115 protein-coding genes (2 of these 115 running past the window's edge) are annotated in these 115,343 nt (G+C 48.4%); 39 read left to right on the top strand and 76 right to left on the bottom strand.

Annotated features, from left to right (window positions below; genetic code table 11):
* The 45 genes from CHI14_RS13600 to CHI14_RS13390 form a co-directional block, all read right to left on the bottom strand.
* Nucleotides 1–141: the beginning of an ABC transporter substrate-binding protein gene (locus CHI14_RS13600; protein ID WP_095289126.1), read on the bottom strand. The gene continues 1,506 nt to the left of window position 1, outside the view; the window shows 141 of its 1,647 coding nt (coding positions 1–141); the start codon lies at nt 139–141; its stop codon lies off the left edge, out of view.
* 842 nt (nt 142–983) lie between these two features.
* Complete coding sequence (locus CHI14_RS13595; RefSeq protein WP_095288967.1) at nt 984–1,913, bottom strand: glycoside hydrolase family 25 protein; 930 nt, start codon at nt 1,911–1,913, stop codon at nt 984–986.
* 489 nt (nt 1,914–2,402) lie between these two features.
* Entirely contained in the window at nt 2,403–2,900 is a 498-nt protein-coding gene (locus CHI14_RS13590; protein ID WP_095288966.1) for a phage holin family protein, read from the bottom strand.
* A gap of 73 nt (nt 2,901–2,973) precedes the next feature.
* On the bottom strand, nt 2,974–3,099 hold the full coding sequence (locus tag CHI14_RS30650) for a CD1375 family protein (protein ID WP_283163822.1): 126 nt from the start codon (nt 3,097–3,099) through the stop codon (nt 2,974–2,976).
* Between the two features lie 137 nt (nt 3,100–3,236).
* Entirely contained in the window at nt 3,237–3,689 is a 453-nt protein-coding gene (locus CHI14_RS13585) for a hypothetical protein (protein ID WP_095288965.1), read from the bottom strand.
* 33 nt (nt 3,690–3,722) lie between these two features.
* The gene (locus CHI14_RS13580; RefSeq protein WP_095288964.1) at nt 3,723–4,145 is read right to left on the bottom strand and encodes a hypothetical protein; all 423 of its coding nucleotides are present in this window, start codon (nt 4,143–4,145) and stop codon (nt 3,723–3,725) included.
* Entirely contained in the window at nt 4,146–4,754 is a 609-nt protein-coding gene (locus tag CHI14_RS13575; RefSeq protein ID WP_095288963.1) for a hypothetical protein, read from the bottom strand.
* Complete coding sequence (locus CHI14_RS13570; RefSeq protein ID WP_095288962.1) at nt 4,754–7,114, bottom strand: hypothetical protein; 2,361 nt, start codon at nt 7,112–7,114, stop codon at nt 4,754–4,756. Before CHI14_RS13570 ends, CHI14_RS13575 begins: the two co-directional genes overlap by 1 nt.
* Nucleotides 7,115–7,660 (bottom strand): putative phage tail protein, encoded by a 546-nt coding sequence (locus tag CHI14_RS13565; RefSeq protein ID WP_095288961.1) that lies wholly within the window; start codon nt 7,658–7,660, stop codon nt 7,115–7,117.
* Nucleotides 7,657–8,715 carry a baseplate J/gp47 family protein gene (locus CHI14_RS13560; protein WP_095288960.1) on the bottom strand — a complete coding sequence of 353 codons (1,059 nt, stop codon included), beginning with the start codon at nt 8,713–8,715 and terminating at the stop codon, nt 7,657–7,659. The genes CHI14_RS13565 and CHI14_RS13560 overlap by 4 nt, the downstream gene beginning before the upstream one ends.
* Nucleotides 8,708–9,121: a DUF2634 domain-containing protein gene (locus CHI14_RS13555; protein ID WP_095288959.1), complete on the bottom strand. Its 414-nt coding sequence runs from the start codon at nt 9,119–9,121 to the stop codon at nt 8,708–8,710. The genes CHI14_RS13560 and CHI14_RS13555 overlap by 8 nt, the downstream gene beginning before the upstream one ends.
* A complete protein-coding gene (locus CHI14_RS13550; RefSeq protein ID WP_249281099.1) occupies nt 9,118–9,375 on the bottom strand; it encodes a DUF2577 family protein in 258 nt (85 codons plus the stop codon). Before CHI14_RS13550 ends, CHI14_RS13555 begins: the two co-directional genes overlap by 4 nt.
* Before the next feature lie 6 nt (nt 9,376–9,381).
* Complete coding sequence (locus CHI14_RS13545; protein ID WP_095288958.1) at nt 9,382–10,392, bottom strand: XkdQ/YqbQ family protein; 1,011 nt, start codon at nt 10,390–10,392, stop codon at nt 9,382–9,384.
* Between the two features lie 13 nt (nt 10,393–10,405).
* On the bottom strand, nt 10,406–11,101 hold the full coding sequence (locus tag CHI14_RS13540; RefSeq protein WP_095288957.1) for a LysM peptidoglycan-binding domain-containing protein: 696 nt from the start codon (nt 11,099–11,101) through the stop codon (nt 10,406–10,408).
* The gene (locus CHI14_RS13535) at nt 11,101–13,194 is read right to left on the bottom strand and encodes a phage tail tape measure protein (RefSeq protein WP_095288956.1); all 2,094 of its coding nucleotides are present in this window, start codon (nt 13,192–13,194) and stop codon (nt 11,101–11,103) included. The genes CHI14_RS13540 and CHI14_RS13535 overlap by 1 nt, the downstream gene beginning before the upstream one ends.
* A 201-nt stretch (nt 13,195–13,395) precedes the next feature.
* Nucleotides 13,396–13,818, bottom strand: a complete 423-nt coding sequence (locus CHI14_RS13530; RefSeq protein ID WP_095288955.1) for a phage tail assembly chaperone — start codon at nt 13,816–13,818, stop codon at nt 13,396–13,398.
* Between the two features lie 224 nt (nt 13,819–14,042).
* A complete protein-coding gene (locus tag CHI14_RS13525; protein ID WP_095288954.1) occupies nt 14,043–14,501 on the bottom strand; it encodes a phage tail tube protein in 459 nt (152 codons plus the stop codon).
* A 1-nt stretch (nt 14,502) separates the two neighbouring features.
* The gene (locus tag CHI14_RS13520; protein WP_095288953.1) at nt 14,503–15,819 is read right to left on the bottom strand and encodes a phage tail sheath family protein; all 1,317 of its coding nucleotides are present in this window, start codon (nt 15,817–15,819) and stop codon (nt 14,503–14,505) included.
* A complete protein-coding gene (locus tag CHI14_RS13515) occupies nt 15,819–16,067 on the bottom strand; it encodes a YqzN/YkzM domain-containing protein (protein ID WP_095288952.1) in 249 nt (82 codons plus the stop codon). Before CHI14_RS13515 ends, CHI14_RS13520 begins: the two co-directional genes overlap by 1 nt.
* A gap of 251 nt (nt 16,068–16,318) precedes the next feature.
* Nucleotides 16,319–16,750 carry a phage tail terminator family protein gene (locus tag CHI14_RS13510; protein ID WP_095288951.1) on the bottom strand — a complete coding sequence of 144 codons (432 nt, stop codon included), beginning with the start codon at nt 16,748–16,750 and terminating at the stop codon, nt 16,319–16,321.
* 416 nt (nt 16,751–17,166) lie between these two features.
* Nucleotides 17,167–17,295, bottom strand: a complete 129-nt coding sequence (locus CHI14_RS30645; RefSeq protein WP_258377736.1) for a hypothetical protein — start codon at nt 17,293–17,295, stop codon at nt 17,167–17,169.
* An 87-nt stretch (nt 17,296–17,382) separates the two neighbouring features.
* Nucleotides 17,383–17,616, bottom strand: a complete 234-nt coding sequence (locus tag CHI14_RS13500; RefSeq protein ID WP_095288949.1) for a hypothetical protein — start codon at nt 17,614–17,616, stop codon at nt 17,383–17,385.
* Nucleotides 17,617–17,628: 12 nt separating this feature from the next.
* Nucleotides 17,629–18,672 (bottom strand): tail fiber protein, encoded by a 1,044-nt coding sequence (locus CHI14_RS13495; protein WP_095288948.1) that lies wholly within the window; start codon nt 18,670–18,672, stop codon nt 17,629–17,631.
* Nucleotides 18,672–19,265, bottom strand: coding sequence for a YmfQ family protein (locus tag CHI14_RS13490; RefSeq protein ID WP_170948124.1), 594 nt, complete (start codon nt 19,263–19,265; stop codon nt 18,672–18,674). Before CHI14_RS13490 ends, CHI14_RS13495 begins: the two co-directional genes overlap by 1 nt.
* The gene (locus tag CHI14_RS13485) at nt 19,258–20,397 is read right to left on the bottom strand and encodes a baseplate J/gp47 family protein (protein WP_095288946.1); all 1,140 of its coding nucleotides are present in this window, start codon (nt 20,395–20,397) and stop codon (nt 19,258–19,260) included. The genes CHI14_RS13490 and CHI14_RS13485 overlap by 8 nt, the downstream gene beginning before the upstream one ends.
* Nucleotides 20,398–20,401: 4 nt before the next feature.
* On the bottom strand, nt 20,402–20,857 hold the full coding sequence (locus tag CHI14_RS13480; RefSeq protein WP_095288945.1) for a DUF2634 domain-containing protein: 456 nt from the start codon (nt 20,855–20,857) through the stop codon (nt 20,402–20,404).
* On the bottom strand, nt 20,850–21,260 hold the full coding sequence (locus tag CHI14_RS13475) for a hypothetical protein (RefSeq protein ID WP_095288944.1): 411 nt from the start codon (nt 21,258–21,260) through the stop codon (nt 20,850–20,852). Before CHI14_RS13475 ends, CHI14_RS13480 begins: the two co-directional genes overlap by 8 nt.
* Entirely contained in the window at nt 21,253–22,239 is a 987-nt protein-coding gene (locus CHI14_RS13470) for an XkdQ/YqbQ family protein (RefSeq protein ID WP_095288943.1), read from the bottom strand. The genes CHI14_RS13475 and CHI14_RS13470 overlap by 8 nt, the downstream gene beginning before the upstream one ends.
* Nucleotides 22,236–22,865, bottom strand: coding sequence for a LysM peptidoglycan-binding domain-containing protein (locus CHI14_RS13465; protein WP_095289123.1), 630 nt, complete (start codon nt 22,863–22,865; stop codon nt 22,236–22,238). The genes CHI14_RS13470 and CHI14_RS13465 overlap by 4 nt, the downstream gene beginning before the upstream one ends.
* Nucleotides 22,866–22,919: 54 nt before the next feature.
* The gene (locus tag CHI14_RS13460) at nt 22,920–24,704 is read right to left on the bottom strand and encodes a hypothetical protein (protein ID WP_095288942.1); all 1,785 of its coding nucleotides are present in this window, start codon (nt 24,702–24,704) and stop codon (nt 22,920–22,922) included.
* Between the two features lie 26 nt (nt 24,705–24,730).
* Nucleotides 24,731–24,874: a hypothetical protein gene (locus CHI14_RS30020; RefSeq protein WP_170948123.1), complete on the bottom strand. Its 144-nt coding sequence runs from the start codon at nt 24,872–24,874 to the stop codon at nt 24,731–24,733.
* A gap of 14 nt (nt 24,875–24,888) precedes the next feature.
* Nucleotides 24,889–25,323 (bottom strand): phage tail assembly chaperone, encoded by a 435-nt coding sequence (locus tag CHI14_RS13455; protein WP_095288941.1) that lies wholly within the window; start codon nt 25,321–25,323, stop codon nt 24,889–24,891.
* 163 nt (nt 25,324–25,486) lie between these two features.
* Entirely contained in the window at nt 25,487–25,894 is a 408-nt protein-coding gene (locus CHI14_RS13450; protein WP_095288940.1) for a phage tail tube protein, read from the bottom strand.
* 95 nt (nt 25,895–25,989) lie between these two features.
* The gene (locus tag CHI14_RS13445; RefSeq protein ID WP_095288939.1) at nt 25,990–27,453 is read right to left on the bottom strand and encodes a phage tail sheath family protein; all 1,464 of its coding nucleotides are present in this window, start codon (nt 27,451–27,453) and stop codon (nt 25,990–25,992) included.
* The gene (locus CHI14_RS13440) at nt 27,453–27,641 is read right to left on the bottom strand and encodes a YqzN/YkzM domain-containing protein (protein ID WP_249281098.1); all 189 of its coding nucleotides are present in this window, start codon (nt 27,639–27,641) and stop codon (nt 27,453–27,455) included. The genes CHI14_RS13445 and CHI14_RS13440 overlap by 1 nt, the downstream gene beginning before the upstream one ends.
* A gap of 81 nt (nt 27,642–27,722) precedes the next feature.
* The gene (locus tag CHI14_RS13435; protein WP_212676993.1) at nt 27,723–28,754 is read right to left on the bottom strand and encodes a hypothetical protein; all 1,032 of its coding nucleotides are present in this window, start codon (nt 28,752–28,754) and stop codon (nt 27,723–27,725) included.
* On the bottom strand, nt 28,751–28,957 hold the full coding sequence (locus CHI14_RS29710) for a hypothetical protein (protein ID WP_141236675.1): 207 nt from the start codon (nt 28,955–28,957) through the stop codon (nt 28,751–28,753). The genes CHI14_RS13435 and CHI14_RS29710 overlap by 4 nt, the downstream gene beginning before the upstream one ends.
* 16 nt (nt 28,958–28,973) lie before the next feature.
* Nucleotides 28,974–30,767, bottom strand: a complete 1,794-nt coding sequence (locus CHI14_RS13430) for a DUF4127 family protein (protein ID WP_095288936.1) — start codon at nt 30,765–30,767, stop codon at nt 28,974–28,976.
* A gap of 417 nt (nt 30,768–31,184) precedes the next feature.
* Entirely contained in the window at nt 31,185–32,135 is a 951-nt protein-coding gene (locus CHI14_RS13420; protein ID WP_095288934.1) for a hypothetical protein, read from the bottom strand.
* Between the two features lie 118 nt (nt 32,136–32,253).
* Nucleotides 32,254–32,889, bottom strand: coding sequence for a VOC family protein (locus tag CHI14_RS13415; RefSeq protein WP_095288933.1), 636 nt, complete (start codon nt 32,887–32,889; stop codon nt 32,254–32,256).
* 18 nt (nt 32,890–32,907) lie between these two features.
* The gene (locus CHI14_RS13410) at nt 32,908–33,363 is read right to left on the bottom strand and encodes a VOC family protein (protein ID WP_095288932.1); all 456 of its coding nucleotides are present in this window, start codon (nt 33,361–33,363) and stop codon (nt 32,908–32,910) included.
* Nucleotides 33,364–33,379: 16 nt separating this feature from the next.
* The gene (locus tag CHI14_RS13405) at nt 33,380–33,955 is read right to left on the bottom strand and encodes an NADPH-dependent FMN reductase (RefSeq protein ID WP_095288931.1); all 576 of its coding nucleotides are present in this window, start codon (nt 33,953–33,955) and stop codon (nt 33,380–33,382) included.
* 182 nt (nt 33,956–34,137) lie between these two features.
* Nucleotides 34,138–34,869 (bottom strand): response regulator, encoded by a 732-nt coding sequence (locus CHI14_RS13400; RefSeq protein WP_095288930.1) that lies wholly within the window; start codon nt 34,867–34,869, stop codon nt 34,138–34,140.
* A gap of 17 nt (nt 34,870–34,886) precedes the next feature.
* Entirely contained in the window at nt 34,887–36,581 is a 1,695-nt protein-coding gene (locus CHI14_RS13395; protein ID WP_249281097.1) for a GAF domain-containing sensor histidine kinase, read from the bottom strand.
* A 69-nt stretch (nt 36,582–36,650) separates the two neighbouring features.
* Nucleotides 36,651–37,133: an ArpU family phage packaging/lysis transcriptional regulator gene (locus CHI14_RS13390; protein WP_095288928.1), complete on the bottom strand. Its 483-nt coding sequence runs from the start codon at nt 37,131–37,133 to the stop codon at nt 36,651–36,653.
* Nucleotides 37,134–37,771: 638 nt separating this feature from the next.
* On the opposite strand from CHI14_RS13390, the gene CHI14_RS13385 reads away from it, so the two are divergent.
* The 3 genes from CHI14_RS13385 to CHI14_RS13375 all read left to right on the top strand — a co-directional run bounded on the left by CHI14_RS13385 (nt 37,772) and on the right by CHI14_RS13375 (nt 40,672).
* Nucleotides 37,772–38,218 (top strand): helix-turn-helix domain-containing protein, encoded by a 447-nt coding sequence (locus CHI14_RS13385; protein WP_095288927.1) that lies wholly within the window; start codon nt 37,772–37,774, stop codon nt 38,216–38,218.
* A 42-nt stretch (nt 38,219–38,260) separates the two neighbouring features.
* The gene (locus CHI14_RS13380) at nt 38,261–38,677 is read left to right on the top strand and encodes an ImmA/IrrE family metallo-endopeptidase (protein WP_095288926.1); all 417 of its coding nucleotides are present in this window, start codon (nt 38,261–38,263) and stop codon (nt 38,675–38,677) included.
* A gap of 180 nt (nt 38,678–38,857) precedes the next feature.
* Nucleotides 38,858–40,672: a 5'-nucleotidase C-terminal domain-containing protein gene (locus tag CHI14_RS13375; RefSeq protein ID WP_095288925.1), complete on the top strand. Its 1,815-nt coding sequence runs from the start codon at nt 38,858–38,860 to the stop codon at nt 40,670–40,672.
* A 616-nt stretch (nt 40,673–41,288) separates the two neighbouring features.
* Here CHI14_RS13375 and CHI14_RS13370 read toward each other — a convergent pair.
* Complete coding sequence (locus CHI14_RS13370; protein WP_095288924.1) at nt 41,289–43,022, bottom strand: proline--tRNA ligase; 1,734 nt, start codon at nt 43,020–43,022, stop codon at nt 41,289–41,291.
* Between the two features lie 533 nt (nt 43,023–43,555).
* Between CHI14_RS13370 and CHI14_RS13365 the strand changes: the two genes are divergently transcribed.
* Entirely contained in the window at nt 43,556–44,227 is a 672-nt protein-coding gene (locus tag CHI14_RS13365) for a 3'-5' exonuclease (RefSeq protein WP_095288923.1), read from the top strand.
* A 53-nt stretch (nt 44,228–44,280) separates the two neighbouring features.
* Here the strand turns inward: CHI14_RS13365 and CHI14_RS13360 are convergent, their stop codons facing one another.
* The 3 genes from CHI14_RS13360 to CHI14_RS30015 form a co-directional block, all read right to left on the bottom strand.
* Nucleotides 44,281–45,243 (bottom strand): helix-turn-helix transcriptional regulator, encoded by a 963-nt coding sequence (locus CHI14_RS13360; protein ID WP_095288922.1) that lies wholly within the window; start codon nt 45,241–45,243, stop codon nt 44,281–44,283.
* 156 nt (nt 45,244–45,399) lie between these two features.
* On the bottom strand, nt 45,400–46,104 hold the full coding sequence (locus CHI14_RS13355; RefSeq protein WP_141236674.1) for a hypothetical protein: 705 nt from the start codon (nt 46,102–46,104) through the stop codon (nt 45,400–45,402).
* Nucleotides 46,105–46,311: 207 nt separating this feature from the next.
* Nucleotides 46,312–46,479, bottom strand: a complete 168-nt coding sequence (locus tag CHI14_RS30015; protein WP_170948122.1) for a hypothetical protein — start codon at nt 46,477–46,479, stop codon at nt 46,312–46,314.
* 306 nt (nt 46,480–46,785) lie between these two features.
* Here CHI14_RS30015 and CHI14_RS13350 point away from each other — a divergent pair, with 306 nt between their 5' ends.
* From CHI14_RS13350 to CHI14_RS13320, 7 genes are all read left to right on the top strand, one after another.
* Complete coding sequence (locus CHI14_RS13350; RefSeq protein WP_095288920.1) at nt 46,786–47,241, top strand: hypothetical protein; 456 nt, start codon at nt 46,786–46,788, stop codon at nt 47,239–47,241.
* A gap of 18 nt (nt 47,242–47,259) precedes the next feature.
* Nucleotides 47,260–47,964 (top strand): AIM24 family protein, encoded by a 705-nt coding sequence (locus tag CHI14_RS13345; protein WP_095288919.1) that lies wholly within the window; start codon nt 47,260–47,262, stop codon nt 47,962–47,964.
* 345 nt (nt 47,965–48,309) lie between these two features.
* A complete protein-coding gene (gene queC, locus CHI14_RS13340; RefSeq protein WP_095289121.1) occupies nt 48,310–48,990 on the top strand; it encodes a 7-cyano-7-deazaguanine synthase QueC in 681 nt (226 codons plus the stop codon).
* Nucleotides 48,987–49,478, top strand: a complete 492-nt coding sequence (gene queD / locus CHI14_RS13335) for a 6-carboxytetrahydropterin synthase QueD (protein WP_095288918.1) — start codon at nt 48,987–48,989, stop codon at nt 49,476–49,478. The genes queC and queD overlap by 4 nt, the downstream gene beginning before the upstream one ends.
* Nucleotides 49,471–50,250: a 7-carboxy-7-deazaguanine synthase QueE gene (queE, locus tag CHI14_RS13330; RefSeq protein WP_095288917.1), complete on the top strand. Its 780-nt coding sequence runs from the start codon at nt 49,471–49,473 to the stop codon at nt 50,248–50,250. Before queD ends, queE begins: the two co-directional genes overlap by 8 nt.
* A gap of 164 nt (nt 50,251–50,414) precedes the next feature.
* Complete coding sequence (gene queF, locus CHI14_RS13325; RefSeq protein WP_095289120.1) at nt 50,415–50,888, top strand: preQ(1) synthase; 474 nt, start codon at nt 50,415–50,417, stop codon at nt 50,886–50,888.
* A gap of 287 nt (nt 50,889–51,175) precedes the next feature.
* Entirely contained in the window at nt 51,176–52,450 is a 1,275-nt protein-coding gene (locus tag CHI14_RS13320; protein WP_095288916.1) for an MFS transporter, read from the top strand.
* A gap of 115 nt (nt 52,451–52,565) precedes the next feature.
* Here CHI14_RS13320 and CHI14_RS13315 read toward each other — a convergent pair whose 3' ends face one another.
* Both CHI14_RS13315 and CHI14_RS13310 read right to left on the bottom strand, forming a co-directional pair.
* Complete coding sequence (locus CHI14_RS13315) at nt 52,566–53,411, bottom strand: EcsC family protein (RefSeq protein WP_095288915.1); 846 nt, start codon at nt 53,409–53,411, stop codon at nt 52,566–52,568.
* Between the two features lie 72 nt (nt 53,412–53,483).
* A complete protein-coding gene (locus CHI14_RS13310; protein WP_095288914.1) occupies nt 53,484–54,353 on the bottom strand; it encodes a helix-turn-helix domain-containing protein in 870 nt (289 codons plus the stop codon).
* 247 nt (nt 54,354–54,600) lie between these two features.
* Here CHI14_RS13310 and CHI14_RS13305 point away from each other — a divergent pair, with 247 nt between their 5' ends.
* Both CHI14_RS13305 and CHI14_RS13300 read left to right on the top strand, forming a co-directional pair.
* Complete coding sequence (locus CHI14_RS13305; protein WP_095288913.1) at nt 54,601–56,283, top strand: ABC transporter substrate-binding protein; 1,683 nt, start codon at nt 54,601–54,603, stop codon at nt 56,281–56,283.
* A 12-nt stretch (nt 56,284–56,295) separates the two neighbouring features.
* Nucleotides 56,296–57,819 carry a glycoside hydrolase family 43 protein gene (locus tag CHI14_RS13300; protein ID WP_095288912.1) on the top strand — a complete coding sequence of 508 codons (1,524 nt, stop codon included), beginning with the start codon at nt 56,296–56,298 and terminating at the stop codon, nt 57,817–57,819.
* Between the two features lie 144 nt (nt 57,820–57,963).
* Here CHI14_RS13300 and CHI14_RS13295 read toward each other — a convergent pair whose 3' ends face one another.
* A complete protein-coding gene (locus CHI14_RS13295) occupies nt 57,964–58,887 on the bottom strand; it encodes an S-layer homology domain-containing protein (RefSeq protein ID WP_095288911.1) in 924 nt (307 codons plus the stop codon).
* Nucleotides 58,888–59,243: 356 nt separating this feature from the next.
* Here CHI14_RS13295 and CHI14_RS13290 point away from each other — a divergent pair, with 356 nt between their 5' ends.
* The 4 genes from CHI14_RS13290 to CHI14_RS13275 all read left to right on the top strand — a co-directional run bounded on the left by CHI14_RS13290 (nt 59,244) and on the right by CHI14_RS13275 (nt 64,306).
* Complete coding sequence (locus tag CHI14_RS13290) at nt 59,244–60,992, top strand: ABC transporter ATP-binding protein (RefSeq protein WP_095288910.1); 1,749 nt, start codon at nt 59,244–59,246, stop codon at nt 60,990–60,992.
* A 106-nt stretch (nt 60,993–61,098) separates the two neighbouring features.
* Nucleotides 61,099–62,844, top strand: a complete 1,746-nt coding sequence (locus CHI14_RS13285) for an ABC transporter ATP-binding protein (protein WP_095289118.1) — start codon at nt 61,099–61,101, stop codon at nt 62,842–62,844.
* Between the two features lie 74 nt (nt 62,845–62,918).
* Complete coding sequence (locus CHI14_RS13280; RefSeq protein ID WP_095288909.1) at nt 62,919–63,425, top strand: hypothetical protein; 507 nt, start codon at nt 62,919–62,921, stop codon at nt 63,423–63,425.
* A 107-nt stretch (nt 63,426–63,532) separates the two neighbouring features.
* Entirely contained in the window at nt 63,533–64,306 is a 774-nt protein-coding gene (locus CHI14_RS13275; protein WP_095288908.1) for an MBL fold metallo-hydrolase, read from the top strand.
* Between the two features lie 76 nt (nt 64,307–64,382).
* Here the strand turns inward: CHI14_RS13275 and arfA are convergent, their stop codons facing one another.
* Nucleotides 64,383–65,888 (bottom strand): arabinosylfuranosidase ArfA, encoded by a 1,506-nt coding sequence (gene arfA / locus CHI14_RS13270; RefSeq protein ID WP_095288907.1) that lies wholly within the window; start codon nt 65,886–65,888, stop codon nt 64,383–64,385.
* Nucleotides 65,889–66,065: 177 nt separating this feature from the next.
* Here arfA and CHI14_RS13265 point away from each other — a divergent pair, with 177 nt between their 5' ends.
* The gene (locus tag CHI14_RS13265; RefSeq protein WP_095288906.1) at nt 66,066–66,974 is read left to right on the top strand and encodes an ArsR/SmtB family transcription factor; all 909 of its coding nucleotides are present in this window, start codon (nt 66,066–66,068) and stop codon (nt 66,972–66,974) included.
* 138 nt (nt 66,975–67,112) lie between these two features.
* Here CHI14_RS13265 and CHI14_RS13260 read toward each other — a convergent pair whose 3' ends face one another.
* From CHI14_RS13260 to CHI14_RS13250, 3 genes are all read right to left on the bottom strand, one after another.
* Nucleotides 67,113–67,904 carry a C40 family peptidase gene (locus CHI14_RS13260; protein WP_095288905.1) on the bottom strand — a complete coding sequence of 264 codons (792 nt, stop codon included), beginning with the start codon at nt 67,902–67,904 and terminating at the stop codon, nt 67,113–67,115.
* A 500-nt stretch (nt 67,905–68,404) separates the two neighbouring features.
* Nucleotides 68,405–70,141, bottom strand: coding sequence for a methyl-accepting chemotaxis protein (locus CHI14_RS13255; protein WP_481856407.1), 1,737 nt, complete (start codon nt 70,139–70,141; stop codon nt 68,405–68,407).
* A gap of 210 nt (nt 70,142–70,351) precedes the next feature.
* The gene (locus tag CHI14_RS13250; protein ID WP_170948121.1) at nt 70,352–70,903 is read right to left on the bottom strand and encodes an undecaprenyl-diphosphatase; all 552 of its coding nucleotides are present in this window, start codon (nt 70,901–70,903) and stop codon (nt 70,352–70,354) included.
* A 181-nt stretch (nt 70,904–71,084) separates the two neighbouring features.
* Between CHI14_RS13250 and CHI14_RS13245 the strand changes: the two genes are divergently transcribed.
* A complete protein-coding gene (locus tag CHI14_RS13245; RefSeq protein ID WP_095288903.1) occupies nt 71,085–72,056 on the top strand; it encodes an LCP family protein in 972 nt (323 codons plus the stop codon).
* A 121-nt stretch (nt 72,057–72,177) separates the two neighbouring features.
* Nucleotides 72,178–73,428, top strand: coding sequence for an acyltransferase (locus CHI14_RS13240; protein WP_095288902.1), 1,251 nt, complete (start codon nt 72,178–72,180; stop codon nt 73,426–73,428).
* A gap of 121 nt (nt 73,429–73,549) precedes the next feature.
* Here the strand turns inward: CHI14_RS13240 and CHI14_RS13235 are convergent, their stop codons facing one another.
* On the bottom strand, nt 73,550–74,281 hold the full coding sequence (locus CHI14_RS13235; protein ID WP_095288901.1) for a hypothetical protein: 732 nt from the start codon (nt 74,279–74,281) through the stop codon (nt 73,550–73,552).
* A gap of 222 nt (nt 74,282–74,503) precedes the next feature.
* Between CHI14_RS13235 and CHI14_RS13230 the strand changes: the two genes are divergently transcribed.
* Both CHI14_RS13230 and CHI14_RS13225 read left to right on the top strand, forming a co-directional pair.
* A complete protein-coding gene (locus CHI14_RS13230; RefSeq protein ID WP_095288900.1) occupies nt 74,504–75,463 on the top strand; it encodes a hypothetical protein in 960 nt (319 codons plus the stop codon).
* Nucleotides 75,464–75,529: 66 nt separating this feature from the next.
* Complete coding sequence (locus CHI14_RS13225; protein WP_249281096.1) at nt 75,530–75,751, top strand: NHLP leader peptide family RiPP precursor; 222 nt, start codon at nt 75,530–75,532, stop codon at nt 75,749–75,751.
* 81 nt (nt 75,752–75,832) lie between these two features.
* On the opposite strand, the gene CHI14_RS13220 is transcribed toward CHI14_RS13225, so the two are convergent.
* On the bottom strand, nt 75,833–77,734 hold the full coding sequence (locus CHI14_RS13220) for a sensor histidine kinase (RefSeq protein WP_095288898.1): 1,902 nt from the start codon (nt 77,732–77,734) through the stop codon (nt 75,833–75,835).
* 202 nt (nt 77,735–77,936) lie between these two features.
* Nucleotides 77,937–78,218, bottom strand: a complete 282-nt coding sequence (locus tag CHI14_RS13215; RefSeq protein ID WP_095288897.1) for a hypothetical protein — start codon at nt 78,216–78,218, stop codon at nt 77,937–77,939.
* A gap of 144 nt (nt 78,219–78,362) precedes the next feature.
* On the opposite strand from CHI14_RS13215, the gene CHI14_RS30010 reads away from it, so the two are divergent.
* The 3 genes from CHI14_RS30010 (at nt 78,363) to CHI14_RS13205 (ending at nt 79,272) form a co-directional block, all read left to right on the top strand.
* Nucleotides 78,363–78,524 carry a hypothetical protein gene (locus tag CHI14_RS30010; RefSeq protein ID WP_164764231.1) on the top strand — a complete coding sequence of 54 codons (162 nt, stop codon included), beginning with the start codon at nt 78,363–78,365 and terminating at the stop codon, nt 78,522–78,524.
* Nucleotides 78,525–78,676: 152 nt separating this feature from the next.
* On the top strand, nt 78,677–79,048 hold the full coding sequence (locus tag CHI14_RS13210) for a hypothetical protein (protein ID WP_095288896.1): 372 nt from the start codon (nt 78,677–78,679) through the stop codon (nt 79,046–79,048).
* A 44-nt stretch (nt 79,049–79,092) separates the two neighbouring features.
* The gene (locus tag CHI14_RS13205; protein ID WP_095288895.1) at nt 79,093–79,272 is read left to right on the top strand and encodes a hypothetical protein; all 180 of its coding nucleotides are present in this window, start codon (nt 79,093–79,095) and stop codon (nt 79,270–79,272) included.
* 158 nt (nt 79,273–79,430) lie between these two features.
* Here the strand turns inward: CHI14_RS13205 and CHI14_RS13200 are convergent, their stop codons facing one another.
* Nucleotides 79,431–80,663 carry an MFS transporter gene (locus tag CHI14_RS13200; RefSeq protein ID WP_095288894.1) on the bottom strand — a complete coding sequence of 411 codons (1,233 nt, stop codon included), beginning with the start codon at nt 80,661–80,663 and terminating at the stop codon, nt 79,431–79,433.
* 255 nt (nt 80,664–80,918) lie between these two features.
* Between CHI14_RS13200 and CHI14_RS13195 the strand changes: the two genes are divergently transcribed.
* Complete coding sequence (locus CHI14_RS13195; RefSeq protein ID WP_095288893.1) at nt 80,919–81,569, top strand: peptidylprolyl isomerase; 651 nt, start codon at nt 80,919–80,921, stop codon at nt 81,567–81,569.
* Nucleotides 81,570–81,717: 148 nt separating this feature from the next.
* Here CHI14_RS13195 and CHI14_RS30005 read toward each other — a convergent pair whose 3' ends face one another.
* Nucleotides 81,718–81,900, bottom strand: a complete 183-nt coding sequence (locus tag CHI14_RS30005) for a hypothetical protein (RefSeq protein ID WP_170948099.1) — start codon at nt 81,898–81,900, stop codon at nt 81,718–81,720.
* A gap of 127 nt (nt 81,901–82,027) precedes the next feature.
* On the opposite strand from CHI14_RS30005, the gene CHI14_RS13190 reads away from it, so the two are divergent.
* Nucleotides 82,028–82,285 (top strand): YqkE family protein, encoded by a 258-nt coding sequence (locus CHI14_RS13190; RefSeq protein ID WP_095288892.1) that lies wholly within the window; start codon nt 82,028–82,030, stop codon nt 82,283–82,285.
* A 173-nt stretch (nt 82,286–82,458) separates the two neighbouring features.
* On the top strand, nt 82,459–83,253 hold the full coding sequence (locus tag CHI14_RS13185; RefSeq protein WP_095288891.1) for an SDR family oxidoreductase: 795 nt from the start codon (nt 82,459–82,461) through the stop codon (nt 83,251–83,253).
* A 99-nt stretch (nt 83,254–83,352) separates the two neighbouring features.
* Here CHI14_RS13185 and CHI14_RS13180 read toward each other — a convergent pair whose 3' ends face one another.
* Nucleotides 83,353–84,168: a YwaF family protein gene (locus CHI14_RS13180; RefSeq protein WP_249281095.1), complete on the bottom strand. Its 816-nt coding sequence runs from the start codon at nt 84,166–84,168 to the stop codon at nt 83,353–83,355.
* 186 nt (nt 84,169–84,354) lie between these two features.
* Between CHI14_RS13180 and CHI14_RS13175 the strand changes: the two genes are divergently transcribed.
* Complete coding sequence (locus tag CHI14_RS13175) at nt 84,355–85,329, top strand: ring-cleaving dioxygenase (RefSeq protein WP_095288889.1); 975 nt, start codon at nt 84,355–84,357, stop codon at nt 85,327–85,329.
* 349 nt (nt 85,330–85,678) lie between these two features.
* Here CHI14_RS13175 and CHI14_RS13170 read toward each other — a convergent pair whose 3' ends face one another.
* Nucleotides 85,679–86,518 (bottom strand): hypothetical protein, encoded by an 840-nt coding sequence (locus CHI14_RS13170; RefSeq protein ID WP_095288888.1) that lies wholly within the window; start codon nt 86,516–86,518, stop codon nt 85,679–85,681.
* Between the two features lie 172 nt (nt 86,519–86,690).
* Nucleotides 86,691–87,968 carry a methyl-accepting chemotaxis protein gene (locus CHI14_RS13165; protein WP_095288887.1) on the bottom strand — a complete coding sequence of 426 codons (1,278 nt, stop codon included), beginning with the start codon at nt 87,966–87,968 and terminating at the stop codon, nt 86,691–86,693.
* A 326-nt stretch (nt 87,969–88,294) separates the two neighbouring features.
* Here CHI14_RS13165 and CHI14_RS13160 point away from each other — a divergent pair, with 326 nt between their 5' ends.
* A complete protein-coding gene (locus CHI14_RS13160; protein WP_095288886.1) occupies nt 88,295–89,719 on the top strand; it encodes an aspartate ammonia-lyase in 1,425 nt (474 codons plus the stop codon).
* Nucleotides 89,720–89,863: 144 nt separating this feature from the next.
* Here CHI14_RS13160 and rpoN read toward each other — a convergent pair whose 3' ends face one another.
* Both rpoN and pruA read right to left on the bottom strand, forming a co-directional pair.
* Nucleotides 89,864–91,168 carry an RNA polymerase factor sigma-54 gene (rpoN, locus tag CHI14_RS13155; protein ID WP_095288885.1) on the bottom strand — a complete coding sequence of 435 codons (1,305 nt, stop codon included), beginning with the start codon at nt 91,166–91,168 and terminating at the stop codon, nt 89,864–89,866.
* Between the two features lie 100 nt (nt 91,169–91,268).
* Complete coding sequence (gene pruA, locus CHI14_RS13150; RefSeq protein WP_095288884.1) at nt 91,269–92,816, bottom strand: L-glutamate gamma-semialdehyde dehydrogenase; 1,548 nt, start codon at nt 92,814–92,816, stop codon at nt 91,269–91,271.
* Between the two features lie 200 nt (nt 92,817–93,016).
* Here pruA and CHI14_RS13145 point away from each other — a divergent pair, with 200 nt between their 5' ends.
* Together CHI14_RS13145 and CHI14_RS13140 are read left to right on the top strand one after the other, a co-directional pair.
* Complete coding sequence (locus tag CHI14_RS13145; RefSeq protein ID WP_249281094.1) at nt 93,017–93,940, top strand: proline dehydrogenase family protein; 924 nt, start codon at nt 93,017–93,019, stop codon at nt 93,938–93,940.
* Between the two features lie 522 nt (nt 93,941–94,462).
* On the top strand, nt 94,463–96,145 hold the full coding sequence (locus tag CHI14_RS13140; RefSeq protein ID WP_095288882.1) for a sigma-54 interaction domain-containing protein: 1,683 nt from the start codon (nt 94,463–94,465) through the stop codon (nt 96,143–96,145).
* Nucleotides 96,146–96,179: 34 nt separating this feature from the next.
* On the opposite strand, the gene CHI14_RS13135 is transcribed toward CHI14_RS13140, so the two are convergent.
* Nucleotides 96,180–98,255 (bottom strand): nSTAND1 domain-containing NTPase, encoded by a 2,076-nt coding sequence (locus CHI14_RS13135; protein WP_095288881.1) that lies wholly within the window; start codon nt 98,253–98,255, stop codon nt 96,180–96,182.
* 355 nt (nt 98,256–98,610) lie between these two features.
* On the opposite strand from CHI14_RS13135, the gene CHI14_RS29705 reads away from it, so the two are divergent.
* Nucleotides 98,611–98,892 (top strand): hypothetical protein, encoded by a 282-nt coding sequence (locus tag CHI14_RS29705; protein WP_141236673.1) that lies wholly within the window; start codon nt 98,611–98,613, stop codon nt 98,890–98,892.
* A gap of 24 nt (nt 98,893–98,916) precedes the next feature.
* On the opposite strand, the gene CHI14_RS13125 is transcribed toward CHI14_RS29705, so the two are convergent.
* Nucleotides 98,917–100,587 (bottom strand): PucR family transcriptional regulator, encoded by a 1,671-nt coding sequence (locus CHI14_RS13125; protein ID WP_095288879.1) that lies wholly within the window; start codon nt 100,585–100,587, stop codon nt 98,917–98,919.
* A gap of 189 nt (nt 100,588–100,776) precedes the next feature.
* Between CHI14_RS13125 and ald the strand changes: the two genes are divergently transcribed.
* Complete coding sequence (gene ald, locus CHI14_RS13120) at nt 100,777–101,910, top strand: alanine dehydrogenase (RefSeq protein ID WP_095288878.1); 1,134 nt, start codon at nt 100,777–100,779, stop codon at nt 101,908–101,910.
* A gap of 166 nt (nt 101,911–102,076) precedes the next feature.
* On the opposite strand, the gene CHI14_RS13115 is transcribed toward ald, so the two are convergent.
* Complete coding sequence (locus CHI14_RS13115) at nt 102,077–102,994, bottom strand: PD-(D/E)XK nuclease family protein (protein WP_095289115.1); 918 nt, start codon at nt 102,992–102,994, stop codon at nt 102,077–102,079.
* A 489-nt stretch (nt 102,995–103,483) separates the two neighbouring features.
* Between CHI14_RS13115 and CHI14_RS13105 the strand changes: the two genes are divergently transcribed.
* The gene (locus CHI14_RS13105; RefSeq protein WP_095288876.1) at nt 103,484–104,167 is read left to right on the top strand and encodes a serine/threonine-protein kinase; all 684 of its coding nucleotides are present in this window, start codon (nt 103,484–103,486) and stop codon (nt 104,165–104,167) included.
* Between the two features lie 131 nt (nt 104,168–104,298).
* Here the strand turns inward: CHI14_RS13105 and CHI14_RS13100 are convergent, their stop codons facing one another.
* The 3 genes from CHI14_RS13100 to CHI14_RS13090 all read right to left on the bottom strand — a co-directional run bounded on the left by CHI14_RS13100 (nt 104,299) and on the right by CHI14_RS13090 (nt 107,489).
* Nucleotides 104,299–105,210 carry an RNA polymerase sigma-70 factor gene (locus tag CHI14_RS13100; protein ID WP_095288875.1) on the bottom strand — a complete coding sequence of 304 codons (912 nt, stop codon included), beginning with the start codon at nt 105,208–105,210 and terminating at the stop codon, nt 104,299–104,301.
* A gap of 16 nt (nt 105,211–105,226) precedes the next feature.
* The gene (locus CHI14_RS13095) at nt 105,227–106,519 is read right to left on the bottom strand and encodes a phytoene desaturase family protein (RefSeq protein ID WP_095288874.1); all 1,293 of its coding nucleotides are present in this window, start codon (nt 106,517–106,519) and stop codon (nt 105,227–105,229) included.
* Between the two features lie 73 nt (nt 106,520–106,592).
* Nucleotides 106,593–107,489 (bottom strand): AraC family transcriptional regulator, encoded by an 897-nt coding sequence (locus CHI14_RS13090; RefSeq protein WP_095288873.1) that lies wholly within the window; start codon nt 107,487–107,489, stop codon nt 106,593–106,595.
* A gap of 129 nt (nt 107,490–107,618) precedes the next feature.
* Between CHI14_RS13090 and CHI14_RS13085 the strand changes: the two genes are divergently transcribed.
* Complete coding sequence (locus CHI14_RS13085; protein ID WP_095288872.1) at nt 107,619–108,506, top strand: sugar phosphate isomerase/epimerase family protein; 888 nt, start codon at nt 107,619–107,621, stop codon at nt 108,504–108,506.
* A gap of 12 nt (nt 108,507–108,518) precedes the next feature.
* Complete coding sequence (locus tag CHI14_RS13080) at nt 108,519–109,574, top strand: Gfo/Idh/MocA family protein (protein ID WP_095288871.1); 1,056 nt, start codon at nt 108,519–108,521, stop codon at nt 109,572–109,574.
* Between the two features lie 128 nt (nt 109,575–109,702).
* Here the strand turns inward: CHI14_RS13080 and CHI14_RS13075 are convergent, their stop codons facing one another.
* Complete coding sequence (locus CHI14_RS13075) at nt 109,703–111,022, bottom strand: glycoside hydrolase family 125 protein (RefSeq protein ID WP_095288870.1); 1,320 nt, start codon at nt 111,020–111,022, stop codon at nt 109,703–109,705.
* Nucleotides 111,023–111,268: 246 nt separating this feature from the next.
* Between CHI14_RS13075 and CHI14_RS13070 the strand changes: the two genes are divergently transcribed.
* Entirely contained in the window at nt 111,269–112,321 is a 1,053-nt protein-coding gene (locus CHI14_RS13070; protein ID WP_170948120.1) for a LacI family DNA-binding transcriptional regulator, read from the top strand.
* A gap of 105 nt (nt 112,322–112,426) precedes the next feature.
* Here CHI14_RS13070 and CHI14_RS13065 read toward each other — a convergent pair whose 3' ends face one another.
* The 3 genes from CHI14_RS13065 to CHI14_RS13055 form a co-directional block, all read right to left on the bottom strand.
* Nucleotides 112,427–114,037, bottom strand: coding sequence for a DUF4179 domain-containing protein (locus CHI14_RS13065; protein ID WP_095288868.1), 1,611 nt, complete (start codon nt 114,035–114,037; stop codon nt 112,427–112,429).
* Entirely contained in the window at nt 114,018–114,590 is a 573-nt protein-coding gene (locus tag CHI14_RS13060) for an RNA polymerase sigma factor (RefSeq protein ID WP_095288867.1), read from the bottom strand. Before CHI14_RS13060 ends, CHI14_RS13065 begins: the two co-directional genes overlap by 20 nt.
* A gap of 144 nt (nt 114,591–114,734) precedes the next feature.
* Nucleotides 114,735–115,241 carry a mismatch-specific DNA-glycosylase gene (locus CHI14_RS13055; RefSeq protein WP_095288866.1) on the bottom strand — a complete coding sequence of 169 codons (507 nt, stop codon included), beginning with the start codon at nt 115,239–115,241 and terminating at the stop codon, nt 114,735–114,737.
* 93 nt (nt 115,242–115,334) lie between these two features.
* Here CHI14_RS13055 and CHI14_RS13050 point away from each other — a divergent pair, with 93 nt between their 5' ends.
* Nucleotides 115,335–115,343: the start of an AEC family transporter gene (locus CHI14_RS13050; RefSeq protein WP_095288865.1), read on the top strand. 912 nt of this gene lie beyond the right edge of the window; 9 of the gene's 921 nt are visible here — the first part of the coding sequence; it begins with the start codon at nt 115,335–115,337; its stop codon lies off the right edge, out of view.

Genomic DNA, 115,343 nt, shown 5'->3' with positions numbered 1-115,343 from the left:
AGCTGCCGTTTCTGTTGGGGGATCGGTACCTTCTGCCGGAGCAGGTGAATTGCCTGTTTCTTCATTGCTGGAGCAGCCGGACAACACCAAGACGGTGCTCAAAGCCAGAGTCACAAAACCGGACATCCATTTCTTTCTCATTCGCATACGTACAACACCCTTCCCTGTCTCATAATGTGTGTGATACTGGCGTGAAAAAACTTCAATGATAGCCATTGGTTCGGTGCTTGCTTGTATCAATGAAAGGCTTTAGGTGCCTGTGATACCTGTATTTGTGATCGTATTACGATAAGGTGGAGTACTATTGGTTTTTTTAAGATTTTGCGGACCGGGCACAGATTATAAGATTATGTGGATTCAATAGGTTACCTTTTAGAAAAAAGGTTAGTACGGCTCAGTTGCGCAATAATTAAACTTAGGTCAATTAGCACCATTATTCTACTATTTGGATGGAAGTTAAACTGAGTTAGAAAGAAGACAAAATGACAAAAGAGTTGTATAAAAACATGGTATAAAGCATCGTTCGTTCTAGATACATTTGTTTGTTCATGAAGTTTGGCATTGGCCATTGAGAGGGTTGGGCAGCATTTAAACAATCTGTTATTTTGATATGGATGGAGCATGTCAGTGGTTTCACATGAAGGTAGTTGTTTTGAGTTTCATGAATGATGTGTGTGTTCGAAGATGCAGGGATTAGACAACAGGGAGACATTACGATAACTTGTCATGTTAAGGCTCTGTCATGGTGAGGAGTTTTATGTAAATAAACAGTGGTTAAAAACAATTTCGTGTAACTTACTTTACATCACATTCATCAATTAGACAAGAGTTTTGCGGACATAAGTCTTCAACTTTATTCACGCGTTAATTTTAATTACATAAAACACAAAAAAGGAACACCATTCGACAGGAAAATGCCGATGTGTCCCCTCTCAATCCCGCTCTGGTAACGCCCATCATAGCTTTATTAGATCTGTGTTAACTCACTTCTTGAATAAACCTCTCCGATACATGACCGTAATAAAACGGTAAAAATCATAACTCGCCCCATTGTCGATGCTGAACAGCGGATTTTTGGGGTCATACGCCAGAGCCGCATCCACGGCTGCTTTGGCCCACACCGGAACTTCCATCTGCTGACGCGCCTGCAGTTTGTCTACCTGCGCCTTCAGCGCATCAAACGCTGCTTTCTCTTCGGCTGTCATCGGTTCGCCCCCTTTCGGTGGTTCGGTCGGTTTCACAGGCTCGGATGGTTCAGGCGGCTTCGGTGTGGCTGCTGCATATCTGACCCGCAGCTCCGCTGCCGACCCTTCGAACTCATTCATGTCCACGTTGCCGCTAATTCCATTCACTTTGCCCGAATCCGTAAACTGCCAGAACGTCCAACGTTTCCAGGCAGGCTGATCATCCGGTACACGTGTGCTGCTGTAACGCGCAATCCACAGATCGTACGTACCAAGCGAAGTCTCAAAATTGCTGGCAAATGAATTGCCCGTATATATGATTGGTTTTACACCCGTAAGTCGCTGCAGTTCAGTTAAAAAGGCTTTGGCTACCGTGTTGATCTGGGCTTTGCTCAGATTACCCGGGTTGTTCTCATAGTCCATGACCGGTGGCAGCTGCAGCGCCTTCGCGCCTCCGACCTTATTTAGCGTATTCGCATAATGCGCCGCTTCGGCTTTGGCCCCGTCCGTGGAGGTAGCGCGGAAGAAGTGATACGTTCCGACCAGCATGCCTGCCGCCAGTGCGCCGCTTACATTTTTCTGAAAGTTCGGATCGGTATACGTCTGGCCCTCGGTCGCCTTGATGAACACAAACGTCATGCCGCTTGCCTTCACTTTGGCCCAGTCAATATTGCCCTGGTAGCGGGAGACGTCAATGCCCTGCGTGTTGCCTGAGGTTCTGGTTTGCATGTTTCTCACACCCTTTATGCGGCAATTGCCGTTTGTATATAGTTAATGCCAAGGATCCTGGGATTGCTTGTGTGCGTGTCCCTTGTTGATGGTAAAAGCGAATTTTTCGGATTGCTCGAGGTTATGTCGTTGTCGCTATTGAAATAAAGTTAGTTAGTGCTTAAGTCAGCCTACATCGTATTCTATATTGGAGCTATATAAACTTCTATTAATGTCACTTCGGTATCTATTACACACTAAGGAAACCATACTGGCTCGGTACGTGACCGTTCCAGATCCGGATCGTTCTTCCGATCGCTGTTGTCTCCAAATTTTCTTGATTTATTTTCTTAAAGGTTTGAAATTCGGAGACAAAGGCGACCTCTATCGCTTCTTCAGAATCGATTCCGTCTCTTTCACTACTTGTAGCTAATGGCACATACCAAATACTTTTGACTCAGTAGCGCTCTGTCTGTTATCACAGGGCACAATGGAATAATTGCTGAATCCTTACTTCGTGTCATCCCTAATCTGTTGATCCACGTCCTTATGATCTGACGGTGCAATAGATTCTCTGGAATGGGGAGTATAGTTACCGGGAATCCCCCCGTCCCCTCCCTTGCCCTTGAGCACTTCAATAGCCTGCCTAATCGCAGGCGGAATAGGTGCTCCCAGTTTGCCCCCATTTTCAATAATGGATAACAGCTCATTCGCGATATAAAAAAAGGCGACCGCATCCCTGAACAAATGTCCGTCTCCCAGAACACCGTCCACCAGATGAGCCACCGATACCATTGCAAATATAAATACCTTTCGCGCGATGCCGAACATCCCGACATTGCTTTCGAGCTTGCCACTCGCCCCCGCCGCTGCGATACCGGTTAGGTAATCAAGGATGACGAATACGAGCAGTACCCCAAGCACGCCTGACCAGCCGCCGAAGAAGTAGGTTGCTGAGCTGCTTAGCAGAGCGATAAAAGACTTCCATATGGTGTCCCATTTTTCCATGGTTTCACCTCCTTTGATTTTGTAAACATTCGTCAGAAGGCATAAAAATAGCGCTCCTTATTTGGAACACTAGTTAAACGATATTCTCACTTTGTTTTACTTTTTCAAGAGCTTCGGCTACCTTCGTCTGACTCGACGCAGGAACAGCATCTATAGTAATAACGCCTTTTTGGATCAATGCAACGTATACTGCCACCATAGTCTCACCCCCCTCTCATGAGTGCAATTCCCATCTGATTAGTAGCCTGCCAAGCTTATTCTTCATTTGCCGTTTCTTCTGGTGCTTGTTCCACTGGGACATCTTCGGCAGGAGCTTCTTCCGTAGGTGCCGCTTCTTCAGGTGGCATCAAACTGCATCATAGCATGTAGCTCCATGAGCGCGATTTGATTGAGTGTACTTTCTTCAGCCAGTTGTTCATTCCGTTCATTCGCTTCAATGAGCTTTTGCGTCAAGTCGGAAATTTGATCACTTAAGGAAATGCCCGGCACTTGTGGTTCTTGTGTAATTGGATCGGAATAAGAGAACAAAGGCTTCAAAGTTTCAAGATCAACTCTTTCAATCACTCCGCCTTCGGCACGATCCAAGGAGTACTCCCCGTGCTCAAGTTGAATCATCCCGACGCTTGCGGGTACCTTGTCATCCAATGCCTTATACAATTTGAAGTCTTGTTCTCTTGTCGTTTCAACAACAATCCCGGCGCTCTCTGGTGTAATAACGATTACGTTACCGGACTGCGAGTCGTAATAAACCTTCATACCGATTTTATTTTTCGGCTCTTGTTCGTTCATTCTTCCACTACCTTTCGGGTGATTAGATTTTTGTCACAGTATCCATGTAGTAACAGGCTCTATCGTAGAATATAAATTCGCATTACCTTGAGTTGAAATTGTATACGCGGTTGAATCTGAAATACCCCACAATTCAATCGTGTCTCCTGCTTCTACTGTAACTGTCTGGGAGAACACTTGCCCATTTACGGTTAATTGTACAATGCTTCCCCGAGCTACTCCGTTCACATACAATCGAGCTTTTCCGGGAGCTGCTAATCCAAAAGCTTGTTCGAATCTATAAACCCCAGGATAATTAACTCGTACTGATTTCATTTTAGCGTAGGCACTTGAACTCGCCGTTCTAACGGTAGCATTTGATCCGACTGAATATTCGCCGCTTGGCCCGGATACCATTCCTTTACTCGGCCCATCAATCGCGTAATTGTTCAACAAATAATTATCAATTAACGGCATTTAATCACCCACCTTTTCGAGGACGAACGTCATCATTCCACCAGTACTTGATTGTCGATGAACAATGTTTTCATTTTTCGAAATGAAGTACTGAAAATTCAAAAGCAGCAACGAGTCATTAGGCTTAATATCTTTATTTACCAACGTCGAAGGTGCATCCAAGAAAATTGAAGTTGTCGTTGTCCCGCTTGTGTTGCAAATTATTACTGAACGAATAATCATGTCAGAATCTTTTGTAATTGACGCGGCTACAGTAACTGGGATAGCATTCACCTTTAAGTACGGATACTCGGATGATACATAATCATCTTCAAACCCAGACACTTTAAAGAAGCATGATGCGGATGATGCCATAATTATTATCGTTTCTCCTGGCAATAAAGGAATGTCCAAGTCATTGATCGCTAACGTATCTTTCCCTTTTAACGTGTGATCGTAAGCGACATAAGCCCCTCCTATGATCAAGCGAAACTTTAAGTCCGTTGTGCTGGAATTACTTATTGTTACTGACTTAGCGACCGCATACTTTCCGCTTGGTACCGTATACGCGGTCCTTGATACGTTTGCGGAAGGATTAGCAAGAACCAACGATTTAATTTGTTTACCCATTATTCAATTGGCCCCCAAACGTTTCGTTTATTTTGCATATTACGAACAGCTTCTTTAACAGCCGTTTCAATAACGGATACAGCCGCCGTGTTCTGACGTATGATATCGTTCATATCCGTAAGTAACGCCTTTTCATTCTCTGCTACCGATCCGACGAATGGAGCAACCGGAGACGTGTCCAGCATAAAGTACGTTACCGTATACGTGGCTGACGGATCGAACGCATCTTTCACCAGATTCGCTCTTGCTGTTCCATGAGAATCGACCACGTTTCTACCAATAGCCCATCGATCATCTTGAGCTCCATTTTTATAAATCGCGAGAATATCCCTTGCTTTAGTTTTAAGCAAGGAAGAAGAAACTTGAGTAAAGTTAATCTCCCGGCGACCATTTAGATTAGGATTCGTATTCTCAGGAGTTGAATTATACTCACGCAACATGATACCCGTTCCGACTTCAATTTGGTTATTGCCTTCGATTAACGTCAATTGTCCTTCTGACGTGATAGGCTCGACAGTTGGCGTTGCAAGTTGATATATGAGTTGGTACGGCGTCCAAGGAGAATACCTTGTATAAGTTAACGTAGTTATTGGACTGGTAGGAACTGTTAGTACGTAAGTCGTAGCAGCTGTTCCTGCCGCATAAATTGAATCTAAAGGACACCATGCCTTGCCAGCAGACTCGCCGTTATACGGCTTGCTTACGTCTCCTTGATTTCCTAAAAACATCTTCCATCCCATGAAATACGCCTTAATCTCGTCGGGTGTCGGTGTATATAAGTCTCCCCACCCGCTGTCTGCTGCTGAGATTGTGATATATAAAGTACCAGTAACAGTATTAATCCCGAACAAGTTTGGCCCCGTTTTACTGGCTTCTAATCGTGTGAGCAATCCTCCTTCGTACTTACTCATGATAGCTTCTGGTACGGGAATGTTTGCTCCTGTTAATCCCGCTACATAAACTTCTTTTATTCCTGTGAGAGACGCCAACAATTGATAAGACAATGAACCGTCAATCAATCTTTTTTTCCACTTCGCCAGTTTGAAATATTGACCGTCCTTCTCGAATACTTCGTCAGCATTTGCCCCGGTTAATGGATCAGCATATAGATCCGTTTGCAATGCGAGCATTGCGTCTACACTCAATTGGAACGGCCTTGATTCACTTCCGATAGTCAAAGTTGGGTTCCTAACTTCCAATACTCCAGCGTCAATTCGATATATCGAAACTCTAACGCTGCTTGCATTTGCTTCAGTAAGGAATGGTCCGTCCATGAAGTACTTGGTTGAGATAAGATTTTCAGATCCGTCGAGAGTTTCAACAGCAATTACTACCGGTGGACCTGTAATAACGTCTGCTTTTACTCTATACGTAGTGTTTGGCAAGCAAGGAACCTTGACGATAGTATAACTTCCTCCTGCGTTTGCAGTATTCACGCTCAAATGATAAGGAGATACAATTTTAGCGTCAGTACCGATTTGATTCCACTCATAAAACGGCGGTAACAAGTTTTCTCCATAACGAATTGCATACGGATTTCGTACGGGTTGGAGACTGTTGACATAAGGATACTTTAAAGCCATTTGACCAGATGTCAGGGACTTATCCTCATCAGAAACTTTGTAGATAGCTGCATTAGAGAACTGCACTTGTGATTCGTTCGAAGCTTCGTAAGTAGCATATTCCGCAGTTAATTTAAATCCAAATGTCGTGTCCCAACCATCCACAATAGCCTGAGTAACAGTAATGACTCCATACATATCATAGGTTGTTCCATTAACAGGGTTATCAATGTTCATAGCTGTAAATCTATTGAGGGTATTTGAATACAGGTAGAGCTGTAATTGTTTAGCTGTCCCAACGATGTGAGTAGCCCGAACACGCAAAAATAATTTGTCCCCTACTTTAGGATTTAGGGCTGAAATATGATTATAATTTGTGATTTGAGGATTTAAGCCCGTTCCGTTACCCGTAACGGTTATGACATTATTCGCGGCAGTTCTTGTACCCAATCCAACGTTCCATCTCGTAGCATCCTCGAACCCCCCATCACGCCCCAACAAGTTCACCAGCGTACGGCCTTTAATTCCCTCTAGCTTAAACGCCGAGGCACGTTCCGCATTAACAATCTGCAATCCTGGCTCCAACGTCACGGATCTGCGCTTTTCCGTATCCAGCCGCTCTTGGATACCATTAACCTGTGCAGCCGTCTCTTCGAACTTTTCCTCTACCTGCTCCGCAAAACTATCAACCTTCTCCCAGTTCTGGTCCAGATACTTATCCAGATCAAAGTAGGTTGTCGATGGCGAGCTGCGGTCAATCTTATTTAGCCCGAGATTCGGTGTTTTCGGCTCACTCATTTATGCTCCACCTCCTAAAAATTTATCCTGCCAGGTCGCTTCGATCTCGGCCAGTGTCATGCTCTCTACTTCTGCGATCGTCAAATACCGCAAACGGTACTCTACAGTCATATGCGCAGGCTTGATATCTTCAACCGCAGCCTTGAGATCGTCCAAATTTGGCGGCAGACCCAATGTATCTATGAAGCGGATTATGATGTGGTATTCGCCAGAATCAACCGATACATCAATCCCTCCACTTTCATACGCCTGTGCCACATTTTTAAGCATCGAACCTGAGACTTTGCCGCTTCCTCGCATTTTGGAGATGATAACGGATCTCCGCTGCTCTTCCGGCTTGGCTGGATTCGTTGGAATTTGCAAATCCTGCTCATATCGCTCCAATGCCCAGGTTGCAGACTCCGGATAGAATTGGTCCAATACACCTTCCAACCCCGACGCAAGCTTTTCCAGTTCTTCACCTTCGGTCTCCGTTAGCAACTGCATCTCCAACACATTTTCATACAACGGGGGTAAAAGGGACATCAACACCTCAGCTTTACTCATGTCACCTTCACCGTCCCGAGAACGGCTACTGCACCGGGTGCAATCTCCAGATTGGACATGCCGCCATTCACCAACAGATCGCTATAATCGATCACAGGCGGGATATCCAGAATGACATTGGCAATTCGTGTCCAACGGACTAGCGGATCGGCAAATGCCAACTCTTTCAGATAGGCAGTAACACCCTCTTCAATCAGCGTTTTTACGCCCTCATACGTTGAGCCTGAAGCAAGTGTGACCTGCACCTCCACATCAATCGGTACTTCTTCTGCCCCCACCACCGTGACCACGGGGCCGATTGGAGCCGCGCCTTCCCCCATCCCATCCCGGGTTGGATCGATATAATCCTGTACCGCGTGAATCACCGCCTCGGCGGGTGCATGCATCTCATTGTTTAACAGTGCCACTTTTACCGTGCCCGGACCATCCCACAGCGGAAAAGCTTTCGCTTTACCAACCCCCGAGTTCTCCCGTGCCCACAGTTCATATTGATATTTATTGGCACTCGTTACCGGACGAGAGACTTTGTCCTGATATCGGTCATACAGAGCTTGATCTGTTTCCTCATCTTCACCTGGAACAAGCAGCTGGGTCAGTTCCGCTGTTGTCAGTCCGGCAATATATTCGATGGGCAGCAGCGCCCCTGTATATTCATTGCCTTCCGCTCCGGCAACCTCACATTCCAGCACATATTGCCCTGCTGCCATTCGTTCGACAGCCAGGTACACCCGATCCCCTGTAGAAAAACGACTCCCCAATGGAACTTCAACCGGTTTACCCCCGGTGTCCTTGAAGCTGCCGATCCAGCGTGCCTGGGTTGCCGCTTTCCGGGTAATGCCAGACCAAGCCACCGCTCGGTCCAAATACTCTCCCGAAGCTGTGTCCGCAAATTTCAGATTGACGTTAATATCCAGCTCAATGTACATCTGAGCCATTTCCACAGCGGCTGGTGCAAGCGCATCATAGATAATGCTGCCTTCACGTTTATCCACTCCATCCGGTACTTTGTCCAGCATTCGGTCTAAAATGACCTCAAACGTCTGCTCTTCATACATTCATGTTCACCTCCGTTTCTCCCCTGAACGAGCCGAAATTGGTTTCCACGGTAAAAGACACCCGTACCCCATTCGCCTCGTGAACAAAATCAAACTCCGTTACATTCGAAATGCGATCATCCGGTAGCAATGCCTCCACAATCCAGCGCTCTAATTCGGATTCCACCATAGATCGTCCGGCCATTCCCTCCCAAGACCATTCCATGCCGTAATCTGATGAGTAGATCAGATGCTCATAACGATGAATGGACAATGCCTTGTACACGGCTTGTTTCACCGCCTCTTTTCCATCCAGCTGCAGCCTTCCGATTCGCTGCCCAGAAGGCTGCAGCAGATACGTCAGGCTTGGAACAACAGCCAGTTCTTCCTGTTCTTCTGCACTCATTTGTGCTCCTTGTGGAATCATGTCTTCACCAGCCGATCCAGCACAACAAAACTGTCCCCACCTTGCACCCGGAGCAGCAGAACGTGGTCACCCACAGTCCAATTCTTCCTCGCTGCGGATTCCGGCATCATGAGAAAAGGTTCCGCCAATGTCAGCCGTTGTTCAACGGTAATCTCCAAGGGCTCTGTCCTCGTCACTGTTCCGTACATGACCTGAACAGGGGCTTTGGCATCTACGGCGGCTACTGCCGCCTTTTTAATTACATCCAGCATCATGAATTGTTACACCACCTTCAAATCCAGCGACATCGTGTGCACGCCCCCCTGTACCTTGTGTGTGCATTCGTCTACCAGAAAATATTGATTGATCTTCAGTTCTTCAATCTGAATATTGACATAACTGCCTGCCCTGACCTTGAAATCGCCCAGCGCATCCACTTTCAATGACTGAGTCTCTCGGTTACGCAGTGTCATCAGGGTTTTCAGCATGGCATCGATCTGGCCTTCATTCAGGCCATCGTCCGCTTTTTGGTACAAAAAAAGCAGCCCCCATTGACGGATGCTGCCTGAGTCCTGATGGACGAAGGTTTCTCTTTTTCCCGTATCCTTGTTGTCCCGATACAGCTTGATCTTGTTATACGTCTGATCGTCAATCGACCGGGTATAGCTGTAATCCGTCAGCAGACTGTTATCCCCAATAACAAAGCCGTAAGGCATCTCTTCCACATCCCGAAGCACAAGCTTGCCGAAGTCGTCGTAAAAGATATAGTTTTTGCCGCCATAAATCAGCGTCCTGTCCAGTGCCTCACAGATCATGTCGATCAGCTTCTTGTTATCAAATAACATACGCGGAATGACATATTTCGGCTGAATCAGATCACCCATCTTCAACTGAAAGTCTGTTGCAATTCGTCTGATCACATCCGCAGCAGTTGCGTTAACGAACTGGTACGTCTGGTTCGCGGTCAGATAGCGAGTCTGGTCGTAGGCTTTGATTTTGACACTTTCGTCCTTGCCGCTGTCCACCGAGAAGATATATCCATAAAATATCCCCACTTCGTTACTGACATACTTTACGACGTATCCATTCTCATATGTGAACTTCGAATTCTGGAATAAGCTCCCCTTGATCAAGGTGAATTCCAGAGAGGACGGCTTGCCAATGCGGGAGGTTTTGTAGGTAATTTCGCCGGCAATCTCACTAATATCCCAGATGTTACCCAGCTTATCATCCAGCCATAATTGCTCCTTCAACTTTCCCTGTTTGTTATCCAAACTGATCTGCTGCTGCATGTTCCCTCTCCTTTCACGGAAGCTTGATCACCAGTCCAATGGGGAGCTTCTTCAGTTGTGCATCCTTGATGCCGTTCAGTTTCTGCAGTTCTTTCCAGCGCGAGCCATCTCCCAAATGGGCTTTGGCAACAGACCACAAGGAATCTCCGGCTTTGAGTGTGACGGTCTTGGCCTGGATTTTTTCATTGGGCCGGGAGGCTTTGGTTTTTGTTTTCGAAGCATCAGTATCCTTATTGTCCTTGAGTGGCACTACTTTTTTGGCGGCATAGAAAATGAACTGCTTCAGCTTGATATCATACTGGATATCGCCTACCGTACCCGCTGACTCCTTCCAGTCGAAGCTCTCAATGGAAACCGCCATGTTAATCGTGTACCTCGCACTGGAAAAGAATAGCCTGACGGGTCTGCCTGTCTGCATCCAGCGTATTATCTTTTTCACATATTCATACGGATCACGGTAATATTCCTTCTGTACTGCTGGATGACTTGCATCGTAATTCAGATGATACGGGCTGTAGTCTGCCGGAAAAATGCCGCTAAAACTGACCTCCCGCAGTTTGGGTGACTTGATCACGTTAATTTCTCCGAGCGCGCTGACGTTAAACGTACTGCCATCCCCCGCATCCGAAAACTCAATGCTCTCTGGTGTCACCGGGAAATACATGTATTCGGAACGATTGTTGAAGCTGAGCTGGATATAGTATTCCATTAACCGTACACCCCCTGAGCACTGGAGACGATCTGACTGTTCAGTCCATCGGTGATTTTGCTAATGATACTGTCCACGTCATGTCCGCTGTTAATATCCCCTGTGGTGACCTGAACGGTTGGTGTTAGACTGACGAATCGCTGAATAGCCTGCATCTCTGCAAGCTCACGCATCAGTTTCAGATCTTCACTGGTCACATCCACCGTGCCATCCACATCTCCGATTTTGTCCACCTGTCCGATATTGTTGATTTTGTTAATGCTGCTCATGTTGTTATTGGGGACCATAGCGGGAGCAGGTGCAGTTGGAATGGTTGGCATGGAAGGTGTTTTGGGAGTAAAGCCGCCAAAATTCCCAGGTAAATCTTCTGAACTACTGGAGAATTTATTTGTTGTTTTATCTACCAAGTCATGTCCTTTACCATAACCCTTATCAAATGCATCTTTATAATCCGCTGAGGCATCCGCCCTCCACAAATCTAAGACATCTTTTTGACTTTCAGGTGCACTTGCTTCCAAATCATTCATCAAGCCTTGTAATTTATTACTAACGGAATGAACATTAGAGTTTGTGACTAGCTCAATGCCTCCCCAATCTGTACCAAAGATCTTATTCAGGTAAGGTATCAGTTTGTTTATCCCCTCAATCACCCAGTTGATCTGATCTTTGAATCCGGCTGCAAAGTCTTCGATTCCCTTTGTGATATTCAGTAGAATCTGTAATGCAATTAACCCCATGTCGACAAATAATTTCTTAAATGCATAGACAGGATCTCTGACTAAATTAACGAAAAATTCAGCCCACGACATAACAACGTTGAGAATAGATGCAAAAATCGATTTCACGTGTTCATACACCATATAGAAATAACCGACAATTACCCCAACTATATCTCCAGCTGTAACTCCGCATAATTGCAAAATATAAATGAGCACTGCAATTGCAGCAATCACAAGCAAAATAGGCCAATTAGCTACCAGCCAAGCTGCTGCGAGCGAATATACCTCCGCGATCACGATGCCAAGCGAAACAATCATGTTATAAAGCAGCACCATTGCTATAGCAGTCAGAATAGGTGCAATGATATCCCAGTTTTCTTGCACAACTGTAGCGAAATTGACAAACCCATCCACAATAAACGCCATCACCTGAGCGATGATTGCAAATGCCCCACTAACCCATTCAATAAAACCACTAAACTGGCCTGAGCTTATCGCTTCATTTAACCGATCAAGTACCGGAGATAGTGCTTCCAACGCTTTCGTGCCGATTTCGGCCATTATCCCATTGAACTGGTTCACAAGAGCCGTCCATTTCTGTAATGGAGAATCAAGCATCGTCTCGAAGGCCTGTCGGGTATAACCTTGCATTTCAAGAACCGTCTGCAAACCCTGAATGAAACCATTCAGGTCTTTGGTTTGAATAAACTTATCCAGTCCGGCACCATTTAAAGCACTTTCCGGAATGTTAAATTGATTCGCCAGATCCGTGTTTTTCCCGTTCATGGCACTAACAATTGCTTTTGACGCATCTGATAGGCTTTTACCATCCGGTGACAACATGCTCAATCGTTGGGTCAACTCATTGAGCTGATCTACCTGCCCTGTGTTCTGAGCCAAAGGCAAGAAGCCTAGAGAAGATTTGAGTGAATCATTGACATCTTGGCCGCTTTTAGAGGCTTGATCTCGAAACTTATTGTATATTCCTTCCCCGAGCACCGGATCCTCAGCAGCAACCATGTAACGGTGCTTGAAGTCCTCTTCCTCAGCAGCCGCTTTTAACACGACGCTTCCAGCCGACTTTAACATTTGCAGCCATTTGGAGAGCTTGTTCAGATTATCTCCTAGAGCATCGCTCGTATCACCAGCGGCACCCTCCAGTTCTTCCATCAAATTAATGGTTACATTCAGCTGCTGGTTTACTTGATTGAAGTGGTTGGTTATGTTCGTCTGGTTAAATTGATTCAGACTAATGCGGTTGATCTGGTTAAAATTGTTCAATATTTCAGTTGTTCTTACCTGGACCAGATTCAGATTGTTGATCAGATTATTCATGGATGGAGGATTGATTACATCGATCCTTGTTTCGGACATTCGTTTCTCCCTCCTTCCCCTGTTATTTTTTCCTCGCATGGTTCTTGGACCGCTCTTTCTTCTCTTCCTCCACCCGAATGAAGATCATAGCGTATATCGCCGCCCGCTCTCGTGCGGAGAATGCCATCAGCTCATGCGGGAGGATGTTCAATTCATGGAGAGCGTAATAAGCCAGATTGGCTTCCGAATCGCCCTCTTTAATTAGTTTTTTACTTCATCCACCAGTTCGTTCATGTCCTGATTGAAGCCATTCAGCTTCTGAACCTGTTCGCCGAGTGCAGCAAATTCCCCAGGCAGCAGCATTTTCCGCAAAAGCGATTCCGCCCCCATCACGCCATATGAACGCTGGAGCTCTGCATTTTTCAGATCAGGATACACCACGCTGGCGCTCATCAGGCGAGCCATATAATCATTGGCATCAATGTCGGGTGTGTAGACACCGTTCTTGCCTTTGATTTTGCGAGTTGCAGCCTTGCGGCATTCCTGATTCTCGTCTTCGGTCATGCTGCGCAGTTTCCAGGCAACCGGTTCACCCTTCTCATCCTTGAAACGGGGAGATACGATAAACTCCTCTGTTGTATCCGCCGCTGCATTTTGCGCAAAAAACATGCTCAATCCACTCATTGTTCGCTCCTCCTCAATATTGGGCCCCCCGCCGCAAGAAGCGGCGAAGAGCATGTGTAATGTACTAATGTAATCCCCTCTTCAAACGAAGAGAGATTGCAAACGAATTTGGACACGCCAAATAGCCCGTAACACAGGCAAGCTGAACAGGTTTGTTTTGCAGACCCGCTGCTAAAGTTGAACTCGCTATAGATCTATAGCTAATATATTTGCCACTTCAAAAATTAATTCGGCAGATTAAACGATACAGGCATATCGACATCTTCAAAGGTAAAGCTCACTTCTTCCTCCAAAGCCTCGGCCTCGGTATCCAGGGATGCCATGATCACACTGTCGAGGTTAACGCCTTTAAGAGTCACCGTCTGTTTGCCAATGGTAGACGAAGGATCTTCGTTGGTCACTTCAATGTCGAAATAGGTATCCACACCATTTTGCATGTACTGGAGCATCAGCTCACGGAAACGGGACGTCGTATAAAAGATTGTCATGGAACCCGAGCCGGACCAACCGGTTGCTTTGTGCTGAACGCCGCGACGGCCCAGTGTTTTGACCTCTGCTTTTTGTTTCTCCACCGTTGCTTCCAGCGTCTTCACGTAGAACATCTCTTCCGTCTGTCCGTTAATCGTTGCATATGCGCGGCCTTCCTGGCCGGAAATCGTATCGCTTGCTTTCAAAAATGCCATCTTAAACCACCTTCACTTTCATGTATACTTTTTCAACGGAATCCACAGGTTGGACCTGAACCTCAATTACAATACTGTCCGTTTCATTTCCCGCAGTCACAGTGATATCTGTGTTGGAGTCAAAGTTTTGAATGGCCCCGATATCCTGCAGCTGCTTCAGGTAGGTAACACATTGGGAGCGGAACAGGCTGCGCCCATCTTCGTTGTTGTTCACTTTGCCGATGTAATAGGACTCGAAAATTCGTTTCATGTCGTTGGCAATGCCATCAAGTACACGGACAACACGGTTTTTGGCAAAATGACGCGCTTTATCCGGCGTTACCGAACGGAACGTGTTCACATCCTGCTCTACCACTGCACGGTTACTGCTTGCTGTAAAGACAAACTCACCATTACGCAAGGCTGTTTCTGTCTCGCTGTGTGTCAATCGACCATTCACATCTACAGCGTCGTCATAGGCGCGGAAGGTCAGGGATTCGTTCAGATTGGCCCCGGCTGTTGCTCCGGCTGTCCAAGCTACCGTTTGTTTGGGGGAGAGAACGGTACCGTCTGTGAGCACAACGCCATTTTTGACGCTAATTACACCTTCGTGATCCGCAGCCGGATAATCTGCCAGCACTAATTGGACCTTCTTGCCCTCCGTATCGCGCAAACGCTTGATGTATGCAGAGTATACAGATTTGAGGGTAGCATCGTCGGATATCAGTCCCACGGTGTTAAAATCAAGTACTTCCAGTTTGGAAAGGAAATCTGTATGCTCCTGGTTCGTTGCAGAGCCATCCAATCCACCTGTTAGTGGAAGTGAAGCTGTTGTTGTGAGAGCACCTTCGCCAGTAAAATTAACGTATGCGTTGGATTCCAACTCTTCGATCGTTGAGACGGTTTGTTTATCCACTTCTTTAGTTGAAAGCAGCGTCATAACATCGAACTGGTCCGGATGATTGATATTGGCTGAGATCACAATCGCCAGATCATTCCCTCTCACGCCGCCGTGTTGGGCAGTAACCGTTAGTTCTCCCAGCGTGGCCTTGGCCTGTGTCCCTGCATTTAAACGATATAGGAGCAGTGTTTGGGCCCGTTTCAATGCTTCTCGAATCAACAGCAGTTGAGGTGCTGTCCAATCATAGCCCAATTTGGCTTGTACATCTTCACCTGCCTGGATGGTCATGATTGTACCTGCTTCTCCCCATGACAATGGAAGCGCCAATGCCACTGTTCCTCGCTCTCCTACCGTCCCCGGCAACGAGCCCTCTGATGCAAAATTCATATATACGCCAGGGCGTACCTTATTTTGAGTTGTCCATGTTCCTCCTGCCATTATTGTGCCTCCTCATTCATAAATTGTTGGATGTGTTGCTTCGCTTCTTCTACTGTGTATGTCACATTCTCCCGCAGTACGGCTGCCAGAATGTCCTTCTCCATCCGGCTCAACTGCCGGGATTCAGCGAACTGTGCTTTGCTGTATTTCAGATTGATGTTTTGGTCGATGTTCTGGCTGCTTTTCGGGAATTTATTCTCCGCTTCTTTCTTCGTAAACATCGCTAATACGCCTCCCATTCCTTTCATGGTTATCCCCTCATTTGATTAGTTAAGCTCAGCTAAAGAATATTGACACTGGCCACTCCAAGTACAGAACAACCTTCCGATCGCTGTTATCCCTAGATTTTTTTGATTCCCTTTTTTAAAGGGGAAAATCCGGGAATAAAGGCGAGTTCATGCTTCCGAAGCAGCTTCCTTTCAGAAAGCTTTTAGCTAAGCTTCTTCAGGTTATTTCTGTCCTCTCCGTTTTTGTTTATATGTTAGTCTGAACATAAAAGTCATTCGTATGGCGATTTCAATGCAGTTGGCCGCCGTTCCAGATGTTGCATTGGACTGGAGGACTCCGACACTTTGGTGGTTCGCATCGTGTAATACACCCACAGTTTGGGTATCTCTCCCCACGTTTTCCATCGCAGCTCTGTCGCCCGATAAGGCATTCCCTCGCCTTCAATCGTCTCTAGTGCTTCAAAGAACCTGTCTGGCAGGTCTTCCGGAATGTTATCCGCATCCAGCCAACGAATCTCGTAGATGTGAAACTGCACGAACCGATCGCTACGCTCACGAGTGAGTTTGGCTGACAACAGGCGATAGGTAAGGCCTTGGGTTTTTGGAACGAGTGTGGTGCCGCCACTTGCAGGGTGGACCGGGATGTTAGGGAAATTCTGTTTGAGCGTGCTTGCAATTGCTTTGGTTAATTGGTTTGTGGTCATGGTACACTTCCCTTAGGGTAAAAATTAGTTTTCCTATCTAAAAAGGTTTAGCATCCCCTCTTACGTCATATAAATAGACTTGATCGTGTGAAAAACGAAATCAGCTTGCCCTGCTGCCTCTATTTTTAATGATGGACGGGGCTCATTTCCGATATAAATGACCACTTTATCCTAAACACGTGACCATCACTTAATATGCCGTCCACCAAATGCCTGGAAGCCACTATGTTAAAAGTAAGTGTCTTACGTACGGTGTAAAACAATCCCATATCTCTCTTAAGTATGTCTCCCGCAAGCCCTGTCAGGTAGCCCAACGCGACAAACACTAACAAAAGTATCCTCTCTTTTTGTAATAAAAAGTCCCCTACCCACTCCAAAGGACATAAATAAAGCGCACCTCATAGGTACGCCAGGTACTAATCAATCAAAAATCCAACTCCACTTTCAATCAGAATAGCATCCACCTGTTGATGTAAAGACATTGGAACTGTCTTGTACTGAGACATCCCGAAAATAATACGTTGTGCGAAAAACATAGCTACCATAGTAATCCCTCCTTCCGTACAAAGGAGAAGCCATTTTAATGTGCGCTGAATCATTTATAAACTTCTATTGCTATTTCAGCAATAACGTCATCTGTGAATGCAGCTCGTTCCGCAAGTGCCTTGCTCTGTGCTTTCTTGCTTCAAAAATTCAAATTCTTCCTGTGGTACGCAGATATAAACAATAGGCGGTGTTGGTTTAGTATCTGAAAAAATCAAGAAATTCCCATCAAATAAAATCTGATCTTCAACCAAGAATTTATCTTTATATTGATCAATAATTTCCTGTCTCTCTGATGTATCTTTGTATTCTACTTTGATCATTCAACAAGTCCCCTATCCTATAGTACCAACGAAACTGACATTTGATTTTACTTCAAAATTAAACATAGTAATCCATCCACCACTGTCACACATACCCATAAACTGTATTGTATCACCAGCGGAAATATAAAAATCTTCCGTATATATAATATCAGACATATCTTGTGTACTAATATGCTCTGTTCCTAGTGGTGACCCGTTTACAAAAATCCGAGAGCGATACGTTTTATAACCCCCTGATGTATTTGCCGTATAGGATATTCTGTATCGTCCTGTAGCCGAGAATTTTATACTATAAAAAGTTTTATATTGGTTTTCTAACCACTTTTGTACTTGTCCCTCATACCCGAATGTCCGATGGTCTCCTGGAATAATACCTAGAAATGAACCAACTACACCAAGAATATTTTTACCAAAAAGGATATTTTCAGGTCGTAAATCAGGCGTAAGGGCATATACCCAAGATTGTCCATTAAAGTAGCCTTCGGATGGCATCAAAAAAATACGATCTCCAGGCCAAACAGTCGAATTAACTGCTGGTTGATGATGGTCCTCAGCGCTGCGATTGAGCATTGTACCAGTGCGTCCATTGGCGGAGGCATTGCTAAAACTTACCCCTGCCAGCACTTGCGCTGGAACAGCATTTCCAGTAGCTTTAATCACCCCAGACATCTTGTTAATTAACTGCGCCCATGTCTCACTTGTGGATGCCGTTACACCAATGGAGTTGAGAGCGGCCACCACATTATTCTTTTGCTCAACTCCAAGCTGCTTTGCCGCTGTTGCCTCATCAAATGCTAACTTAACCGCGCTCGGCGTAGCCGCTTTGTCCTTCACAGTACTATTAATCGCATCAGACAACTGCACCTTCCCCTTCTGCGTCAAAGACGCATCAGGAATATCCATCTGGCTCACCGCTTCACGAAGCGTATCCAAATCGGCCTGTGTCGCGACACCTGCATCAATCTTCTCAAAAATCCCATTAATACTCTCCCGGGTTACGTTCTCGTTGCCCAAGGGAAGAGGTAATTTCAGTCGATCTGTTTCTTGTGGCATTACGCCCACACCTCCAATTCATTCCACGTCAGGGACGCGGCATCCAGTTCATCCCAAGTTACCTGTTTTCCATCCAAGTCGTCCCACACCAAATAGCGATACTCATATTCCACGGCCATGTGGGCCGGTTTCAGTTCATCAATTGCACGTTTGAGATCATCAATATTGGGCGGGATACCCATCGTATCCACAAAGCTCACCGTAAAACTCCACGCCTCCGGTTGAAACGTCACATCCACCTTGCCTCCGGCATATGCCTCAGCCACATTCGCAACCAGCCTGCCGGAAAATGTCCCGGCACCGCGCAGCTTCGACTCCACCACGGCACGTCGTTGCTCCACGGGTTTGAGTCGATCCGTTTCAATACCGAGCTCCTGCTCCCAGAAATCCAATCCCCACGTCGCCGTACGGACAAAAAACTGATCCAAGGTCTCATCCAGCGCCTGATACAGCAGATCCATCTCGGTACCTTTGGACTGCATATCCGCCTGCATAACGCGCGAAGTCTCATAATAACTCGGCAAATACGAGAACAGCTCTTTCCCCTTCGTGCTTGTGATTGTAGAAGCAACAACAGCCGGCAGACTACTCATTGACATCCACCGTCCCCAGCACCGCCACCTGACTCGCGGTCATCTCGATATTCTGGTCGCTCACACCATTTACGGTAAGCTCCGAATAGTCGATGATCGGCGGGATGTCCAGCAGGATCGCGGCAATACGGGTATATCGCACGAGCGGATCGGCAAAAGCAAGCTGCTTCAAATACGCGGTCACCCCGCGTTCGATCAATGCTCGGACATCCGCCAAGGTTGCATCACTGGCCAGCGTCAGCTTCACCTCAATGTTCATGGGCACTTCCTCGGCTGGCATCACCGACACCACGGGACCTGCCGGGGCAACGCCTTCACCTTGACCATCCTGCGTCGGGTCCACATACTTCTGCACGGCCGCCACCAGATCGCTGCCTGCCGCACGTTTGTCCGTATCCAGCAGATACAATCCCACTGTTCCCGGCCCCTTCCATAACGGAATTACACGTGTTGCGCCAACACCAGGCACTTCACTGGCCCATTGCACATACTGTGCCTTGTTGCCGCTTGTCCCCTGGTTGCGGACTTTGGCATAAAAGCGTTCCAGCAGCGCCGTATCTGCCTCGATATCCGAACCGCCTTTGATAACGTCCGTGTTCACCACAGACGTCACGCCACTTACCGGTGTAGACAGCACGGTCACGGTGCCTACGGGCACATTGCTCTCTTTTCCGGCAACGAGTGCACGCACACCGACCACACCAAGCCCATCTTCTCCAAGCTCTACACTCCCAACGGTCTCGTATTCCAGCGAAGCTTCCCCGGATACTTCATCCGCGAGCGTCGCAACAACTGTACCCGCCGGCACCACTTTCCCCGGTGTACCCGTGAACCTCACCGTGCCTTGTGCCGCTACCGCGGCCCGCCGCGTAACACCATGCTCTCCCGCCCGCAGATCCAGCTCTTCCGAACGAAAATTCGGGTCACTGCTCGCAGCCGTACTGGCAAACCCTCGCCGAAGCAGCTCCTGCGCCCACAGCGCCGCCTCAGACAGCATAAATGCAACCGGAGCCTCCGCATCCCACAGAAACGATCCCTCCGATTTATCCAGATCCGCGGGCAGACGATCCAGCATGCGCTGCATAATCTGTTCCTCCGTCTGGTCCTCCAAATAACGCGGAATCTCAGCCATCCCGTCAGATCACCTCACTTTCCAGAATAAACATCTCTTCCTGTACACTCGCCACCCGGCACGAGAACATGCACTGCTCTAGGTTCCAATCGAACGTGAACTGGTCTACCGAATCCGTGCGTGGATCAGCCAGCAGCGTCTCCGTTACCATCCGGGTAATCTCACTTTCCATCACACCCCGGCTGTCACCCTGACCCACCAGCTCTTCCAGCTCTGAGCCATAGTTCCGGGAGTAAATCACATGTCTGTACCGCGGCGTCTTCACCGCCTTGATGCACCATTGCACCCAGGCTTCCTGCGGACCTGCCGCAGCCACTTTGCCACTTGGGGTCAGCACAAAATCCCCCGCATCATAATCGAATCGCCAGCTCCGCCCAAAGCGAACCTCTTCCGAAGCCGCACCCGACAGGTTCTCTTCATCTCCCCAGACCACACCCGTTTCCGGGAACAAACTAGGCATTCGCACTCACCACCTTACACAGCACCACAATGTCGTTACCGCCATTTACCCGCATCGCCAGCACACGGTCCCCAGCCTTCAACCCTTTCCCCAGAGACCATACCGCTTCTTCCACTTCCTCTTCTTGCAAAAGAAACCTTCCCGTGCCCGTCGTTCCGCCATTCGCCACGTCAGGTATCCCGGAGATCGCGCCAACAGCCTCGCGCTCCGGCAAACCAAGCGTGCCCGGCAGCTCGGCCACGAGATAGTCCTGCACTTCGTGCTTGAAATCATCCAGCTTCACGCCGGACGACGTCATTGTACCCAGCACCGCACCCATGCCGCTCACAGCCTGACGGGTATGCGTACTCATCGCGCCCCGCATGACTTCGGCAAAATGCCCATACGGATCTTCCTTATTCAAGGTAATACCTCCTTTTCACCAGCTCCGCCGTGCCCAGCTCCAGCGTCATCGTCCCAGGCCCGGCCGATAAGTCTCGGCTGACGGACATGACGATCAGCTTTAGGCCTTTGAGCAGTACCGCATCGCCGGCGCGAATCGTGTTCACATCCGGCGCGGAAACGGTAAACGTCTCCTGGATGCCTGTCAGACGACTCTTCGCAAGCTTCTTGGCAGCCGTCGCCGTTTTGACCTGATCGTCCTCGATCAACTTTTGCAGGGTGCCCAGTTCCTCCACACCTTCCTGCTCAATTGCCAGCACTTTCGATGGAACTTCCTTGCCGCTACTGGATTCCGATGCAGCCATAACTTTAACTTTGGTGACTGCACCCTCAAGCGTACGCATCTGGGACAGATCGATCAGCCGATCCAGCTCGTACACCTTCGCATTGCTGCCTACCTTGAACAGCTGCAGCCCGCCAGGCGTCATCCGGGGATGATACATGTCTCCACCAGACTTGGCGGTTTCCTTCAGATCCGCAAACATCATCGAAAAGATCGTCTGCGACCGATACACCGCTTTGCCCAGCTTTGTTTTGGTGTCTGGCAGTGTTCCATATGGAATCTTCCACTCTTTGGCGTACGTTTTGAGCCGCTGCGTGGCGGTTTGGTCTTTGGGCAGAAGGAACTCGTCTTCCGATTTTTCCAGATAGATCATCCGGTCATACACCGTGAGAGACAGCCGCTTGGTGCCGCTGTTGGAGCTTTCCACCTCCCAGATGACCGCAGGATGCAGCAGATGAACCATGGATTTTTCGCCAAAAGGAATCCCACTGATTCGCACCGCCATCCCCGGTGATATCGCAAGCAACCCGGAAGAAGCCGACACCGCCAGCCGGATGCTCGCCTGATAGGCAATCTGATCGAGCGAGTCCTTCAGCGTAATCGTCTCCACCAGTTTGGTAAGGTCATATTTGTCGTCCACAATAACCTTGTAGGTCATGGCATCACCAGCTTTTGTCCAGGCTTGATCCGGTTCGGATCGCTGCCAATGGTTTTCACATTGAGCTTATAGATCTCGTTCCATTTGGAACTGCTGCCCAGCTCAAGCTTTGCAATTTTGGACAGAGAATCGCCAGATTTGACGGTGTAGGTCTTGCTGCTTTTTTTCAGATCGGTACGGGAACCCGACTTGCTCGCAGATGCTGCCGCGCCGACCTTCTCCACTTTGGAATCCCGCCAAGTACGCAGTGTAATGTCAAAATAAATGTCCCCACTCTCACCGCCCCGAAAGGTCGTATTGTGTGAGATCAGATACACCGGCACGTTCACCCCTGTGTTGGAAATGATGAAACGAAGTGGTTTTTTGGATACGAGAAACGTATTCAGGATATTCATCGCCACCCGCGGATCAGGTACAGGCTCGTACATGCAGTAGGACGCGTCATATTCTTTTGGAAAAAAAGAAGAGAAAGTGATCTCCTTCACCTTCTCTCCCTGTGCAAAATCAAACTCGCCATACTCCAGCATATTAATCGTTTCATAGCCTTTGGATCTTGATATCGTGAGCTCTTCCGGCTTCACCGGGAATCGGAACGATGTTGTTCCATCCTTCAGGGTGAATTCCATTCGTATTCCTTCCACGTTGTCTTTAATTACACTCATAACAGGCCTCCTTTCTGCTTAGGCCATAATGGTTTTACGGTTTTCCATCGCGCGGCGGAACTCTCCCGAAATCCGCTGTCCAACTTGATGTGTGATCGCATCGTAGTCGATGGCATTTTCACGGACAGTCACCTGCACAGCCCCTTGAGGTATGTTGACGGCGATCTGGTTCGTCGTTTCGGTTTTAAAATCCTTGAGGTAACCGGCCAGACTGCTCATCTGTTCTTCTGATATTTGTACCGTCATCGTAGACGATTTGCCATTTGTCTGAGCGCCGTTACCCAGCGCCATTGCTTGGGACTGCATCACACTTGTTCCCATAAGAGCGGCAGTCGTGGATTGACCACCCATGCTATTCGCATAAGCCATAGGTCCGGTTATGGTGAGCGCAGATGGAATATAAGCCGGAGGCATCGAGGGACCAGTGGGTACTGGTGTTGGGTTAGCAACGGTTGTAGCTGAGACGGTTTTTTCTTCTTTTTTGGAACCAAAACCGAAGAAATCGGATATGCCACTCACCATGCTCTTCGTTTTTTCAGAAACAAAATCCGCTGCAGTCGACAACGCTTTGCCTGCACCTTCTGTGGCGTTGGACATAAAATTTCCAATATCTTTGGCCTTATCCCCGATCCAGCCTCCCGCGGAACTTCCTGCCCATCCACCTAATGCACCGCCAATATACGTGCCGATTCCAGGTAAAATAAAACTGCCAATGGCGCTACCAATCGCGGTACCAGCAGTTCCACCGATCATGGATCCGACTGCTCTGCCCCGTTCCTCAGGAGGAGCAGTGGCAACATTCGCTACATCGGCAAGCATGCTAATTGGTCCAAGAAGTTTACCCGCTCCCTTCGCGAGTCCCCCGCTCAGTTTGCTGAACAAACCATTGCCAGAAGACATATTGGACATTGGCAAACCAGAGGGAGCATTTGCGCTAAATCCGAATCGATTCGGATTCAGTTTTTGATCAAAGTCCACTTTCAGCTTCTTCTGTTCAGCATCAGAGATGTTGGTTATGATTTTTTTCGCAGGATCGGAAGCAGGCGTTTTTACAGTTCCAGTCGCACGTTCTTGGTAGGACTTGGAACCGCTCTTGTAAGGACCTTTTTTTCCTCCCTCTGTTGCAGTCACAGTTTTAGCACTGCTTCCACCTGCATTTTTGTTTTTGCCACCTTTAGCTCCGCCTTTTGAAAGCCTTCCTACAAGGCTTCCTCCGGAACAGCAACAGCATTGGGAGGCAGAACCCTTATCTCCCTTGGATTTTCCAAACCAATTTTTAAGCTTTCCAAGTATATCTGTCACATTATTTATTGGATCAGCAAAATCATTTATCTTTTGAGATAATTCCCGTATCCAACTAATTTCTTCTTCCTTCGGTGCGTTCTTTACCGTATTATTGTTGCTCCCAATGTTCAGAGACAGCGAAGGCCCGCTCGATGCTGGACTCAACTTCCCCATCGCCACTTCAACCTTCTGCTTCACCTCTACCGACACCGTTCCCGATGCCTTCACCATCTGGTTTCGGAAACTGTTCAGTTTCGCGAGCGCAAGGTCCAATGCCGGACTCAATTGATCATCCAGCCCAATCTTCGGTGTGACTCGCAGCCTGCTCAACCGAACAGCCGTACTATAGATGCTTTCCAGCCTGCGTCCGGTTGTTCTCAGTTCATTGTTCACCTTGATCAGACTCTGATATCGAACTCTGCCCAGACGTTCGGTCGAACGCTGAATCTGATCCAGATAACGAATAGTCGTACGCAATTCCGCGTTGGATTTGGATAAACCCACAATCATTTCTGCCATTTCTTTTCACCTCCTGTCCAAGATAATTATCGATTCATTTGCGAAGTCAGCGCTGCCATCTCCTCTTCCGAGAACGCAATCAACAGCGAGCGTTCCCCTCGCGGCAAAGACCAAAACTCTCCGGGACGAAGATGGTGACGAACCCACATGTGATACAGGAACGTGGTCATCCCGCCGGAGTGAATCAGTTTTTTAGGTCTTCAATCTCCACACCGAAGCCGGATAGCTCCAGCACCTTGTCGCCAACGGCATCCAATTCACCTGCCAGCAGCATGCGGCGAACCGCCTGTTCTCCACCAGACAGCTTCATGCGTCCGGTAATCCGGTTATCTCCCCATCCGGACAGTTCCAGACCGCGAACATTCATTTTCACCGTGGCTTCGGAGATCAGCAGTGCGTTAAAGGTTTCGGTATCTACCTTCTCTTCCGTACGTCCTTTTGTCGTTTTACGGATAGTACAGCGTTCGCGAATCTGATCCACTTTGGAGGACGTCAGTCCACGCAGGGTCAACAGCAGATCCAGGCGCTGAATGCGCACATTCTCTTCCGGCAAACGTTCCGCCGCTTCAAACAGCTGATCCAGAATCTGTTCCTCGGACATATTTTCATTCATACTCATAGGGCGCAATCTCCTTCTCATTTCACAATTGGATAACTCATTTCAACAATTAGGGACAACAAATAGACCGAGATTTCTCAGCCTGCATGTGTGCCCCTATCTTGTTAAGTCACTTGTTCATCTGCTCGATCAGACAAATTTCATTATGGATTCAGTCCTGATCTTAGTTGGCAACAATCGGATTCAACAGTTCAAACCCTTCAAACGTAAAGCCCGTTTCCTCCGGTACTTCCTCACCCGCTGTCCAGTTGGCAAGCTGGATTTTGTCCACCATGCAGCCCTTCAGCAGAACACTCTCGTGTCCATACGACTCTGGATCGTCCAGCTTCGAGATGATTTGAAACTTGGTGAATCCGCGCTGGATCATGTCCGAAGTTACTTTGTAACCTGTCATCGTGCCTGTTCCTTTTTTCGCGCCATTTTTGTGAACTTTCCAGTCATTGCCGACCAGATTAAGCTCACGTTTTTCAATTTCCACACTGGCTTCCAGCTTGTTAATATTCGTCTGCCACACCCCATCCATATGCAGCTGACCATGGGTACCGAGAATAACTCTTGATGCATCCAACATGTACAATTCCTCCTTGGGATCTTTTCGAATGAAAAAAAACGAATTCAACTCATAACTAAACTAAGCTAAGCTCTCGCCCTGCTCTTCTACACTACTTATTGCACGTAAAATGTACCAAACAACTGTTCCATCACATCGGTCAGCTTCACATTCCACTGCAGGAATACCTGATCTGCCTCCGGTTTCAGGATCGGGGCTGCCCCATAATAGGCTGGGTCGAGAATGACATCATATCCCTCAGCCTCAATCACATTGCTCTGTGCGAGCAGCGCAAGATAAGCCTTCATTGCACCGATCAGCGCCTGGCGTCCCTCTTCGGTATTGTTTACTTTCCCGATATACGTATCTTCAGCGGAACGCTGCAAATCTGTGTTAATCGCATCCATCACACGAATGGAACGGATTTTTTTCCATGCGTTATTTTGTCCGGCAGCAGGAGTCACGAGTGTGTTTACACCGCGAAGTGCCTTCACCTGGCGGCCATCATGGAAGAAAATAAATACGCCATTCTGTACCGCCTGCTCCTGTTCCGCACGAGTCCAGCGACGTGTAACGTCATCGAACGGTGAAGGAGCGTACGTTGTCGATTCATTCAGACGTTGTCCAGCGATGAGACCCGCGACATAAGCGGATGTTTCCGCTGAACTGTAGTACACATCCCCCAGACGCACACCGGTACCCACATTGATCACACCTTCGTGATTCAATGTCAGTGAACGGGCGACTGCCTTCTGTGCAGCCGTTGCAGACGTATCATCTGCGATCGAACCGCCAAATACGGCCATCACCGGTTTTCCTTCGCTGCGTACACGTTTCACCCAGGCCGCGAAGCTTGCCAACATAGGTACATCCGCCGCATGATCCAGTGCCAATACGTCGAATTGCTCGCCTTCCAGTGCACCCTGAACCGCAATATATTCCGCGTTGGTCAGGTCATCGTTACCGCTGGCACCACCTTTGAAAGCCGCACCCGACACGGTCGCAACCACACCCGTACCATCGCCAATTGCTTGAGCCGTTACCCACTCATTGCGTTCATCCTCATTCATCTGTTTGGCTAGAGATGCTGCCGAGATATCCGCGGTCAGGAGTGCATACAGCATCCGGTTCCCTTCAAACAGGCGCACTTCATGCTTCGTATTATCAATTACACCCGGCTGAATGGTCACATAGAATCCGTTCGCACGATCTCCCGGATACTTGGCATCCAGCTGAAGTACGTCCGCATCGCTGCTGTCCTTCAACGTTAGACTGGCTGCTTTTGCCGTGACGCCTGCTACCCGATAGGCCAGCAGCTTTTTCGGACCACCCAGCAGAGCGAGCTTCAAGGACGTATAGGCTGTCCCATTATCCAGCGCATGTGCGGAGAAAATACGTTCAATCGCCGCTTCGCTTCCGACTTCCACAAAGGTTCCCACCGGGCCCCAGTTGGCCTTGACCGGAACGACAACCGTTCCCCGATTGCCAGCCTGAATGGCTGAAGATGCTGCCGCCTGAAAATTCATATATAAGCCCGGAAGGACCGGACGATTCGTTTGCTCCCATGTTCCGCCTGCCATTATCCCTTCACCTTCGCTTTCATAAATTGGTTAATTCTTACTTGCGTTTCCTCAATGGAAAACGTCTGCTGCGCTGCTTCGTACAGCGCACCATGAAGCACCTCTGCCTTAACGGCGAAGAGGGCTTCCGCATGATTCATCAGCTCAGCCCGCGTATACTGCGGGTCAGCCGGCTTACTTTTTTTCACGGTGCTTGCCATTGCCACTTCACCTCATCTTAGAATTACGGATACTTTTCCTCCCTAGGGATGGTTTCTTGCCATTCTTAACTATTCGATTCCCTTACTGTGATAAATCTCGCGGATCAACGGCACATCCGTCCCCGGACGACGAGATCGCTGCTGCAGCGTAAGACGAATCTGCCCGTTCAGGTAGGCATCTGCCTGCAGTTCAGCTGAAACTTCCTCCACCGTTAGGTACCGGGTATCCTCTGTATTCGCCAGAGCAATACGGGTCTGTACAGCCAGTTGTTCGACCAGACGTGTAACGGTATGACGGGTGACCCCTTCACCTGCAGCAACAACATGTCCTGTCCACTGCTTTCGCATCTCCAGCGCCGAAGTGCCCGCTGCAGCTGAACTGTAACCCGTCAATCGCCACAGCACGGAAGGTGTCTCATAACCTCCAGGCCAGACGTCACCATACACGGACCATTCGGAACCAAGCGCCGATTGTGTCCAGTCCTGAAGCGCAGCCATCCAGGAATCCGGTGTACCGGGTTCAGTATGGTCATTGGTGGATTCAGGAATATACATTCCGAACCGCAGACTTCGCGTCATCATGCCTGATCCGGCGTCCACCCGGTCGCAGTCGGATGAACCGAAATAGATACAGGTAAACGCTGCACCCTTCTCGTCCTCCAGCCGTACCTGATGAAGTCCTTTTACCAGCTCCGCGGACCACGTTTCCAGCTGTTCTGCTCCTCCATCTTCCGGGCGAACGTACGGAGAGATTTTAATAATTCGTCGGTACCCCGCCCAAGCAGACTTTGGTACTTCTTCAGCGAAAGCAACGACTGCACAAGGCCCTGTCAGAACCTCACCCTGTGCAGGCACATCCAGCACCCGGCCTTCCCATGCCGGAACGAGTGCTGCAAGCTTTTGCTTCAGCGTCTGTCTCACAGCCACACTCATTTGATTTGCCCCTATAGCTGTAACGTTTGTTTCACTTTGGTTAGACACATTCATTTCGCCCCCTTCAGCTGCACTCTTGTCATCTGCTCGCATGATGCAGAGGCCATGCGGCAGCGCCGGACTCCCCCTTGTTCTCAGTGACTGGTAAATGATAAATACCGTGATCAATGCCGGACACGAATCACCGCATCAAAAAGACCGGCCTCTTGGCCGGTCTGTACATAAGCGTATGAGCTTTCGGTGTGTGTCCGTTTGCGATTGATCCGATAATACAATCTTACACCCTTTTCTCCATAGCGCGGACGGTGAATCGGATGACTTCCGTGTGGTTTAAGGCGTATCTTCGGCGGAAAAAAGACGAGTCCGTTCACGTCAATCCGCCCATCATTATTTAAGGGTAACTTGCGGACTCAATGTAATTTCAAATGCACGTCCCCAGATGAAATCCGGATTAGCATAGTCGAGTGCAGCATTACAATATTTTGCATACAACACATCGCAGTTGCGGATCTGGTTGATCGCCACATTACCTTGAGCAAAGGCCGTTTTGCTTGCGAGACCCGCGGTGTACGTCTGCATCAGATCCCGAAGCAGCGTCTGCAGGTGAGCATAATCTTCCTCGGAATTGAACAGCACCATATTCTGGTCCGCAAGGGTAGCCACATTGGTATAGAGCGCGTGAGCTCTGGAGTACGTACGGATATCCGCGATCGCTACAGCTTTATAGTAGTAATCTTTCAGGAACCGTTTGAACAGCAACGATCCATGTGCATCTACAGCTTCGTGAAGAGCAGAAGCGCGCGTTTCAGTGGTGACAAAAGCATATCGGGATTGTCCCATGCCCACGGCAAGGCCAATCTTGTTCCCCGGTGTATTCCAGGCACTGTAACCCAGAACCCGGCCGGTATATGGACTGTTCAGCAGTGCTTCCGCTACATCCACATTCGCTGGTCCTTTTCCGACAAAATCAATCAGCACCGCCGGCAATCCTTGCTCACTAATGCTCGTCAGCCGTTCAACCGCGGCTTGGACCTGATCTAGCGCCGTAATCGCAATAATCTCGATATCCACACCCGGCTTTGGTCCCGGCTTTCCTGAAGGCCCGCTTGTCATACGATCCAGTTCTGAGGAAACGTCGAACGAAGTGGCTTCCTCAGCCTCTCCTGGGTAAGCCGCATCTGCTACCAGCCCTCCGCCTACAATATCAATGTGACGAGCTACATTCTCGTGAACGTCCATATATTCATAGGTATTAATAATTGTGGAGCCGTGAGGGCCGTAATAATTCACAGCGTAGCGTGTTTTCGCGCCACTTCGCAGCAGCTGATTCGCCATCCGTGCGACAAGAGCATGACCGAGACCGTCCGCATCCGGAAGGATGATGGCCCGTTCGGGATTTTGTCCGTCAGTTCCCCCCAACCATTCGTTAATTCGTGCTTCTACATAGTTAATCTCGTTAATCTGAACCCCCTGTGTATTCGCATCGTCGACACCCACAGCGAGGAAATCAATGTATCCTTTGCGGGCCAGCTGATCCAGAATGTACAGGTTTGTTTTGAACTTGTGCTGTCTGGTGTTGTAGTATTGCTCTTTATTGAAAAAAGTCGTTTCACCATACTCCACACCATCTGGCGACAGGTTGTAGCCGTTAATAATGTCCTCAAACTCGGTATAGGCCTGACGCGGCTGCTGCATGAGTGCACGGGACTCGTTATAGGCATCAAGTGCAAGACCATCTGCAAATGAAGTCGTCGCCAGTCGCATTACCGTATCCATGACATACACCGGTTTGCGCGGATATTTCTCCTTGATCACTTGAATCACATTGAGCAGACGTGTCGTTTCTTCATCGTAGCCCGGATAGGCGCCTCCTCCGTCTTCCCGAAGCTGACGACTGCCAATCAGACCGCCATAGGCCAGCATATCAGATGAGATAATGAATCCATCGACTTGGGCAGCATGCTGCAGAATAAACGTATAAATGTTGGTCGGAATACCATACGTAGGTGCAGACGTACCGAGCAGTGTTGTGCCTTCTGTCGTTTTTTCCGAATCGAGTCGGTTTTGAATATCACCCAGGTTCGGCGTAACGATATGGATGCCTGCTGCCTTCCCTTGAACAATGACGTCATCCAAGTTAGCCGGGCGGTCATCCAGTGGAACATACAATACGGTTTTCATATCACGTAACCTCCTGTTTAATAAATTCAGTCTTACATAAGTACCCGATTAGAGCAGGCTCACCATCACCGCATCAAAAAACCGGCCCCCAGGCCGGCTGTACATTAGCGTATGTGCTATCGGCTGTGTCCCTTGCTGCTAATCCGATAATACAATCTTACACCCTTTCTCCGGCTCTGCTGACGGTGAAAGGTACGGTTTCCGTCTGATTGTCGTCGCCCTCCGGGAGGTAAAAAGTCGGTTCCACGTGATCTCTGTTAGGATCGTGAGGCTTATCCTGTTTATCCTTGAGCTCTGAGCTTGTAAAAATAATAAAGAGCACTAGCCAATTTAGGCAGTGCTCTTCATCATTTATATGTTTGCCATCGCATAACATGCATCCTTAAATGCCCTGAGCGATTGCCTTAACATTTATTCTTATGCAATAATATACCGGAAATTCTCCCAGCTCTCCGGGAACGAATTGCCGTTTCTTGTATGATGATAGAAGCTGAACGGAAATTTGAACACATGGCCTGCGTTCCAATCGCGGGAGCGACGGTCGGTGAGCCAGTATTCCAGCTCGTGCGGCAGAGCCGTCGAACGTTCGGCCGGAACCAGCGGCAGCACATCAACCGGAGATTGCAATGTCCACTGTCCATCTTCACTAACCGCTTCCCGGCTCAATCGAAGGGCCTTTATCATCGTCAGGAACGGTGGAATTCCTTTGTGGAACAGTGCCGGATAACCCAGCTCATGCAAGATATTGAGTGCATGGCCGTAAGTCAGCATATGACCGATCAGATCATGATGGGACTCGGCCTGATAGATCGCCGGGAACGCTCCCAGCTCATCCAGAATCAACCGGGACAGCTGCTCCGGTCCGTCAATACGAGGAAATTCATCCGTATCATCTATCTTCAGACTGCGGATTTCCTTAACCGTTGTGTTCAGCCACGATCTTCCCGGTATGGTCTTCTCAAACGAATCGATCAGCTCCACCATCCGTTCGATATCCTGCTCAGTGCCCCAGCCATCCAGCTCGCGAATGGCTTTCAGCGTAAGGGCGCCATAGATTGCTTGGTGTCCAACCCAGTGAAGTTCTCCAATCGTACGATCCAGCGCTTCTGTGATCCGCGCCTCGGCTTCTTCCCGTTCGAGCATTTCACCACGGGCAGATTGTGGCTCCTGATCTACTCCGTGTTTGCGAAGCATGGCTTTCGCCTCTGCGGTAACGCTGCCCGCCGCAAGGGAAGACAGACGATTTTCCCGAACCCAGAAATAAGCGGCTATTGCTCCTGCTCCATAGTGGGCATGCCACAGGTCACCTGTACGCTCCCGACTCGAAACGATGACCCTCAGACCCTCTTCCAACAAACGTCGATCCATAACGTCATCACTCCTTCACCGAATTTAAATGTATAACACCATGTTTACATTGTGTTTACTTCTATAAAATGAATCAAATCGTGCATATATGCCCGTTTCGCTTCCCAGATCCAATCATTTACCCAAACTGTAGTCTGCCGACACCTTGTATGACAACTTCGAGCGGGAATCGTTGTGCCTTTTGCTCCGAGAAGAACCAGATCCGTTCCTTTTTTACCACAATAAACAGACCACTCACGTCTCCTACCGGGGCAAAGGTTTCACTTATTGCTCTCCATCGGTTTAAACCCATTCGCTCCAATTCTCCCACCGTGGACAATACATCTTCCGATACAAGCCCTACTTCGCACACTTGCAGCAAATCCTCCGCCGAGAAAGGACGTTCACTCTTATGATGGGTATTGTGATGAGCAATCAGCTCCAGAATGTTACCAGCGGGATCCTCGAAATAGAGTGAATGGGAATTCCAGTTCTCTGAAAAGGTTTCATCCTCTCCGTCCTGCGTACTGAGCTCTACGCGTGCCGTTGCCCAGGCTTTGGCCTCCTGAAAACGATTTTTCGGAATCATCCAGGCAAAGTGGTAGAAGGGCTCATGCTCCGTCTCGCTGTGGACAAATATCATTCTTGTGCATCCGATCTGCAATGTGAATGAAGTATCGGAGTCAGCGACCACCTTCAGTCCGAGCGTATCCCTATAGAAATGTTTAATCTCTGCCAAACGAGCTGTGTGCAGCTTCACTTCTTCAAATACCATCTGACTGCCTCCTCTCGATCACGCCCGTCCGTGCAGCTTCTCCCATGTACTCCATGGCACCATCCCCAGCTCCGGCTTCGCTTCATCCGGAAGCATGGATATAAATTCAAGAGAATGGCCATCCGGGTCCGTGAAATATACCGATACAGCCGGCATCCAGCCGAATACATACAGCTCACCGATATCATCATCAAGGAAGTTGTGTGTCGTAATCCCTTTACCCTCCAGATAGGTGACAGCATGCTTCATGTCCTCCAGCGATACATGAAAGGCAAAATGCTGCCGCTGCACCTGCTCCGGTTCTTTTTCCCACAGCCCCAGCATCGCATTCCCCGCTCCTCCGATCCAGTAGAACGAGTTACCACGTTCCTTCTGCCCGTAAGCATGTGGCAAACCGACAATCTGCTCATAGAAATGATGTGATCTCTCCAGATTCGTTACATTCAAATGTGTTTCAAATATGCCTTTAATCATGTGCATTACCTCTTTCTCAATTTCCGGATGATTTCCGTGCAGATGTTAATGTCTGGGCCAGGCTCAGGAATGAACCAATCACCCGCTGAATCCGGTCCTCAATGTCCTGGCTGCCTTCATATTCCTCATATCCGTCAAAGGTTGCTTCAAACCGCCTCCGCTGCACACCCCCAATGGAGATCCATTCTTGTGCATTAATCCCATGCAAATTGCGAACGATAGCCTGCAGCTGTAAAAGAGAGCTAACCCCTACCGCTCCTCCCGCAGAGCTGATCGACAAGACCGGTTTGCCGCTAAAGTGAGCCTGGCTCAGATGATCCAGCGCATTTTTGAGCACCCCGCTGATGCTGCCGTGATACTCTGGCGTTGATAAAATAATGGCGTCCGCCGCGAGCATGCGTGAGTTGAGTTCTGCCAGGTTGTGATCCTCTGCCTGCTTCTCATCCGGTGCGTAGAATGGAACGGGTGTCTGATACAGATCGAACAGGCTCACCTCATGACCCTGGTTGCGCATGACTTCGACCGCATATTCCCCTAAACGTGTACTGGTTGCATTCTTTCGGTTGCTTCCTGCCAATACGATGATTTTCATCTATGTCACGCTCCTGCCTGTTTTTGGTTGGTATTCCATGATCAACCTTCATCTCTTCTGTCTCTATCTTACCTTGCTTCTTCTTCCAAATCGTCAGCAGATAGACTTAACTTGCAGCACAAAAAAACTCAACCTTTCGGTTGAGTTTCTACGACTTTAGGCTGAGAAGGGGCTCGAATCGATCAGACCCAGCCGTTCTTCACGGCATGGATGGCTGCTTGCGTACGATCGGCCAATCCCAATTTATCCAGCAGATGACTGACATGTGTTTTTACGGTTTTCTCTGTAATTACGAGCTGAACCGCAATCTCCTTGTTGCTGAGTCCCCGTGCAATAAGAGCCAATACCTCTTGCTCGCGGCGGGTCAGCGCATCCAGACTCGACGAAGTTCCTTCCATTTGTAAAGGCTGCTTAACCTTCCCATGATCCTGAACTTTCCCGTATGCTGTTGAATCTGTGCGTACAGTATCCTGCGCTTCTAACTGTATGTCAGATGAAGCCATCACATGCATTAACTGACCAGCCGCGGCAGGATGAAGCTGGGCCTGTCCTGCATGCACATTCCTTATCGCAACGGCAAGATCCTCGGGTTCAATATCCTTCATCAGATACCCTTTGACCCCAGCCCGCACGGCAGGTATAACGTGATCCTGATCCGAAAACGACGTGAGCACAATAACGCGAATTCCAGGCAAAATCGTACGCAGGCGTCTGGCGGTTTCGATCCCGTCCAGCACAGGCATATGCAGATCCATGAGCACCACATCGGGCTGCAGCTTCTCTGCCTGTTCAATCGCCTCCTGCCCATTGGAGGCCTCGCCCACCACTTTCATATCCGTCTGCGTGGACAAAAACACGTGCAGTCCCCGTCTAACCATGGCATGATCATCAGCGAGCAAAATCGTAATCGGCATGTTGTCTCCCCCTGACATTAACCCAATTCGGACGGGAGTGGAATAACTACCGTTACCGATGTTCCCGTACGAGATGAACTTATAAGATCCAGCTTGCCTCCCAGCGACTGCGCCCGCTCTTTCATAATGGACAGACCCAGTGAACGGGCAGGCAGGGGTTGCTTTCTTTTGGCTCCACCTTTTCCCCGATCCTTAATAATGAACACGGCTTCGGTTTCCCCTAGCTGGAGAGTGATATCTGCCGCTGTAACTTCCGCATGTTTGCGTACATTATTCAGGGCTTCCTGTCCAATTCGCCATAACCCCTCTTCTATATTGCGAGGCAGGCTGCGCATGCCGGTTCGATTGACGACGACCTGCAGCCCCTGGCTCGTTCCATACTCCTGCAGTGCACTTAGCAGACCGGATTCGAGTCCGGCGGGACGAAGCTGCATGATCAGCGCACGCATCTCCTTCAGAGCTTCTTGGGATAACGAACGGATATCTCTCATCGCTTCAGCCGCCGGATGCAGTTCCGCTGTACCGGACAACATGCTCTCTGCTCCCTTGGCGGTCAACGAGAGCGAGAACAAAATTTGGTTTACCGAATCATGCAGATCCCGAGCAAGTCGGTTTCGCTCCTCCAGACGGGTTAATTCACGGCGCTTCTCGACGAGTCTCAGACTTTCCCAAGAAGCTGTAATATGTTCTGCCAGCGCATCCATAACCTCACGGTCTGACAGAAGAGAATCCATTTCCGAACCAAGCTGGGCGACCAGCACGGCTGTTTCCCCGGGAGAGCTCAATGGTATGGCAGCAGCCAGACCTGAAGACATAACAGAATCGGGAGGCACTGTGCCGCAAACCTGAGACAATTCTACCATCTCGGGTGCTGATAATATTTCGGCGCGATGTGATTGAATCACACGTTGTAGTAGGCGATCCGTCTCCGGCGGTATCTCGTTCACTAGCAATGAGTCTTCCGAGGTACTGGCATGCGCCGTTTGTATGCTTAGAGCTCCATTTTTTTGAGCTATCAGAGCGACAAAAGGCCATTCGTAATGCTGTCCAAGCAGCTTGACCACCGTCCTGGCCATATCGTCAGCATTGCTGCACTCGTTTAGTTCCAGCCCCAGCGCTCTGCTGAACTCCCCCAGCCTGGCATACTGATCCGCTCTTCTCTGCTCACCGCGGTATAATCGCATGCGCTCCATGGCACTTCCGATTTGATAAGCTACGGCCTGCAGAAGCGCCAGCTCCCCTTCACTAAAATGCTCTTTGCCTGGTGCGGCAACGTTGAGCAATCCTATCATTTTCTCACCCGATCGCAGTGGAACCGTTGCATGATGGGTGATGTCACGCGTGTCTCCCCACTGATGCTCCGTGGCATCCTCAAGCCGTTTGCAGTTAATAATGTTGACGGCGTTATCGAGTCTGCCATCCCGGAAACGGTTTACACACCAGCATGTTCCACAGCGCATGGGCTCCTTGTCTTGATGAAGCAGAGCCGGCGGCAGGTTATAGTCCGATACACATGAATATTCTCCGCCCTCACGAATGAGAAACACCCAGCCTGTCGTAAGTCCAGTCAGCTCCAGCAGCTTGCCTACTACCGTATCCAGCATCGGGCTCAGATCATTAGACGTGTTCAGCGTCTCCGCAATGGTTTTCAGCGTGTACATTTCCTGCATTCCGAAATCTTGCGGCATGCGGATTTCTCTCCTTTGTTCCATCGAAGTGTTGGTTGTTTCATTATTGTATACAATCATTTCAGGAGTTTAAAGGATGAACTTCCAATCGTTTTAACCGAGCTTTTGGCGGCTCTTACGGGATATGGACAGCGGCTCCACATTGATCAGTCCCCGATCGGATAAGGCAAGGGCCATTTTATAGAAGGCACGGGTTCTGATTTTGGTATACGTATCCTTGCTCACAGGCGGATCAAATACATGATTGTACACCTTGTAATCAAACACATCATCATCCTTTAGGTATCGTTCACACACCAGCACCCGCTCCTTCTCACTCAGACGAGACACGATGTAATCAATTGTATCGCAATATGCCTGACGTGCACGCTGTACATCCACATTGTAGATCGCCGTTCTGGCGGTTGAATCCCCTGTGACATTGGTAGGCCCATGGAAACGCTCCGTGTAACTCGCCGTGACCATGACCTCACGTTCTTCAAAGGCAATTGTTTTATAAATCCGGTATTTCTCCAGCGCAGCTTCCACAGCCGTTTGTGTTTTGCGTCGATCCAGTTCAGGCAGCAATAATTCCATATTCATTCTCCTCCTTAAGAGTTTGGTATAAAAGCAAATCTGCTAAGTTTCACTTCTTTTATAAAGGGTATACAGTTTGTTCAGATAATAACGGCCATTGTCCAGGTCTCTTGCGTTGCCTTTTGGAATCACTTCCGCTGGGCTCCACACCTTGAGGCTTCCGGTTTCCAGTACATACAAATCGTTCGAATTTAATGTTGTGTTCGTATATTGTTCGCATTTCTATTTGAGGATACCACTTATTGGAGATTAGAGTAAACCTTCATTTTGGGTCATTTTGACGATAAAATAAAACCCTCGCTCTTATTTTCTATACCTTTTGGCATAATTGTTTCAATTCCCTTTACCTAATGGTATATATACGTTATAGTACAGATAATTACAGATCCCTCGTATAAGAATGAATTTTTATAGCTTAAGATGGTTACCAATTCACCGTTAACGGAGAGGGCAGAATTAACCTGAAGAAGCGTTAGCGGTCACGTTTATCACCGGATTTCTCCCTTTAAGAAAGGGAATAAGGAAATCGGGGGATAACAGTGATCGGAAGGTTGTTCTGCCAGCGGAGTGCCCCGGTGTACATAGGATTTCTTAATCTATCATTCAGTTACTTATACGAATTGAAGGAGTTGGCATGAATTGTGGAGCACGCTTTTGGTCCTTATCTGAAACAACTGCGGGAACAGCAGAGCTATAGCATCAATCAGCTCGCCGAAGCAGCAGGAATCAGCAACTCGCAAATTTCACGCATTGAAAATGGGGTCCGCGGTGTTCCGAAACCAGCAACGATCCGCAAATTGGCAGATGCCCTCTCCGTTCCCTATGCCGACATGATGAAACAGGCAGGGTATATTGAGGCAGCAAATGCAGCAAGCGAAGCTCAAAACATTCCCGAATGGGCGACGTACAAAGACCGGCGTGATTTCAAGAAAATGCTTGAGGACGAAGACGATCTGATGTTTGACGGAATTCCACTGGATGACGAAGACAAAAAACGTATCAAGGATGTGCTGACAGGACTGTTCTGGGAAGCCAAGCAGATGAACAAACGCAAGAAAAACGATGAACCGGACAGCCGCCAATGAGGCATGGAAAGCTGATTACAATGAAGCAGCAGGTGAGATGATATGGACGAGATGGTAACAAAGCTGATTCGAAAACACCGGACCAACTGCCCCTTCAGCATTGCCAGAGCCATTGGAATACAGATCCGTTTCACCAATCTGGGCAAGTCTACCAAAGGGCTGTATTTCCGCAAGCTCCGCCGCAGATTTATTGTCATTCACAGTGAACTTCCCCCGGAATGGCAGCGGTTTGTATGTGCTCATGAACTTGGACACGACCGATTACACAAAGGCATTAATCGTTTCTTTTTGGAGGAACACTCCTATTTTGCTCCCGGCAAGCTGGAAAGACAGGCCAATCGTTTTGCCATTCAATTATTGACCTCGGGAGTCATGCCGGAACCTGATGAATCCCTGGAGAAATTCTGTTTACGTACAGGACTGCCGCGCGAAGCGCAGCATTTTTTTTACCCTATATAAGAACATATGTTTCATTCAAATGAGCATTAACTTTATTTCCCAGCCAGTCGATCAGATGTCACTTTCAGGTTACCTATTTTTACGTAAATCACGAGATTTCCTAATCATAGTCTGCTAAAATACAATTTGAGCTGTGCGAGAGCTCAGGCAGATCATATTTTTGGGAGGGTACAGATTCATATGAAAATCTGGAAGACTTACGTTTCACTTCTGCTAACGGCTTGCTTACTGTTTGGCAGTGTAGGAATTGCGGCTGCTGCAACGGATACAGTTCCGGGCACGGGTACACACATTACGATTCTACATACGAATGACACACATGCACGTGCAGTTGAAGCTTCACCTGCAATGGGATATGCCAAAGTGGCAGGGATTGCTGACAAATACCGCAGCGAGAATCCCAATACCCTTTTGCTTGATGCAGGAGATGCTGTGCATGGTACAACCTTTGCAACACTCGTGAATGGCGAGAGTATCGTCAAGGTCATGAATGAAATGGGCTACCAGGCCATCGTTCCGGGTAACCACGAATTCAACTATGGCTCCAAGCACCTTGTTGAGCTTGCGGACATGATGAATTTTCCAATGCTCAGTGCCAACGTGAAGAAAAAAGACGGAACTCGTCTTTTCGATCCCTATCTTATTAAAGAAGTTGACGGTGTCAAAATCGGAATCATCGCCCTGACTACACCTGAAACCATGTACAAAACGAATCCAAAGAATGTTGAAGGTCTTGATATTACAGACCCAGCTGCTGAAGCCAAAGTTCTGGTGAACGAAATTCGCAGCAAAGTAGATGTGGTAGTTGTTCTGGGACACCTTGGACAAGATGCTTCCAGTACAGACACTAGCTTCAAAGTGGTAAAAGAAGTTCCGGGTATTGATGTATTCATCGACGGTCACAGCCACACCATCCTCCAGGATGGCCTCGTATCCGACAATGGAACATTGATCGCGAGTGCTGGAGAGTACACCAACTTCGTAGGTGTCATCGATCTGTGGGTAGACGGTGGCAAGGTAACGAAGAAACAAGCTACATTGATTGATGAAACAGAAGCCAAAGATATTAAACCGAATGAGAAAGTAGCAGCACTCGTGAACTCCATTCAAAAAGAACAAGAACCTATTCTTAAAGAAGAAGTGGCCAATACAGCAATCCTGCTTGATGGAAAACGCGAACAAGTTCGTGCTGGCGAGACCAACCTGGGTGACCTGCTCGCAGATGCCCTTCGTGACATCAGCAATGCAGATATCGCACTTACGAACGGCGGCGGTATCCGTGCTTCCATTGAAAAAGGGATCGTAACCAAAGGCGACATTATCACTGTACTTCCTTTTGGTAATCAGGTTGTAACGCTTGATGTAAAAGGCTCTGATGTTCTGGCAGCCCTTGAAAACGGTGTAGCCTCCTATCCCGAACCAAGCGGTGGTTTCCCGCAAGTATCCGGCATGACGTTTAGTATCGATACTTCAGCTGCTGAAGGCAGCCGTGTACATTCCGTGACGATTGGCGGTAAAGCTCTTGATCCGGAAGCCACGTATACACTGGCTACGAACGATTTCACAGCCGTTGGCGGTGACGAGTACACCATGTTCAACAAATACACCATCTCCGGCATGTACGGTGCAATGGACGAAGCACTAATTGAATACATGCAGAAGCTTGGGGCTGTGGACATCAAAACAGATGGCCGAATCAAGGAAGCCAAAACACCTGTAGTTGAACCGGAATCTCCAGAGACAGAGACACCGGCTCCAGCTACACCGAAGCCAGAAACGCCAAAACCGGTAACACCAAAACCAGAAAAACCTTCAAAACCGACACCAAACAAACCAGCTCCTGCCAAAGTATATGTTGTAAAATCCGGAGACTCCCTGTACTCCATCTCCAAAAAATACAACACAACCTGGCAAGCGCTGCAAGAGTTGAACAGCATCAAAAATCCTCACTGGATTTATCCTGGTCAACAACTGAAGCTGCCTGCTGCTTCCTAAGCAAACCATTATTCGAATAGTGTGACCTGCTCTACGGATCGATTGTATCAAGTAATGATAGCAGTACCCAAAAAAGGGTGTTCCTCAAGCCAATCTGGCTGAAGGAGCACCCTTTCTGCTTCTCATTTGAAAAGCAACCATTTGCCTTTCCCTTGTGAGCCATTTAGGCAAAAACGATTGAAATACCTTTGCGGCAAAAATAAATCCTCAAACCTACTCTATCGTACACAAACTCTCTGAGTCCCTAATCGTGAACTATAGAAAATATGCGCATAATTGCCACTGTTGCGCGATTTGTTCGTGTTCCAGACGAACAAAATATACAAAAATGCTTTGCATATTTGCACTTCTTTCCATACTTCATGCCAATCAGCGGAACGTGTACTTTTCAAAAAGTTAAAATGCATTATACACATTAGTATAGAGTAGTCATTTTGTACGGCTTCATGCATATGATTCTGTTAATTCATATGTCTATAGGCCTTGTTTTAGTGCTTTATTTCAAAATATCCCACATAAATAGAATATTTCATAATATGCGGACCTATAAAATGTGTCTCTATATGACACGAATTTACAGTGCACTGACATTCGGACAAATAAGATTATCTACGGACTAGAGCACTTCCTTGGCATGATTCAATGCCTCTTCCACACTCATGCTAATCCGCTTGGTTTCCCCTTTACTGGCAAGAGTGTGGGACCCTAATTCGACATTCCGTTCTGCAGCACCCCGGCCTACCACAATCTGCACAGGCAGACCAATGAGTTCCGCATCCTTAAACTTCACCCCGGGACGTTCATCCCGATCATCCGTCAGCACCGTGTATCCCGCATCCCCTAGCTGCTGTTCAAGTTCCAGGACAAGCTGACGCTGCTGCTCATCTTTCCAGTTTACGGGGATCAGGTGAATCTGATATGGCGCAACAGCTGCCGGCCATCTTATTCCGTCCTCTCCAGCATATTGCTCGGCAATGGCAGCCATCAGACGGGACACTCCAATACCGTAACATCCCATCACCGGAGCACACTGACGACCATTTCGGTCCAAGAATGAAGCGTTCATGGCATCACTATATTTGGTACCCAGTTTGAAAATGTGTCCTACTTCAATGCCTTTGGTGAATACAAGCTTGGCTCCACATGTAGGGCAGTTATCCCCGTCAGCCGCGAAGCGAATTTGCCGGGTTTGGTTCAAGGCAAAATCCACCCCCGGGCGAACACCCGACAAATGCATATCGACTTCGTTGGCGCCGGTAATAGCACTTCCCATCGCAGCCACATCCGCGTCCACAATAAGTGGCAGATCCAGACCAACAGGTCCCAGGAAGCCAACCTTCAAATCCGAACGTCCTGCCAGCGCTTCTTCGTCAGCCAGAATTAGTTCCTCGGCACCCAATACATGCTTGAGCGCAATATCATTCACTTCATGGTCCCCGCGAACAAGTGCAGCAATCAGTTGACCATCCGCTTGATAGAGCAGTGTTTTGATGATGTGCTCGGGTCCCTCACCGACGTAGGAACTGAGCTCGGAAATGGTACGAATGGCGGGCGTATGGATTCGGATTAGCGATTGGTCCGCGGCATTGGACCGGGATTCAGCTGTATGCTGGGTTACAGTTCCATTTGTCTGGTATCCGGCCTTCTCGAGATTCGCAGCATACCCACACTGCTTACAGGATACAATCGTATCCTCTCCCACATCAGCAAGTGCCATGAATTCGTGTGTTTCTCCCTGACCGCCGATTGTACCTGCATCTGCTTCTACACGAATATATTCCAGACCGCAGCGTTCCAAAATGCGTGAATATGCCTTATTCATTGCCTGATACGTGTGATCTAGCTCTTCCCAGTCGGAAGCAAAAGAGTACGCATCCTTCATAATAAACTCGCGGCCACGCAGCAAGCCGAATCTTGGACGCCGTTCATCCCGGAACTTGGTTCCAATCTGATATAACGTGAAGGGCAATTTTCTGTAGGAATTGACCTCATCACGCGCAAGAGCAGTCACCACTTCCTCATGGGTTGGTCCGAGGGCGAACTCCCGATCGTGACGATCCTGCAAACGCATTAGCTCAGGGCCGTACTGGCTGTATCTTCCCGATTCTTCCCACAGCTCTGCCGGCTGCATAATAGGCAGCAGTACTTCCTGACAACCGGCACGGTCCATCTCTTCGCGAACGATCCGTTCGACATTGAGCAGTATACGCCGCCCCAGCGGCAAATAACTATATATCCCTGCTGCCAGCTGGCGAATCATGCCTGAACGAAGCAGCCAGCGATGTCCGGCTGCATCCGCTTCTGCCGGCGCTTCACGTAACGTTGGAACAAGCATTTCACTTTGACGCATCCATTCCACACTCCTTATCTTCCTGATCATTTTTGCAAAATGAGTGGATAAACAGCAAAAAGACACATCCGTCAAGGGACGAATGTGTCGTGGTACCACCCTTATTTAACTGCATGGTTACGTTCATTAACACGTCTCGGATTCCCCCGGGCATGCTGAACAAACGTCCCGTTTCCCCAATAGGCAAAACGGAATCATACAGTCCTCAGAGGCGTAACGAGCCCAATCCGGCGGAGGTTGCAGCCTGCTGGCATTCTCTTCCGCAGCTCGCGAGGTGGGAATTACGAAGCAGCAGCAGAAACCTCTCACCAAACGGTTTCCTCTCTGATTGAAGCTGGCTGGCGTAATTATGTCCTCGCTAATCGCTGTTATCATTTTTGATCACATTAGTGCATTTGCAAGCAATTGTCAACTACTGCGTTACATGTAGATAACGGGCAGGAAGAATTCCGCGGGTGATGCTGACATCCCGCTGGCTTCCCTGTAATATAGAGAGATAGAGAACATGTATTATTGATAAAGGAGCTTGTCCTATGCCATATATTATCTATGATCTTGAATTTACGGTTAGCCGTAACGCTCGTTACTCTTCTGAAATCATCGATATCGGTGCGGTAAAAGTTACGGAAGGACCTGACGGATTATATGTATCCGACACGTTTCATACTTATGTTCGTCCCTCCAACAAGTCGGTGCTGTCCACCGACACCATTCAATTCACCGGAATTACACAAAAAGATATTGATGCTGCTCCTCTTTTTCCTGAAGCACTCCAAAACTTTATCGCCTGGATGGGAAGCGAAGTTTATTACATGTGTTCCTGGGGACCCGATGACCGCAGCAAGCTGATCTCCCATTGTCGTACACACCAGCTTGATGTTGCCTGGATCACGAATCACAATGACCTGCAGCAGCAGTGGTCGCGAACCGTTCGCAAGGAAGGCAAATTCCGTCAGCTTGGACTAGCTCAAGCACTCGAACTATGCGGAATCGAGTTCGACGGCACCCAGCATCGTGCACTGGATGACGCCATTAATACCGCCAAAGTATTTATGCATCAATTCGACCGGTTCAATCTGGAAACCAACTGTGCCGCTGATGATGAAGGCGTAGCTTCCAAGGTTGTCTATTCCAGCAGCACAGAAGACGATGTGAAAGATTCACCCTTCGGTAATCTCGCTCATCTATTCAAAGCCAATGAATAAGCTGTTTTACCTTTCCTCTTAATCATGCAAAAGAACGCCTGTCCACGCTGGCATTAGCTATACAACTGCTGCCAGCGTTGCAGGCGTTCTTTCATTATGCTTCGGTATCCCTCGGGTTCAAGAATCTCTGCCTCCGGTCCATATTGACCAAGCCATCTCAAAAATTCCTGATCTTCACTCAAAATGGTCTCCAGCAGTAATGTTCCTTCTGGTTCCATCGTGAGAATGGGACGCACCAAAAATTTTTGCTGCATCACATGTTCAACGGCATCGCGGGAGAAACGGATCTTGAAAGCAATCCATTCTTGTCCTTGGCCAGCTCCCGGCTTGCGGAAATGGGATTGCAAAAGGAAATCATCTTTGCGGAATGTACGAGGCAGGATCCGTACTTTTTGCAGATTCCCTACTTCAAAAATCCTTAGCGTCTCCGAAAGGTGACAGTATGCCAACAAATCAAAACGGTACTCACGTGGAATCAAGCAATACGGATCGAGCCGCACCACTTTTTTCATGTTTTGAGTGAGATATTCTGCCTCAATTGTGTTTTGTGACATGCCAGCTTGAAGTAAAGTTACCAGTGAACTGCTTTTCCATTCATCGCCGTCATTCTGCCAAGCAGGCAGCCCTGTTTTAAATAAACCGCCAATCTGCTCTGACCACTCTACCCGCTCCGTTTTGTTCTTCTGATTGGATGCTACCACTTTCTCATAGGCGCTCTCGAAGGCTGGCTTCAGATAAGGACGAATATCATCCATAACCTCCGCCAAATGAGCAAAAGCATGAGCCTCCTCATCAGACCAGTTGAGCGGATACATGGCAAAGTTGCTGATAAACATGTAACCTCTCCCGTGTCCCATATTGGCGATCGGAATATGCATTGCGCTGAGGGCCTCCATGTCGCGATATATCGTCCTTTCCGTTGTCTCGCATCGCTCGGCCAGCTCCCGGGCCAGAATTCCCGGTTTTGCCTGCACGAGAGTTATAATGCGCATTAATCGGATCAGTCGGTCTGTCATTTTGCCGGACCCTCCACTAAGTTGTCAAAAAATTCGATACAACTCCATCCAATTGTTAATCATGATATATAGTACATTCGACTCACTCTTTATTTTCACCTTTAAATTCTATGTAGAAACATTCATTTTAATATCATTCTCAATAGTCCTTTGTTCCTACTCACACAACATGGTTTTTCCGTGGCTATTGTACGCTCCACCATACGTGATTCCGTAGTGGTAACGCAGTTTCTCCACAATCTCGGCTTCTTGGTAATAATCCAGATCCTGCTTTCGTGCTGCCTCAATCAACAAGGCATCTGCATGCCTGCGAAGCAAATTGCTTCCCTCTTGTGCACGACCTCTTTCATAGGCCCGCAGGGCCTGTTTAATCAACGGCACGGTCTCACTTAATTTAATTGTCTTCTCCACCTTCGGGTCCTCCGGCTGCCTTAACATCCCCAGGTGGCTTGTATATTGTATATACAATTGCTCACGGCGCAGCAGTACTCTCTGACTCTGCTTCACTTTGCGTGTGCTCCAGTAGGCAGAGCATATGGCTGCTTTTCCAGACACACGAGGGCCCATGGCAAATTCGAGGAGAATTTGTTTACTCTCCCCTTTGTATACATCGCCGAGCCGCAGAATATAGCCGATGTCGGTCTCTTTTGATCGGCAACCATAAATCCCTTTGAGTTCAATTCCAAATTCCGGTTTGAGCAAAAGTTCCATGTCTCTTGACACAATTTTAGGTGCTACTTTCCTAAGTCTTTTGGCAGGGGCCCCGTATCGCCATTCCACCATCATATATACGGGGTCGGCCCCCCCTGTCGGTATGGCCTCTCTGTTCCACGAATAACATACTTCAAAGACTGAGTTCACTGGTAGTCTCTCCCCCGATTTATGTGTATTATCTTATAAGTTATCAGGGTGAATGGACACTATATTGTCACGGAACATATGTTCGCATAATATTTTTACATTAAAATGTTTTCACCTCCCTAAATCCGCTTAAATTCGACATGAAAAGACAAAAAAGCCTGGCGTTATGCCAAGCTTCTCCGCTCCATATTTATGACAAGTCCCAACTTATACGGTAGGCTGATTCATTCCCATTTCTGTCATGGATGCTGCCCATTCCGGTTCTCTCACAGGCGCGTAAGTCACGCTATCAATGATTAATTTTCGCCCGATTGGCTCTCCGTTTACGGTAATCATAATCGTTTTGGTTGGTGTCGTTTGCTCTGTTGTGTACATATATTTCTTCTCCTTTATTCACGATCTTATGCTAAAAATCGGATATATTATTATTTTTTATTATTTTCGTCATTGTGAATGGAAGCACCCGGAACCGGGGTAATGATATTATGTTTAAACTGTCCGCGCGCTGCCTTGAACGTATATTACCCTGTCGCGCGCTGAATTAAACAAAGAATCCCTCCTGAAAATTTGCAATGTACTGAACCCAACACGTCCCTTTTGGCGTATAATGTAAGAGCCGTATTTCAACAAATGACGACGAATTCGGCAGACGAAAAACCTCACCGAAAGAAGGTGCCAATGATGCCACAACCCATGAAGGGTCATTTCATTCGGGTGTTATTCACCACATGCATTTTATTTACCGTTACACTGTCATCTACAGTAAGTGCAGCTAGTGCCAATATATTTTCTGACATATACAGTGGCTGGGAACGCGTTTCCGAGCTTCCCGGTGAAGTAAACGCCCTGCAGGAAAGCTACCAGCAGACGCTGAACCAACTGAATGAAACCTCTGCTCAATTGGGACAAGCCCAGGCCAATGTTGAAGCATTCAAGGCCCAGAATGAGCAGTTAATAGAACAGAACCAGAAGCTGACCGATATGGTCACGAAACTGCAGGAAGATCAAGATGCCAAAAATGCCACGACCAAACGAATTCAAACGATGATTATCACCGTCATTGTCCTCATATTGGGCTATTTTGTTCTGATTCGCGTAATGCGCTGGGGAATGCGTCGTCGTTCGGGCCGAGCCTAAAAGAACAGGAGCTAGCACATGCACATACACCTGAACACTGCCGAGGCTGGCGGAGCTGGACAAGTGGTAACCTTCTCGCTGGTCCAGAATGACCGGCTTCATATTTTGCATCCACAGCAAATCGTCGCCTTTCGCGGATCGAGCGGCAGCCGCAATGACAAGTTCATGAACATCTCAGGCATGGTTCGCAAAAAAAAGCTGATCAAATCCGAAATCACTGGACCCTGCCAATTTGTGGCTGCACTCCCTCCCGGATTTACCATGAAGGAAGTTGAGCTCACCGAGGAGGGTGATCTGCTGTACGACTTTCGGCATCTCTTCTTTTACTCAGACGGAGTGAGCATGCATACCAAGATCCAGAAGATCAAAAACATGCTGATCACTCAGGATGCTGTCAAAATGAAATTCTCAGGCACAGGCAAGATTGGACTGTTAACCCAAGGCCAGGTGTGCCAGCAGGAACTACATCCTACTGCCCCGCTTTACGTGGATGCAGGCAGCATCATAGCCTATCCCGAGAATGCCAAGCTGGAACTCACCGTGTATGGAAATAATCTCGCCAGTCAGCATATGAACTACCACTGGAAAATGACGGGACAGGGCTCGGTACTCTTCCAGGCAGGACGGGAGAATAGCAGACTCGAACGGGACCTGAATGATGAAGGACTGTTCAAACGCATCCTTAAGGAAGTCATTCCCTTCGGCAATGTAATCATTAAATGAACCGCCCGGTGATCTCCGCATTTATTACACATGCGGGGTAGTCACCAGGCGGTTTCGTGTTATAATGGTTCAGACAATTGAAGAAGAAAATCCATGCCTCCTGGCATGGGAGAGGTTCGCGAACTCCCTCTATAAGACTTGACCTCCTGCAGGTCGTTACAAGTCTTGCGTACACCGTGCATGACGTACGTAAAAAACTAAGGACACTTTTACCGTGCTGTTTTTTAGCAGCGTAAGGAAAGGTGTGTTTTTTGATGGATGCCAGTTCATGAACTTCTCTGTTCTTCCGACACTCTGTGCCTAGTGCATGGATTGATCTTAAGAAGATGGAGAGGTTTTTTTATGTTGAACGAAGAAAAAGCGGTCGTCGTATTTAGCGGCGGTCAGGATAGTACCACATGTTTGTTCTGGGCCAAACAGCAATTTGCTGAAGTTGAGGTGGTGACCTTCGATTATGGACAGCGTCATAAGCTGGAGATCGAATGCGCTGCTGCAATTGCACGCGATCTGAATGTACAGCAAACCGTGCTGGACATGAGTCTGCTTAACCAGCTCGCGCCTAATGCACTGACCCGTACAGATGTGGAAATTACACATGAAGAAGGAGAGCTGCCCAGCACATTTGTAGATGGCCGCAACCTGCTTTTCCTCAGTTTTGCCGCCATTCTGGCGAAGCAAAAAGGAGCGCGTCATCTGGTCACTGGCGTATGCGAGACAGATTTTAGCGGATATCCGGATTGCCGGGATTCGTTTGTTAAATCCATGAATGTGACGCTTAACCTGTCGATGGACTACCCGTTTGTCATTCATACTCCGCTGATGTGGCTGGATAAGGCCCAAACGTGGAAGATGGCAGACGACCTTGGTGCCTTCGATTATGTCCGCGAGCGGACACTGACCTGCTATAACGGGGTTATTGGTGATGGATGCGGTGAATGCCCTGCATGCAAACTGCGCAAAGCAGGATTGGATCGCTACGTGGAGCAGCGCTCTGCTGGGGCATCTGAAGGAGCAGATGTACGATGAGAGAGCCAGGAACATTCCGCATAGTTGAGCATTTGCAGCGGATTGGGGAGGATATTCTTCCTTCACAGCTGCGTTATCACCGTAAACGTGTGCTGGTCAGCAAAGAGTTCACCTTCGATGCTGCGCACCACCTGCATTGTTATGATGGCAAGTGCAAGAACTTGCACGGCCATACGTATAAAGTCGTTTTTGGCATCAGCGGTTATCCGGGCGAGACCGGACTGACAGTTGATTTTGGACATATCAAGGATATATGGAAAACACAAATTGAAGGATATCTGGATCATCAGTATCTGAATGAGACACTTCCCCTCATGAATACCACGGCTGAAAATATGGTCGTCTGGCTGTTCGAACAAATGGAACACGCGCTTCAGACTGAACCCTATGCAGGGCTTACTGAAGGTGGCCGAACCGAATTTGTGCGCCTCTATGAGACACCAACCAGCTACGCCGAGGCTAGACGGGAGTGGATGATCGATGAGTAGTGTACAGGAAAACGTGAGCGCTGCTTCCTCCGTACAAAGCAAAGAAGCTCGCATCCCGGTCATGGAGATTTTCGGTCCGACCGTTCAAGGCGAAGGCATGGTCATCGGACAGAAAACCATGTTTGTTCGCACCGCTGGCTGCGATTATCGCTGCTCCTGGTGCGATTCTGCATTTACCTGGGACGGCAGTGGCAAGGACCAGATCCGAATGATCACACCGGAGGACGTTTGGGCTGAATTGCGCCGTGTTGGCGGTTCGCGATTCTCCCATGTCACCATCTCTGGCGGGAATCCCGCCCTGCTCGCTTCACTGGGCGGGTTGGTTTCTTTACTTCGGGAGAATGGCATCCGCACCGCGGTGGAGACGCAGGGCTCCCGCTGGCAGCCTTGGCTGGCTGACATTGACGAAGTCACCGTCTCTCCCAAACCGCCTAGCTCAGGCATGGACACCAATTGGGACGTGCTGGATGATCTCATTAACCGGTTGTCCGCAGGCCATGCAGGACGCAGCCACAGCCTGAAAATTGTCATCTTCGATGAAGCAGACTTGGATTATGCCCGCCGCGTGCATGAACGGTATCCGGCTACCGATTTGTATTTGCAGACCGGAAACCCGGACGTCACTTCTGCCGAGATACCAGATCTGGCTTCGTCGCTGCTCGCCCGTTATGAGTGGCTGATTGATCAGGTCAGTGCATCAGATGATCTGAATGATGTCCGCGTGCTTCCACAGCTGCACACCTTGGTGTGGGGAAACAAACGCGGCGTTTGATCGGCTCCATGGCAGCTTGGGTGGAATGGGCGGCATGATGTAATTTTTCGGAAACAACCCGGGGCTTCCTATTTTAACTTTGGAATCCCTATCATATATACCGGAGAGCTTCGCGCTTGAACGGAACAAGGAGAGTTAACACATTGACAAGACAACCTGATGAAATGAAAGATGTAACACTGCTGGGTAACCAGGGCGTGAAATATACGTTTGAGTATGATCCCGGCATTTTGGAAAGCTTTGATAACAAGCATCCTTACCGCGATTATTTTGTAAAATTCAACTGCCCGGAATTCACGAGCCTGTGCCCAATCACGGGTCAGCCTGATTTCGCCACCATTTATATCAGCTATATTCCCGATGTGAAAATGGTAGAGAGCAAATCGCTTAAACTGTACCTGTTCAGCTTCCGCAACCATGGGGATTTCCACGAGGATTGCGTGAACATTATCATGAACGACCTGATCAAGCTGATGGATCCTCGTTATATTGAGGTTTGGGGCAAATTTACGCCGCGCGGCGGCATTTCCATCGATCCGTATACGAACTACGGCAAGCCAGGAACCAAGTATGAACAGATGGCTGAACACCGCATGATGAATCATGACATGTATCCGGAAACGATTGATAACCGGTAATTTTCCGGCACTTCTGTTTTCCTGTGCAGCATAAGAAAAATAATAGAACACTTAAAAGCCGAACGCTTCATTCAGAAGAAGTTCGGCTTTTATTTATGTAATCGCTGAATCGCTCAAAGGTTCGATCGAACTTATCAATAGCGGTTAATATATTCTATGGAATGTCATTATTTCACTTGTTCCCCTTGTCGCTTCCAACAATCTATCCTATTATGTAACAATATGCTTAGGCACACTACATTATCAGGCGCTGATCCCTCGTGACCGCGACCAAAGGAGAAAAGTACATGTCCATGCAAACTTCATTATCCAAGGACGCTGCCATGCGTTCGAAAAACCAACCCGGATTGGATGCCCAGAGCACCGTTTACCGGATCTTGATTGCCATCAGTCTGGTTCATTTGTTTAACGACTCAATCCAGTCTGTCATTCCGGCTATTTTTCCAATCCTGAAAGACTCCATGCATCTTACATACACACAGATCGGATGGATATCCTTCGCCATCAACTTTACCGCATCCATTATGCAGCCTGTTGTAGGCTGGTTTGCAGATAAGAAGCCGACGCCTTCGATATTGCCGATTGGCATGGGATTCACGTTCACCGGCATGCTTCTGCTGGCGTTTGCCGACAGTTATATGGCTGTCCTGATTTCCGTTATCTTTGTCGGGCTTGGTTCAGCAGCTTTTCACCCGGAAGGTTCCCGGGTATCTCATATGGCCGCAGGGCCTCGTCGGGGTCTCGCTCAATCCATCTTCCAGGTGGGTGGCAATGCAGGACAGTCTCTTGCTCCGCTCTTGACGAGATGGATCTTCATCCCGTTTGGTTTGTTCGGTGCCATTGGATTCACCGGCATTGCAGCCATGGGGATTGCCGTACAGATCTATATTGCACGCTGGTACGGCCGCATGCTGCAATCGGGAGGTTATCTTCGCAAACAGGCGGCTGCACGTCGTGCTCCAAATCCCGCACTGCGCAAAAAGATAGCTGCTGCCATCACGATTTTGATTATGCTCGTCTTTGTTCGTTCATGGTATGTCGCTTCCATCGGCAGCTTCTATGCGTTTAATCTGAAGGAATTGTTCAGCCTCTCCACAGAGGATGCACAGATCTACATCTTCCTGTTCCTGGCCGCTGGCGCACTTGGCACGTTCTTCGGAGGTCCACTCGCAGATCGCTTCGGCAAACGCAACATGATCTTTCTGTCGATGGCCGGAGCGGCTCCACTGGCGCTGCTGCTGCCCTATGCCAATCTGTTCTGGACCGGGGTGCTGCTGACCATTATCGGATTTATTATGCTATCCAGCTTCTCTGTGACCGTGGTTTATGCTCAAATGCTCATTCCGGGCAAAATCGGAACCGTCTCCGGTCTGATCACCGGGCTCGCATTCGGTATGGGAGGACTCGGTGCGCTTGTCCTGGGAAATTGGATCGACGTGTTCGGTGTATCTCCAGTCATGCAGATGTGCAGCTTCCTGCCGCTGATCGGCATATTCACCTTCCTGCTGCCTTCGGATAAGGTACTGAAACGCTGGGCCGATGAAAATGGCAGTGAGGAATAAAAAGGATACTGATACAGTTACTACACCTCTATAAGCTTCATAAACGCCAAAAAAGGGTTCCCGCTCCAATCTGGTATACAGATTGGCGGGAGCCCTTTTAATATTAAATCGTTTATTACTTCAAGCGGTGAAGAATCAGCCTTTTTTTGTATAACATTTTACCTGCTTCGGCAACATCGCTAATCGTATTTTTGTTGCTTACCGAACCAAACACCATGCCGGCAATCGGGATAAGCTGGAACAGCTTTTTCCAGCCGAAGGATTCACTATAGGAATTGAAAACCTCACGCCAGCCCTGCATTTGTGAAACGACCTGTACTTGCTTGTCCGGATTGTCGTACTCGGCCAGTTCATCGATAATTGCCTTCTTGCCTACGATGTCGGCGGAGGAGAATTGCAGGCACTTCACTATAAATATCCGTTCCTGGGGATCGTCGGGATCATATCCGTAACATAAGGCCATCTCTTGCAGTACCTTCAGGGAAAGCCCCATTACCATCGGGATATCCGCTGCGATCGTTACGATACCGCCAATTCCTGTTGCTGCACCCTGTGCTGCGGCAAATTTGGTTCTGCTCTCCGTAATGTTGTCAGCTACGCGGTCCAACACTTCAAGCGGTAGATTCTCTACACTATGAATTTTTGCAGTCCCTTCTGCTTCCGTATCCTCTTCCAGGCGATAGGTATGGTCCGTCATGGAGTAACCCGATTTCTCCGCTTCCTCTTGAAGCAGCTTGGCTACTTTCTTTTTCTGAACGAGAAATTTGCCGCCGTTCTGCACATACTGCCCAACTTCGTTCAGGGCATCACCAATTTTCTGTTTGATTGCTTTTGGCATGACTTTATCCAGCATGGCAAATGGCAAACGCCCAATTTTATCCCAAATGAATAAATCCTTCTGTTCCTTTTCCCACTTTAAAATCTGCTCAAGCTCCTGATCCAATGTTTCACGTGAATCCATATATGATCCTCCTGTTATGTTCGATTAATTCTTCAGCTATGGATTGTATACGTTGAAAAAGGATTCTGGTTACTAATCGGTGTGATTTTGCCTGTATACCTTAGGGGAGACTCCATAGGCCTTTCGGAACTGACGGGTGAAGTAGTTGCTATCGTTAAACCCGCATTCATAGGAGATCTGGGTTATGGTCAGGCCGCTGTGTTTCAACAAGCTGCATGCTCTCTCCAAGCGGAGCGTCAGCATATAAGCAATTGGCGTCATCTGATAATAAGAGCGAAAGATCCGATTCAGGTGCCTTACCGAGATATTGGATTTACCTGCAATCTCCTCCAGTGTCAGCGGCTCCAAGTAATGATCTTCCATATAGGATATGGCATTCGCCAAGTGCATCAGATGGTTGCCCTCCATTCCTTTTTCCTGCGTATCATAGTGCCTGGACAGATAGACGACCAGCTCCGTAAACCGCGAGAGCAGCATCGTCTGATACCCCTGCAGCTGGCCATGATACTCCTCAATCATGACCGCAATCAGCGATTCCACATACTCCAGACTGGGAATGGGAAGCGCCAGCTTGCTGGGATAGGAGTGAATATTGCGATAGTATGGTTCCAAGACAAACAGTGCCTGAAACCCGTTCGATTTCTTCAGATCCGGTCCAATGGATGCAAGCATCTCCGGTCTGAACATAATATTGCAGATTTTAAAATCATGAGGGTCCCTGTAAGCATGAGGTGTGGAGCCGTTAATGACAAAGGCATTGCCCTTTTTGATAAAATACTCCTCCGTATGTACAACATGCGTGGCATTACCGTTCAGCACAATCACGAGCTCCGAAAAATCGACGTGCTGATGCAGCTCGGTATCCTCCTCATGCCCACCGTACTGAATATAAAATGGAAACTGCAAGTCAGATGTAAACCAGTTCAGATACGTGCTGCTCAATCGTTTCTCCTCCACGATTCCGGTTGGATTGATGTCTATATCATGCTACTCCAGGACCGAAAAATCAAGGTTTCCACCGTACTCCCCCGATATAATTCATCATGTAGAGACGCCAGTGGATGACGGATTGAGGAGGTGTATACGAACAGAAACACATGATCATGATTCTGCTCTACGGGCAGTCTGATCTTTTTTAAGATCACATTTGTAAACGCATTCACAAATACAGATATCTCAGGGGGTTAGCATGGTTAAATCGATAAGAAACATTCCCAAATGGTCAGTCGCGCTCACACTCTCATTAAGCTTGCTTGCAGGATGCAGCAGTGAAGATGCAACAAACGGCAGCTCCAGCGGTGATGAAACTGCTCCGGTAAACTTCACTTTCTTCGGTGCAGATGCCAATCCGAATTGGAGCAACATGCAGGATGATGTCGGAAAGGAAATTACCAAACAAACAGGTGTAACCCTGAACGCAGAGTTCGCCATGTCGGATCCTTCCCAGCGTTTGGCACTAATCGCAGCAAGCGGGGATTACCCGGATCTGATCAGTCCCAAAGGGGATCTCGACAAATTGATCGATGCCGGGGCCATGCTTGATCTAACCGATCTGATTGAAGAGCATGCTCCCAACCTCAAAAAACTGTTTGGGGATGAAATCAAGCGGCTTCGCTACAGCAATGATGATCCCTCCATCTACGTCATTCCAACATACTCTGCGATTGATGGGGTCAACTTCGTCGCAGGCGGCGGCTTCCAGCTGCAGCATCGAGCCGTGAAGGAAGCTGGATATCCAGAGATCAAAACGTTACAGGATTACGAGAATGTCATCCGCAATTATCTGGAGAAACATCCTACCGATGAAAATGGCAACCCAAACATCGGTATGACGCTGAATGCGGACGACTGGCACATTCAGATTACCGTCACGAACCAGGCTGCCGAAACGACCGGCAAATCAGGTGACGGTGAATACTACATCGATCCAGAAACCTATGAGGCTTCTTATCATTTCCGGACCGAAGGTGAAAAGGAATATTTCCAGTGGCTGAACCACATGTACAATACCGGTTTGCTGGATAAGGAGTCCTTTGTGCAAAAGAATGACCAGTATCTGTCCAAAGTCGCTTCTGGCCGGGTCATCGGCCTGACCGATGTGGACTGGGGCTATGCTGATGGTGAAAAGGCATTGAAAGCTGCCGGTAAAAATGACCAGACTTACGGACACTATTCCGTCATGTTGTCGGATCAATACAAGGATAACCGTTATCAATCAACGGGCTTTATGGCTGGCTGGGGTGTAGGCATCACCATAGACTGCGAAGATCCGGTCCGGGCGATCAAGTTCCTGGACTACCTTGCTTCAGAAGAAGCACAGGTTCTGAACAATTGGGGAATTGAAGGCAAGCATTATGAAGTCAAGGATGGTACCCGTGTTGTCCCTGCTGAAGTACAGGAACGTATCGTGAATGATAACATTGCATTCAGCAGGGAATCGGGTATCGGATTTTACACGAACCTCGGAGCTCATTATGGAGACGGCGTCAAAGACTCTACAGGCAATTATTACACCAAGAACTTCCCGGAACAGATTGTGGAAAATTATACGGATGCTGATAAGGAAACACTCAAGGCCTATGGTGCCACAACATGGATGGATTTGTTCCCGAATGAAAAGGACTTTCCGGCCAAACCTTGGGGTGCCGTATGGAACATCTCCGTGCCGAGCGAGGACGAGATCAACATTATCTCAAGTAAGGTCAAGGACATCACATGGAAGCAGATTCCGCAGGCCATTATGGCCAAACCGGAGGAATTCGAGGCGATCTGGAATGACTATCAGCAGATGCTGATTGATGCCGGCGTTGAGAAAATGGAACAAGGATTTACCAAGTACGTACAGGACCGCGTTAAACTTTGGAATGAATAGGAGTAATACATGATGAAATACAGCAATCCCGTGATACCCGGCTTTTATCCCGATCCGAGTATCTGCCGGGTAGATGAAGATTATTACCTGGTGACCAGCACCTTCGAATATGCTCCAGGAGTGCCCATATTCCACAGCCGAGATCTGGTCCACTGGCGGCAGATAGGCCATGTGCTAACCTCTGACCAACAGATTGTACTGGAAAATGCATGGGTTTCCGGGGGAATTTATGCGCCAACCCTTCGGCATCATGACGGCTGGTTCTATATGATCACGACCAATGTAAGTGCAGGTGGCAACCTGTATGTACGCAGCCGTCAGTCTGAAGGCCCTTGGTCGGAACCCATTTATGTCGATCAGAAAGGCATTGATCCCTCCCTTTTGTTCGATGAACATGGCAGGGTATACTTCCAATCTGCCTGTAACGGTGCAGAAGGTGAAGGCATCTATCAGTGCGAGATCGATATCGAAACAGGAGAACGTTTAAACGAAAGCCGGTTAATCTGGAAAGGAACAGGAGGAGCCGCACCTGAGGCACCCCATCTGTACAAAGTAAACGACATGTATTATCTGATGATTGCTGAAGGTGGCACGGAATATGGTCATATGGTGACCATTGCCCGCAGCAACGATCCCTATGGTCCATATGAAGCATGTCCCTCCAATCCCATCCTGTCCAATCGAAGCATGAAGACCACCATCCATGCTACAGGGCATGCAGACCTTATCCAGATTCAGGATGGAAGCTGGTGGGCGGTCTGCCTCGGCATTCGTCCTGCTGCCTATCCGCTGCGGCATCATCTGGGACGTGAAACGTTCCTTGCCCCAGTTACATGGACTGAAGATGGATGGCCTGTCATCGGTGATAACGGACATATCGAGCCTGTCATGACTGGACCGCAGCTGCCGGAAACGCCGTGGCCATCGCCAGCAGTTCGAGACCATTTTGACCTGCCCACACTGGGGCTGGGCTGGATGTTCCTGCGAAATCCGGCTCCCGGCAGCTGGTCACTAACTTCGAATCCGGGCCACTTGACCTTATGCGGTAACTCCCTCTCCCTTCATGAGCAGGGGAATCCCGCATTTGTCGGGCGGCGGTTGAGTCATTTCCAATGCAGCATCGCTGCCGGGCTGGACTATGAGCCCCTGCAGCAAGAAGAAGAGGCCGGATTAACGGTCTTCATGAATGGAAAATATCATTATGATCTGGCGATTAAGCAGGTTCATGGACAGAAAAAAGTTATTTTCCGCCGAACCGTAGGTTCATTACAAACTGAACAGGTTCACGACTGTGGAACCGGCCCCGTCAGATTAAAAATTAAGACAGATCGTAATCAATTCACGTTTTTCCTGCAGTACGACTTGGGGGACGACATCCTGATTGGATCTGGTGAAACCCATCTGCTCTCTACCGAAGTGGCAGGCGGCTTCACCGGCATCATCATCGCGATGTACGCCCATGCTCCATCCGGAGCAGGTACGCCAGCTCATTTCGATTGGTTCGACTATGAACCGCAAGAGGAAACACAGGACTAATCATTGTATAGAAGCCATCCAAAACAAACCAAAAAACCCACCGTCCATGTTGATCTGGCCGCGGTGGGTTTTAAGTATCTTCTAGCGATGAAGTTATTCCTTACATTATCAATCTAACTAGGTCAATCCCGCAAATAATCTCTCTTACTTGCCGGAAGGCTGTGCTTCAGCGGTATACCCCGCTGGAATATCCGTCTCTGCCGTAACTTCCGTGATAACCATCGGATACATCATGTCCGGATCCGGCTGAACGATGGAATACAGCACGATTGCACGTCCATCCTTCTCCAGTTTGACGTCATCAATCTTCAAGCCGTATCCAGGATGAGGCATTTCAGCCGTGAGCTTCACCTTCGTTGTTTTGTCATCAACCTTGGTTGTAGTTACTTCAGGTACGATGGCTTGCTGGCCTTCCCCTGGAGTCTCTGGAGCTGGCTCAGCCGAGCCACCATTGCCGTGCTTATCTACAAATTCAAGTGCATTGAAGATCATGCTTGCAGCCTCCATACGGGTAAGCGACTGATCTGGACGGAAATTGCCGTCCTTATCCAGTTCAATGATGTTCATGTTCAGCAGGTTCTGGACTGCAGATATGGCGTCCTTACCGATTTTATTTTCATCCTTAACAAAATTATACTTCATAATAACCGGATAATTCCCGGTTGTGTTAATGCCTTCATGAAGCAAAATAACAAATTGCTCACGTGTCATCTTGCCTTGCGGATTCAACTCTACCGGGATGGACAGGCCATTCTGGGTTGCAGCCTGTACAGCATCTGCATACCAGGTATCCGGACTGATTTTATTTTGCGCGGAAGCGGCAGCATATTCATTTTTCAATCCAAATGCCTTCACGATCAATTGAACACCCTGCGGCTCGGACAACGCCTGATCCGGACGGAACAGATCCGCCGTTACTCCACTGACAACCCCTTTGGATTTCAGGGAATCCACGATGTTTTTTTGTCCCTCATCTGTTACGTCCGAAAAAGCGAATACAGAAGCACCTCCTGCCGTCAGAGAAACGCAAAGCGCAAGTGTTGCAGCCAATCCTTTTTTATGTTTCATTTCCTGGCACCTCCTAAGATTAGTAAACCCTATTTTTGACTTCTTCAATCCTACAGACGGGACACCCTCAGAAAATGTTTCAGAGAATTCGACATTAGGGTAATCTTGTGCAAAAAACTACATATACATGTCTGCATGGCCTGCAAATTTTCACTTTCATGCCCTTCTTCCCGGCTTCGTTGACAATGATACGAATTAGCGCAAAAATAAGAAAAGAAGAAATCATTCGTTAACGGATAAATAGCAAACTGGATCGCATAAAGTAAGAGGGCACGACGCGCTAATTATAGGTGTCGGCCCTTTTCTTGCCTCCGTACCTTACCTAACTTTCACCCGAATAAAGGAGAACCCGAGATATGTCCAAGACAGGTTTGCTTCGAAGCTATGTCGTCTCCAACTGGCCCGTGTATCTGACTGCCGTTGTGCTGATCATTGCCTCCAATGTCGGTCAGGCCTCTTTGCCCCGTATTCTGGGCAGTTTCACGGACCAGCTCATGCAGAATACGCTTCAAATGAATACAGTCATCCGTTACAGCCTATGGCTTCTGGCCATCGCCATCGCCTACAACCTTCTCTTCGGAACAGGACAGTTCATGATTATGCGACTTGGACGCCGCTTCGAATTCATGACACGCGAACGCATTTTTGGCAAGTTTTCCGAATTGAGCGAGCACTACTTTTCCAAGCAGGGAAATGGGAAACTGCTCAGCTATGTCATGAATGACGTTACCTCCGTACGCGAAGCCATTTCCAACGGGGTGACGATGATGACAAATGCCACATTTCTGTTGATCTCCTGTATCGTCATGATGCTGCTTAGCGGCATTCCAATGAGCCTGATTCTGATCAGTATCATTCCCTTGCTGGCCATACCCTTTCTGGTTGTGTTCTTTGGCCCCCGCATCCGCAAGCGTTCTCGTGATGTGCAGGATGCTCTTGCGAGCATGACTGAATCTGCCGAAGAGCAGCTAGGCGGAATTCGCGTGACGAAGACGTTTGCCATTGAAGACGGTGCCCGTGCACGATTCGGCGCAACTGTAGATGCCATTAAGGAAAAACAATTGCGACTTGTGCGCCTCTCTTCCCTGTTTCAAGCGCTGCTGCCACTGCTTGGTGCCATCTCGCTCGTTGTTTCCCTGCTTGTCGGCGGTATTCTGACGATGCAAAATTCCATTACACTCGGAAGCTTTGTCGCGCTGACGCTATATTTGCGAATCATTATGGGACCGCTTCAGCAGATTGGCAATGTCATTAATACCATGCAGCGATCGGGAGCGTCCCTCGAACGGGTTAATGATCTGCTGACAGAAAAACCGGATGTCCGGGAAGTCCCCGGGGCCAAAACACTGAATGCCGTGAATGACATTACCATTGAAGACTTGTCCTTTTCCTACCCCGGGAGCTCAGCTTCCGCACTTAAGCACATCAGTCTGAAGATTGGGGCAGGACAGACTGTGGGCATCGTGGGCAAGACCGGCTCTGGCAAAAGCACCCTGGTCAAACTGCTGCTTCGTACATATGAACCGCCTGAGGGCACGATTCGTATGAATAGCACAGACATTCGGCAGCTGTCGCTGGAAAGTCTTCGTTCCCGCATTGCCTATGTCCCGCAGGATGGTTTTCTATTCAGTACCACCATTCGTGACAACATCGCATTCAGTGACCGGGAAGTACCGCTGGACACCGTGGAACGCAGTGCAAGGCAGGCGATGATCTACGACAACATTATTCGCTTCCCGGATCAGTTCGACACACTGCTCGGTGAACGCGGACTGACATTGTCCGGCGGTCAGCGTCAGCGAACCAGCCTGGCTCGGGGATTGATCAAAAAGGCTCAGGTCCTTATTCTTGATGACAGTATGAGTGCGGTTGATGCTGTCACGGAAAGCGGCATTCTACGAAGCCTGAGGGAGATTGGCAAAGGCAAAACTACCCTGATTATCTCCCATCGCATCAGCGCCGTCCGTCATGCGGATGAAATTATTGTACTGGATGAGGGACACATCGCTGAACAAGGCACGCACTCGCAATTGATGGCCGCTGATGGCCTGTACGCTGCGACCTATCGTTTGCAGGAGGAGGGATTGCATCATGAAGGATCATAAGACTGGCGCCCATACCGAAGCGAACCCCGTACCTCAGGCCTCATCCGGGAACCATACGGGTTCGGGCACGGAGAGTGAACTCAGCAAGCGTTCATCATTTAAAGCGATGATGAGCTACGCCAAACCTCATCGATTTGCGTTTTTGGGCATCTTTTTATGCTCCTTGCTCGGGATCTCCGCCGACCTGCTTCAACCCTATTTGGTCAAAATCGCCATTGATGATCATCTGGCGATCGGTCAGACCAGCGTGGGATTTCTTGTAAAACTGGCTGCCGTCTATCTGGCACTGGCTGTAATCAGCTTTATTTTTACCTATATACAAAACAACTTGCTGCAGCATGTCGGTCAGAACATCGTCTCCCGTATTCGCAAAGATCTCTTCCGGCACATCTCCAAAATGTCCATGTCCTTCTTCGACCGCTTCCATATCGGAAGTCTGGTCACGAATGTGTCCAGCGATACGGAGACCATCAGCAGTTTCTTCACCCAGGTACTGCTCAGTCTGATTCGGGATGGCATGATGCTGGTGCTTATTATCTTCTTCATGTTCCAGCTTGATCCGGTGCTCGCTGGTTACTCGCTGATTGTACTGCCCGTTATCGCCATTGTAGCGATCCTGTTTCGCAGCAAGCTGCGCCAGGCCTATCAAAATGCCCGTACTCGTCTCTCTCGCCTGATTGCTTTTACAGCGGAGAACCTGTCCGGTATGTTTCTGATTCAGGCTTTTCACCAGGAGGAGGAACAGAAGAAACGCTTCACAGAGCAAAACAAACTACATTTGAAGGCCAACATTACCCAGGCCCGTTCCAATGTCATCTTCAACCGGACGTTTGACATTTTGGGTAACGCCGCTCTGGTGATGATGGTATGGCTTGGCGGACGCGCCGTGCTGGGTGAATCGCTGCAGGTCGGTGTGCTTTATGCGTTTATCAGCTACATCCGCCAGTTCTTCCAGCCGATCAACCAGATTACGATGCAATGGAATACGTTCCAGTCCACTACCGTATCCATGGATCGGATCTGGAACATTCTGAATACCAAACCCGAGGTCGCAGATCCAAAAACAGAGACCGCTTCTTCACTGGACCCCCGGGACGTGATGGGACAAATTGATTTTAACGATGTGTCATTCGGCTACCGAGCTGACCGTCCACTCATTCAGCATCTGAATCTGCACCTCTATCCAGGGGAAATGGTGGGCATTGTGGGTACAACGGGAGCTGGCAAAAGCACACTGATCTCCCTGCTCAATCGGTTCTACGATGTCAATCAGGGCAGCATTGAAATCGACGGCGTGGATATCAGGCAGCTGCCTCAGGCCAAGCTGCATCGTATTGTGGGGCTTATTCAGCAGGAGCCTTTTCTGTTCTCAGGCTCCATTATTGACAATGTCCGCATGTTTCGGGAGGATATTACGAGAGAACAGGCAATCGAAGCCTGCCGTTTTGTCGGGGCACATGCCATGATCTCACGACTGCCGCAGGGATACGATACCCGCCTCTCGGAACGCGGTAGCGGTCTGTCTGCCGGGGAACGTCAGTTAATCTCTTTCGCCCGCATAGTCGTATTCCAGCCCCGTATACTTATTCTCGATGAGGCAACCGCCAATCTGGATTCCCATACCGAGCAGCTGGTGCAGCAGGCACTGGAAACGGTATCTCAGGGTCGAACCACGATTGTCATTGCACATCGCCTGTCTACCGTCATGCATGCAGACCGGATTCTGGTCATGGAACATGGCGAAATTGTCGAGGAAGGTTCGCATCAGCATCTGATCGAAGCCGAAGGCATCTACGCCGACCTGTACGCCCATGCACGGGAGACCGGTGGTGACACGGCAATTCCGGGGTAATGAATGCCAATCTGTGCCGCCTGCACTGCAGTGCGGCATAGTTTGCTTATGGGGCAAATGATAATAAGGAGGAGTTGCTTCTGCAACATGAAACAGCTGAGTTTGGTGATCAGCATTTAGGCTATCGCCGGAGTACTGTGCTCTGGAAAAGCGCATTGTGTCTTATATTTTTACTGTTATGTGTAGCTCTACTATGGATCAATTACGTTGAATACGCTGGAAAATGGCAGACATTACCCTACACGATTGCTGCCATTATTGGCATGTGGATCGTGGGTCCACTGTTTTTCATGTTTTTGTCGGGCTTAACCAGACGATCCACCGTGTTATTATCATGGAATGATGAAGCTCTCGTTACACAGGGAAGGGCCGTTTCTTGGCATAAAATTCGTCATATAGAACTTACATCATCCGGGGCCAGCAGTTGGATGTTGTCCGCCGCCCCCATGCTCGCCCTGCATCTGAAGGACGGTAAACGGCTTTACATCCGCACCGGCCATTTACTTACCGCCAAAGAATTGCTCCGAGCCGAAATTCTGCTTCAGTTGAACCTGCGCGAAAAGCAACAACGAGAGACTTGAAGCTCACTTCTCCCATTCCGTTCTGGGTTATGCGTGTTATTTACCGCAAAAACGGGTTGTATACCATATAGGAGAATATATACCTATCTTGAAGGAGTGCAGATGCAATGAAAATTCAATTGATTCGTCATGCCACCCTATGGCTTGAATATGCCGGTCTGAATATTCTGGTTGATCCGATGTTGATGGATCCTGAAGAGATGCCTGCTTTTCCCAACACACCTAATGATCTACGTAATCCGAGAGTTGCCTTGCCGGAAACAGAGACCGATTACACCAATCCGGATTTGGTGATGGTTACCCATACCCACATCGATCACTGGGATGCAGCCGCAGCGGAGCGCCTCCGCAAGGATGTGCCTTTGCTGTGTCAGCCTGGTGATGAGAACGTATTTATCGAAGCCGGTTTTACGAGCGTTCATGCGGTGGATGAGAAATATGAGTTTCATTCCGTGCGTTTTGCACGAACTTCAGGCCAGCACGGCACAGGAGAAATCGCCGAGCGGATGGGCAAGGTTTCCGGTTTTGTACTTGAGGCTGATGCCGAACCCGTATCGTATATTGCAGGAGACACGATCTGGTGCGAAGAACCGGCCGAGGCCATAGAGCGATACCAACCGGAAGTGATCGTTGTGAACGCGGGAGGTGCCCGTTTTACCCAAGGTGATCCAATCACCATGGACGGACCGGATGTAGCTGCAGTGAAACGACATGCACCGGATGCACATGTTATCGCCGTTCATATGGATGCCATTAACCATTGCATGATGACCCGGTTGGATCTCGCCAGTTATCTGGCTTCCGAACATTTGGACGGGCAGGTTCTCATTCCCCGGGATGGCGAAAGTTTCGTATTTGATTCAAGATCGGAGCAGGTGTAAAACGCGTTAATCTGAATAGTAAAAAAAGGGTGTTCCCGTCATGAGGGAACATCCTTTTCTTCAATTACACTTATTTTTATTGAATTTTCAAACGAATCACGTTCCAGGAAGCCTTCGCCAGACTCGCAGTAACCAGTGTGCCTGACACTTCTGCCCCGCCGCGGTTATGTGGCGCCACCCGATTCGGCTGTGCAGCCGTATTCACGGCTTTGAGGTCATCACTTTCCAGTACGATATGCTCCAGCAGGCTGCATTGTCCGAAGCTGCGCAGATCGACTTCAAGCTGGAGAGAATCCTCCAAATGACGGTTCACGGCAAATACAGTTACTTCACCCTGCTCTTCATTATGTACCGCAATCCCTTCCAGGTACGGCACATCCGTAATTTGCTTCGTATCGTATTTCGCTGATTGAATCAGTGGCACAAGTGCTGTTCCACGTCCAAAGACGGAAGCGTGCATAAACGGATAGAAAATGGTCTGTCTCCAGGCAGCGCCACCTGTGTCCGTCATGATCGGCGCGATAACGTTGACCAATTGTGCGAGGCAGGCCATCTTCACGCGATCCGCATGCTTAAGCATGCTAATCAGCATACAGCCCACAAGCAGCGCATCTTCATGGTTGTATACATCCTCCAGCTGCGGAGGTGCAATCTGCCACGGATCCAGCTTCCTGTCACTTTCATTGGAATGGTACCACACGTTCCACTCATCGAAAGACAGATACATCGTTTTCTTGCTGCGCTTCTTCGCCTTGATGTAATCACAGGTTGCCATGACGGTCTCAATAAACCGATCCATCTCCAGCGAACGCGCCAGGAACGTAGGCGTATCATCATCCGCGTTGCCATAATACTGATGGAGTGACAAGTATTCCACATGATCATAGGTATGATCCAGCACAGTTGCTTCCCATTCCGGGAACGTTGGCATGCCCAGTGACGAACTTCCGCAGGCAACCAGCTCAATGGTTGGATCAGTCCATTTCATGACTTTCGCTGCTTCAAGCGCAACCCGTCCATATTCTTCTGCCGTTTTGTGACCGATCTGCCATGGGCCGTCCATCTCGTTACCCAAGCACCAGGTTTTGACCGCATGCGGCTCCTTGTAACCATGCTTGATTCGCAGATCACTATAATATGAACCTTCCGGATGGTTGCTGTACTCCACGATGTTCCGGGCTGCATCTACGCCCCGTGTCCCCAAATTGACGGCCATCATGACTTCGGAATTTGCAAGTTTGGACCAATCCACGAACTCGTTGAAACCGAATTCATTAGTTTCAATGGTTCTCCAAGCGAGCTCAAGTCTGCGTTTACGTTCTGCCACGGGACCTACGGAGTCTTCCCAATTGTAACCGGATACAAAGTTTCCCCCAGGATAGCGTACAATCGGCACCTGCAGCTCCTTGACCATCTCCAGCACATCCGTACGGAATCCCGCTTCGTTCGCTGAAGAATGCCCCGGCTCATAAATACCGCCATATACGGCGCGTCCGAGATGCTCAATGAATGAACCGTATAAACGTTTATCGACTGCACCAATCGTGAAATCCTTGTCTACCGTCATTTTTGCTTTTACCATCGTGAAGTTCAGCTCCTTAAGATTAATATAAAAATTAATTGATAATCTATGGATCAACGTTCATATTTATATTAAAATCGATTATAGCCCTAATTTCAACCTGAATTTTTAAAAATGTTATTCTTTTTGATGGATTTATGTTTAACTTAATTCTATATTCAATAATGGAGGAACCCCATGATTAGAGCAAATACGGATACCGAATGGCTGCCCTTATACGAAGCACTTGCCAGTGAAGTGCGCTTGCAGATTATACGACTTGTTGCCGAGAACCCGATGAACGTAAAAGATATCGCCGCCTCACTTGGATTAAGCAGTGCCATCGTAACGATGCACGTTCGCAAGCTGCAGGATGTCGGCATCATTCAATCCAAGATGGTCCGCAAGGACGGTGGTACCCACAAAATGAACAGCCTTGCGATCGACTGGATCGGCATCTCCATGCCGCAGGACACCGGTATGTCGAACAAGGTGCATGAGGTTGCTGTACCCGTCGGGCACTATACCCATTTTGACGTTTATCCCACCTGCGGCCTGGCTACAGTCAATCATGTGATTGGGCAATATGATGACCCGCGGTACTTCCTGGATCCCGAGCGGATGCACGCCAATATTCTCTGGTTCGGCCGCGGATTTGTGGAATACAAAATTCCAAACTACCTCTTATCGGGACAGCAGATCAACTCGATTGAATTATCGCTGGAGATCGGTTCAGAGGCGCCTTCGGTCAATCCCAATTGGCCCTCCGATATTACCTTTATGCTCAACGGAATACAGGTCGGTGAATGGACTAGCCCAGGTGATTCGGGGAATGGCCGCGGCGTATTCACGCCAGACTGGTGGAGTGAAAGTGTCAATCAGTACGGCATGCTGAAAGTGCTGCGGATCACGCAGGAAGGTACGTTTATTGATGGGCAGCGCGTCTCCGAAGTAACACTCTCGGATATTCCGGTCGAGCGCAATCAATGGACATTGCGGTTGTCGGTAGAAGAAGATGCCCAGCATGTAGGAGGTCTTACCTTATACGGTGAGGGATTCGGCAACTATAATCAGGATATACTGTTCCGTCTCTACTACCAGGATTAGAGGTTTGAAAAGAAAAACCAAAAAACCTTCCATCAGCCTATTCGGCAATGATGGAAGGTCTTTTTTGCTGTATCCCAATTTTCTGTTCTCACGATACACATTTACTCTACGTGAGCTCGAAACTAGTCTTTACTGATCTTACAGTGCACTTCCGCCATACAGGAAGCGATATTCCCAGTGCTTGCCCGAGATGTCACTGGTCGTTACTCCGCCACCAGCATTGGAATAGGTGTGCAGTATTTTTCCGTCGCCAAGATAGATTCCGACATGCGTAATTCTTGCCGTAGACTTGTTCACCCCAGCATATGAGGAAGCTTTCGTGCCTTTATACGACATAAAGAACATCAAATCCCCACGCTTGAGTTTTTTCCAATCCGTTTGAACGGAACCTTTACCTTTTACATAAGTCCCCTGCTGACGTGAATCCGCAGGTAGCTTGATTCCGAGTGCATCGATAAATGCCTGGCGGACAAAGCTGGAGCAGTCGAACGTAGCCGTACTGTTTCTGCTCGCTCCGAACTCATAAGGCGTGCCCCAATATTTCATGCCAGCAGCAATAACTTTCTCCACAGCTGCGCTGCCTGTTACAGAAGTGCTGCTGGAACCCGATGTCGTTGTGCTGCCGCTAACGGCTTTGGTGTATTTAGATGAAGAGGATATGTATCCTGTCCGGTTGCTTGAATCTTTTACTTTATACCATGCGGATCCAGATTTCTGAAGTACGGTAATGGTTTCCCCTTTGCCCACCATACGAACAACACTCGCAGAAGATGATGGTGAAGTACGCATGTTAACTCCCCAGATCACTTTCAGCTTGGCATTTTCGACCGTTGCTGCGGATACCGGTGCCGTTAGTGCTCCTGTCGTCAGACTTCCCATCAGCATCGTTGCTGTTAGACTCGCGGTAATGATTTTACTTTTCCAGTTCATGATGTCGTGTTCCCCCTGATGTTACAGAATTTTAACCTGGCTTCGTTCTCTCCGGGCTTGCCCCATTGTAAACGGGCTGTCCATCGTGATCATCAGACCAAAGTCCTGTATTCACCTCAGGCATATTGAGCACTAAGGATCAGGAGTTAAACCGGCATCAACATGAATAACTGCGTGAATATTAAGCAATTTCCAAAGGTTAAAATATTGTAACTATTTGATACCACTTCGTTTCCAGCTATTACAGTCCGTTCAATTAACCTAATCAGATGATAGGTCATTAGACCCACCTCCAAAATCACATATTCCATAAGTGGTAAACATTACTACTCGCGAAAAACATTAGAAGCAGCGTCAATTCGCCTATTTAGTACCAATTGCTTTCCAATGATCGCTCTCTTCTGCCTTACTTTTAACAAGACATGTCCCGCCCAGAGTACAAAAAAAAGACTGTTACTTATGACGCTTCTCGCGCCTGAAGTAACAGTCTCTCGAATGTTCTATACTTTGAATTTATTGATCTGTTCTTGCAACTCTTCTGCCATTTTGGAGAGAGAACCAGCTGAGGATGCAATCTCTTCCATGGAAGCCAGCTGTTCTTCGGTTGCCGCAGATACATTGTGTACCCCGCCTGATGCTTCCTCCGCAATATTGGAGATTTGATCCACATATCGAACCACTTCATCCGTACTTGCTGACATTTCTTCCGATCCGGCAGATACTTCCTGAATTTCACCAGCGACCTTGTTGACTGCTTCTGAGATCTGCTCAAAGGCCTGCCCTGCCGCAGTTACCATTTCAATTCCGGCTTCTGTTTCACTGCTGTTTACTTTTACAGCCTGTACCGCATGGTTCGTATCATTCTGAATGAGCTGTACCAGGTCCGTAATTTTCTGTGCCGATTCCGATGATTCTTCGGCCAATTTACGAACCTCTCCGGCAACAACGGCGAAACCACGTCCGTGTTCACCTGCACGAGCGGCCTCGATCGCAGCATTCAATGCGAGAAGGTTGGTTTGACGAGCAATATTGTTGATGACTTCCGTAATGCTTCCAATCTCTGCAGAACGTTCTCCAAGACCTGTTACGAGCTCTGTTAGTGAAGCAATGGACGTACGTACCGATCCCATTTGATCCACAGCCTGCTGGATAATCATATTCCCTTCAGCCGATTGATTCGCTGCATCTACAGCCGATACGGATACACTCTGAGCAAGCTCTGCAATCTGTTCTGAACCAATGGCCATTTCGCTCATCGCCTGGGAAGAACGTTTCACTATATTCACCTGGTCAGATGTGCCCACAGCCAGCTGTTCCACAGTTGCGGAAATTTGCTCCGATGCTTGCGTATTTTGCTCGGCACTCGCCAGCAGTTCTTCCGAAGAAGCAGCAACCTGCTCGGAAGTCACGGAAACGGACTGAATCATTGCACGTAAGTTGCCCGTCATGGTATTGAAGGAAGCAGCCAGTGTGCCCAGCTCATCCTTGTTTTTCAGCGTGATCGTTTCACCCGTTAAATCACCGTTTGCAATACGCATTGCCGAATCGTTCATCTTCTGAATTGGTCTCGAGATGATACTTGCAATGAAGAAAGCGATAAAGAGTGCAATCAGGAAGGCAATAATCGTGACCACCAAAATGATAATAAATGCTCTGTTTGCCTCATCCAGTGAATCCGCTGTAGCCTGGCCCGATAATTCATTACCCATTGTAATCAACTGAGCAAGAGAATCGTTGGCTGTAAACCACAAAGGGTATGCTTCTGTATGCAATCTGCTCGCTTCTTCAAAATTATTAGCCAAGCCAAATTCAATAAATGCTGGCATTTTTGCCAAATAGGCATCATAATTCGTGCTAAACGTATCATAAAGCGCGATTGCGTCAGCACTACCCTCTATAAGTTGAATCAGCTGCTTGCGCTCATCCTCTATCTTGGTTTGAAGCTGCTGTAATGCTTCATTCATCTTTACAACTTCACTTTCATTCGTCTCCACAATGATCGCCAGAGCCAGGCGCTCTACATCAGAGATATCGCCATTCATCGTACCAAGCAAACTGACGCTTGGCATCCACATCTGATCAATTTCTTCAGAAGTATTGGACATTTCCTGAATCTGCGTCAATGCATAAGTGGTCACAAAGGCTAGCAGTGCCACTACTACCAGAAATCCAGCCAATAATTTCATCCGAATGGTCAATCTCATTTTCCCTAACGCGTTTCCCCGCGTACTTTTCATGTTCCCCACTCCCAACTTGGCCATTAACCAATACGTATGAATAGTATATCGACATCTATCGACATGAATTGTAGATATTCGAAATTTAATTTTCATCAATTTCATGTAACTTCCTAAAAACAAAAAAGCCTCAAGTCTTTGGCACAGCCAAAACTCAAGACTTCAATGTATATATCCCCCAATCCTTGTCCCCACATCATAAACGCTATTCTAACGGAAAACTCTCCGATGGATATGGATAAAGAAATCCGGAATGGACTTGGTATAGTTACGCGTCGTGATCAGAATGACACTGATCAGACTGCCCAGAATGAATCCGCCAAGAATATCTCCCGGATAATGCACACCTACATATACACGCGATACCCCGGTCAGCACGGCAAGCAGCAGCATCCACCATCCGAAACGACGTCCGATGAAAAACGAAGCGGCAGCAAGGGCAAAGACAAATGAAGCATGCTTGCTTGGAAAAGATGGATCCGGTACATGCGGCACCAGCTGATGTACATTCCCTTCCACAAATGGTCTTGGATGACCAACGGCTGGAGAAATGCCCCATTTGGCAAGAACAAGAGCCACAATAGATGCTACACATGCATAAAAGACAATACGCTGCTTGGCCGGATTACCCAGGAACCAGACAATAACCAGAAGGGCAATCATAATCCACACGGCATATTCTGCTGCAGTGATCATAAACCAGTCCAGAAGCGGGACCCGGTCCGCAAACTGGTTGATCCAGTTAAAGACAGATTGATTCATAATTGCGTTCATACCTCCATGACATAAAACGTGATTCGTTTTTACACTATAATATCCACCAACTATTTGTCAAACAATGTACCGACTGACCGAATATTCGAAATCAAAGGGGACATTTCTCTTACTTTTTGTTAAAATAGTTTGGGTTACATATCAGTTCAACAATAGAAAGGTGAAGATTATGCTTAAAAAATGGTTATGGGGGACAACCCTAACCCTGGCACTTGCCGTCACAGGTGTTCTCGTATATTACGGATATTCCATTGTACATTTTGCCAATAGCATCTCAACCGCTTCAGGTAATGACTCCTTATCTACCACTGATGGAGATGGCAATACAGGTACACCAACGACACCAATTCCCAAATGGGAGGGTTCAGAGCGGGTGAATATACTACTGCTTGGCGGCGATTCCCGCGGAGATGATGCAGGACGCTCCGATTCCATCATGGTTGCTTCCATTGACCCTGTTTCCAAGCGAGCGCATCTATTTTCCGTTCTGCGTGATACGTATGTTAATATTCCCGGCCATGGGAAGAGCAGACTTAATTCATCATTCTCTTATGGTGGTCCCGAACTGACCAAACAAACCGTAAGTGATCTGCTCGGCATTCCAATCCAGCATTACATTTACACAGACTTCATCGGCTTTATGGCCCTTGTTGATGCCGTAGGCGGCATTGATATTGATGTGGAAAAAGACATGTACTACACCAGCAAAGCTGACAAACATATGTATGACATTGATCTCAAAAAAGGACTTCAGCATATGGACGGCAAAACGGCCCTCCAATATGTTCGTTTTCGCCATGATGCTACATCGGACTTCACGCGCACCGAACGGCAGCGAATCTTCATGACCGAGCTTGCCAAGAAGCTGCAAAGCACCACCTCCCTCTTCAAAATTCCGGAGATTCTGGAGGCGGTTGCCCCTTATATCGAAACAGACCTCAGCCCTACGCAGATGCTGAAGCTGGCTTCTCTTGGGTTTGACATTAATATTAATGAAGTGGACAAACAGCAGATTCCACCTAATAAATTGTTAACCAACGAGCTTGCAGGTTCCGCTCAGGTTCTGGGCGTGGACAAAAATAAACTCCAGACATTCATTCAAAATCTGTTCGAGGAAGATGCTCAGGCAGAGCAACAATAATTAGAAAAGCGGCGGCCTTTTGGGCCGCCCTTCTTTTATCCTATTTTAACCATTTAATCTCCTCTTAATGTTGAGATAGTACCCTTTAATGATGATGTGTATTGGAAGGAGGCGGGCCATCTTGGGTAAACCGCGTATAGAAGAGTGGACGCAGCTGCGCGGGATCGCATTTCTCGCCATCGTCATGCAGCATAATATTGCGGAATATATCTATCGTTCAGATATTGAACAACCGGATTCCGTCATGCTGACCATGATCTATCATCTCACCCGGTTCGGAACGCCAACCTTTGTCTTTCTGTCCGGTGTGATGCTTTTTTATCATTATCGTCAGGTCAAACCGGAATACAGTCCATTCATACGAAAACGATTTGGTGATATCTATGTCCCCTTTGTTCTCTGGACACTGATCTACTGGCTGTCTGTTCGCATTTTCACACCTGCATTTTGGCTTTCAGGCATGCCTGATGTACGCAGCTTGATCCGCGAGCTTTTCATCCCACAGACGGGATATCATCTCTGGTTTGTCATTATGATTTTTCAGTTTTATGTGTTATTTCCATTGTTCCGGCTCGGCGTTCAATTCGTGAACAGCCAGCTTACCAAAATCACCAAAATGACGCGCATGCAAGCCGTTCTATTGCTTGTTCTGCTTGCAGCGGGAATGTATAGCTTGCTGATGAAGTGGTCCTATTACGATATGGCCAGCTGGACAGCGGCACTTGCGAAGCCCTGGTCGACATTGCTGGAGTATCGTTCTTACTCCTGGATGATGTACTGGTTCTACTTTTTACTTGGGGCAGTTTGCGCTTGGGCTGTAGATACTTGGAGGAACTGGACCATTCGTGCACTCCCGTGGATGATCAGTCTTTTCATTGGCATGTATTTCTGGCTGGGTTACGATGTGCTCAGAGGGTCTGGGGATATTGTTAATCTTAATATATCGACATACCTGAAGCCGACAACGTTCATTATTATTATGGCTCAGATGTTCATGTTATATGGATTCCTTGTCCTATTACGAGGCAAAACAACGAAGTTTCTGGGCGCGCTCACCTGGATCGGCCGCTATTCGTTCGGCGGATATCTAGTGCATGCTCTGGTTATCTATGCGATCGCCTACTTCACCAGACCACTCCAGCTTGACGGCTGGCATCTGCCGGTAACCTTGCTGTCATTTCTGGTGACAACTGCCACAGCGCTGGCCATTAGCTATGGACTATCTCGATTACCGGGTTCCCGTTATACGGTTGGTTTACAGCGTAAGCGGAGCCGGAATTCGTCTGTTCAAGGTTCGGATACTGTAGAACCTCGAATTAAAGCCGGACCTGTTACAACGCTGAGTGCAAGCCGTTCTTCCGAAACAAGCTAGAAGGGCTGATCACATAACATAGTCTTGTAAAAGTAAACCTCAGTCAACCTCCTTATATACTTACGTTGACGAGAAACAGGGCGCCTGTCTTCCAAGGAAGACAAGGCGCCCTGCATATTCATTAATCTGACTCGGTCGAAGCCGGGTGTCCCGGTGCATGCTCCCGTGGAATCAGATGTGCCCCGCCCTTACGGTTCACGAGCCGCTGCAGATCTCCCGTCAACTCTTCCTTCAGCTTGTCAATGAGCTGTGTTTCACTAATCCCATGTGCTTTGGCAATTTCAGCAAGAGACTTGCCACTTTTTAACTGCTCATGAAGCTGATCCGGTGTAATTCCAATAAATTGAGCAATCGCCTTGTGGTTCAAGGAAGGATGTTTTCTCCCATGACCTGCAAACTCCCTACGCAGTTCTCTGAGCGGGGTATTGATGACCTTTTTTAACTTTTCATCCATGCCAGCCTTGGCTGCTGAGACCTGCTCCTTGGTTAAGCAGCCTTCTGCAGCAGCTTGATCCAGACGTTTCACAAGGGATGGTTTAAGCTTCTGCAGCAGCTGCTCTTCGCTTAGACCTTTGCGCTCCTTGGCAATCTGGCTCAATGTCTTGCCTAGCTCCATCTGCTCCTTCAGGTCTCGGAGTCCAATGCCGAGCAGATCGGCGGTTTCACCAATCATAAATAATCCATGGCTTGCCTGCATACAAGGTTTTTTGTCATGCTGGGAAGCTGCCGGAGTTGTCATTCCGATGCTGTCAGGCTTTACTGCAGCACTGGCTGAGGCAGCATTTCCCGTTACTGCTAATATGAGCATGGCTGCCAAACTGCTTACAAGCCATGTTTTCCATGGGTGCTTCATTTGTCTTCCGCCTTTCGTATGTCGAAATACTGTGGTCTACACCTAGTTTGAGCCTAATCCACCCGTTTTTATCCCATAAAAATACAAAAAGTCATCAAATATTTCACAATTCATCACAAAAGATCCTATTTTTTTCAATTCATATCCGCTATACTGGGTATAACTCCATGATCTAGTCGAATAGTCCTTAATTATTTTATTGCGGAAGGGCGTAAGCAAACGATGCGGAGAGAATGGCTTGATCCGTTTAGATCCGATTTGGAGGTGGTGTTCGCTGCTGCCGAGCAGCTGGTTCAGAACTATCCTGAATCCCTGTCAGAACATGCACTGAAACAACTTCACTCAATTCATCCCCTGTTACACGATTCAGGTCACAGCTATATTGGCTATATTATTCCGCTCTGGATGCAGATTTCAGACGGACTCCCCCCACAGACTGCACACAAGTTAAGCACGGCCTGTCTGATTCATATGTTGTATTTTCTCAATCAGGATGAAGTGATGGATGAACGTCCTGACGACAGCACATTGAAGTTATCCTTGGGTAATTTATACTACATGGATGCTTTGCGTATCTACGCGGATTTATTTTGCCCGTCTTCCCTGTTTTGGACGTATTTCAGACAATATGTAACGGACTGGGCTGTTAGTGTTAATGGCGAGAAGTCGCTAGATTACTTCAAAGAAAACCCGCTTCTGATCGCCCTAAAGGCTGCTCCCCTTCAACTCGGAGCTGCAGGTGCTCTTCTTTTACTTGAACAAAAAGACCGAATTGTTGCAGTATGTTCTGCTGTTAACATCGCACTCATGACCCTCCAGATGACAGATGATTTCAATGACATGGATCAAGATGCTGCGCAGGGAAATTATAATAGTTTCCTTTCTCATATTTCTTCTGCTCTACAACTAACTTATCCTGAACAGCCGCTAAGCGAGCGTATCCGGGATAATATGTACAGCACGGCAATCATGAACTCTTATGTAGACATAGCTTACCGATATCATGACACATTGGCATCGTCTAACTCAGGTATTCCGCACCTCTTGTCTTTTAATACGCATTTATGTCAAACACTTGTACAAGCTGTCGAGGCAATCAAGCAGCATAAAAAAATGCTTCATCAAGGCGGGTTTCATTACTGGATCAGTGAACATGCTTTAAACCCACAGGGGAAGTCATGAAACTGTGAAAGTTCATATTCCATAATAAGAAGGGATTGTTGAACGATGATGGTATCTGAGAGAACAATGCATGAGGATATTATTGAAAAGGCCTGGACCGATGAACATTTCAGACAGCAGCTGCATTCCAATCCAAAACAGGCACTTCGCGATGCATTCGGTATTGATATTCCGGACAACGTGAAGATCCGTACAGTAGAAGAACAGCAGAATGATTATGTTCTTGTCATTCCGCCCAATCCCTCCAAAGTGAATTATGACGTGAATTGCGGACCTTGGAGAACCTAAACACCCAAATTAACGGCTCTGGGCCATCGTTACAGGTAAAGGGGTAGAGGACAAAAAAGCTGTCTATCTTCTGCAAGTCCGTCAATTGACGAACTCGGCAAAAGATACGACAGCTTCCGTTCCTACCCCTTTTGTGCTTGTAAAAGATATCTCGCCATGCATCGCTTCCACAATTCGAAAGGTTACCATCATGCCAAGCCCTGTTCCCTTGATCTTGTTGGAGAAGTAGGGTTCACCCAGGCGGACCAAAGCTTCCTCATCCATGCCTTCCCCGTTATCCCTCACGTGTACTTTAATCATTCCATCCTGGGCATAGGCCCATATATCAATCTGGCCTTGACCTTGCAAAGCTTCGATACTGTTTTTAATAATATTAATAAAGGCCTGTTTGAACTTGGAGGAGTTACCACGAATCCAGAGATCTGGCGGAATATCCGTTGTTATTTTACCGCCTTCCAGATTGGCCATTGGCACCAGAATCCCTTCAATATGCGCAAACTCTTCAGCAATATTAAGAAATGCGATATGATCAAACTCCGGTTTGGCAAACGTCAGAAAGTCCGTAATGATCCCTGATGCCCGGTCAAGCTCCTCAAGGGCAATTCGCACATACCCCTTGTTTTTGTTGTCTTCCTGTTCGGTCATCAGCTGTAGGAATCCTCTGGTCACCTGTAGAGGATTTCGAACTTCATGTGCAACTGAAGCGGCCAGCTCACTAATAATCTCCATCTTCTCGGATCGCTGCAATTCATTGTTGAACAGCTCCAGTTCCTTGGAGTATTCAATGACCTGTCTATGCTTTTCTGCAAAACGACTGCCCAGAATGGCAATAAGCGCTATGATAAAAGCAACCATCGACCACTTCCACCATATGAGATGATACGTGCCGTTACGCTGATAGTACCATAACAACTCCGCTACACTGATGAGCGCAAACGTACTGTATCCTGCAGCCAGCAGTATCGCTTCCTTGTTTCTTCTTAGTGCCTGGGATATGGTGCCAATCATCAGTAATGTCAGCAGAATCACCAAAATGACGCCGATTGCCTTTTGAACCAGAAATACATAAAGTACGTCCCATTGACCGCTCGAGATGAAATACAGCAGCAGTGCGATGATTGCAATACCGGAATACACGAGCTGGAATTTTCTTAACTTCGTGAAGATCCCATAAGGCCCCGCCCCAATAATCTGTTCGAAAAAATAACATAGTGCAGGCATTCCCGCCAGCATGGCCATATCGAACAATATGGAATACAGATCCCCGTAAATCTGGTAGAACGTATACAGAAATTGTGAATACGTAATGATCATCGTTCCGATGGAACCCATGACAACACATAGCGAGATCCATAATCCCTTATGGAATTTGCCAAAGAAGAATGTGCAGCTGAGCATGGTCATGGCTGTAAACAGAAAGGTTGCCCCTAAGATGACATCCAACAAGCCATTATGAATATATCGCTCCTGCAGATTGGTATACCTGCCTACCTCCACCGTCCCGAAGATTCCGAGGCGGCCGTTGGTATTTTCAGTCCATATATACAGCTGCTCACCTGAATTTTCGATGGATAGAGGCAGCAGTGCCGCATTGTTGTCATAGTTATAATGATAGTTCTCATACACCTTGCGATCCTTAAGGTAGATCACAATATGTTGACCTTTAATATTTTCAAAGCGAATGGCAGAATTATCCTCATTCAGTTGTGGAATGGTCAAGCGAGTCCATAGTGACTCCGTAGAAGGATTCACCGTGGTGTAATCCGGCTTCTCCAGCCCTTGCCGCTCCCAGACTTCATCGGGTCTTCCCACTTCGCTGATAAACCCCTGATCGTGTTCATTTCCCCATTTTACTTCCCATGTCGTAATGGGGACAGAGCTGTTATCTTCCTGTACACCTGCCGCACCTACTCCCTGCGGCCAATACATGATGAATAACAGGCTGATCCATAGGACGATGATAGCTTTGGGCACATTTTTCATTCACAGCACCTCAAAGTTCATATTTTGAGCATTTAACAACATCCAAAGATACAAAATGCTGAATATATCCCCTAACTCTATCATTTATGATTCGCCATGATTGAACGTGTCACCTTCTAATGGCAAACGAAAAAAATCACATTTTAGTTCAACTATATATTTATTTCCATTTTATAACAAGGGAATCCAGTTATCCTTTGTCTTACCCGCGTAAATCTTCGAACTGGTTCTCAATCATTTCCCGTTCCGTTCGTTCATAGGCATTCCGGAACTTCAACCACTGCTCCGTTTCCTCATCCTCATAAATCGTCCATATATCCGAAAAAAGAAAATCACGCAACTGGACAACTTGTCCGGCCCATATGCCACCGACCCAGAACAAACCGTCCGGTCTGCGAATGACTGTACGCGAAAAGCCGGGCGTAGATGCCTTTTGTCCAATTCGGATTCGAGTGATCATATTGCCAAGTGTAAACCATTCCAACTGGAATCCCTCCCTATTTTATCATGCTCCATCATAACATAGGCCTTGCTCGAAAGCTGTACCAGCTGCTCTGCGATTCAATTCGCTTCTATGGGTGTAATGGTTCCTCAAAGCAACCATTCACCTATTAAGGAGATGATTTAAATGAACGAGCCACACAAAACGGTAGAAGTAGAACGGAAAGATATCCAGCAAAAATCGGATTCCAGCATGGTCGCCTCCACTTTTATTAAATATGCGGCTTATGTACTCATTTTTTTCGGCTTCCTGTACTTTCTCGTCAAATATGTATTCCCTAAATTTTAATCATTCATATTCGGTGCAGCCCAGGGAATGCTAAGACGTGCACGATTACAACGTTTGCGGTTTGGGTAACTACGGGGTAAGAACCTTAGAAAATATCAGCACAATAATACATGCAGTCAATCACATTTAATGCCTGAAAGGAGCTGCTACTTATGACAGACAGACCGATTAGTAATGACGAAAGCGACCGTTATTATGACCGATATCAGAGGTTCCGCGATATTCCGCCCGAAACGGAAGTACCCGCGGGCGATATGGATACATTTGACGAAGTGTCCGGAAGACGAATTGAAACCGATGAGACGGATCTGCCTCCTGTAGATGCAACGACAGCAGAGGATGAGGAGCTCGAATCACGTTTGGCAGAGCCTGCACTGGAATCTGTACCTGATGCCGATCTGCTGCAGCCGAATAGCCCGGTTGACCCGGCTGCTCCTGATCCGGACGCCCTTCATGGTACTGATCTTCTCAACGGTGCGGGAGCCGATGCCAAACCGCAGGACGACATTCTTCCACGAGGTTAAGATTGGCAAACTCCCTTGCGTTTTGAATAAGGAGGTGCAGCATAATGAAAGATGACCGCCATAAGCATGTCGAGACGCCGGATAATCTGGTGACCGAACGGGACATCGATCCTGATTTCGGGCTATTTACGGAAGATTCATTTCCGGATGCTCTGGAAAAAGAGGATCAGCGTGATGCTGTTGAGCATGCCATTCCGAAGGAGAAATCCGACTCTGAAGAATGATACACCTTTTCTATGAAATGAATCTGGCTGAACTATATAGGGAAATCTCTCATGAAGAGGTTTCCCTTTTTAATGTATATTACTTGCCCACATATATAGTCACATCAAAAAGATGGCTGCTGTATTGCTACAGCGCCATCTCTCTCCTTAAGATTTATCTATCGATCTGCTGTTACCGCTTTCTTCGATGCTGATTTTTCTGAACCCGGAAGCTTATGCTCCAAGCCAGACCATTTGGCTACAATCGCTGTGATTAACAGCGCCAGTCCATTGATGATAAAAATCCAGCGAATAGGCAGCCATCCACCGAGAATACCACCAATGATGGGTCCTGCCATCGTACCGATCTGGGACACAGACTGATTCAGGCTAAAGGCCCTGCCTCGGAAGCCCGGGTCCGTCGCCTGCACAATCATGGCATTGATAGCCGGGAACACGGCCGCGAAGAACAACCCATATACAAACCGCAAAACACCAAACCCGATATAACCTGTCGTGAAAAATTGCAGCAGATTCCCCACTGCCCCACCGACGAGTCCAATAATCAACACTTTGCCGTAACCGATGCGCTGACCAATTTTCCCCCATCTCGGTGCCATAATGACGGTAGCTATACCTACCGCTGAGAAAATAATACCTGAGCTGAGTGATGCCCGGTCCGGCTGAATCCCCATCTCCATGACATAGACCGTGAGCAGCGGCTCAAGAATCATGACGGAAAAGGTACAGATGCCCATCATGCCGAGCACGGTAATAAACAGACGATTCGCTCTGGCTTCACGAATATCATCCATGACATGGGAACGCGGCTTGTTGCGATTGAAATTCTCCTCTTTTACCCAGAAGGTCGCGATTACCGCAGAGACGAGCACCACAATGGCTGAAAATAAAAAAGCATTTCGATTGCCGTAGTAGTGGCTCACTACACCGCCAATTAGCGGACCAATAATCCCGCCCGTAGCTCCAGCCGTGGACATGATCCCCAGCGCGTATCCGGTCTTCGCTTCCGGCGTATTCGTACCCACAAGGGCAATTGCAGCCGGAACAAAACCAGCCAGCAATCCCTGAAACAGCCGGACTACGATGAGTGAATATGGGTCCTGTACAAAGTAATTGATCAAATACAAAACCGCAAGGCTGTATCCCGATCGGATCAGCATCGGCTTGCGTCCGTATTTGTCTGCCAGGGAACCCCAGAACGGAGACACCAGTGCACTGGCCAGAAACGTGATGCCAAAGGCCAGCCCTGACCAAAACTCCAGGTGATCACGAACACCGAGATCGCCACTCAGAAACAAGGGCAAAAACGGGATGGAGATTGAATACGCGGTGCTGCAAAAAAATACACCAATCCACAAAATCACCAGATTACGCTTCCACGAGAAGTTCATATACCCACACGTCCTTTCCGTTACTGACGCCCGGGACTGCCGTGGTTTGGAGCGGACGGAACAGACCCGTACGTCCCTGCTGCGGAAGCATTTTCCTTATTTTACACCTATGCTGTCATGAAGACCATCCCGGCACCTGCAAAAGCAAAGCTTGGATTGCCTTCCTGTCCCAAAAAACGGTATGATAGTTGATGGATTATCCCAAAATAATTCCGTTGAAACACATTAAGCAGAGATGCAAGGGGGAACATTCTCATGTCTTTACGATGGAAAAAAACAACTGCTGCATCGCTGATCATGGCGCTGCTGCTTATTGTTATTAGCGGCTGCGGACGCCCTTCGAACGGCGCTACGGAACCCGTTCCGGCTCCGCCTGAAGGTCAAAATCCGGTAGCCACGATTGAAATGCAGGACGGGCAAAAAATCGTGATCGAACTCTATCCGGATATTGCGCCCAACACGGTATACAATTTCATCTCGCTGGCCAATCAGGGTTTCTATGATGGCCTCATCTTTCACCGCGTTGTTCCGGGCTTCATGATTCAAGGTGGAGATCCGAATGGTAATGGGACAGGCAGCCCTGGATATGCCATTAAGGGTGAATTCACATCCAACGGCCATAAAAACCATTTGAAGCACACACGGGGAGTGATCTCCATGGCGCGTGGAGACAGTCTGGATTCTGCCGGGTCACAATTTTTCATTATGCTGGCAGATGCAGACCATCTGGACAACGCGTTCGCTTCCTTCGGCAAAGTCACAGAAGGTATGGATGTAGTCGATGGGATCGCTGCTCAGGAAGTGGGCCAGAATGACAAACCGGTTACTGATCAAGTCATGAAAAAAGTGACTGTGGACACGCATGGACTGGAATATCCTGAACCTGTTAAAATGCCTGAGGAATAAACCTCTAGGTACATTACTTACAAACAAAAGCTCTGTCTTGCGATAAATACGCAAGGCAGAGCTTTATTTAATGATAGCGTTTACATATGAGGTTTTAAAAAAAGCCTCTACGCACGTATATATGCAGCAGCTCTGCAACCCGCTGTTCTCACAACATCCACCCCAACAAACGGAACCAGCCAATAATCGCAATCCATAGCGGGCAGCTGAAGGCAATCCCCCATGCAAGCCCTTTCAACATGCTGCGGTCAACTTCCACGAACAACGACTCCTTTCTCCAGGGAATAGTCGCAGTATCGGTAATACTATATGATTTTATACCCGTTTTCATTCGTCACGGAACAGCTGATTTCCTTCTTTTCTTGACTTGATTCATGGAATGGATACCGGGAACCTGATATACTATGACTACGGATCGAAACAGGGAACCTGATTTACGTTCGAGAGGAGAATTTTCCATGGCAAAATCCAAAAAACAACCTGCAGCCCCCAAAGCAGCTCAGGATAAACCAACGACGCTGAAGGATCTGCTTAGCAGCGACGTGCTGGAGAAGCTGAAGGCTCAAGCTGATGAAGCCAAGTCCGCCGAAGCCCAGCGCAAGGAAGAGGAACGCCAGCAGGCGGAAGAAGCTCGCAAAGCGGAACAGAAGCGTCGGGATAATGACTTCGAGTATTTATTGAATAACAGCTCGCTGGACTGGAAGAAACATAAATAACATTTCAGCAAGCGATTCGCATATTAGACGTCATTTCAGATGTAGATGCAGGACCGATTATCGGTCCTGTTTTTTGGTTGGACAAGTATGAAGGAATCTGATTCACCTCCCTTGTGCCGGGTATGTAGAGATAGAGAGTAACAGTGAAATCTTATGGACGTGGAGGGATCAAGATGAGTGAACAGCGTTTGAATGGAAAAGTGGCGATTGTGACCGGTGGTGGTTCCGGTATTGGGCAGGCTACCGCGATTCGTTTTGCAGAGCATGGAGCCATAGTTTACATGCTGGACCGTACGCCAGAGAAAGCGGAAGAAACGAAGCAGACCATTGAGAAGGCTGGCGGCGAAGCTTATGTGATTGAATGCGATATCTCCAAACCGGACCATGTGCAAAAAGCGATTAATCAGGCTGCGGATGAAGCCGGCAAACTGGATATTGTATTCGCCAATGCCGGGATCAACGGCACAATGGCACCGATTGAAACGATGGAACCGGAAGACTGGGACCAAACGATGGAGATTAATATGCGCGGCACGTTCGCAACCGTCAAATACGCCATCCCCCATCTGAAAGACCGTGGAGGCAGCATCATCATCACCAGTTCGATTAACGGTAACCGAGTATTCTCAGGTATCGGGTTCTCTGCATACGCTTCCAGCAAAGCCGGGCAAACCGCTTTTACGAAGATGGCTGCGCTTGAGCTGGCCCGTTACAAAATTCGTGTCAACGCCGTATGTCCTGGTGCCATCGACACCAATATCGATGACAACACCTACCCATCAGATGATCTGAAGGATGTACAGATCCCCGTGGAATTCCCTGAAGGCCATGAACATCCGCTTAAAGGTGAACCTGGTACTTCAGAACAGGTAGCCAACCTGGTGCTTTTCCTGGCTTCCGACGAATCTTCCCATGTCACAGGTACACGAATCTACGTGGATGGTGCAGAATCCCTCCTTCGGGGATAAGTTATCCGCCCCAGCGCATCGAGTTCAATAAACCAAACATCCCGCATGTCTCCTGAGCTTCATGATACTGCGGGATTTTCATTGTTCTCCTTTTGCCAATCACACCGTGGAACTTCTCTCCTTCTTCACCCGGTTCCTCACTCGCTCCGGAATGGCGAAGAACAGCACGTATATGAGCGAAAACAATACAGCTGCCAGTACTTCTTCCCCCACAATATATAACGGGTACGGTCCCAGAAGATCCAGCACGGATGCCGTCTCCGGTTTATGACGAAGAAACATATAGTTGGCTTCCAAAAGCACATCCATTCCATATACAATCATCGCAGCCACATTAACAAAAACCATTGAACCCACAACCGATCTCCAGCTTGGACGCAGCTGCTCTACCCAGGTCATATAGAGCAAGGCAAGTATAATACAGGCATGAGCCGTAAAAAATTGAATAAAACGAAAATGAGGAACGGTATACCCCAGGTTGGGAGTTACGATCGCCATCAGGGCACCTGCAATCCCTGCAAATAATAAAGCCGAATGCAGCATGCGACTGCGCGTTAACAACAGCACGGCCGACAACAACAGGGACAGACTGCACAGCTCCAGCGGAAGCGATGTCCTCACACTCCACACCCCGCCGTAGACATACCATAACTGAAGCACTATTTCACAACCTATCATGAAGATGGCCAAGGCGATTCGCAGCACCCTACGTGTGCGTTCCGGCCATGCTCTCAAGTGATTTCTAAACAGGTACAGCAAAATAATCACTATCGCTGTGCAGGCCATTGCCCATAGATGCGGATTCGAAAACATGATAAAAGGTCGTTCATCATAAGGGTCAAGCCACTGGGGATATCCCATGTTTTTCTCCTTCCCATTACCAACAGTCACATCTTGAAATGTAATATTTTTCATTTTGGCATTAAACGAGGCGAAAGTCTATCCGTTTCATGTTACAGATATGTATTGCTTTATAATTATCTTTATGTTAAGATAAATTCAGAACAAAACAAACTAAAAGTTAGTCACTTAATAAAAGTTAAATAACACCTTACACATAATCAATGATACCCAATCCCAATTACTCAGGAGGAATTAACAATGCAAATCAAAGGACTTCACCACGTATCCGCACTGACCGCACATGCCGCTCAAAACTATCGCTTTTATACCGATGTCATGGGCCTTCGCCTGATCAAAAAAACTGTAAACCAGGATGATGTTTCCGTGTATCACCTCTTCTATGGAGATGAAAAAGGCAATCCCGGCACCGAGCTGACCTTCTTCGAAATTCCGATGGCCGGACAGACACGTGAAGGCGTGAACAGCATCTCTGCTACTTCGCTGCGCGTTCCGAGTGACGCCGCCCTCCAGTATTGGATCAAACGTTTTGACGAGTACGAAGTACCTCATGGTGAAATTATGGATCGTGGCGGCCGCGCAACTCTCTCATTTACTGATTTTGAGAACCAGCGTCTAATCTTAGTTTCTGACGAAAACAACACAGGTGTACCTGGGGGCAAACCATGGGATCAGAGCCCGGTGCCGGCTGAATACGGTATTGTCGGTCTTGGCCCTGTACACCTCACCGTTCAGGATGCATCGTCGACGGCAACTGTTCTCACAGAGCTGCTTGGATTCCGTCAAAATGGGACTTACCCTGCTTTTGTAGCAGGACAACCGGATGTACTTGTATTCGAATCCGGTGAAGGAGGCAGTGGTTCCGAGGTCCATGTCGAGGAGCGTAATGACTTGCCGATCGAGAGACCAGGACGTGGTAGCGTACACCATGTTGCCTTCCGGGTGGATAATGAGGAAGAATTGAAACAATGGGTAGAACGTGTTCGCAACTTCAGCTTCCCTAATTCCGGATTTGTCGATCGCTTTTACTTCCGATCCCTGTACTTCCGTGAAGCGAATGGCATCCTGTTTGAGCTCGCAACGGATGGTCCTGGTTTTGATACGGATGAAGAACTTGCTCATCTGGGAGAATCGCTCGCTTTGCCTCCATTCCTGGAAGGTCGCCGGGCAGAGATCGAAGCCAACCTCAAACCTCTCGATACCGTAATTCGTTAAGCAGCTCATAACTTTAGGATATTTCTCAGAAACCTAAAAAAACGATTATTGCATGCGCCCGTGGTTCAGGCTGAACCATCTAACGCAAAGGCAATAATCGTTTTTTCTATAAACCATGAGTTATATATATCAGACAAGTTTTCCTTATACATTTCAACAACTAAGGTGGCAATGCCAGACATTTAAGTTCAATATTATGGGAATTTTTCTGTATGTGAACAGCACAAAGCGAGGCTGAGTATCCCCGTTTTTTTCAGCCCCACCATTCCTGCCCCTGCCTAATAAGGCAGAAGCATAAGTTATTCTTTTATGACAAGCATCGATCCCTTAAATCTTCTACTTCGTAAATTCAATCAAACGATTCATAATACTCATCTTCATACGCTTCTGTACGGTATTCGACATTCTCGGCCTTCCATTCGCCATCCTGGTATGCATAGGCAAATGTCAGATCTCCGTCGTACCCAGCCGGTCCATAAGCACCGGATGCTGTGACTTCCAACTTCCCGTTCTCCACACTGTAATACACGACATCGCCGAATTGAAGTTCATCATGATAGGCTATGCCATCGGTTTCTTCCTCTATCTGAGAAGGTTCTAACTTCACCCCATCCAACGCTACGTCTATGGTGACTTTTCCAGGCGTTACGTTAACTCTGGACTTCATGTGCTGCTTCACAATCTCATCCAAAGGCTGCATATTCATCTCTTCTAGCGTATCCGGATCTATAATGTGTGCCTGACCCAAATATATACCTGTCCCGTGTCCAGCGGTGAACAGCACGATAATCTCCTTTTTGCCGTCTCCATTCAAATCCAGTTCATGCACTTCGGGTTTGTAAGATCCGCCTTCTCCCTGCCACTTGCTGAATTCACGTGTCTGTCCATTCACTTCAAGAATCATGCCGTTGTAAATATAACCAGAACCCTCCACTTGCATCGGGTATAATCTGACCTTTTCATTTTCCGGAGCAACGGAAACGTTCTCTTTTTTTACAGGAGTTTTCTCTATTGAGGTAAAGGATGTTTCATTGGTTTCTATATTGGATGCCACGACCCCATCGGTCTGGCTGGATTGATCATCTATGTTAAGCTGTTTTTGTTCATTGGATGTTCTGGCAGCTGAAGTTGTACTAATTGTAACAACCGCCAAAACGATCATCAGCAGGATACCTGTCCAAGTTTTCAATATACTGGGCTCCTTCTTTTAAAAATGGAATACTACAACTATTATATCGTCATTTATCGCCCAGTCGTTGCGAATTTGTTAATGTTTCATAAAAAAAACTTTACAAACCTCTAATTTTGCGAAAGAATGTTCGGCTTTATCCATATAAAGAAAAAAACACTCCGGACACAGCTTAAGGCTGCATCCGAAATGCTTTTGTTTTATCCATCAAACGATCCGTTAATTGTCTCAATTCTTCAGCCGAAGAGGAGATTTCCTCCATGATTGCCGTCTCCTCATGAGCGGCATCCATAATCCGTCTGGCCTCATCCGAGAACGAGCCGGCTTTTCCTTGAATTTGTTTCACGTGACCATGCGTACGTTCAACCCGAACGGTCTGCTCTGCAATTTTGGAGCCGATCTCATGAGCACCCTTCATGAACACCTCAACCGTTCCCGTCAGCTCCTGCAGTGTCTGATCAACGTTAATGGTGCGCTGGGACTCAGTCACCACAAGCCCGTGCTGCTCATGAATCAGCTGCGCTGTATCGCGGATACGCTGCTGAACACGACTGATCAATTCGTTAATCCGGTGAACCGATTGTGTACTCTCGTCCGACAGCTTGCGAATCTGCTGGGCAACTACAGCAAAACCTGCTCCCTCTTCCCCAGCACGCGCTGCCTCGATGGATGCATTAAGGGCAAGAAGCGCTGTCTCCTCGGCGATGTTTTTGACCGATTGCGTAATGGCCTCAATATCCGAAGCTTCCTTCTCCAGAAGCACCATGATGTCGCGGGAACGATTATGCGATACGGTCAGCTCGTCCATGCCTTTCATCAGATACGAGAATGTCTGCTTCGTATGATCCACCGACCGTTCCATCTGCCCTGACATCTCTGTCATTCCGATCGATTGGGTATGCATGCGCTGAAAATCATTCAACATCTCATCTGCTGTAATCAGAGAATGTTGTGAGGTCTCTTTTTGTTCCTCTACCCCTACGGCAATGTGATCCACCGCTTCTGACATCATTTCGATCTGTTCGGCGGCCTGGGTAATGGCTTCACTCAGCGATTGCGCATTCTGTGAGGTCGTACGCGTACTGTCCGAAATATCGTTTACAATACTTCTTAGATTAACGACCATCGCACGAAATGCGTCATATAAAACGGCAAGCTCGTCCTGTGTACGACGCTCCGGAATTTCAGCTGTCAAATCTCCTGACGAAACTTGCTGAGCTGCCTTGGACAGGTGAACAATGGGGCGTGTCAGCCAGCGTGAGGCAAACCATCCCAGAATTCCGTTCCAGCATACCCCTAATATGAGTACTAAGGTGATATACAACCAGCTTGGCATGGAGAAAGAGAGCCAGTCCTGGAGGAAGAATATAAAAAAGCCGCTAGTCCCGTATGTAATAATCGAAATGAGTACCAGACCTGCGACTGTCTTTGCGCCTAAAGTCCATTTCATGTTCACACCTCGTAGTCCTTTTTTCCTATTTTACCAATCATCGACCAAAAAACATGTGATCTACATCACTGAAAACGCTGAATCAGGAACCCATCTTGTCCCGCACGAATACCTTTTCATCCTTGTGGTGCATAATTTATAAGATAAGTTTGTTACACTTCGATTCACCCAGTTACAAGCCAGGTTAATACCCCTAATTTTAATTATTATCGGCAACTTGGGTAAAATCATTTAGCCTGGCATCCATTTTGCTTAAATGATATACTGAGTGCGCTTCGGCATCGCCGGAGCTGACCTATTTTTGGATGCCACTGGAGGCGAAAGAAATGTCTACAATGTCCACACGGACGGAGAAAGATTTTATTGGTGAAAAAGAAATCCCTGCTTATGCCTATTACGGTATACAGACGGTGCGGGCCGTGGAAAACTTCCCGATTACCGGCGTACCTGTGCACCGGGAGCTAATTACTGCCCTCGCTGCCGTGAAGAAGGCTGCCGCAATCACGAATATGGAGCTGAAGATGCTGCCGCCGAAAATTGGCGATGTCATCGTGATGGCCGCTGAAGAAATGATGAAAGGTCATCATCTGGATCATTTTATAGTTGACTCCATTCAGGGCGGTGCGGGCACCTCCATGAATATGAATATGAACGAAATTTTGGCCAATCGCGGACTGGAACTGCTGCTGCAAAACAAAGGGGACTACTTCCATTGCAATCCCAACAACCATGTGAATATGTCCCAATCGACCAATGATGTTATTCCAACGGCACTGCGGATCGCGGCGTATCGGTTGTCTGAAACACTGCTTGATACCATGCAGCGTCTGAAAGACGCTTTTCTAAAAAAAGAACTGGAGTTCAATGATGTTGTCAAAGTAGGACGCACCCATCTCCAGGATGCCGTGCCGATCCGTTTGGGACAAGAATTCGGGGCCTATGCACGGGTGCTGGGACGCGATATGGAGCGTCTTGAATTTGCGAATCGCCGCCTGCTGACGATCAACCTCGGAGCTACGGCAGTAGGAACAGGGCTCAATGCCAAACCGGAATATATCGTTAAGGTCACGGAACATTTGTCCGATGTTACCGGACTGAAGCTGCAGACGGCTGACGATCTCGTCGATGCCACTCAAAATACGGATGCCTATATGGAGCTGTCTGCTGCCCTCAAGGTATGCGCAGTCAACCTGTCCAAGATCTGTAATGATATTCGAATGATGGCTTCCGGACCGCGTGCAGGATTCAATGAGCTTCGTCTTCCGGCCCGTCAGCCCGGTTCTTCCATCATGCCAGGGAAGGTTAATCCGGTTATGGCCGAAGTGATCAACCAGGTCTCCTTCCAGGTCATGGGGAACGATCATACCATCTGCATGGCGTGTGAAGCCGGACAATTCGAATTGAATGTAATGGGTCCTGTCATCGCGTTCAACCTGCTGCAATCCCTGAAAATCATGAATAACGGCATTGACGTGTTCACCCGTTATGCCGTGGAGGAAATGGAAGCAAACCGTGAACGCTGTGCACTGATCATGAAGCAAAGCTTCAGCGTCATTACGGCACTCAACCCGCATCTGGGCTATGACGTGGCGGCATCCATTGTGAAGGAAGCCCTGAAAACGGGTGCTTCGCTCCAAGAAATCATTCTGGAACGCGGATTGCTCACCATAGAGGAGCTCGAAGAAATCATGCATCCGGAACAGATGACTACACCAGGTATTGCTGGTGAGCGTTTCCTGCACAATATGTAATGAGGTTTGACTGACTCGAATTCATCATGTTTATGGATCCAAACAGAAGGCCCCTGCACACCGTTAATTCGGGTGAGCAGGGGCTTTATGATGTTATAACGCTGATGCTATACGAATGAAGACATTAAGGCATGAAGGTTTATTTTAACTCCAGCGCTTGCGCTCAAGCGAAGGCAGGATCTGCAGTTCCTCCCTGTACTTTGCCACCGTTCTGCGGGAGATCCTGATCCCCTCCCCGGCGAGCAGCGCTGCCAATTGGCTGTCCGAATACGGCCGGCTAACCTGCTCCGTACGGATGAGTTCCTTCAATCGAAGTTTAACCACTGATGCAGAAGTGTGATCTCCGCATGCTGTCTCAATGCCTGTCGTAAAAAAGGACTTTAATTCAAATACCCCATGGGGGGTCTGAATATATTTCCCGCTAACGGCACGGCTCACCGTGGACTCATGCATGTCAATCCTCTCGGCAACGTTAGCCAGACTGAGTGGTTTCAGACCAGCGGGCCCTTCATGCAAAAAATGTACCTGCTCACTCATCACTGCCGTGAGAACACGTATCAAGGTTCTGCGCCGCAGCTGCACACTGCGAACAATGGCTCTCGCCTCCGCTGCCCGCGCCGACCAGACTTCGTCTGGAGCTCCATGCCTGATCCAGTGGGAACAAGCTTCATTCATGGATACACGAAGGTTCCCTGCCGAATGGAGCCCGATATAAATCTCGCCCTGCCGCAGTTCCACCATGGCATCCGGAATAATGTAACGAGGACCCTCTTGGCATCCAATGGAACGACAGGGCTTGGGGTCGAGCTGCGTAATGTAATTATACGCAGCCTGTGCCTCGCGTGGGGATATATCTAGCCTGGTTCCCGCTTTCCCCGGATGGAAGGGTACGAGTTCCACCAGTCCGGCCTGAACCATTTGCTCGGCATGGGCAGCGGCTGACGAATCCCGGCGGATCTGAAGCAGCAAACACTCATGCAAGCTGCGTGCTCCAACGCCTGCGGGATCCAGCGACTGGAGGATATCCAACCCTGCTTGCAGCCCATCCACAGAGATGCCGGATACGGATGACAATTCAGCCAAATCTGTCTTCAGATAACCGTCGTCATTGACACACCCTGCCAAATATTCAGCTGTTACCTTCACCATAGGCGGGAGATCCAGCAAGCGAATCTGAGCAGACAGCAGCTGCTCAAGTGTTGGCTCAGCACTTTTCACCTGCAGCAGCGGATCGTAGGAATCGAACGTTCTCTGATTTCCCTTCCGCGGGAGGCGAACCAGCGGTGCAGCTTGCTCCTCCACTTCAAGTACCGGATTCTCTTCGGCTGCTTCCTGCAGATAACGGTTCAAGTCCTGACCGGACAACGTCAGCAAATGAATGGACTGTTTCATCTCTGGCGTCATGGACAGCCGTACACGCTGTTCCTGAACCAGCTGCATCTCCAGCATGATTCTCCCTCCTTCTGCGCGGAATGGAATATAATTTATATTTTCCGGAAAAAGAGTACAAAAGTAAATGCTTGACTACAAGCATCTGCTGCTGTACGCCTCAATACTTTTCGGAGACCAGCTTCGCTTGTGTAAAGAGCAGCAGATAGTCTCTTCCGCCCGCTTTGGAGTCCGTGCCTGACATGTTGAATCCACCAAACGGATGCGTGCCAACCAAAGCACCGGTGCATTTCCGGTTAAAATACAAATTGCCAGCAAAAAACTCCCGTCTCGCCAGTTCCAGATGCGCACGATTCTGTGAAATGACTGCACCTGTTAAGCCATAATCCGTGTTGTTTGCAATATGAAGAGCTTCCTCAAACGTATCTGCCTTGATAAACGCGAGTACAGGTCCAAAAATCTCCTCCTGGGCAATTCGGGCCAGCGGGTCAACATCCGCGATAATCGTCGGTTCGATGAAATAGCCTCGGGCATCCCCTGTACCACCGCCCAACACAAGCCTGCCTTCGCCCTTGCCCACTTCGATATATTCATTAATCTTGGCATACGCCTTGTCATCGATTACTGGTCCTACATGACTGCCCACCTCAAGCGGACTTCCCATCGTGAGCTTCTTCGTACGCTCAATGACCTTCTGTAATACTTCATCATATACATCCTTATGAATAATGGCGCGGGAACACGCGGAACATTTCTGTCCGGAGAATCCGAATGCCGAAGCGGTAATGGAGTCCGCTGCCAGTTCCAGATCACTTTCGCTGTCCACAACGATGGAATCTTTACCGCCCATTTCTGCAATCACCCGTTTGATCCACTTTTGCCCTGGAGCTGTGCGGGCAGCCCGTTCGTTGATCCGCAGACCCACATCTCTCGAACCGGTGAAGCTGATAAAGCGAGTCAGCGCATGATCCACCAGATAATCGCCCACTTCGCTGCCCGGGCCTGGCAAATAGTTCACTACGCCATCCGGCAATCCTGCTTCAGTGAGCAGTTCCATGAACTTGGCTGCGATCACCGGTGTCGTGCTGGCCGGCTTCAAGACAACTGTATTACCCGATACGAGCGCGGCAGAAGTCATGCCAGCCATAATGGCCAGCGGGAAGTTCCAGGGTGGAATGACAACCCCCACGCCAAGCGGGATATAGGTCAGTTCATTATCCTCGCCTGCAATCCGGGTCAGAGGCTGAGGTTCACTGAGACGCTGCATTTCTCTTGCATAGAACTCCATGAAATCAATAGCTTCCGCTGTATCGGCATCCGCCTCCGGCCATGTTTTGCCTGCTTCATACACCATCCATGCAGAGAATTCATGCTTGCGCAGGCGCATAAGAGCAGCTGCTTTGTACAGATATCGCGCGCGTTCGTTCGGATCTGTATGTTTCCAGGTACGGAATGTTTCTGCCGCTGTCTGAATCGCCTGCTCTGCCAGCTCCTGATCTGCCTGAAAAATCGTTCCGATCACCTGATTCTTAGCCGCCGGACTAACGGAGGTTAACGTGCGACTGCTCGTTATTTTCTGCCCGCCGATAATCATGGAATATTCCTGTCCGAGCTCAGATTCCACCTTGCGAAGTGCGCTCTCAAAGGCTTCCTTGTTCGCTGGTACAGCAAAGGACGTAAATGGTTCGTTAACAAAAGGGATATTCATGAATAATTCCTCCTTCAGGATGTTGGAATCGCTGGCTGCTCGCCTGATTTACCATGCTATTTCACTCTCACCCAATATATGTAGCAAGATCCGTGCCAACTCCGATGAAGAATGAATATTTTAATAAAATAAATGATCTGGCACGATTCTTGCTTCGTTAAAGGGCTATAAGAAGCATGATCCCTAAGGAGGAAACTGGCGTGAGTATTGGAACGGAAATGTATCGCAAAACACTGCTGACCGTTGCAGGCAATAAGGCTGTGGAGAATCTGTCCATCAAATACGGCAAAAAGCTGGCAGGCAAGTTTATCGCTGGCAGCACACTGGAGGAGGCACTGGAGGAGATTCGGGTCCTTAACAACAAAGGCATTATGGCCACACTGGATCATCTCGGGGAAGGCATCACAAGATTGAGCGAAGCTGCCCTCTATCGCGATGAATATATAAGACTCGTGGAAGGCATAGCTCGTCAGGAGGCAGATTCCAACGTATCCCTGAAGCCAACCCAGATGGGCCTTGCGCTCGATCCGGAGGAGGGTTACCGGAATATCCGATCCGTAGCAGCACAAGCGAAACTGCATGATCTGTTTGTCCGAATTGATATGGAGGACAGCCCATTCACCCAGGCTACGCTGGATATTGTCCGCCGCCTGCATGCAGAAGGACTTGATAACACGGGAACTGTACTGCAAGCCTATCTTCATCGTACCGAACAGGATACACGGGACATGATTCGTGAAGGCATCCGGCTTCGACTCGTCAAAGGCGCTTACAAAGAGCCCGCAGCCGTAGCATATCAGAATGCTTCCGAAGTCATTGATCAATTCAAATCCATGATCCGCCAGCATCTGGATCAGGGGGTTTACACAGCCGTAGCTTCACATGATGACCACATTATCTCGTGGACCAAACAGTATGCCAGAGACCGGGGCATCTCCCCAGATGCGTTTGAATTCCAGATGCTGTACGGGCTGCGCATGAGCGAACAGGAACGGCTTGCACGGGAAGGTTATCGCATTCGCTGTTATGTACCCTATGGAACGATGTGGTATCCGTATTATACTCGCCGCCTTGCCGAGAAGCCGGCCAATCTCTGGATGGTCGTCAAAAACATGTTTAGATAATCAGACTTTCTGATCCTAGTTCGATTGACCGCAGTCGAAGCAGCAAATATATGGAGCCATGTGATCCCTGTTTTATCAGGTCGCATGGTTTTTTTATCCCCTCTCTCATGTCTCCCTCCCACACTGCAATGTCTAAAAAATAAGAAACCCCAAATTGAAATGTCCAATATTTAAGACACTACTGAATGTTCAGAAAATAGATGAATACCTTTTAGGTGTCATAAAACTTCACCTCCCTATGACTTCAAATGCTCAAACTATTTAGGAATAGTTTGATTGCAGAAGCAATACATCGATATGTAAGCGTATACTAAACTTATTATTTTATATATCATTTAATCCCCTTTATAACACCTACACCTCATGTCAAAAAATATATACACAACTTATTTGGGCCGCTATAATAGGGCTAACCATTCTTTTTCGTTCAGATCAATTTATAGCTGCGCAACGATTCGCATTGCAAGTAATGGCACACAAGTGTCGTCTCTGATTATCATGCTCGAACCGGAGGTGAAACGGATGAAACATTTGCTTCCAGATATGATGTCTCTTCTGCGGACAGACCTGAGTATTCTAAAAGATAGTACGAAAATGCCTATTATTTCTTCAACCACTGCACTGCCTGAGGCCATTCCCTATTTTAGCGAAAGCCCCCACCTGTTGATCCAGGATGAAGGCTCCCCTATTGGATATATAGAGGTAACTGATGTTTTGCAATCCATGCTGCAAGCCTACCGTCTCATGGAGGCTTATTTTGAAACCACCATTGAAACGGCAGGTACAGCCCTTACCCTCATTAATGAAGAAGCCAAGGTGGCATACTGGACAACGGATGCAGAGCGTGTTTTCTCCATTAACAAAGAGGACATCATCGGACAGCCGGCAGCAGACTTCTTCCCGCAAGACCGTCTTCAATCGCTCAAGACGTTGTACACGGGTGATACGGTCTACCGTAAACAGCACCAGCCCCGTCCGGATCTGTTCGCTCTCATCAATGCACGTCCAGTGGTTCTTAATGGACGTATCGTGGGCGCGGTAGCTGCCGAAGTGGACATAACAACTGAAATCCGCTTGCATCAGGAACTGATACATATGACATCCAAGGTCCAGCACCTGGAGAAGGCCGTGGCGCGGCTGCGTCCGGATTCCGACCCGTTCGCGGGAATCAAAGGCAGCAGTCCGGTTATTAAACAGTGTCTCGAGACCATACGCAAGATTAGTAGTACTTCAGCCACCGTGCTCATACTGGGTGAAAGCGGAACAGGCAAGGAGTTGTTTGCCAAAGCCATTCATGACCTGCGCGAGTCGCCATCCGCGCCTTTTATCGCCATCAACTGCGGTGCCATTCCCGCTTCATTGTTCGAAAGTGAATTGTTTGGTTATGAAAAAGGGGCGTTTTCCGGTGCTGATCCCAAAGGGAAAAAGGGGAAAATTGAACTGGCCGAAGGCGGTACGCTCTTCCTGGATGAGATCGGCGAAATGCCGCTAGAATTGCAGGTGAAGCTGCTGCGGGTCCTTCAGGAAAAAAGCTACTTTCCCGTTGGCGGAACACGCGTGAAACAGGCGAATTGCCGAATTATCGCGGCAACCAACCAGAATTTGATGGGCATGATTGCCAAAAACCAGTTTCGGGAAGATCTATACTATCGCCTGAATGTCATCAATCTCATCATCCCTCCTTTACGCATGCGCAAGGAAGATATATATGAACTGACTCAGACGTTCCTTCAGGAGTTCTCCCTGCTCTACAACCGTCACATTGAACTCGTTCCACCCGAAGTATTCAAGCTGCTGTTCAGCTACGAATGGCCAGGCAATGTACGGGAGCTTCGCAATGTAATAGAACGGATTACCATTCTTACAACGGATGGTGAGGTCAAGGCGGAATATTTGCCGGAATCCCTTACCTCACTCATACAGCCTCACTCCTCCACAGCGGATGAGACTGCATTGCTGCATGTCATACCTGTACAACCAACACTCTCATCAACCAGCGAATCTCCGGATACCATTGCAAAAGGAAACGAGAGCGAGTCCTTCGAAGTCTCCCCCCTGTCTTATCAGGAAAGGCTGGATTCATATGAAGCGAAGCTCCTGCGTCAGTGTCTGATCTCGGCAGGTGGCAATAAGCGCACACTCGCTAGGCAGCTAGGCATCTCCAGAGCCACACTCTATAACCGAATGAAGAGGCTTGGTCTATGACCAGCCTCTTCTGTATTTCATGATCCGTATCCGGTTATAACACTCGCGCCAGCCGAATCAGCGCGGTTCGCAAATGGCGGTAAAACGTGGCCCGGCTCATGGAGCAGGCCTGTGCTGCGGCCGTTGGATTACCCGAATGAGTCCAGTAAGCTGCATAGAGGAGCATCTGATCCTGCTGGGAAATTCCATGTGAGCGCCCCTCCAGAAGATCCAGTACGTGCATCTGCAGCTGTATCCCGTCTCTCACACCACTCACCCGCGCAGCATACGTATGCAGTTCACCTGGGGAGTGCAAATGCGCCAGCATTTTTCGCAAATCCGACTCAGACCACGGAACCCGATCCGCCCCCTCACTCGTCGCTTCATACTGCAACCTGCTCCCTTGTTTCTCGGGATCCAGCAAGGACATAACCCATTCTCCAAATAATCCGTTACGCAAATCCAGGTCCATGACATCGGCCTGATCCTCATATCGGTCACAGATACGTGTATGCGTTCTTCTCATCCGAAAACCGATGCTCTGTAAAAACAGCTTCAGATTCGGATTGGTCGCTACCAGCATGACTCTGGCACCGTCACCCAGGAGGGACAGCCTGTCCAAGGCCATGTAGCCCACGAGCTCTTCACGTCTATATCCGGGTACGTTATCACGGGCAGCAGCCAGTACGGCAAAATGAGTATCCGTCTGATCCGGATCGCACGCCAGTTCCTGTGGGCTAAAGCATTCTTGCATTTCTGCCGGGAAATATCTTAACAGCATTTCGCTGCTCTCCCGGTGGACAAGTACCGTAATAAACATGGCAATAGGCTCGCCGTTCTGATCACGCATCAGTACAATCCCTTCAGGATAACGCTGTGCCAGCTCATCCAAAAATGGGCGATAAGGCTCAGCCTGCCACGGCTCCACACTGTATTCGCACCATTCCTCCAATAAGCTGTGCAGCAAGGGCAGATCTCCTTCTCGCATTACCTCCAGCGGTGAAAAGAAGGCCTCGGAGGATACATCTGCATATTTCCGATGCTGAAGCATGGATTCCTGACAGAGCAGGAGCATTCTCCTGGCAATCTGCCGCTGTTCATGTGGTCCGGCCTGTGCATGCAGTGGCAGCAACAAGCCCGCGATCCGTACCCGCATCGCTTGCAGCCGCTGCGGTTCGCGCTGACGAAAGTCCCGAAGCAAATGCACTCTTGCCAGGTCATGCAGCGCCAGACCATCCGGATCGGAGCGGATGAATGACATTCGCTTCAGCGCCAGATATTCGCCGAGCGTCACTTCCGTTTGCAGAACCGAGGATAACAATTCCTGATTGGCGGTTTCGAGCAGTGTGAGCACCTCAATCATGGGATGCAGACTTGGAAGCGTCAATTCGAGCAATAAGCGTGCACTGATCATATAGGATAGCTCGGCCCACTCCGCAAGAGGTACGTTTCGCCTATGATCGGCAGCTTCCAACGCGAGGGCAAGTCCAAACGGATGACCGTCCGTCATGCGTGCAATCGTGCCTGCCATGCTGATATTCACAAGTCCTGCACCAGCAATGTACTCCGATACTTCTTCATTCGTGAAATGCTGAAGGGGCATCTGCACCAGATGCTGCCTCAAGCGGGGATGCGTTCTCCATGCTGTAGCCGGTTCGGATCGTGAGGCCAGTATGATCAACACCCCGCTGGAGGAGAGTTTATTGACGAAAACCTCCATAAACCAACTCTCCAGCAAAGCAAGCTCTTCATAGTTATCCACCGCAATAACCAGTCTCTTGTGAACCGACGTCTCACTCAGACGGCTAAGTGGCCGGAGATGGCCCTCACTCTCCATCGTTTCCAGTCCCAATGTCGAGGACAGATACTCCAGAAAGACCGAGGGAGTTGAACCACAGGATCTGCCATCCATCCATATGGACGTAGCCCCCCGATTACGGGATACCGATAACATCTCCGAGAGCAGGGAGGATTTCCCGATCCCTCCCATTCCCGTTACCGAAAAAATGGTCAAAGGCGCTTCCGGATGTTCAAACCAGTGATCCAGAATCATTAATTCCTTGACTCTCCCTACAAAACGTTTGCCACGATCATAGTGTCTATCGCTTTGTACCTCACTACTGTTTCCCATTTGTGCCCTCCGTACTAGACTGGTACTTTTATTCTCAGCATTTCAGCGCCATTCACTTGCAAAATTGAGACTATATTGAGACGCGCACTAATCTATGAAATGATAAAATCTTGAAGAAAGCCAAATTATGGATAGGTTCCGAACCGCATCATGCAAACGTTTAACACAGGATACATGCGCTTCATTTCTATAATCTATTACCATCGCTTAAACATAATTAACCTTTCCGACAATCGAGCACACCAATCTAGTCGCATTAGCCTATACCTGTTGCTGAAGTATATAAGCACTTACCAATCTCAAACTTCTTGCTTCCCTTCCAAAAACATAATGATTCCAGGAAAGGCGGATTTGTGTGAGAAAAGAACTCGATATCTGTAATCTGAGCGGACAACTCGGAATCCAACATGAAAAGCTGGCTGATTGGTTGAAGGAACACGGATTTCTATCCCATGAGGCTGAGGCAGAGGGTCGTTCTGATCGAACGTCGCCTCCGTACCGTTTGGCGGCCCCCACATCATTATCACTCGCTCCCTCAACAGGTCAACCCAAACTCTTTCGCGGCAGGCGTTCCATGTCCGGTCGTTCGATACTGCCACAGCTGCGTCCATCCCGCCGTATCGGCAAAAACTACTAAACCACACTTCGATGCACCCCATTATCAGGAATGATGCGTCTGTTCATCCTCCATCATCGCGTTAGCAAGCAGCGCCATCTCCAGGCATATTCTTCTCTCCTGGTCCATAAAACCAGGTCCCATCAGCTCTTCCAACTTCTCCAATCTGTTGTACAGCGTCTGTCGATGTATAAACAATTGGGCAGCAGCGTCACGCTTGGAACCAAAGTTCTTCAAGTAGGCTTCAAGCGTCTCCACAAGCTGGAGGTGATGTGTACGGTCATATTCGATCAGCACACCAAGATGGTCTTCCACGAAGGGCTGAAGGAAAGATTGAGGCAGTGCCTTCAACATTTGATATATACCCATACGTTCGTAAAAGTAGATATGTTCCATCCGACTCACTGAACGTGAAACTTCAATCACCTGATATGCTTCTTGAAGACTGTCAGGCATGCTGGTCAGTCGGTTGCGAATTTTGCCAAACCCGGCATATATCGCAACCTGCTTCAGGTTACGGCTCGCAAAGCGTTTTACATCTCCAATGATGCTTTCGAGGGACCTAACCAGCTTATGGGAGGTGGATGCAGTACTCTCTTCCTTGGCACAGCACAGGTAGACCTGGTTATTTTTCAGCATGATCAAGCTCGGCAGATTGTTCTTCTTCAGCAAGGATCTTAGCAAAACCAGAATATCCTGATGATTCGCCTCCATGCGTTCACGTCCGGTCCCCCTCAGCTGATGCTCAATCTCAATTACTCCTCCTGCAAACCAGTACTGTCCCTTCACCAGCAATCGGAGTCCCATCCGGGTCTGTGCCTGTTCTTCCTGATGGATATGACCATTCATCAAGTCCTGAATTAATTCATTCTGATTGCGTACCATCTTCTCTTCGAGAAACTGGGAACGAAGTGTCAGTGCGGCTGCCGCCTTCGCCGTGTAATCAAGCAGCAATTTGAGATATTCCACTGGCGCAGAGGGATGCACCACCATGCCTACAGCTGAGAACACCTGACCAAAGCAGACCACCGGATGACACAGCAGCATATGCTCTTCATCGATGCGAAACCATAGTTCAATATCCGAATCGTTCAGATCCAAATGCTCTACTTCCTGTTCATACCAGGTATAGATGGCCTGTTCCATCTCCGGGGGAAGACCCGGGACGAAGCTGCCTGGCTCCATGGACGAAATATAGACAACCGGTTTGGCCGCATACTCATGAAGCAGATGGAGTACAGCTGACATGTCGGTGCTCTGCAATGTCCGCTGCTGCAGCTGACGGGAGTATGCCTCCAGACTCTTCAGCAGCTGATGCTGATGATTAATGAGCAATGCATGAATATCCTGCGTAATCTCCACGAACCTTACTGGCTGTTCGAATACAATCAGCGGAAACTGATGTCGATCTGCCAGTTCAATTAATTGTTCGGGAATGCCATGAATGCTGGTGCCAAACTCTACACACAATCCTGCCGCATCGCTATGAATCAGCTGGAGCAGATATTCTTCACGCCCCTCTTCCGATTGAAGCCACAGCCCTGTGGATAAAATAAGATCATGGGGGCTGACATACGGAGAGACATTAGTAATCTCCAATACATGAACCCATCCAACCTGACGGGATGTTCCCCCGCTTCCTGCAACCAGACGCGCTCTGGCAAAGACAGGGCGTGCCAACAGATCCTTTATCGTAAACACACGATCATTTCTCAATATTGATCCCTCGTAGTGTTATTTTTTCTTACATTATAATTCATGGACAAATGTCCTGAACAGCCCTTTTCGACATAATGTTGATTGAATCTCCTGAAACATAGACATGAAGTAAGGTGCAAAACGGTTACTCAGGTCATAAACTTGTAGTATAAGTTGACAACCATTAAATGGACGAGGTGCATGGGCATGAAAATCGGTATACCGAAAGAAATCAAAAACAATGAAAACCGTGTAGCCATAACCCCTGCCGGAACGGCTGATTTTGTCAGAGCGGGGCATCAGGTAGTGATTGAGCAGGGTGCCGGATTGGGCAGCGGATTCACAGACAGCGAGTATGAGGCAGCCGGAGCAGTCATTCAGGCTCAGGCCCAATCCGTTTGGTCGGAAGCTGACATGATTATCAAGGTCAAAGAACCTCTGGCGAGTGAGTACGCCTATTTTCGTCCCGGACTGATTCTTTTCACCTATCTGCACCTGGCGGCAGAACCGGAACTGGCGAAGGCTCTTGTTCAGAGCCGGGTAACTGCCATTGCATATGAGACTCTGGAAGTTAACGGCACCCTTCCCTTGCTGACCCCAATGAGCGAAGTGGCAGGACGGATGTCGGCACAGATCGGGGCACAGCTGCTGGAGAAAACCAAAGGAGGCAAAGGCATTCTGTTATCCGGCGTGCCTGGCGTCAGCCGCGGCAAGGTTGCCATTATAGGCGGAGGTACGGTCGGTACCAATGCGGCCAAAATTGCGATTGGTCTCGGAGCGGACGTGACCATCCTCGACCTGAATCTGAATCGCCTGCGCCAGCTGGATGACATATTCGGCAACCAGATCCATACGCTGGTATCCAGTGCATCCAACATCGCGGCTGCGGTCGCTGAAGCGGATCTGCTGATCTGTGCGGTGCTGATTCCCGGCGCCAAGGCGCCAAAACTTGTCAGCGAACAGATGGTAAAAACGATGGCACCCGGTTCGGTCATTGTGGATGTCGCTATTGATCAGGGCGGAATTGTAGAGACCATTGATCATATTACGACCCACGATGAACCGACTTACGTGAAGCATGGTGTTGTACATTACGCGGTAGCGAACATGCCTGGCGCGGTGCCGCGCACATCCACGGTGGCGCTGACCAACGCCACCATGCCTTATGCGCTGCAGCTGGCCAACCATGGTGCAGCCTCCGCGATTCGCGGCAGTGCATCCATTCGCAGCGCGGTTAACGTGCTGAATGGACATATCACGTATGAGGCAGTGGCCCGGGATCTCGGGCATGCCTATGTTCCTGCAGGACAGGCGCTGGAGCACCCCGCCGCTGTCCAATAATCTGTGTATGATCGTTCCACCCGGCGTCTTACCTTTCCGGCCTGTGGAACGAACAGAAGCGCCAGTCCGGGCATATGCTGTCCGGGCTGGCGCTTCTCGGTTTATTTTTGCATAAAATAAGTTCTGCTAGGATGATAAGTTCTGGGTTCTCGGGTACTCCAATGGTTCAAACGGCCCGCTCGCTGCACACCTCGCGAAAATTACAATCCCTGCAGGCACGACGTGAAGGCATCGGAGTAAAGTACGACATGTCTTTTGGACGATTATGATACTCATCTGCCACGCAGGAACGCATCTCCTCGATGTATCTTCCCACATTGTCTTCCACCTTCTGCAGCTCTTCTTCGGTCGGCGTAAACTCGCGATGCGTCCCGGTCAACAGGTATTCCACTCGCAGTTCAATCTGCTCCAGCGGCACCCGGTAATGGTCCCTGACATACGCTGCGTACAGCATGAGCTGGTCCGTGAAGTCATCCTCCTTGCCGGTCTTCCAGTCCACAATCACAATGTTGCCGTTGCTGCGGCGATACAACAAGTCCATCTTCACATATACTCGTGTATCATGCAGAATCATGGTGTCCCATTTCTCAATCTCCAAAATATCCGTACTCGCCCGGGACAGGTCTTCCCAGGTAAGTGTCTGATACATATGGCTTACACAAGCCGAAGCTCGCTCCTTAATCGTTGCAATTCGATCATTCAGCGTGTCATCTCCGTAGTAGATCTCGGACAGCATCACCCGATTCTTCGGGTCCAGACGCCACTGATCCTGATCCATCGACTCCACATAGGCCTGATTAAGCAGCTTCCGCATCGTTTGTTCCAGAAATGATTCACGCGGCTTGTCTTTGCCTTCCTCCCTGCTTCGGACTGCTGACTCACACATCCGGTGTGCGAGGTCACCAAAGACGAGGTATAAATTGCTGAGCTGTTTCAATCGGTACAGACGAACCTGCATCTCATCAGCCGATTCTGTCTTCCAGCCGTTATGGGCTCCGTAATAATGATAATAATATTTGCGCAGGCACTCATCGAACATGCTTGCCCGCGACTGCGAATACGACCACTGCGGGTATTGTGCCATAAGCTGTTCTGCCTTTCTGTATACCGGATCTGCATGAGATCCCTTGATGCTCACAGTATATAGGATGGGGTGAAAATGCTGCAAGCTGTCCTGTGATTTTGTACTGAACGCAACCGTTTCCGATTCGAATCGTAACGTTTATATAGTATCATCACCAAAAGATGAAATGGCGAAGCAAAACGCATAATATACTAAATAGAGGACAGGATGTTGCAGTTATATAAGATGCATCTAAAAATTCACACGATTACGAAGAGGACAGAACAAATCTGGAGAAGCGGAGCTAAAAGCTTTCTGAAAGAAAGCTGCATCGAAAGCATAAACTTTGCATTTATCATGGGATTTCCCCTTATTGAAAGGGATAGAAGAAATCTGGGGATAACAGCGATTGAAAGATTGTTCTGAACGCGGAGTAGACTTGTGTAATCTAATCGATTCATTTTATATGGAAAATCATGTACAGGCATATCCTAAAAGGAGGCACCACCCATGAATCGACCGGATTGGTTCCAGGCGGAAATGGCTTTGCAGCAGATCCAGGTCATTGGCAGCGACCGGAATGAGCTGGTGAATATCATCGGCCATGCAGAAGGAATCCATTGCATCGGAACAGGTACGGATGCGGCTGTTTTTACGTACGACGGCTTGCCCCAATATGCCTTCAAAGTGTATTCGGATCACGCTCTGGAGAAACTGGAGAACGAGAAGCGGGTCTATGAACAGCTGCGTGGATTACCCTATTTCCCCACCTATTACGGCTGTGGTCGAAATATTCTGGTCATCAGTTATGAACCGGGAGATACACTGCTGGAGTGTCTGGAAAAAGGAATTCCGGTTCCCGAACAGGTGATGATCGATGTGGACGAAGCGCGGTCAGCTGTACGCAGCCGTGGCCTGAACCCACGGGATATTCACCTCAAAAATGTACTTCTTCAGAACGGACGCGCGAAGGTTCTGGATGTATCGGAGTACATTAAGGAAGGCAATGACAACCGGTGGGAGCATCTCGTCTGGGCCTACCACAACATTTATCCAAGAATCAAAGGCACGCCCATTTCCCCGCGTATGCTGCAAACGATCAAATGGGGCTACAATCAGCTGGATCAGGCCAATCTCAAGATGGACGACCTATCCAAGAAAGCGAATCGTCTGTTCGCCAGGTTTATGAAATAAAAAATGTTACATTCACAACAATGTACTTTCACGGAACATATCCTTCGGTATCAATTTTAAAAACCCGGTCATCCCCATAAAGGGTGAGAACCGGGTTTTATTTGTAATATACAACATTGTAATGGGAATTATCATCTGAGACTTATATGCCGCAGCTTATCCGGATTTCGGATCATATAAATTTCTTGGACGAGGCCGTTTTTTATAGCTAGGCTGACTACCGTTGGGGAAGCCTCATTTGGGACCTGTATCAGAAGACCATGTTGTCCGTTGATTCTAACCACCCGTACCGATACCAAGCTGTCTCCCTTGGCTACCAGACCTCCAATGAATGCAATGACGCGTTGACTGGATACAATCGGCTTCACAGCTGCCGTGATTTTGCCACCACCATCACTATACAGCGCAACATCATCCGAGAGAAGCTGGAAAAGTTCAGCCATATCGCCAGTCGACGCAGCCTGAAGAAAACGCAGTGTCAACTGCTCGGACTTCGCATTAGGAACCCATTCTATCTCCGATTCGTTCTCCATTTTTTGTTTGAGACGACTGAAAATTTTACGACATCCCGTCTCGGTTTTACCAAGGAAGTCTGCAATAACATCGTATTCAAATACGAATGCCTCTCGCAAAATAAATACCGCTCGCTCGACAGGGGTCAACCGTTCAAGCATAACAAGGAAAGCATAAGAGATCGTATCTTCCAGCTCAATCGTCTGAAATGGATCCATTTCTTCTGCCCGGATTGATGCTGGGATGATCGTATATTCTTGCAATAAGGGCTCCGGCAACCAAGGGCCGATGTACACTTCTCTTTGTGCCTTAGCTGACTTCATATAATCAAGACAGCGGTTCGTAACGATTTTGCATAAGTAAGCCTTCAGATCGCGGATGTGTCCTTCATCCTGATATATGGCCTGCTGCTGCAAGGTCACAAAAGTGTCCTGCACCAAATCCTCGGCATGGGTGACCGATCCCAGCATACGATAAGCGATAGAAAACAGAAGAGCTCTGTATCTGCTATATGCTTCATCAATTTCCATCCTGTGCCTCCTCTGTTTAGATGTCTGTATCTGCCAATATCATCCGAGCAGCTTCACGTGCACTGGCCAGCGAAGCATGAACCAGCATCCCCTCACTCCCAACCCAATCACCAGCAACATAGATTCCCGGGCGACCCTTGACCCTCGGTCCTGGCCTCCCCTGGAGACCGCCCGTTGCGGCGGTCGGAACGGCATGGGTAACCAGCATTCGTGGCAGAAGCCGCTTCCGGACAACATGCTTGCGCCAGCCTGATTGAATGCAATCCAGAAATCCAGTCAGTTCGTATTCATCCCTTTTGGGATCGGAATGCCCTGTTGCTGGTAAATACTTCATGACGTGTACAACGTTATGCTCGGAGTGAATGGATAATGAGGCCGTGGCAGAATGATTAGAATAATACCACGGGGCGTCGGCACCCAGAACAAAGGTCGTTTTGGGATTCGGCATCCCTGTCACAACCAGATCCAGACACGCTGCGTAAACTGGAACTAGCTGCCTGTAAAGTGCTTCTTCGGTGGTAGTAAGTGCAGGATTCAAAAAAGCCAATGTACTCCTTGGCCCAGCAGTGGAGATGATATTCCGAGAAATTAGAAGGGATTCATCCTTAAGTTTAATCTCAATCCGAGGCTTAGTGCCATGGACTTCGTGTACGGAGACACCACTACGGACGGATACGCCAGCTTGCTGAGCCCGCGTAGTCAATTGATTGATAAGAGACTGCCATCCTCCGTTTACATACAACACCCGACTCTGTTTAAGCTGATTAATTACAGCTCCAGCACTTATCAGATCAGGGGCATCGCAATACGTGCTTAACCGAACAAGCGCAAGCACAATACGCTGCGCACACAGGCTAGGCACCATTTTGTCCAAATACTCCTGCAGACTGACCCTGTTCAGGGAAGATACATCCGCTCTGTTCAGAGACCAATAGAAGCCAAGCAGCTGATATTTTTCTCTGCTATTCAGGAGCGAACCGAACAATAAACGCAACAATGAAACGTTCATACCCCGACTATTTTCTCCGTCAAAAACCAAGCTACCCGGCGGTTTGGGTGCCATTCCATCAGGAATTACACCTATGTCTCGCAAAATGGGGAGTGCGCTTCTATTCAGCGCATGAGCACCCAAGTTAACTTGGGCATCTGCCAGTTCAGTAGAAGCAGCACGGCCTCCCGGATGTGCCCCTTTTTCCAGCAATAGTACTTTTTGTCCGGCCCGGGCCAGATATATAGAAGCAGTTAATCCAGCGATACCTGCTCCAATAATAACAGTGTCCCACATGAAATCATTGACATTTTGTCTCACGTCATATCAATCCCTTCTATTGGATACACATATGACGATTAGAGCCGTTATTTTGTGACCCACATCATTCCCTTCATCCTTTCCGATTCAACCGTCCTTCGGAAGGAGTCATTCCCTTATACTGTTTATACAGTTTTGTAAAATAATTAGCATTGTCACACCCCACTCTGGCAGCAATCTCGGTAATGGTCAGATTGCTGCTTCGCAGCAGGTGTTCGGCTTCGGTCATCCGGCATCCGTTCACGTATTCGACGAAGGTGCGGCCCGTCAATTTCTTGAACATTTTGCAAAAATGATATGTATTCAACCCCACCTGACTGGCCGCTTCGGTCACGGATATCTTCTCCGCTGCATTGGCTTCAATCTGCTCGATCAGTTGTTTGAACCGCTCGCGGTTCGGGAAATATGAACCCGTTGTTTTTCCCGGCAGCTGCTGGGGCATAAAGGTACGAGCCAGCATGGTAAACAGGGCGTGCAGCTTGGACTTGGCCACAAGCTGGTAGGCAGGTGGCTGCTTAACCATCTCCTCAATCGCCTCATGGATTAGTGAATAGTAGTCCAGGCAAATGTTGTTCTGCTCCGCCGGCTTCACCGGAAAGCGAATCCGTCCCTCCAGATAGGGAGCCACGTACTGCAGATGCAGCGGATCATGTGTGAAATCATGGAATAACGCCGCATTGACAACAACCGAATCATACTCCACATCCCCTTCTTCCAGGGCATACCCCACATGAAGCGTCCCTCCCGGAATAACAAGCACCTCGCCCGGCCCGGCCGTGTATGGTCTACTGTCGATATGAAATACGGCGTGACCCTTGCGCATGGCAATCAGTTCAAAGTGTTCATGCCAGTGCAAATACATGATACACTCCTCCGTTTTCATATCGGAGCAGCGATTCTGAAACAACTGAAACGGATGTGATTTATGGTCAATCCGGGTATTTTCGTGAAGCGCTTTCAGATCCAGCACGACCTCTTCCCCCTCCTCACAAAATCGGACTAATATTGCACAAGATTGTATAGAGCCATGCAGCAGATGCGCGGCTATAATGAGTGTGTCACGAAGTACTATAAGCCAATATTGGAGTGAAATACAACCATGAAAAATCAATTACGCATCGGCACCCTCGTGGGTGGAGCGGATGCTGTCCGCGTGATCCCTCAGATCATGAAACACGGTTTCGAGTCGTTCAATCTGACCTTTTGGCAAACCACGGGTGAACTGGATCTTGCCGAAACAGCCAAGCGTGTACGCGAGCTGGTCGACGAACATGATATTAAAATTTCTGCACTCAGTGTTTTCGGCAACCCGCTCACCGGGGCCGGAGACAACGCAGACACATTGGCAAGCTGGGAACGGGTTATTGATCATGCTCAGCTGTTCGGCGCAGACATTGTCTCGGGGTTCACGGGACGACTAACGAATCAGCCCATTGACGAGTCCATTCCGCGGTTCAAGGAGGTCTTTGGGGAACTGGCACGCCGGGCGGCGGACCGGGGAGTACGGATTGCTTTTGAAAACTGTGATATGGGTGGTACTTGGCAAACGGGCGACTGGAATATTGCACATAATCCGACGGCTTGGGAAATGATGTTCAATGCGGTTCCGGAAGAAAACATCGGCCTGGAATGGGAGCCTTGCCATCAGATGTCCAGCCTCATCGATCCGATACCTCAGCTTCGCAAATGGGCGCATAAAGTGTTCCACGTGCATGGCAAAGACGCAACCATTGCCTGGGATATCGTCAAGGAATATGGGGTTCATGGTCCGCATGAATATGTCTGGCATCGTACGCCTGGCTTCGGAGATACCAATTGGTCCGACATTATCACCATTCTGCGGCAAAACGGTTACCAGGGAACGATCGACATCGAAGGCTGGCATGATCCGGTATACAAAGATGAATTGGAAATGACCGGGCAGGTGCATGCTCTGCGCTATCTGAAACAATGCCGCGGCGGGGATTTTGTGCCCAATCCGAAATAAGGAGATGATCAAGTGAGTCAGCAACATCGAGTGCTTGTCGCAGGCTGCGGTGCCATGGCCAACACGTGGGTCGATTACGCCATGCAAAGACCGGACACGGAGATCGTAGGGCTTGTCGATCTGCAAGAACAAAATGCTATGGCCCTGGCTGCACGCCATGGCCTCTCCTGTCCTACATATACGGATATCGCTGAGGCCATCCAAGCTACAGAAGCCAACATCGTATTCGATGTCACGATTCCCGCAAGTCATTATGGCATTGCCATGACAGCCCTGCAGCAAGGCTGCCATGTGTTTGGCGAAAAGCCGCTGGCAGAAACCTTCACGGAGTGCGGAGATATCGTCCAAACTGCGCGCAAAACTGGCCGCATCCAGGCCGTGATGCAGAATCGCCGCTTCGACCCTCGAATCCGCGCCTTTCGGGAGCTCATTGCCGGCGGCACCATTGGTAAGGTCGGTTATGCTGGGGCAGACTTCTTTCTCGGACCACACTTCGGCGGATTCCGGGATATCATGGATAGTCCGCTGCTGCTGGACATGGCGATTCATACGTTTGATCAGGCCAGACTTATTCTTGGAGCCAATCCGGTATCGGTCTATTGCCACGAATTCAACCCTCCAGGCTCTTGGTACACAGGCAATGCAATGGCGCTATGTATCTTCGAAATGTCGGATGGCTCTGTATTCAATTACCGTGGATCCTGGTGTGCAGAAGGCGCCCCGACCTCGTGGGAAGCATCTTGGCGTGTAACCGGGGAAAAAGGCACGGCCATCTGGGATGGACATGATGACATTTATGCAGATGTTGTGGCTGCAGAGCACCTGGATGCAAGCGGTAAGCCTTCCTTCTTCCAGCCTTCAGAGCGAATCGAAGGACAGTTGCCTGTCATGAAGAAAAGCGGACATCACGGTTGCCTCGAAGATATGTTCGCCGCGCTGGAAAGTGGGCGATTGCCCGAAACGGATTGCAGCGACAACCAGTTTAGCATGGCGATGGTGCTCGCTTCCCTCGAGAGTGCCCGCACCGGACAGAAAGTGCTCATCGCTGATCTGATGCAAAACACGTAGACATGGCTTCTTCTAAACTAAGCCAGCCCAACCCGCAAATCTGAGCGAGTTGGGCTGGCTTGGTTAGTATATTGCTGCATCTTTACAGAATGAAACTAGTTTGGAGTGTAACTGTATAATCATTCCCTCTATAAAATTCCTTTTTGCATGGCTTTGTACACGAGCTGCGAGAACAGGCTGTTGGACCAGGCAAACCAGGGTCTTGTAAATGTATCGGGATCATCTGCATGAAAGCCTTCATGCATGAACCCGGTTCCTGCGTCTGTCTTTTCCAGCCGTTCAATCATCTCCAGCATTTCCTCGTCATTATCCGCAGTCAGTCCTTGCATGGACAGTGCCATATGCCAGATGTATCCCGGCGGGGTATGCGGGCTTCCGATCCCTTTGGCTGCTTGACCTTCATAATAGAATGGATTCTCCTTACTCAGAATAAACCTGCGTGTATTCTGATACACGGTATCCCCCACGGGTGCATATTCCAAATACGGAATGGACATCAGTCCAGGCGTACCCGCATCATCCATCAGGCAATGATTGCCGTATCCGTCTGTTTCGTAGGCATAGATTCGTCCATAGACCGGATGATTGTATATGCCGTAGAGAGAGATTCCATGACGAATCTCTTCTTCAAGCCGTGCCATTTCGCTAACCAATTGTTCGTCCCGGAATACCCATTTGGCGATCTCCCCCATCTGGCGTAAGGTCACCGCAGCGAACATATTCGCGGGAATGTTATAGTGAAAATCACAGGCATCATCACTCGGACGGAAACCGGACCAGATCATTCCGGTATAGTTCACAGGCATACCCAGCCCCGCGTTGCGCATTGTGTCATGTGCAGGACAATTGCGCCGCATAAATCGATATGGCGATTGCTCGGCATGGTGCTGCTCCGTTTGCCAGAGATGGACTACACTCTCCATCACCCTTTTGAAGCGTTCATCAAAAATATCCGTCAATTCCGTCTCACGCCAGTACGCATAGGCCAGCTTCATCGAGAAGCAGAGGGAATCCAATTCGAATTTACGTTCCCACACCCATGGCGACATCTCTGTCTCATCATTGGCATCCCAGTGCCAGCCATTGGCTGTTTCGTTGAATGCATTGGCATACACATCAATGTCAGCGTAGAACATATGCCGCTTGATCAGTCCGCCGATAATCCGTTGTAATGCTTCATCGTCCTTCGCAAGTGGCACATAATGCATGACTTGCTCCACGGAATCACGCAGCCACATGGCTGGGATATCACCTGTAATGACAAACGTTGTACCGTCATCAAGCAGTTTGGTCGTCGTCTCCAAAGTACTCGGAAAGCAGTTGCGGAACTGCGCGAGTAATCTCGGTCTGTGCTGCAGCTTCTTGTCCGCCTCCGCCAAAATATCTTGCACTGCCTGCGGCAACTCCAGATGCGGCATGGGAATCTTCGGTAATCTGAACTGTTCCATGGACGTAGTCTCCTCTGACATGAATTGTGGTTGTGGTGTTTGGATATGGCTGATCTGTTCCTCTCCAAATCTGGCATATCCTTTTAGGCACATTTGATTATTGTTATTTTTGTTATCATAATATATAATAACGTTATTAAATGTAGTGTACTGTGACTTGGTAAATGTCGTCAATTCGTAATTGCTATAATTGCCACAATTCATTTCTAAATTAATATTTTGTTTACATATGAAGGAGTCATGAACATGTCCCGCAAAGTATCCATTCAGACGCTGGCTGACCAGCTTGGATTATCGAAATATGCCGTCTCCCGTGCACTCAGTGGCAAGACAGGAGTCAGCGAGTCTACCCGCGCCCGTGTACTTGAACTCGCCAGATCTCTGGGCTACCGCCAAAATACACCCGGAAGCACCGGTGTCTCCGCTGCTTCAGACCAATCCGAACCGCCATTCGCGCTCATCTGCATGAACCAGCTAAACCGCGGGGAGCCTCACTACTGGCAGCGGGTGCTTTCCGGCATGATCTCAGGCTGTAATGAACGGGGCTGGCATCACGCGATTGTATCTCCTTCGCTTGGTACCGGGGACGAACATACGTCACCGGAACGGGCCGTTGCTCCCCATCTGGACTGGGAACGATGTGCGGGCATTATTGTCATGGGTTCCTTTCCTCATGTCGTTCTGCAGCGTCTGGCTCAGACAGGTCGTCCCATCGTGCTGGTGGATCATCAGGAACCGCTCCTGAACTGTGATACGATCAGCCATGATAATCTTGAGGCAGGCATCACCGTTGTGCGGTATCTACTATCACTGCAATCCCGCAGAATCGGGTTAATTACGGACGATGGCCGTGCGGCCAGCTTCGCACAGCGCAAGATCGGCATGGAGCTGGCATTGAATCATTTTCATACCGGCCACGGTCACGCTGCCACATTCCGGGAATGGAATGTTCCTTATGAGCAAGGGGAATGGGGCGATCAGCTCGCAGCCGAAATCAAAAACATGCCGGAGCATGAACGACCCGATGCCTGGATTGGTGTGAATGATGATATTGCTCTGCAATGGATGAACAAGCTACAGGAGATCGGAATCTCCACACCTCAAGACTGCCTCGTGATTGGCATTGATAACGTCCACTCCGCCGCAACGTCTTCCCCACCTTTGACAACAGTCAACCTGTGCAAGGAAGAGCTAGGACAGCGGGCCATTGAAGCTTTGCAAAGACGGATTGAACGTCCCGGGACACCGAAAGAGACCGTCATGCTTGCCACTTCCCTTATTCCGCGAGACTCGGCTTAGCTTGATATACGCTGTGCTACTTTTTAAGTAAGGCCCGTGCACATATGGAAATAGCCCCGCATTAAATGCGGGGCTTCCGTGTTTATAAGGCTCATCTAATCCATGTTATTTTTGCCAAGGTAGACTTTTAAATGAAGGGAGATCCACTGCCCAGTTCACATTACGATACTCTCGATCAACTACCACACGTTTCAATGTAAATTTCGTACCGTTCTCTTTGTAAAAATTTCGTATGATCAATTTTAAACTATCTGCAACGTATTCTCCGTTATTATTTGGCTCATCTGGATAACCGATCACTTCAACAGGATACTCTTTCCCCTCCGTATCTATGGCCACCCAGCGATCCCCATTAAATGCATTACGGAAAGTTCCAGTTCCCTCGAGAACTAGTGACGAACCTTCCTTCCCATCACTCTTCGGAAGGTTATAGGATTCCAATTGAGGTTTGTAATTATAATCGTAAAATAATATTCGATCTCCCAGCTGTTCGAATTCAACAAAAGTATAGAAATTGGTGTCCTTACGCCTTTTGTCCAGGTCTACTTCTACTGACTTCTCTTCTTTCACGGGGATAGTGTAACCGTCCAGTACAAAAAGAATGTCCTTGGCATCTACTGTTACAAACGCCGGATCCCATGTCTCCGACAACTTTAACGGTCCACCATCCCTCAAGCCACTTTGATCATGGAGCCGAAACTTGGCTAGGCGGGTATCTGGTCTAATCCCATTGAATATACGATATTCATTGGTTTCAGGAATTTCAAGATGATACATAATGTTCACATAATCCGCCCAATCCTCTCCGACTTTATCACGCAACTGATCGTCTAGACTTACATTCATATCAAGCCGGGTTCCATTTGGCGTTCGTACAAGCTGCGTCATATCCAATTTCAAACCTTCTGGCGTCGTATATGTGTTATTCATAGGAGCTTCAACAGCCAGTGATTTGGCTTTGGTCATATCGATGTTAAACTGGAAGCTCCAATCCACCGTCTCTTTATCTTCGTATGATTTTGTTTCGAAGTTGTATTGGCCCCCTACATTCAAATGCCCCAGTTCCCCACGTACAACTACCTCATCAGGGATATCATCATGCAGCTGAAAAATAAACCGTTCGGATGTAGAGCTGCTTACTCTGGTATCTGCTGCGAGAGTAGCAACCTCGCCCCCTTGGTCATCCGTAACATGAATTCTCCCCGCCTCTGGGGATATTGCAAACAAGCCTAAACCTTCAGGAGTTGTTTGTTTCATTGTGATCACGATCTGCGAACGGTCCACTAGTACATCTTCAATCTTAAGCGTGTAACCCTGATCCTCGATATGAATATTAGGATTAACCACAAGACCGAGTGGCTTGAGACGTTTGTAATCATCAGCCAGATAGGAGTACTTCAGCTCCTCTGGTACGGGAATATTGGGAAGTGGAGGATTATTCACCGCGTTGACGGCAGGTTGCTCAGGTCCTATTTTATAATCCCAAGCAAACCAGGCTCCCCCTGCAAGAATTACAACAGCCGCTGCTGTAACCCCCATACGGCGCATCCAACGGGTTTTGGAAGACTTTTTCATGGCAAAATTCACTTCCGCTTCACGTTCCATGGACACACCATCCAGTTTTTTCATCACCTGAAGCGTAAAATCGGGTTCAGGCTCCTCGCGAAATACATACTGTTCCCATAACCGGTCCTCATCATTTGGAATAGGCTTCATATGTGGCTAACCCTCCTTTGCGCTCCATCTGTTTCTTGAGCATCTTTTTCCCACGGTACATCGCGTTTCGTACCTGCGCTGCACTCATGCCGGTAATATCTGAAATTTCTTCATAGCTTAGCTCATTGGTATATTTCAACAGCAGCACAAGCCGGTATGATTCCGGCAGCTGTTCCATCTGGCGGTATATTTCCCGCTGCATCTCCTTGTGCAGCACATGCCTTTCCGGCGATTCTTCACTGGCTCGCTCCATGACCGGTTCATCTGCCGTCATAACCGGTTTCTTTTGCCTTATAAAATCCCGCATCCGATTCACAGCGATGGTATATACCCAGGAAGAAAAACTGCTTCCTACCCTTCGGGACGGGAGATAGCGATAGATCCGGATAAACGTGTCCTGTGCAAGATCCTGCGCATCCGGATGACTCGCGCCCATTCCGCGTAGAATGCCGTAGACTTTATTTTTATATCGATCCACGAGCAAGGCGAACAGCTGTTTATCCCCCGCGATAATACGCTCGATGAGCTCCTCCTCCTGCATATGTTGAGTCATGTAATCCCCCTTCTCTACAGCTTCCATGCATGGTTCTGTACTATATAGACGGAAGTACTTTCCAAAACTTCTCACTTTCCTCAAAAAAAAGAATTCGCTCAAGTCCGGTTCAAAGCCGGTTGGGCGAATCCACTATAGTCAGCCTCAACGTTTCTGTGCAATAAAATCGCTAAGCTGTGCGTAAATAGCAACAATTTCATCCATCGACATGCGTACCAGTCCGCTCGAAGAAGGTGCAACGAATTCCTGAATTTCCGAGACAACCGGATCATCCTGAAATCCCCATTCCACTTTGGTACGCTTGCTGTACTGGGTGTATACCCCTTTCCCGACAAAACAGGCGATGTCCGGTCGATACTGTTCCAGCTTTTGCCGAAGAATCTGACGTCCCTCCGCATACTCTTCACGTGTAATATCTTCCACGCCTCTCGTAGGCCGGGCTACAATGTTGGTAAATCCATACCCCAATTTGAGCAGATCCTGATCTTCTTCCGGATGATATAAACGTGGGGTTAAGCCGGAACGTTCAAGAATGCGCCAGAAACGATTGCCTTTATAGGCATAATGATGGCCGGTTTCGCCTGATGTAATGCTGGGATTGAATCCGATAAACAGAATCGATAACCCAACATCCAGATGATCTGGAATCATATTCACATGACCTCCCTAGTGTATAAAATGATATAATGGTTGAAGTGTTTACGAAATCGGACTGAAATTTTCATGAAAAAGGAAGCTGAACAGATGATTGCA

Origin of the sequence: Paenibacillus sp. 7516 (assembly GCF_002272715.1) — a bacterium.
Classification (GTDB): Bacteria; Bacillota; Bacilli; order Paenibacillales; family Paenibacillaceae; genus Paenibacillus; species Paenibacillus illinoisensis_A.
The sequence above is the reverse complement of the archived record's forward strand: the minus strand, read 5'-3'. Positions and strand labels throughout refer to the sequence as shown.

Bases quoted from the DNA above. Each gene is read 5' to 3' on its own strand.
- CHI14_RS13595 (WP_095288967.1), bottom strand. From the start codon at position 1,913: ATGCAAACCAGAACCTCAGGCAACACGCAGGGCATTGACGTCTCCCGC.
- CHI14_RS13590 (WP_095288966.1), bottom strand. From the start codon at position 2,900: ATGGAAAAATGGGACACCATATGGAAGTCTTTTATCGCTCTGCTAAGC.
- CHI14_RS30650 (WP_283163822.1), bottom strand. From the start codon at position 3,099: ATGGTGGCAGTATACGTTGCATTGATCCAAAAAGGCGTTATTACTATA.
- CHI14_RS13585 (WP_095288965.1), bottom strand. From the start codon at position 3,689: ATGAACGAACAAGAGCCGAAAAATAAAATCGGTATGAAGGTTTATTAC.
- CHI14_RS13580 (WP_095288964.1), bottom strand. From the start codon at position 4,145: ATGCCGTTAATTGATAATTATTTGTTGAACAATTACGCGATTGATGGG.
- CHI14_RS13575 (WP_095288963.1), bottom strand. From the start codon at position 4,754: ATGGGTAAACAAATTAAATCGTTGGTTCTTGCTAATCCTTCCGCAAAC.
- CHI14_RS13570 (WP_095288962.1), bottom strand. From the start codon at position 7,114: ATGAGTGAGCCGAAAACACCGAATCTCGGGCTAAATAAGATTGACCGC.
- CHI14_RS13565 (WP_095288961.1), bottom strand. From the start codon at position 7,660: ATGAGTAAAGCTGAGGTGTTGATGTCCCTTTTACCCCCGTTGTATGAA.
- CHI14_RS13560 (WP_095288960.1), bottom strand. From the start codon at position 8,715: ATGTATGAAGAGCAGACGTTTGAGGTCATTTTAGACCGAATGCTGGAC.
- CHI14_RS13555 (WP_095288959.1), bottom strand. From the start codon at position 9,121: ATGATTCCACAAGGAGCACAAATGAGTGCAGAAGAACAGGAAGAACTG.
- CHI14_RS13550 (WP_249281099.1), bottom strand. From the start codon at position 9,375: ATGATGCTGGATGTAATTAAAAAGGCGGCAGTAGCCGCCGTAGATGCC.
- CHI14_RS13545 (WP_095288958.1), bottom strand. From the start codon at position 10,392: ATGCAGCAGCAGATCAGTTTGGATAACAAACAGGGAAAGTTGAAGGAG.
- CHI14_RS13540 (WP_095288957.1), bottom strand. From the start codon at position 11,101: ATGGAATACTATATCCAGCTCAGCTTCAACAATCGTTCCGAATACATG.
- CHI14_RS13535 (WP_095288956.1), bottom strand. From the start codon at position 13,194: ATGTCCGAAACAAGGATCGATGTAATCAATCCTCCATCCATGAATAAT.
- CHI14_RS13530 (WP_095288955.1), bottom strand. From the start codon at position 13,818: ATGAGTGGATTGAGCATGTTTTTTGCGCAAAATGCAGCGGCGGATACA.
- CHI14_RS13525 (WP_095288954.1), bottom strand. From the start codon at position 14,501: ATGGCATTTTTGAAAGCAAGCGATACGATTTCCGGCCAGGAAGGCCGC.
- CHI14_RS13520 (WP_095288953.1), bottom strand. From the start codon at position 15,819: ATGGCAGGAGGAACATGGACAACTCAAAATAAGGTACGCCCTGGCGTA.
- CHI14_RS13515 (WP_095288952.1), bottom strand. From the start codon at position 16,067: ATGAAAGGAATGGGAGGCGTATTAGCGATGTTTACGAAGAAAGAAGCG.
- CHI14_RS13510 (WP_095288951.1), bottom strand. From the start codon at position 16,750: ATGACCACAAACCAATTAACCAAAGCAATTGCAAGCACGCTCAAACAG.
- CHI14_RS30645 (WP_258377736.1), bottom strand. From the start codon at position 17,295: ATGGTAGCTATGTTTTTCGCACAACGTATTATTTTCGGGATGTCTCAG.
- CHI14_RS13500 (WP_095288949.1), bottom strand. From the start codon at position 17,616: ATGATCAAAGTAGAATACAAAGATACATCAGAGAGACAGGAAATTATT.
- CHI14_RS13495 (WP_095288948.1), bottom strand. From the start codon at position 18,672: ATGCCACAAGAAACAGATCGACTGAAATTACCTCTTCCCTTGGGCAAC.
- CHI14_RS13490 (WP_170948124.1), bottom strand. From the start codon at position 19,265: ATGAGTAGTCTGCCGGCTGTTGTTGCTTCTACAATCACAAGCACGAAG.
- CHI14_RS13485 (WP_095288946.1), bottom strand. From the start codon at position 20,397: ATGGCTGAGATTCCGCGTTATTTGGAGGACCAGACGGAGGAACAGATT.
- CHI14_RS13480 (WP_095288945.1), bottom strand. From the start codon at position 20,857: ATGCCTAGTTTGTTCCCGGAAACGGGTGTGGTCTGGGGAGATGAAGAG.
- CHI14_RS13470 (WP_095288943.1), bottom strand. From the start codon at position 22,239: ATGACCTACAAGGTTATTGTGGACGACAAATATGACCTTACCAAACTG.
- CHI14_RS13465 (WP_095289123.1), bottom strand. From the start codon at position 22,865: ATGGAATTCACCCTGAAGGATGGAACAACATCGTTCCGATTCCCGGTG.
- CHI14_RS13460 (WP_095288942.1), bottom strand. From the start codon at position 24,704: ATGGCAGAAATGATTGTGGGTTTATCCAAATCCAACGCGGAATTGCGT.
- CHI14_RS30020 (WP_170948123.1), bottom strand. From the start codon at position 24,874: ATGACCACGTTCCTGTATCACATGTGGGTTCGTCACCATCTTCGTCCC.
- CHI14_RS13455 (WP_095288941.1), bottom strand. From the start codon at position 25,323: ATGAGTATGAATGAAAATATGTCCGAGGAACAGATTCTGGATCAGCTG.
- CHI14_RS13450 (WP_095288940.1), bottom strand. From the start codon at position 25,894: ATGTTGGATGCATCAAGAGTTATTCTCGGTACCCATGGTCAGCTGCAT.
- CHI14_RS13445 (WP_095288939.1), bottom strand. From the start codon at position 27,453: ATGGCAGGCGGAACATGGGAGCAAACGAATCGTCCGGTCCTTCCGGGC.
- CHI14_RS13430 (WP_095288936.1), bottom strand. From the start codon at position 30,767: ATGAAAACCGTATTGTATGTTCCACTGGATGACCGCCCGGCTAACTTG.
- CHI14_RS13420 (WP_095288934.1), bottom strand. From the start codon at position 32,135: ATGGATCGACGTTTGTTGGAAGAGGGTCTGAGGGTCATCGTTTCGAGT.
- CHI14_RS13415 (WP_095288933.1), bottom strand. From the start codon at position 32,889: ATGGTATTTGAAGAAGTGAAGCTGCACACAGCTCGTTTGGCAGAGATT.
- CHI14_RS13410 (WP_095288932.1), bottom strand. From the start codon at position 33,363: ATGATTAAAGGCATATTTGAAACACATTTGAATGTAACGAATCTGGAG.
- CHI14_RS13405 (WP_095288931.1), bottom strand. From the start codon at position 33,955: ATGAAAATCATCGTATTGGCAGGAAGCAACCGAAAGAATGCAACCAGT.
- CHI14_RS13400 (WP_095288930.1), bottom strand. From the start codon at position 34,869: ATGCCGATTACGATTTTGCTCGCTGATGATCATGCCATGGTTAGACGG.
- CHI14_RS13395 (WP_249281097.1), bottom strand. From the start codon at position 36,581: ATGGAACAAAGGAGAGAAATCCGCATGCCGCAAGATTTCGGAATGCAG.
- CHI14_RS13390 (WP_095288928.1), bottom strand. From the start codon at position 37,133: ATGGAATTATTGCTGCCTGAACTGGATCGACGCAAAACACAAACGGCT.
- CHI14_RS13380 (WP_095288926.1), top strand. From the start codon at position 38,261: ATGGACGAGATGGTAACAAAGCTGATTCGAAAACACCGGACCAACTGC.
- CHI14_RS13375 (WP_095288925.1), top strand. From the start codon at position 38,858: ATGAAAATCTGGAAGACTTACGTTTCACTTCTGCTAACGGCTTGCTTA.
- CHI14_RS13370 (WP_095288924.1), bottom strand. From the start codon at position 43,022: ATGCGTCAAAGTGAAATGCTTGTTCCAACGTTACGTGAAGCGCCGGCA.
- CHI14_RS13365 (WP_095288923.1), top strand. From the start codon at position 43,556: ATGCCATATATTATCTATGATCTTGAATTTACGGTTAGCCGTAACGCT.
- CHI14_RS13360 (WP_095288922.1), bottom strand. From the start codon at position 45,243: ATGACAGACCGACTGATCCGATTAATGCGCATTATAACTCTCGTGCAG.
- CHI14_RS30015 (WP_170948122.1), bottom strand. From the start codon at position 46,479: ATGTACACAACAGAGCAAACGACACCAACCAAAACGATTATGATTACC.
- CHI14_RS13350 (WP_095288920.1), top strand. From the start codon at position 46,786: ATGCCACAACCCATGAAGGGTCATTTCATTCGGGTGTTATTCACCACA.
- CHI14_RS13345 (WP_095288919.1), top strand. From the start codon at position 47,260: ATGCACATACACCTGAACACTGCCGAGGCTGGCGGAGCTGGACAAGTG.
- queD (WP_095288918.1), top strand. From the start codon at position 48,987: ATGAGAGAGCCAGGAACATTCCGCATAGTTGAGCATTTGCAGCGGATT.
- queE (WP_095288917.1), top strand. From the start codon at position 49,471: ATGAGTAGTGTACAGGAAAACGTGAGCGCTGCTTCCTCCGTACAAAGC.
- queF (WP_095289120.1), top strand. From the start codon at position 50,415: ATGAAAGATGTAACACTGCTGGGTAACCAGGGCGTGAAATATACGTTT.
- CHI14_RS13320 (WP_095288916.1), top strand. From the start codon at position 51,176: ATGTCCATGCAAACTTCATTATCCAAGGACGCTGCCATGCGTTCGAAA.
- CHI14_RS13315 (WP_095288915.1), bottom strand. From the start codon at position 53,411: ATGGATTCACGTGAAACATTGGATCAGGAGCTTGAGCAGATTTTAAAG.
- CHI14_RS13305 (WP_095288913.1), top strand. From the start codon at position 54,601: ATGGTTAAATCGATAAGAAACATTCCCAAATGGTCAGTCGCGCTCACA.
- CHI14_RS13300 (WP_095288912.1), top strand. From the start codon at position 56,296: ATGAAATACAGCAATCCCGTGATACCCGGCTTTTATCCCGATCCGAGT.
- CHI14_RS13295 (WP_095288911.1), bottom strand. From the start codon at position 58,887: ATGAAACATAAAAAAGGATTGGCTGCAACACTTGCGCTTTGCGTTTCT.
- CHI14_RS13290 (WP_095288910.1), top strand. From the start codon at position 59,244: ATGTCCAAGACAGGTTTGCTTCGAAGCTATGTCGTCTCCAACTGGCCC.
- CHI14_RS13285 (WP_095289118.1), top strand. From the start codon at position 61,099: ATGATGAGCTACGCCAAACCTCATCGATTTGCGTTTTTGGGCATCTTT.
- CHI14_RS13275 (WP_095288908.1), top strand. From the start codon at position 63,533: ATGAAAATTCAATTGATTCGTCATGCCACCCTATGGCTTGAATATGCC.
- arfA (WP_095288907.1), bottom strand. From the start codon at position 65,888: ATGGTAAAAGCAAAAATGACGGTAGACAAGGATTTCACGATTGGTGCA.
- CHI14_RS13265 (WP_095288906.1), top strand. From the start codon at position 66,066: ATGATTAGAGCAAATACGGATACCGAATGGCTGCCCTTATACGAAGCA.
- CHI14_RS13260 (WP_095288905.1), bottom strand. From the start codon at position 67,904: ATGAACTGGAAAAGTAAAATCATTACCGCGAGTCTAACAGCAACGATG.
- CHI14_RS13255 (WP_481856407.1), bottom strand. From the start codon at position 70,141: ATGAAAAGTACGCGGGGAAACGCGTTAGGGAAAATGAGATTGACCATT.
- CHI14_RS13250 (WP_170948121.1), bottom strand. From the start codon at position 70,903: ATGAATCAATCTGTCTTTAACTGGATCAACCAGTTTGCGGACCGGGTC.
- CHI14_RS13245 (WP_095288903.1), top strand. From the start codon at position 71,085: ATGCTTAAAAAATGGTTATGGGGGACAACCCTAACCCTGGCACTTGCC.
- CHI14_RS13235 (WP_095288901.1), bottom strand. From the start codon at position 74,281: ATGAAGCACCCATGGAAAACATGGCTTGTAAGCAGTTTGGCAGCCATG.
- CHI14_RS13230 (WP_095288900.1), top strand. From the start codon at position 74,504: ATGCGGAGAGAATGGCTTGATCCGTTTAGATCCGATTTGGAGGTGGTG.
- CHI14_RS13225 (WP_249281096.1), top strand. From the start codon at position 75,530: ATGCATGAGGATATTATTGAAAAGGCCTGGACCGATGAACATTTCAGA.
- CHI14_RS13220 (WP_095288898.1), bottom strand. From the start codon at position 77,734: ATGAAAAATGTGCCCAAAGCTATCATCGTCCTATGGATCAGCCTGTTA.
- CHI14_RS30010 (WP_164764231.1), top strand. From the start codon at position 78,363: ATGAACGAGCCACACAAAACGGTAGAAGTAGAACGGAAAGATATCCAG.
- CHI14_RS13210 (WP_095288896.1), top strand. From the start codon at position 78,677: ATGACAGACAGACCGATTAGTAATGACGAAAGCGACCGTTATTATGAC.
- CHI14_RS13205 (WP_095288895.1), top strand. From the start codon at position 79,093: ATGAAAGATGACCGCCATAAGCATGTCGAGACGCCGGATAATCTGGTG.
- CHI14_RS13200 (WP_095288894.1), bottom strand. From the start codon at position 80,663: ATGAACTTCTCGTGGAAGCGTAATCTGGTGATTTTGTGGATTGGTGTA.
- CHI14_RS13195 (WP_095288893.1), top strand. From the start codon at position 80,919: ATGTCTTTACGATGGAAAAAAACAACTGCTGCATCGCTGATCATGGCG.
- CHI14_RS30005 (WP_170948099.1), bottom strand. From the start codon at position 81,900: ATGAAAACGGGTATAAAATCATATAGTATTACCGATACTGCGACTATT.
- CHI14_RS13190 (WP_095288892.1), top strand. From the start codon at position 82,028: ATGGCAAAATCCAAAAAACAACCTGCAGCCCCCAAAGCAGCTCAGGAT.
- CHI14_RS13185 (WP_095288891.1), top strand. From the start codon at position 82,459: ATGAGTGAACAGCGTTTGAATGGAAAAGTGGCGATTGTGACCGGTGGT.
- CHI14_RS13180 (WP_249281095.1), bottom strand. From the start codon at position 84,168: ATGAAAAATATTACATTTCAAGATGTGACTGTTGGTAATGGGAAGGAG.
- CHI14_RS13175 (WP_095288889.1), top strand. From the start codon at position 84,355: ATGCAAATCAAAGGACTTCACCACGTATCCGCACTGACCGCACATGCC.
- CHI14_RS13165 (WP_095288887.1), bottom strand. From the start codon at position 87,968: ATGAAATGGACTTTAGGCGCAAAGACAGTCGCAGGTCTGGTACTCATT.
- CHI14_RS13160 (WP_095288886.1), top strand. From the start codon at position 88,295: ATGTCTACAATGTCCACACGGACGGAGAAAGATTTTATTGGTGAAAAA.
- rpoN (WP_095288885.1), bottom strand. From the start codon at position 91,168: ATGCTGGAGATGCAGCTGGTTCAGGAACAGCGTGTACGGCTGTCCATG.
- pruA (WP_095288884.1), bottom strand. From the start codon at position 92,816: ATGAATATCCCTTTTGTTAACGAACCATTTACGTCCTTTGCTGTACCA.
- CHI14_RS13140 (WP_095288882.1), top strand. From the start codon at position 94,463: ATGAAACATTTGCTTCCAGATATGATGTCTCTTCTGCGGACAGACCTG.
- CHI14_RS13135 (WP_095288881.1), bottom strand. From the start codon at position 98,255: ATGGGAAACAGTAGTGAGGTACAAAGCGATAGACACTATGATCGTGGC.
- ald (WP_095288878.1), top strand. From the start codon at position 100,777: ATGAAAATCGGTATACCGAAAGAAATCAAAAACAATGAAAACCGTGTA.
- CHI14_RS13115 (WP_095289115.1), bottom strand. From the start codon at position 102,994: ATGGCACAATACCCGCAGTGGTCGTATTCGCAGTCGCGGGCAAGCATG.
- CHI14_RS13105 (WP_095288876.1), top strand. From the start codon at position 103,484: ATGAATCGACCGGATTGGTTCCAGGCGGAAATGGCTTTGCAGCAGATC.
- CHI14_RS13100 (WP_095288875.1), bottom strand. From the start codon at position 105,210: ATGGAAATTGATGAAGCATATAGCAGATACAGAGCTCTTCTGTTTTCT.
- CHI14_RS13085 (WP_095288872.1), top strand. From the start codon at position 107,619: ATGAAAAATCAATTACGCATCGGCACCCTCGTGGGTGGAGCGGATGCT.
- CHI14_RS13075 (WP_095288870.1), bottom strand. From the start codon at position 111,022: ATGGAACAGTTCAGATTACCGAAGATTCCCATGCCGCATCTGGAGTTG.
- CHI14_RS13070 (WP_170948120.1), top strand. From the start codon at position 111,269: ATGTCCCGCAAAGTATCCATTCAGACGCTGGCTGACCAGCTTGGATTA.
- CHI14_RS13065 (WP_095288868.1), bottom strand. From the start codon at position 114,037: ATGAAGCCTATTCCAAATGATGAGGACCGGTTATGGGAACAGTATGTA.
- CHI14_RS13060 (WP_095288867.1), bottom strand. From the start codon at position 114,590: ATGACTCAACATATGCAGGAGGAGGAGCTCATCGAGCGTATTATCGCG.
- CHI14_RS13055 (WP_095288866.1), bottom strand. From the start codon at position 115,241: ATGATTCCAGATCATCTGGATGTTGGGTTATCGATTCTGTTTATCGGA.